General features: G+C 70.2%; 99 protein-coding genes, 2 tRNA genes, 1 other RNA gene, 2 pseudogenes and 1 riboswitch (1 of these 105 running past the window's edge). Of the genes and pseudogenes, 36 read left to right on the top strand and 68 right to left on the bottom strand.

Annotated features, from left to right (window positions below; translation table 11 throughout):
- Nucleotides 1–83 precede the first annotated feature (83 nt).
- Nucleotides 84–407 carry a hypothetical protein gene (locus AQJ54_RS38815; protein ID WP_248845523.1) on the top strand — a complete coding sequence of 108 codons (324 nt, stop codon included), beginning with the start codon at nt 84–86 and terminating at the stop codon, nt 405–407.
- Here the strand turns inward: AQJ54_RS38815 and AQJ54_RS38810 are convergent.
- Entirely contained in the window at nt 397–810 is a 414-nt protein-coding gene (locus tag AQJ54_RS38810; RefSeq protein ID WP_062245755.1) for a DUF2267 domain-containing protein, read from the bottom strand. The two genes, AQJ54_RS38815 and AQJ54_RS38810, sit on opposite strands and share 11 nt — an antisense overlap.
- A gap of 121 nt (nt 811–931) precedes the next feature.
- Entirely contained in the window at nt 932–1357 is a 426-nt protein-coding gene (locus tag AQJ54_RS38805) for an Hsp20/alpha crystallin family protein (protein ID WP_174856950.1), read from the bottom strand.
- Between the two features lie 151 nt (nt 1358–1508).
- Between AQJ54_RS38805 and AQJ54_RS38800 the strand changes: the two genes are divergently transcribed.
- Nucleotides 1509–1811, top strand: a complete 303-nt coding sequence (locus tag AQJ54_RS38800; protein ID WP_062245753.1) for a hypothetical protein — start codon at nt 1509–1511, stop codon at nt 1809–1811.
- Between the two features lie 561 nt (nt 1812–2372).
- Here the strand turns inward: AQJ54_RS38800 and AQJ54_RS38795 are convergent.
- On the bottom strand, nt 2373–3827 hold the full coding sequence (locus tag AQJ54_RS38795) for an MFS transporter (RefSeq protein ID WP_062031309.1): 1455 nt from the start codon (nt 3825–3827) through the stop codon (nt 2373–2375).
- Between the two features lie 138 nt (nt 3828–3965).
- Nucleotides 3966–5339 carry a DUF445 domain-containing protein gene (locus AQJ54_RS38790; RefSeq protein ID WP_062245879.1) on the bottom strand — a complete coding sequence of 458 codons (1374 nt, stop codon included), beginning with the start codon at nt 5337–5339 and terminating at the stop codon, nt 3966–3968.
- Nucleotides 5340–5534: 195 nt separating this feature from the next.
- On the opposite strand from AQJ54_RS38790, the gene AQJ54_RS38785 reads away from it, so the two are divergent.
- A complete protein-coding gene (locus tag AQJ54_RS38785; RefSeq protein WP_062245751.1) occupies nt 5535–6863 on the top strand; it encodes an SGNH/GDSL hydrolase family protein in 1329 nt (442 codons plus the stop codon).
- A gap of 169 nt (nt 6864–7032) precedes the next feature.
- Here the strand turns inward: AQJ54_RS38785 and AQJ54_RS38780 are convergent, their stop codons facing one another.
- From AQJ54_RS38780 to AQJ54_RS38765, 4 genes are all read right to left on the bottom strand, one after another.
- Nucleotides 7033–7746, bottom strand: coding sequence for a DUF1707 SHOCT-like domain-containing protein (locus AQJ54_RS38780; protein WP_062245749.1), 714 nt, complete (start codon nt 7744–7746; stop codon nt 7033–7035).
- A 51-nt stretch (nt 7747–7797) separates the two neighbouring features.
- Nucleotides 7798–8787, bottom strand: coding sequence for an ABC transporter ATP-binding protein (locus AQJ54_RS38775; RefSeq protein WP_079070217.1), 990 nt, complete (start codon nt 8785–8787; stop codon nt 7798–7800).
- 74 nt (nt 8788–8861) lie between these two features.
- Nucleotides 8862–9626: an ABC transporter permease gene (locus tag AQJ54_RS38770; protein WP_062245878.1), complete on the bottom strand. Its 765-nt coding sequence runs from the start codon at nt 9624–9626 to the stop codon at nt 8862–8864.
- A 76-nt stretch (nt 9627–9702) separates the two neighbouring features.
- A complete protein-coding gene (locus tag AQJ54_RS38765; RefSeq protein ID WP_062245745.1) occupies nt 9703–10503 on the bottom strand; it encodes an ABC transporter permease in 801 nt (266 codons plus the stop codon).
- A gap of 203 nt (nt 10504–10706) precedes the next feature.
- Between AQJ54_RS38765 and AQJ54_RS38760 the strand changes: the two genes are divergently transcribed.
- Entirely contained in the window at nt 10707–13115 is a 2409-nt protein-coding gene (locus tag AQJ54_RS38760) for a transglycosylase domain-containing protein (RefSeq protein WP_062245876.1), read from the top strand.
- A gap of 30 nt (nt 13116–13145) precedes the next feature.
- On the opposite strand, the gene sugE is transcribed toward AQJ54_RS38760, so the two are convergent.
- From sugE to AQJ54_RS38745, 3 genes are all read right to left on the bottom strand, one after another.
- Nucleotides 13146–13466, bottom strand: a complete 321-nt coding sequence (sugE, locus tag AQJ54_RS38755) for a quaternary ammonium compound efflux SMR transporter SugE (protein WP_062031321.1) — start codon at nt 13464–13466, stop codon at nt 13146–13148.
- A gap of 38 nt (nt 13467–13504) precedes the next feature.
- Nucleotides 13505–13580, bottom strand: a riboswitch (guanidine-III (ykkC-III) riboswitch).
- Between the two features lie 55 nt (nt 13581–13635).
- The gene (locus AQJ54_RS38750; protein ID WP_020138964.1) at nt 13636–13986 is read right to left on the bottom strand and encodes a GroES family chaperonin; all 351 of its coding nucleotides are present in this window, start codon (nt 13984–13986) and stop codon (nt 13636–13638) included.
- Between the two features lie 45 nt (nt 13987–14031).
- Nucleotides 14032–14361 (bottom strand): DUF3618 domain-containing protein, encoded by a 330-nt coding sequence (locus AQJ54_RS38745; protein WP_020138965.1) that lies wholly within the window; start codon nt 14359–14361, stop codon nt 14032–14034.
- A gap of 94 nt (nt 14362–14455) precedes the next feature.
- Here AQJ54_RS38745 and bcp point away from each other — a divergent pair, with 94 nt between their 5' ends.
- The 4 genes from bcp (at nt 14456) to AQJ54_RS38725 (ending at nt 16461) form a co-directional block, all read left to right on the top strand.
- On the top strand, nt 14456–14923 hold the full coding sequence (gene bcp, locus AQJ54_RS38740) for a thioredoxin-dependent thiol peroxidase (RefSeq protein WP_062031324.1): 468 nt from the start codon (nt 14456–14458) through the stop codon (nt 14921–14923).
- A gap of 133 nt (nt 14924–15056) precedes the next feature.
- Complete coding sequence (locus tag AQJ54_RS38735) at nt 15057–15707, top strand: HNH endonuclease signature motif containing protein (protein WP_062245743.1); 651 nt, start codon at nt 15057–15059, stop codon at nt 15705–15707.
- Complete coding sequence (locus AQJ54_RS38730; protein WP_062245736.1) at nt 15704–16378, top strand: HNH endonuclease; 675 nt, start codon at nt 15704–15706, stop codon at nt 16376–16378. The genes AQJ54_RS38735 and AQJ54_RS38730 overlap by 4 nt, the downstream gene beginning before the upstream one ends.
- Nucleotides 16378–16461, top strand: a tRNA-Leu gene (locus AQJ54_RS38725). The genes AQJ54_RS38730 and AQJ54_RS38725 overlap by 1 nt, the downstream gene beginning before the upstream one ends.
- Before the next feature lie 54 nt (nt 16462–16515).
- Here AQJ54_RS38725 and rdgB read toward each other — a convergent pair.
- The 4 genes from rdgB to AQJ54_RS47505 form a co-directional block, all read right to left on the bottom strand.
- On the bottom strand, nt 16516–17118 hold the full coding sequence (rdgB, locus tag AQJ54_RS38720; protein ID WP_062031334.1) for an RdgB/HAM1 family non-canonical purine NTP pyrophosphatase: 603 nt from the start codon (nt 17116–17118) through the stop codon (nt 16516–16518).
- 11 nt (nt 17119–17129) lie between these two features.
- Nucleotides 17130–17534, bottom strand: a complete 405-nt coding sequence (locus AQJ54_RS38715; protein ID WP_062031337.1) for a hypothetical protein — start codon at nt 17532–17534, stop codon at nt 17130–17132.
- Between the two features lie 146 nt (nt 17535–17680).
- The gene (gene rph, locus AQJ54_RS38710) at nt 17681–18418 is read right to left on the bottom strand and encodes a ribonuclease PH (protein WP_062031339.1); all 738 of its coding nucleotides are present in this window, start codon (nt 18416–18418) and stop codon (nt 17681–17683) included.
- Nucleotides 18419–18479: 61 nt separating this feature from the next.
- A complete protein-coding gene (locus tag AQJ54_RS47505; protein ID WP_279389313.1) occupies nt 18480–18842 on the bottom strand; it encodes a PTS sugar transporter subunit IIB in 363 nt (120 codons plus the stop codon).
- Here AQJ54_RS47505 and AQJ54_RS38700 point away from each other — a divergent pair.
- On the top strand, nt 18841–20145 hold the full coding sequence (locus AQJ54_RS38700) for a PTS transporter subunit EIIC (protein WP_062245733.1): 1305 nt from the start codon (nt 18841–18843) through the stop codon (nt 20143–20145). The two genes, AQJ54_RS47505 and AQJ54_RS38700, sit on opposite strands and share 2 nt — an antisense overlap.
- A 100-nt stretch (nt 20146–20245) precedes the next feature.
- On the top strand, nt 20246–21499 hold the full coding sequence (locus AQJ54_RS38695; RefSeq protein ID WP_062245731.1) for a PTS transporter subunit EIIC: 1254 nt from the start codon (nt 20246–20248) through the stop codon (nt 21497–21499).
- A 71-nt stretch (nt 21500–21570) separates the two neighbouring features.
- Here the strand turns inward: AQJ54_RS38695 and AQJ54_RS38690 are convergent, their stop codons facing one another.
- Complete coding sequence (locus tag AQJ54_RS38690; RefSeq protein ID WP_062031350.1) at nt 21571–22323, bottom strand: MBL fold metallo-hydrolase; 753 nt, start codon at nt 22321–22323, stop codon at nt 21571–21573.
- A 235-nt stretch (nt 22324–22558) separates the two neighbouring features.
- Here AQJ54_RS38690 and AQJ54_RS38685 point away from each other — a divergent pair, with 235 nt between their 5' ends.
- A complete protein-coding gene (locus AQJ54_RS38685; RefSeq protein WP_062245729.1) occupies nt 22559–23011 on the top strand; it encodes a type II toxin-antitoxin system PemK/MazF family toxin in 453 nt (150 codons plus the stop codon).
- A 108-nt stretch (nt 23012–23119) separates the two neighbouring features.
- Here the strand turns inward: AQJ54_RS38685 and AQJ54_RS38680 are convergent, their stop codons facing one another.
- The 7 genes from AQJ54_RS38680 to clpS all read right to left on the bottom strand — a co-directional run bounded on the left by AQJ54_RS38680 (nt 23120) and on the right by clpS (nt 28413).
- Nucleotides 23120–24070 (bottom strand): PLP-dependent cysteine synthase family protein, encoded by a 951-nt coding sequence (locus AQJ54_RS38680; RefSeq protein ID WP_062031355.1) that lies wholly within the window; start codon nt 24068–24070, stop codon nt 23120–23122.
- A gap of 6 nt (nt 24071–24076) precedes the next feature.
- Complete coding sequence (locus AQJ54_RS38675; RefSeq protein WP_062031359.1) at nt 24077–24355, bottom strand: MoaD/ThiS family protein; 279 nt, start codon at nt 24353–24355, stop codon at nt 24077–24079.
- Nucleotides 24356–24443: 88 nt separating this feature from the next.
- Nucleotides 24444–24539, bottom strand: a complete 96-nt coding sequence (locus tag AQJ54_RS47635) for a putative leader peptide (RefSeq protein ID WP_020138976.1) — start codon at nt 24537–24539, stop codon at nt 24444–24446.
- Nucleotides 24540–24618: 79 nt separating this feature from the next.
- Nucleotides 24619–25041 (bottom strand): M67 family metallopeptidase, encoded by a 423-nt coding sequence (locus AQJ54_RS38670; protein ID WP_030321039.1) that lies wholly within the window; start codon nt 25039–25041, stop codon nt 24619–24621.
- An 83-nt stretch (nt 25042–25124) separates the two neighbouring features.
- Nucleotides 25125–26570, bottom strand: a complete 1446-nt coding sequence (locus tag AQJ54_RS38665) for an amino acid permease (RefSeq protein ID WP_062031362.1) — start codon at nt 26568–26570, stop codon at nt 25125–25127.
- A gap of 485 nt (nt 26571–27055) precedes the next feature.
- On the bottom strand, nt 27056–27658 hold the full coding sequence (locus tag AQJ54_RS38660; protein WP_062031364.1) for a DUF2017 domain-containing protein: 603 nt from the start codon (nt 27656–27658) through the stop codon (nt 27056–27058).
- A gap of 437 nt (nt 27659–28095) precedes the next feature.
- On the bottom strand, nt 28096–28413 hold the full coding sequence (clpS, locus tag AQJ54_RS38655; protein ID WP_020138980.1) for an ATP-dependent Clp protease adapter ClpS: 318 nt from the start codon (nt 28411–28413) through the stop codon (nt 28096–28098).
- A 58-nt stretch (nt 28414–28471) separates the two neighbouring features.
- On the opposite strand from clpS, the gene AQJ54_RS38650 reads away from it, so the two are divergent.
- Both AQJ54_RS38650 and AQJ54_RS38645 read left to right on the top strand, forming a co-directional pair.
- On the top strand, nt 28472–29818 hold the full coding sequence (locus tag AQJ54_RS38650) for a nicotinate phosphoribosyltransferase (protein WP_062245727.1): 1347 nt from the start codon (nt 28472–28474) through the stop codon (nt 29816–29818).
- 145 nt (nt 29819–29963) lie between these two features.
- Nucleotides 29964–30551: an isochorismatase family protein gene (locus AQJ54_RS38645; protein ID WP_062031370.1), complete on the top strand. Its 588-nt coding sequence runs from the start codon at nt 29964–29966 to the stop codon at nt 30549–30551.
- Nucleotides 30552–30607: 56 nt separating this feature from the next.
- On the opposite strand, the gene AQJ54_RS38640 is transcribed toward AQJ54_RS38645, so the two are convergent.
- On the bottom strand, nt 30608–31345 hold the full coding sequence (locus AQJ54_RS38640; RefSeq protein ID WP_062245725.1) for a helix-turn-helix domain-containing protein: 738 nt from the start codon (nt 31343–31345) through the stop codon (nt 30608–30610).
- A 223-nt stretch (nt 31346–31568) separates the two neighbouring features.
- Here AQJ54_RS38640 and AQJ54_RS38635 point away from each other — a divergent pair, with 223 nt between their 5' ends.
- Genes AQJ54_RS38635 through AQJ54_RS38625 form a run of 3 tightly spaced genes read left to right on the top strand, consistent with a single transcriptional unit; the run spans nt 31569 to nt 34052 of the window.
- Nucleotides 31569–32240: a DUF4097 family beta strand repeat-containing protein gene (locus AQJ54_RS38635; RefSeq protein WP_062245723.1), complete on the top strand. Its 672-nt coding sequence runs from the start codon at nt 31569–31571 to the stop codon at nt 32238–32240.
- 52 nt (nt 32241–32292) lie between these two features.
- The gene (locus AQJ54_RS38630) at nt 32293–33264 is read left to right on the top strand and encodes an ATP-binding cassette domain-containing protein (RefSeq protein ID WP_062245721.1); all 972 of its coding nucleotides are present in this window, start codon (nt 32293–32295) and stop codon (nt 33262–33264) included.
- Nucleotides 33261–34052 (top strand): ABC transporter permease, encoded by a 792-nt coding sequence (locus tag AQJ54_RS38625; RefSeq protein ID WP_062031382.1) that lies wholly within the window; start codon nt 33261–33263, stop codon nt 34050–34052. The genes AQJ54_RS38630 and AQJ54_RS38625 overlap by 4 nt, the downstream gene beginning before the upstream one ends.
- Before the next feature lie 110 nt (nt 34053–34162).
- On the opposite strand, the gene AQJ54_RS38620 is transcribed toward AQJ54_RS38625, so the two are convergent.
- Entirely contained in the window at nt 34163–34501 is a 339-nt protein-coding gene (locus AQJ54_RS38620; RefSeq protein ID WP_062031385.1) for a hypothetical protein, read from the bottom strand.
- Between the two features lie 113 nt (nt 34502–34614).
- A complete protein-coding gene (locus tag AQJ54_RS38615) occupies nt 34615–36963 on the bottom strand; it encodes an immune inhibitor A domain-containing protein (protein WP_062245719.1) in 2349 nt (782 codons plus the stop codon).
- 337 nt (nt 36964–37300) lie between these two features.
- On the opposite strand from AQJ54_RS38615, the gene AQJ54_RS38610 reads away from it, so the two are divergent.
- Nucleotides 37301–37561: a hypothetical protein gene (locus AQJ54_RS38610; RefSeq protein WP_062031390.1), complete on the top strand. Its 261-nt coding sequence runs from the start codon at nt 37301–37303 to the stop codon at nt 37559–37561.
- A 145-nt stretch (nt 37562–37706) separates the two neighbouring features.
- Here the strand turns inward: AQJ54_RS38610 and AQJ54_RS38605 are convergent, their stop codons facing one another.
- Together AQJ54_RS38605 and AQJ54_RS38600 are read right to left on the bottom strand one after the other, a co-directional pair.
- Nucleotides 37707–38372: an RDD family protein gene (locus AQJ54_RS38605; RefSeq protein ID WP_062245718.1), complete on the bottom strand. Its 666-nt coding sequence runs from the start codon at nt 38370–38372 to the stop codon at nt 37707–37709.
- An 89-nt stretch (nt 38373–38461) separates the two neighbouring features.
- Nucleotides 38462–40174, bottom strand: coding sequence for an RDD family protein (locus AQJ54_RS38600; RefSeq protein WP_079070211.1), 1713 nt, complete (start codon nt 40172–40174; stop codon nt 38462–38464).
- Nucleotides 40175–40435: 261 nt separating this feature from the next.
- Between AQJ54_RS38600 and AQJ54_RS38595 the strand changes: the two genes are divergently transcribed.
- Nucleotides 40436–40912, top strand: coding sequence for an SsgA family sporulation/cell division regulator (locus AQJ54_RS38595; RefSeq protein WP_062031398.1), 477 nt, complete (start codon nt 40436–40438; stop codon nt 40910–40912).
- Nucleotides 40913–40928: 16 nt separating this feature from the next.
- Here the strand turns inward: AQJ54_RS38595 and AQJ54_RS38590 are convergent, their stop codons facing one another.
- Complete coding sequence (locus AQJ54_RS38590; RefSeq protein ID WP_062245714.1) at nt 40929–42344, bottom strand: FAD-binding oxidoreductase; 1416 nt, start codon at nt 42342–42344, stop codon at nt 40929–40931.
- A 92-nt stretch (nt 42345–42436) separates the two neighbouring features.
- Here AQJ54_RS38590 and AQJ54_RS38585 point away from each other — a divergent pair, with 92 nt between their 5' ends.
- Nucleotides 42437–43873, top strand: coding sequence for a tetratricopeptide repeat protein (locus AQJ54_RS38585; protein WP_062245712.1), 1437 nt, complete (start codon nt 42437–42439; stop codon nt 43871–43873).
- Between the two features lie 22 nt (nt 43874–43895).
- On the opposite strand, the gene nthA is transcribed toward AQJ54_RS38585, so the two are convergent.
- The 4 genes from nthA to hppD are packed head-to-tail and all read right to left on the bottom strand — an operon-like array spanning nt 43896 to nt 46310.
- Nucleotides 43896–44483 carry a nitrile hydratase subunit alpha gene (gene nthA / locus AQJ54_RS38580; protein WP_062031408.1) on the bottom strand — a complete coding sequence of 196 codons (588 nt, stop codon included), beginning with the start codon at nt 44481–44483 and terminating at the stop codon, nt 43896–43898.
- On the bottom strand, nt 44470–44838 hold the full coding sequence (locus AQJ54_RS47500; protein WP_079070210.1) for an SH3-like domain-containing protein: 369 nt from the start codon (nt 44836–44838) through the stop codon (nt 44470–44472). The genes nthA and AQJ54_RS47500 overlap by 14 nt, the downstream gene beginning before the upstream one ends.
- Nucleotides 44831–45112, bottom strand: a complete 282-nt coding sequence (locus AQJ54_RS47495) for an SH3-like domain-containing protein (protein ID WP_020138997.1) — start codon at nt 45110–45112, stop codon at nt 44831–44833. The genes AQJ54_RS47500 and AQJ54_RS47495 overlap by 8 nt, the downstream gene beginning before the upstream one ends.
- Before the next feature lie 52 nt (nt 45113–45164).
- Nucleotides 45165–46310, bottom strand: coding sequence for a 4-hydroxyphenylpyruvate dioxygenase (hppD, locus tag AQJ54_RS38565; RefSeq protein ID WP_062031411.1), 1146 nt, complete (start codon nt 46308–46310; stop codon nt 45165–45167).
- A gap of 125 nt (nt 46311–46435) precedes the next feature.
- Between hppD and AQJ54_RS38560 the strand changes: the two genes are divergently transcribed.
- Genes AQJ54_RS38560 through AQJ54_RS38540 form a run of 5 tightly spaced genes read left to right on the top strand, consistent with a single transcriptional unit; the run spans nt 46436 to nt 49223 of the window.
- A complete protein-coding gene (locus AQJ54_RS38560) occupies nt 46436–46915 on the top strand; it encodes an Lrp/AsnC family transcriptional regulator (RefSeq protein ID WP_030321076.1) in 480 nt (159 codons plus the stop codon).
- Between the two features lie 21 nt (nt 46916–46936).
- Nucleotides 46937–47629: an ABC transporter permease gene (locus tag AQJ54_RS38555; RefSeq protein ID WP_062245708.1), complete on the top strand. Its 693-nt coding sequence runs from the start codon at nt 46937–46939 to the stop codon at nt 47627–47629.
- Nucleotides 47626–48438, top strand: a complete 813-nt coding sequence (locus tag AQJ54_RS38550) for an ABC transporter permease (RefSeq protein WP_062245707.1) — start codon at nt 47626–47628, stop codon at nt 48436–48438. Before AQJ54_RS38555 ends, AQJ54_RS38550 begins: the two co-directional genes overlap by 4 nt.
- Before the next feature lie 14 nt (nt 48439–48452).
- Nucleotides 48453–49028 carry an ArsR/SmtB family transcription factor gene (locus tag AQJ54_RS38545; protein ID WP_062245705.1) on the top strand — a complete coding sequence of 192 codons (576 nt, stop codon included), beginning with the start codon at nt 48453–48455 and terminating at the stop codon, nt 49026–49028.
- 12 nt (nt 49029–49040) lie between these two features.
- Complete coding sequence (locus AQJ54_RS38540; RefSeq protein WP_062031421.1) at nt 49041–49223, top strand: hypothetical protein; 183 nt, start codon at nt 49041–49043, stop codon at nt 49221–49223.
- A gap of 12 nt (nt 49224–49235) precedes the next feature.
- On the opposite strand, the gene AQJ54_RS38535 is transcribed toward AQJ54_RS38540, so the two are convergent.
- Genes AQJ54_RS38535 through AQJ54_RS38525 form a run of 3 tightly spaced genes read right to left on the bottom strand, consistent with a single transcriptional unit; the run spans nt 49236 to nt 51967 of the window.
- Nucleotides 49236–50027 carry a S16 family serine protease gene (locus AQJ54_RS38535; protein ID WP_062031424.1) on the bottom strand — a complete coding sequence of 264 codons (792 nt, stop codon included), beginning with the start codon at nt 50025–50027 and terminating at the stop codon, nt 49236–49238.
- Nucleotides 50028–50069: 42 nt separating this feature from the next.
- Nucleotides 50070–51179: an o-succinylbenzoate synthase gene (menC, locus tag AQJ54_RS38530; protein WP_062031427.1), complete on the bottom strand. Its 1110-nt coding sequence runs from the start codon at nt 51177–51179 to the stop codon at nt 50070–50072.
- Nucleotides 51176–51967, bottom strand: coding sequence for a hypothetical protein (locus AQJ54_RS38525; protein WP_062031431.1), 792 nt, complete (start codon nt 51965–51967; stop codon nt 51176–51178). The genes menC and AQJ54_RS38525 overlap by 4 nt, the downstream gene beginning before the upstream one ends.
- Nucleotides 51968–52101: 134 nt before the next feature.
- Here AQJ54_RS38525 and AQJ54_RS38520 point away from each other — a divergent pair, with 134 nt between their 5' ends.
- Nucleotides 52102–53667 carry a PucR family transcriptional regulator gene (locus AQJ54_RS38520; RefSeq protein ID WP_062245703.1) on the top strand — a complete coding sequence of 522 codons (1566 nt, stop codon included), beginning with the start codon at nt 52102–52104 and terminating at the stop codon, nt 53665–53667.
- A 501-nt stretch (nt 53668–54168) separates the two neighbouring features.
- Here AQJ54_RS38520 and AQJ54_RS38515 read toward each other — a convergent pair.
- From AQJ54_RS38515 to AQJ54_RS38495, 5 genes are all read right to left on the bottom strand, one after another.
- On the bottom strand, nt 54169–54810 hold the full coding sequence (locus AQJ54_RS38515; protein WP_020139008.1) for an IclR family transcriptional regulator: 642 nt from the start codon (nt 54808–54810) through the stop codon (nt 54169–54171).
- A 294-nt stretch (nt 54811–55104) separates the two neighbouring features.
- Nucleotides 55105–56895 carry a DEAD/DEAH box helicase gene (locus tag AQJ54_RS38510; RefSeq protein ID WP_030321095.1) on the bottom strand — a complete coding sequence of 597 codons (1791 nt, stop codon included), beginning with the start codon at nt 56893–56895 and terminating at the stop codon, nt 55105–55107.
- Nucleotides 56896–57047: 152 nt separating this feature from the next.
- Complete coding sequence (locus AQJ54_RS38505; protein ID WP_062245701.1) at nt 57048–57428, bottom strand: type II toxin-antitoxin system death-on-curing family toxin; 381 nt, start codon at nt 57426–57428, stop codon at nt 57048–57050.
- A complete protein-coding gene (locus AQJ54_RS44270; protein ID WP_079070208.1) occupies nt 57425–57625 on the bottom strand; it encodes a ribbon-helix-helix domain-containing protein in 201 nt (66 codons plus the stop codon). The genes AQJ54_RS38505 and AQJ54_RS44270 overlap by 4 nt, the downstream gene beginning before the upstream one ends.
- 204 nt (nt 57626–57829) lie before the next feature.
- Nucleotides 57830–59341: an MFS transporter gene (locus tag AQJ54_RS38495; RefSeq protein WP_248845522.1), complete on the bottom strand. Its 1512-nt coding sequence runs from the start codon at nt 59339–59341 to the stop codon at nt 57830–57832.
- A gap of 253 nt (nt 59342–59594) precedes the next feature.
- Here AQJ54_RS38495 and AQJ54_RS38490 point away from each other — a divergent pair.
- Nucleotides 59595–59666 (top strand) — tRNA-Cys (locus AQJ54_RS38490).
- Between the two features lie 644 nt (nt 59667–60310).
- Here the strand turns inward: AQJ54_RS38490 and AQJ54_RS47040 are convergent.
- Together AQJ54_RS47040 and AQJ54_RS47035 are read right to left on the bottom strand one after the other, a co-directional pair.
- Nucleotides 60311–60499, bottom strand: a pseudogene (locus AQJ54_RS47040) (site-specific integrase); the annotation flags it as partial.
- On the bottom strand, nt 60459–60725 hold the full coding sequence (locus AQJ54_RS47035; RefSeq protein ID WP_248845526.1) for a SigE family RNA polymerase sigma factor: 267 nt from the start codon (nt 60723–60725) through the stop codon (nt 60459–60461). The pseudogene AQJ54_RS47040 and the gene AQJ54_RS47035, both read right to left, overlap by 41 nt.
- Nucleotides 60726–60984: 259 nt before the next feature.
- On the opposite strand from AQJ54_RS47035, the pseudogene AQJ54_RS38480 reads away from it, so the two are divergent.
- Nucleotides 60985–61624 (top strand): annotated as a pseudogene (locus AQJ54_RS38480) (heme-binding beta-barrel domain-containing protein).
- Here AQJ54_RS38480 and AQJ54_RS38475 read toward each other — a convergent pair.
- The 8 genes from AQJ54_RS38475 to AQJ54_RS38440 all read right to left on the bottom strand — a co-directional run bounded on the left by AQJ54_RS38475 (nt 61579) and on the right by AQJ54_RS38440 (nt 71735).
- Nucleotides 61579–62736, bottom strand: a complete 1158-nt coding sequence (locus AQJ54_RS38475) for an SUKH-4 family immunity protein (RefSeq protein WP_062031507.1) — start codon at nt 62734–62736, stop codon at nt 61579–61581. The pseudogene AQJ54_RS38480 and the gene AQJ54_RS38475 sit on opposite strands and share 46 nt — an antisense overlap.
- A 133-nt stretch (nt 62737–62869) precedes the next feature.
- Nucleotides 62870–63448 (bottom strand): AAA family ATPase, encoded by a 579-nt coding sequence (locus tag AQJ54_RS38470; RefSeq protein ID WP_062245697.1) that lies wholly within the window; start codon nt 63446–63448, stop codon nt 62870–62872.
- Nucleotides 63449–63535: 87 nt separating this feature from the next.
- Entirely contained in the window at nt 63536–65845 is a 2310-nt protein-coding gene (locus AQJ54_RS38465; RefSeq protein WP_062245695.1) for a xanthine dehydrogenase family protein molybdopterin-binding subunit, read from the bottom strand.
- Nucleotides 65842–67611: a 2Fe-2S iron-sulfur cluster-binding protein gene (locus tag AQJ54_RS38460; protein ID WP_062245693.1), complete on the bottom strand. Its 1770-nt coding sequence runs from the start codon at nt 67609–67611 to the stop codon at nt 65842–65844. Before AQJ54_RS38460 ends, AQJ54_RS38465 begins: the two co-directional genes overlap by 4 nt.
- Nucleotides 67608–68501 (bottom strand): FAD binding domain-containing protein, encoded by an 894-nt coding sequence (locus AQJ54_RS38455; protein ID WP_062245691.1) that lies wholly within the window; start codon nt 68499–68501, stop codon nt 67608–67610. Before AQJ54_RS38455 ends, AQJ54_RS38460 begins: the two co-directional genes overlap by 4 nt.
- Nucleotides 68502–68737: 236 nt before the next feature.
- Nucleotides 68738–70369 carry a beta-N-acetylhexosaminidase gene (locus AQJ54_RS38450; RefSeq protein WP_062245689.1) on the bottom strand — a complete coding sequence of 544 codons (1632 nt, stop codon included), beginning with the start codon at nt 70367–70369 and terminating at the stop codon, nt 68738–68740.
- A 488-nt stretch (nt 70370–70857) separates the two neighbouring features.
- Nucleotides 70858–71133, bottom strand: coding sequence for a DUF3039 domain-containing protein (locus AQJ54_RS38445; RefSeq protein WP_028809870.1), 276 nt, complete (start codon nt 71131–71133; stop codon nt 70858–70860).
- Nucleotides 71134–71162: 29 nt separating this feature from the next.
- Entirely contained in the window at nt 71163–71735 is a 573-nt protein-coding gene (locus tag AQJ54_RS38440; protein WP_062031521.1) for a YqgE/AlgH family protein, read from the bottom strand.
- A 253-nt stretch (nt 71736–71988) separates the two neighbouring features.
- Between AQJ54_RS38440 and murA the strand changes: the two genes are divergently transcribed.
- Entirely contained in the window at nt 71989–73335 is a 1347-nt protein-coding gene (gene murA / locus AQJ54_RS38435) for a UDP-N-acetylglucosamine 1-carboxyvinyltransferase (RefSeq protein ID WP_062031524.1), read from the top strand.
- A 354-nt stretch (nt 73336–73689) separates the two neighbouring features.
- On the opposite strand, the gene AQJ54_RS38430 is transcribed toward murA, so the two are convergent.
- The 6 genes from AQJ54_RS38430 to AQJ54_RS38405 form a co-directional block, all read right to left on the bottom strand.
- On the bottom strand, nt 73690–73971 hold the full coding sequence (locus AQJ54_RS38430) for an HU family DNA-binding protein (protein ID WP_007382399.1): 282 nt from the start codon (nt 73969–73971) through the stop codon (nt 73690–73692).
- A gap of 391 nt (nt 73972–74362) precedes the next feature.
- A complete protein-coding gene (locus AQJ54_RS38425) occupies nt 74363–75778 on the bottom strand; it encodes an NAD-dependent malic enzyme (protein ID WP_062245686.1) in 1416 nt (471 codons plus the stop codon).
- Between the two features lie 303 nt (nt 75779–76081).
- Nucleotides 76082–78505 carry a HelD family protein gene (locus tag AQJ54_RS38420; protein ID WP_062245684.1) on the bottom strand — a complete coding sequence of 808 codons (2424 nt, stop codon included), beginning with the start codon at nt 78503–78505 and terminating at the stop codon, nt 76082–76084.
- Between the two features lie 63 nt (nt 78506–78568).
- Entirely contained in the window at nt 78569–79351 is a 783-nt protein-coding gene (locus AQJ54_RS38415; RefSeq protein WP_279389315.1) for an anti-sigma factor family protein, read from the bottom strand.
- Nucleotides 79352–79398: 47 nt separating this feature from the next.
- The gene (locus tag AQJ54_RS38410; protein ID WP_010039908.1) at nt 79399–79920 is read right to left on the bottom strand and encodes a sigma-70 family RNA polymerase sigma factor; all 522 of its coding nucleotides are present in this window, start codon (nt 79918–79920) and stop codon (nt 79399–79401) included.
- A gap of 319 nt (nt 79921–80239) precedes the next feature.
- Complete coding sequence (locus AQJ54_RS38405) at nt 80240–80824, bottom strand: CGNR zinc finger domain-containing protein (RefSeq protein ID WP_062245682.1); 585 nt, start codon at nt 80822–80824, stop codon at nt 80240–80242.
- 212 nt (nt 80825–81036) lie between these two features.
- On the opposite strand from AQJ54_RS38405, the gene AQJ54_RS38400 reads away from it, so the two are divergent.
- On the top strand, nt 81037–81528 hold the full coding sequence (locus AQJ54_RS38400) for an anthrone oxygenase family protein (RefSeq protein WP_062245680.1): 492 nt from the start codon (nt 81037–81039) through the stop codon (nt 81526–81528).
- Here the strand turns inward: AQJ54_RS38400 and AQJ54_RS38395 are convergent, their stop codons facing one another.
- The 4 genes from AQJ54_RS38395 to AQJ54_RS38380 form a co-directional block, all read right to left on the bottom strand.
- Nucleotides 81529–82683, bottom strand: coding sequence for a uroporphyrinogen-III synthase (locus AQJ54_RS38395; RefSeq protein ID WP_062031536.1), 1155 nt, complete (start codon nt 82681–82683; stop codon nt 81529–81531).
- A 119-nt stretch (nt 82684–82802) separates the two neighbouring features.
- Nucleotides 82803–84185 (bottom strand): nitrate/nitrite transporter, encoded by a 1383-nt coding sequence (locus tag AQJ54_RS38390; protein ID WP_062031538.1) that lies wholly within the window; start codon nt 84183–84185, stop codon nt 82803–82805.
- A gap of 927 nt (nt 84186–85112) precedes the next feature.
- A complete protein-coding gene (locus AQJ54_RS45860) occupies nt 85113–85571 on the bottom strand; it encodes a hypothetical protein (protein WP_159055605.1) in 459 nt (152 codons plus the stop codon).
- Nucleotides 85572–85733: 162 nt separating this feature from the next.
- Nucleotides 85734–92981 carry a polymorphic toxin-type HINT domain-containing protein gene (locus AQJ54_RS38380; protein WP_169808266.1) on the bottom strand — a complete coding sequence of 2416 codons (7248 nt, stop codon included), beginning with the start codon at nt 92979–92981 and terminating at the stop codon, nt 85734–85736.
- A 473-nt stretch (nt 92982–93454) separates the two neighbouring features.
- On the opposite strand from AQJ54_RS38380, the gene AQJ54_RS38375 reads away from it, so the two are divergent.
- Nucleotides 93455–96916 (top strand): FG-GAP repeat domain-containing protein, encoded by a 3462-nt coding sequence (locus AQJ54_RS38375; protein ID WP_062245678.1) that lies wholly within the window; start codon nt 93455–93457, stop codon nt 96914–96916.
- A gap of 53 nt (nt 96917–96969) precedes the next feature.
- Here AQJ54_RS38375 and AQJ54_RS38370 read toward each other — a convergent pair whose 3' ends face one another.
- The 4 genes from AQJ54_RS38370 to AQJ54_RS38355 all read right to left on the bottom strand — a co-directional run bounded on the left by AQJ54_RS38370 (nt 96970) and on the right by AQJ54_RS38355 (nt 102779).
- The gene (locus tag AQJ54_RS38370) at nt 96970–98181 is read right to left on the bottom strand and encodes an acyltransferase family protein (RefSeq protein ID WP_062245677.1); all 1212 of its coding nucleotides are present in this window, start codon (nt 98179–98181) and stop codon (nt 96970–96972) included.
- The gene (locus AQJ54_RS38365; RefSeq protein WP_062245675.1) at nt 98178–100379 is read right to left on the bottom strand and encodes a bifunctional polysaccharide deacetylase/glycosyltransferase family 2 protein; all 2202 of its coding nucleotides are present in this window, start codon (nt 100377–100379) and stop codon (nt 98178–98180) included. The genes AQJ54_RS38370 and AQJ54_RS38365 overlap by 4 nt, the downstream gene beginning before the upstream one ends.
- On the bottom strand, nt 100379–101563 hold the full coding sequence (locus AQJ54_RS38360; protein ID WP_248845521.1) for a hypothetical protein: 1185 nt from the start codon (nt 101561–101563) through the stop codon (nt 100379–100381). The genes AQJ54_RS38365 and AQJ54_RS38360 overlap by 1 nt, the downstream gene beginning before the upstream one ends.
- 226 nt (nt 101564–101789) lie before the next feature.
- Nucleotides 101790–102779, bottom strand: a complete 990-nt coding sequence (locus AQJ54_RS38355) for a LysR family transcriptional regulator (protein WP_062245671.1) — start codon at nt 102777–102779, stop codon at nt 101790–101792.
- Between the two features lie 126 nt (nt 102780–102905).
- Between AQJ54_RS38355 and AQJ54_RS44260 the strand changes: the two genes are divergently transcribed.
- The 6 genes from AQJ54_RS44260 to AQJ54_RS38325 all read left to right on the top strand — a co-directional run bounded on the left by AQJ54_RS44260 (nt 102906) and on the right by AQJ54_RS38325 (nt 110839).
- A complete protein-coding gene (locus AQJ54_RS44260) occupies nt 102906–104369 on the top strand; it encodes an MFS transporter (protein WP_346265477.1) in 1464 nt (487 codons plus the stop codon).
- Between the two features lie 148 nt (nt 104370–104517).
- A complete protein-coding gene (locus tag AQJ54_RS38345; RefSeq protein ID WP_062031556.1) occupies nt 104518–105810 on the top strand; it encodes an ABC transporter substrate-binding protein in 1293 nt (430 codons plus the stop codon).
- Complete coding sequence (locus tag AQJ54_RS38340) at nt 105807–106751, top strand: carbohydrate ABC transporter permease (protein WP_062245667.1); 945 nt, start codon at nt 105807–105809, stop codon at nt 106749–106751. Before AQJ54_RS38345 ends, AQJ54_RS38340 begins: the two co-directional genes overlap by 4 nt.
- Nucleotides 106748–107572 (top strand): carbohydrate ABC transporter permease, encoded by an 825-nt coding sequence (locus AQJ54_RS38335; RefSeq protein WP_062031562.1) that lies wholly within the window; start codon nt 106748–106750, stop codon nt 107570–107572. The genes AQJ54_RS38340 and AQJ54_RS38335 overlap by 4 nt, the downstream gene beginning before the upstream one ends.
- Before the next feature lie 13 nt (nt 107573–107585).
- Nucleotides 107586–109835 (top strand): alpha-xylosidase, encoded by a 2250-nt coding sequence (gene yicI, locus AQJ54_RS38330; protein WP_062245664.1) that lies wholly within the window; start codon nt 107586–107588, stop codon nt 109833–109835.
- Nucleotides 109835–110839, top strand: a complete 1005-nt coding sequence (locus tag AQJ54_RS38325) for a LacI family DNA-binding transcriptional regulator (protein WP_062245662.1) — start codon at nt 109835–109837, stop codon at nt 110837–110839. The genes yicI and AQJ54_RS38325 overlap by 1 nt, the downstream gene beginning before the upstream one ends.
- A gap of 13 nt (nt 110840–110852) precedes the next feature.
- On the opposite strand, the gene AQJ54_RS47030 is transcribed toward AQJ54_RS38325, so the two are convergent.
- The 3 genes from AQJ54_RS47030 to ssrA form a co-directional block, all read right to left on the bottom strand.
- Nucleotides 110853–112106: a hypothetical protein gene (locus tag AQJ54_RS47030; RefSeq protein ID WP_248845520.1), complete on the bottom strand. Its 1254-nt coding sequence runs from the start codon at nt 112104–112106 to the stop codon at nt 110853–110855.
- A 74-nt stretch (nt 112107–112180) separates the two neighbouring features.
- Complete coding sequence (locus AQJ54_RS38315; RefSeq protein ID WP_062245660.1) at nt 112181–112918, bottom strand: hypothetical protein; 738 nt, start codon at nt 112916–112918, stop codon at nt 112181–112183.
- A gap of 91 nt (nt 112919–113009) precedes the next feature.
- Nucleotides 113010–113260, bottom strand: a transfer-messenger RNA (tmRNA) gene (gene ssrA, locus AQJ54_RS38310); it runs 136 nt beyond the window's last position.

Genomic DNA, 113260 nt, shown 5'->3' with positions numbered 1-113260 from the left:
GTGGCCGACTGGTTCGTCCGCCGTGCCGAACTTCCCGCCGCCCTCCTCGGATTCGCCGCGCTGGCGGGAGCGGCGACGCCGCCTTGTACGCGTGGGGACTGCTGTACGTCGGCGGGGCGGTCCTGGAGGCCGAGGACGGTGGGGCGGATTCGTCGCCGATCCTGCCGTGCCGTGCCGACGAACGCGCCGCCCACGTCGTCGACTACTCGGTGAGCGTCCTGCCCCTCGACTTCGTCTGCGAGACCGGGGACGGCGACAGCTACCGGGCCGGGGAGGTTCCCGGATACGTCACCCCCACCGCCATCGGTTTCGCCCTTGCCGCGGCCGGACTTGCCGTGGCCTCCGGGTATGTGTCGGAGGTGCGGCTGCGGGCCGCGGCACGCGCGGGCGGGGATGTCAGGCCGTGAGGACCAGTTCCGCCTTGCCGAACAACAGGGCGTAGCCGGAGGGGAGTTGGGCGAGGACACGGTTCACCGGTTCGTCGCCCACCAGCTCGGGCAGCACGCTCAGCACCGAGCTGACGTGCCAGCGGGCCGTCGCCGCGGTCGCCCCCTCGATGCGGGCGGCCACCGCGTCCACGAACTCCGCTGCGGACAGAGGCCTGTTGAGGGGAATGCGGGAGGCGATGACCCGGGCCGCCTCCTCGGGCAGGGCGCGGGCGAGACCGACGCGTTCCTCGCCGGTGACGTGGTCGCCCAGAGCGGACAGGACGACGTGCGTGACGTGTTCGGCCTCCGCCCGCGTCGCGTACTGTCCGGCCTCCTGCACCGCCTCGACGAGGTCGGTCCAGCTGGGTCGGTTCGCGCTCATGTACAGCTCTCCTGGGGGTCGTTGCACCGGGCGCCCCACGGCCGTACGGACCGCCTGCAACAGCCTGAGCCGGCCCGTACCGGTCCGCGGGACGCCCGGTCTTCGGTCGCGTGGGGGTTGTTCAGCCGCTGATCTGCCGGGGGCCGCTGCCGCCGCCGCTGATCTGGATACGGCGGGGCTTGGCCTGTTCGGCGACGGGGATCCGCAAGGTCAGCACTCCGGCGTCGTACGAGGCGTCGATGCGCTCGGTGTCGAGGGTGTCGCCGAGGAAGAGCTGACGGGTGAACGTCCCCGTGGGTCGTTCGGCGACGATCAGCTCCGCGCCCTCGGGGGCGGGGCCGCGGCGCTCGGCCCGGACGTTCAGGACGTTGCGCTCCACGTCCAGCTCGATCGTCTCGGGGTCGATGCCGGGGAGGTCGAAGTGGACGACGAAGTCGTCCCCCGACCGGTATGCGTCCATCGCCATCGCGCTGGGGCGGGCGGTCGAGCCGAACACCTGCTGCGCGAGTCGGTCGAACTCACGGAAGGGGTCGGTGCGCATGAGCATCACAGTCCATCTCCTTTCCACCGATTCCCGGTGCGATGCCCTACGCCTTCTTATATAGCTCGGAGCGAGGAAACTTGACAAGCCCTGACTCAGGTTCGGGTGACTTCCCTGGTCCGGGGCTAGCCTCGACGCCACGACCTAGGAGGCAGACATGGCGAAGGTTCCCAGTGCGGTGGTCGCGGCGGGCGGGCTCGTCGGCGGGTACGGCGTGGCGCGGTGGACGAAGAAGCGGCAGCTGGGCGGGGCGGTGCTGGCCGTCGCCGGGGCGGCGGCGGCACGGCAGTGGCGCGAGCGGGCGGGCGGCCCGGCGGCCGGTGCGCTGACGGCCGCGTATGTCGTCGCCTTCGCCGGGTCCCATCCCTTGGCCAAGAGGGTCGGCGCGTGGCCTGCGGTGTTCGGTGTGGCGGGCGTGGTGGGAGTGGCGGCGTGGGTGGTGGCGGACCGGCGGGGTTGAGGGGCGCCTATGGGGGTGCCGGGTGCGGTTCGTGGGCGGGTGCGGGTCCGTCGTGGCTTGTCGCGCAGTTCCCCGCGCCCCCGCTGCGCTGGGCTTGAGCCGGGCGCCTAGGGGGATGCCGGGTTCGGTTCTCGCGCGACTGCGGGTCCGTCGTGGCTTGTCGCGCAGTTCCCCGCGCCCCTAGGGAGTTGCAGGCCACCTGCGCCACAACAGAGCCCTTGGTCACGCGCGCCACGACGAGCCGTTGGCCGCCGCGCCCGCCCCATCGAAGCGTTGGCCGCGTACGGCGGGCAGGGGACGGGGTGGGGGGTGTCCGCCCGCAGCGGCCGGCGTCCGGAACCGGGCCCCTTTTGAAGGGACCGAGCCGCCGGACCGAGGACGGATACCCCCCACCCCGGCACCGACCCACCCACCGGACCGCTCGCGCTACGCACGCCCCCACCGGACCGCAAGAGGCCGCCGCAGGCCCCCAGGGGCGCGGGGAACTGCGCAAAACGCCCGCCCCCACCGAACCCGCAGACAAAGACCGTCCCCCACCGAACCCGCAGACAAAGACCGCTACTACTCCACCGCAGTCAACGGCTTCGCCACATCCTCCAGCGACCGCCTCTCCGCCCGCACCGCCAAGAACGCCGCCACCAACCCCGCCGCACACATCAGCCCCGCTCCGATCTGGAAGGCAAGCACCGTGTCCCCGACCTTCCCCGTACTCGTCAGGTCGGCGAACAGCAGCGGCCCGCTGATACCGCCCGCCGCGGTGCCCAGCGCGTAGAAGAACGCGATCGACATCGCCCGCGTCTCCATCGGGAACACCTCGGACACCGTGAGGTAGGCACTCGACGCCCCCGCCGACGCGAAGAACAGCACCGCGCACCAGCACGCCGTCATCGTCGCCGCGCTCAACGACCCCCGGTCGAACAGCCACGCCGTCCCGAACAGCAGCACGCCGGACAGCAGATACGTGGACGAGATCATCACCCGCCGCCCCACCGTGTCGAACAGCTTCCCCAGCAGCAGCGGTCCGAAGAAGTTGCCGACCGCGATGACCGCGAAGTAGTACCCCGTGTCCCCGGTCGGCACGTCGAAGAACGTCGTGAGGATCGCGCCGAACCCGAACGTGATCGCGTTGTAGAGGAACGCCTGTCCGATGAACAGCGAGAACCCCAGCACCGCCCGCCGCCGGTAGTCGGAGAACACCGTCCGCGCGATCTCCACGAACGTCACGCTCCGCCGCTGGTGGATCGTGATCTCACCCTCGGCCCGCGGCAGGGCACTCCCCCGTTCCTCCTCCACCCGCGACTCGATCGACGACACGATCCGCTCGGCCTCCGCGTCCCGCCCGTGGATCAGCAGCCACCGCGGACTCTCCGGCACGTGCCGCCGTACGAGAAGGATCACCAGGGCCAGCACGGCACCCAGCGCGAACGTCAGCCGCCAGCCCACGTTCGCCGCGAAGAAGTCCGTGTTCAGCGCGAAGATCGACAGCAGCGAGCCACCCACGGCTCCCAGCCAGAAGCTTCCGTTGATCATGAGGTCGACCCGGCCCCGGTACTGCGCCGGGATCAGCTCGTCGATCGCGGAGTTGATCGCCGCGTACTCGCCGCCGATGCCGAACCCGGTGAGGAAGCGGAACAGGAAGAACCACCAGGCGTCGAAGGAGATCGACGTCAGCGCGGTGGCCGCCAGGTACACGGCCAGCGTGATCATGAACAGCTTCTTGCGGCCCCATTTGTCGGTCAGCCGCCCCCAGAACAGCGCCCCCACGCAGGCGCCGGCCACGTACAGGGCCGCCGCGACGCCGGTGACCTGCCCGGAGGTGATCGACAGCCCGCTTCCCGGCTCCGACAACCGGCTCGCGATGTTGCCGACGACCGTGACCTCCAGGCCGTCGAGGATCCATACGGTGCCGAGTCCGATGACGATGGTCCAGTGCCAGCGGGACCAGGGCAGCCGGTCGAGTCTGGCGGGGATGTCGGTCGTCACGGTGCGGCCGGTGTCGGCTTGGGCGGTGGTCACGGAAGGGCTCCCTCCTCAGCGAGCGAACCCCTCCCGGGTGCCCCGACCCCCGATTCCTAGGCCGACCACCTCACACCCCCGATACACACCCCGCTACACCCCCGAGACACCCTTGCCCAGAGCGCCACCGAGCCCCCTTCACGCCCCGAACGCCCGCGTCACCGTATAGATCAGCAACCCCACCAACGACCCCACCACCGTGCCGTTGATCCGGATGAACTGGAGGTCGCGCCCGATGTGTGCCTCGATCTTCCGGGTCGTGTGCTCCGCGTCCCACCCGGCGACCGTGTCCGTGATCAGGGAGGTGATCTCGCGCCGGTAGGTGGTGACCACGTACACCGCGGCCCCCTCCACCCACCGGTCGACCTTCGCCTGCACCTTGGGGTCGACGGCCATCCGCGCCCCCAGCGACAGCAGGGACGCCCGCACCCGCAGCCGCAGCTCGCTGCGCTCGTCCTCGGCGGCGGCGACGATCATCGACCGTACGGCGGTCCACGCGGACGCGATCAGGTCCTGGACCTCGCCGCGCCCCAGCACCTCGCCCTTGAGCCGCTCGACCCGCGCGCGCGTGTCGGTGTCGGACTGGAGGTCGGAGGCGAAGTCGGTGAGGAACCGGTCCAGGGCTCCGCGGGCCGGGTGGGACGGCATGTCCCGCATCTCGGTCACGAAGCGCAGCAGCTCCTTGTAGACCCGCTCGCCGACCTTCTTGTCGACGAACCGCGGGGTCCAGCCGGGCGCGCCGCCCTGCACGGCGTGCATGACCTGCGCGTCGTGCAGCACGAGCCAGTCGTGGGCCCGGGCCACGATCAGGTCGACGACCCGCCGGTGCCCGCCGTCGGCGACGACCTTCTCCAGCATCTTCCCGATGCCGGGCGCGATCTCCTGGGCGTCGGCCCGCCGGGTGATCGCCTCCCCGACCACGGCCTGGACGTCGGAGTCCCGCAGGACGGTCAGCGCGCCCCTGAGGGCCGCCGACAGCTCGGCGGTGACCCGGTCGGCGTGCTCGGGATCGGCCAGCCAGGTGCCGAGCCGGCTGCCGATGCCGACGGCCCGCAGCCGCTGTCGTACGACGTCCTCGGAGAGGAAGTTCTCGCCGACGAACTCGCCCAGCGACACTCCCAGCTGGTCCTTCTTGGTCGGGATGATCGCGGTGTGCGGGATGGGCAGGCCGAGCGGGTGGCGGAACAGGGCGGTGACGGCGAACCAGTCGGCCATCGCACCGACCATGCCCGCCTCGGCGGCCGCGGCGACGTAACCGGCCCACGGACCGGCTCCGGAGCTGTCCGCCCACTTCGCCAGCGCGTACACCAGTGCCACGAACAGCAGCAGCCCGAGCGCGGTGAGCTTCATCCGGCGCACTCCGCGCTGCTTCTCCTCGTCCGCGGCACTGAAGGTGGTCATCGTGCGGACGGCGGAGGCCGGAGAGGCACCGTTCACGGCCCCGGCCTCGGCCGCCGGGGCCGACCACTCCCTGCCAGATGACCCCTTTTGCTCAGGTTCCGTACGTTCCATCCGCTCCACCCGTTCGGTGATCCCTCACACATTGTCCCTTCCTGACCTACTCCTGGAACGGAACAGGAGTTCCCTGCGTCTGTCCGGACGGGGGAACCGGAGGGGGTCTCGTCATTTGTCCTCAGCGTCATGCCTCATCATGAACTCATCAGATCGGAGCCCCGGGCTCCCATCTCCTGAGGAGAACAGCACCACATGACTCGGCGTCATGGTTACGCCCTGCTCGCCGCGATCACCGCAGTGATCGTGGCCCTGTCCACCGCCATCTACGTCGGAGTGGCGGCCGACGCCGGCACCAGGGACCGGACCGCACTGTCCGGTTCCGGGCCCTCGCGCCCCGCCGCGGCACCCGCCTCCGCCGGAACCTGGGTCGGCACCTGGGCGGCCTCCCCCGTCGGCGCCGAGCCCGGCACCGCGACCGAGGGCCTGGCGGGCCGCTCCGTCCGCAACGTCGTGCACACCAGCGTCGGCGGTACGAGTGCCCGCATCACGCTGTCCAATCTCTACGGTCGGACCGCGCTGACCCTCACCCACGCGTCCATCGCGCTCGCCGCCGGTCACCGGACCGCCGCGGCGAGCGCGGGCACCATGCGACGGCTCACGTTCGCCGGCAGCACCACGGTCGTCATCCCGGCCGGCGGACAGGTGCTCAGCGACGCCGTCCCCCTCGCCGTCCCGGCGGGCGCCGACGTCCTGGTCACCACCTACTCCCCCACCCTGTCCGGACCGGTCACCTACCACCCGTGGGCCCGGCAGACGTCGTACTCCGGAGAGGGCGACCTCACCGGGGACACCACCGGCACGGCGTTCACCGAACGGGTCGACCGCTGGCGTTACCTGACCGCGCTGGACGTCCTCACCGGTGAGGCGGACGGCACGGTGGTCACCTTCGGGGACTCCCTCACCGACGGCAAGGACTCCACGGCCGACGCGAACAACCGCTGGCCGGACTATCTGAACCGGCGGCTGCGCGCGGCCCTCGCGGCCGGGCAGGACCTCCCCCGCTACAGCGTCGTCAACGAGGGGATCGGCGGCAACCGGGTCCTCGTGGACGCCCGCCCGCCGGAGAACCAGGCCGGCATCCACCGCTTCCGGCGGGACGTGCTGGAGCGCCCCGGCGTCAAGGTCGTCGTCATCGACCTCGGCATCAACGACATCCTCCGCACCCCGGGGACGGTCGACGCCGACAAGCTCCTCGCCGGCCTGCGCGACCTGGTCCGCCAGGCCCACGCCCACGGCATCAAGGTGGTCGGCGGCACGCTCATGCCGTTCGGCGACCGCCACGGCTGGACCAAGGCCCGCGAGGGCGTCCGCCAGACCGTCAACGCGGAGATCAGGGCGGGGCGGGTCTACGACGCGGTGGTCGACTTCGACAAGGCGGTCAGGGACCCGTACGACCCGCGTACGCTCCGCGCGCTGTACGACTCGGGGGACCGGCTCCACCCCAACGACCGGGGGTACGAGCGGATGGCTGACGCGTTCGACCTGGAGTACCTGAAGGGGTCGGCGGCGGCCCGTCTTTGACCGCGGGCCGGTGGGGGCTGGTCGCGCAGTTCCCCGCGCCCCCGCTGCGCTGGGCTTGGGCCGGGCGCCCGCGGGGGTGGGAGCATGGTTCACGGGCGGGTGCGGGTGCGTCGTGGCTGGTCGCGCAGTTCCCCGCGCCCCTAAAGCCCTCACCTGAACGACCCAGCGCTCACCTCTCCCCCCGGCGGCGCCCCTCCCTCAACTCGCGTGCGGCGGCCCGGCGTTGCAGACGCTCCTGTCTCCGCTCCTCCCGCAGCCGCAGCCGATCCGCCTTCCTGAGCTTGCGTTCGACCCCGACCCCGCCCCAGAACGCGAACCCGGTCACGATCACGCGAGGGGCCCCCGGCTCACCCGGCACGCCCTCCTCGCGGTGGTCGAATCCGCCCATGATCCCGATCCCGCGCACCACGACCTCGACGCCCGGCGGCACGATCACCTCCATCCCGCCCATGATCGCCACGCAGTTGATCTCGACCTCGCGGTCGGCGAAGTTCGCGTCGCGCAGATCGATCTCCCCGCCGCCCCAGAAGGCGAAGCAGTTGAAGCGCCGGGGCACGGTCCAGCGCCCCTTGCGCTGGAACCCGGACATCACGGCGACAGACCACGTGGAGGAGCCCTCGCCACCGACGATCCGGGACGCCCAACTCCCGTCCGGCTCGGGCTGCTTGACCATGTCGACCCTGGGGGCGGCCACCTGGCCGACCGGCAGGTCCCGGGTGATCGGGGCGAGTTCGCCGTACGTACGCGCCTTGTACGTCGCGTCCAGGCGCTCCTCGAACTCCGCCATGTCGAGCCGCCCCTCGGCGAGGGCGTCCCGCAGGACCTCGGCGACCCGCTCACGATCGGCGTCGGCAGCACGCAACTCCGGGAGTTCCTCCGTCATACAGAGCAGCCTACGAGTTACCCGACCCCACGGCTACGAGACCGCACGCCGCTACGACACCGCTTTCTCCGCTTCCGCATCCCCCGCGTACATCTTCGCGATCACCGCCTCGATGTCCGGCTCCCGCACGGACAGGTCGACCAGCGGGTACTCCGCGGCGACCCGTGCCACCAGCGCCGCCGCCGACTCGGACGCCGGGAACGCCAGCCACTGCCGGGGCCCCTCCACCCTCACCACGCGCGCGGGAGCCGCGTCGATCGGCGGCAACTCCCGCTCCAGGTCCACCACCAGGGTCCGCTCGCTCTCGCCCACCTCGTGCAGGCCGGCCAGCGGGCCGTCGTACATGAGGCGGCCGTGGTCGATGACCATCACGCGCGAGCAGAGCTGCTCGATGTCCTGGAGGTCGTGGGTGGTCAGCAGGACCGTCGTGCCGCGCTCGGTGTTCAACTCCCGCAGGAATCCCCGCACCTTGGCCTTGGAGATGACGTCGAGGCCGATGGTCGGCTCGTCCAGGTACAGCACCTCGGGGTCGTGCAGCAGGGCCGCCGCGATGTCGCCCCGCATCCGCTGGCCGAGCGAGAGCTGCCGTACCGGGACGTCCAACAGGTCGCCCAGTTCGAGGAGTTCGACGCAGCGGTCGAGGTTCTCGCGGTAACGGGCGTCCGGGATGCGGTACATGCGATGCATCAGCTTGTAGGAGTCGATCAGCGGGAGGTCCCACCACAGGGTGGTGCGCTGCCCGAAGACCACTCCGATGCGGTGGGCCAGACGGGTGCGTTCGCGGGACGGGTCGATGCCGGCCACCCGCAGCCGGCCGCCGGACGGGGTGAGGATGCCCGTCAGCATCTTGATCGTCGTCGACTTGCCGGCGCCGTTCGGGCCGATGTACCCGACCATCTCGCCGCGCGCCACGGTGAAGGAGATCGAGTCGACCGCCCGCACCTGACGCCGTTCCCGTTTCAGGAAGCCGGTCTTCTTGCGCACGTCGAAGACCTTCTCGACGCGGTCCAGTTCGATGAAGGCGTCCACCGCCCCGTCCACCGCCCCGTCCACCGCCCCGTCCGTCACCGCGTCCCCTGTCTCGTCCACCGCCACGTCCACTTCCACCTCCGCCACTAACTCCCCGTACTCCGATACGAACCGAGCCCCGCCCGCCACGCGAGACCGGCCAGTCCACAGCACACCGCGGCCACCAGCGGCGGCGCGAAGGCCGCCCACTCCGGCAGGTCCAGCGGATACGGCCGGCCCAGCACGTAGCAGGCCGGCACCCAGTTGACGAAGGCGATCGGGAACATGAAGGTCACGCCCCGCACGAAGTCCTTCCCGAACACGGTCGGCGGGTACTGGAGCAGCGTCGTACCGCCGTACGTGAACGCGTTCTGCACCTCCGCCGCGTCCTGCGCGAAGATCTGGAAGGCCGCGCCCGCCACGAACACCGCGCAGAAGATCACCGCGCCGCTGAGCACCATCAGCGGCACCAGCAGCACCTTCGCCGCGCTCCAGTCGACGTCCACCGAGGCCAGCGCCCAGATGAGCACCACCGTGCCCTGGGTGATCCGGCCCAGGCGGCGCACCGCGAAGTGGTCCGCGCCGATCTGCGCGAGCACCGGCGCGGGCCGCACCAGCAGGGTGTCGAAGGAGCCGTCACGGATCCGGGAACCCAGCACGTCCATCGAGCCGAGCACCAGGTCGGCGATGCCGAAGGCGGTCACCGAGAGGCCGTAGAGAAAGGCGATCTCGGGCAGCCGCCAGCCGCCCAGCGCGTCGACCTGCGAGAACATCAGCAGGATCCCGACGAAGTCCAGGCCCGTCACCGCCAGGTTGCCGCACACCGTGACGACGAAGGAGGCGCGGTAGGTCATGGCGGAGCGGATCCACATGCCCGCGATCAGCCGGTACGCCCGCAGCCCCTCGCCCAGCCGGGAACCCCGGACCACCCCGGTCACTTCCGTCACCTCAGCCACCCTGCACCACCACCCGCCGCGTCGCCGCCTGCTGGAGCAGCCGCCCGGCCGCCAGCAGCACCACCGCCCACACCGCCTGGAAGGCGTACGCGGCGAGCGGGTCCGTCTTGCCCATCAGGACGTCCGCCGGCATCTGGAGCTGCGCCGCCCAGGGCAGGGCCCGCACGATGTCGCCGAAGACTCCCGGGAACGCGTTCAACGGCAGCACCATGCCCGAGCAGAAGATCCCCAGGATCATCACCGCCTGCGAGATGCCCTGGCCGTCCAGCAGCCAGAACGCGCTCAGGGCCGCGAGGTACCGGATCCCGAAACTGACCACCATCGCGAGCAGCAGCGCCACCAGCAGGGCCGCCCAGGAGGTGACGTCCGTGGGCAGCGCCATCGGGAAGAACAGCGACCCGAAGGCGAAGGGGATCACGCCGCGTCCCAGCAACTGGAACAGCGACCGGCCCAAGTCGCTCGCCAGCCACCACAGTTGGAGGTCGGCCGGCCGGTACAGGTCGACCGCGATCTCGCCCGTACGGATGCGGTCCATCAGGTCCTTCTCGGCACCGCCGCCCTGGATGGCCAGGGTCGAGTAGAGACACTGCCCCAGCCACACGTACGTGACCGCCTGCGCCTGGTCGTACCCCCCGAGATGGGGCTTCTCGTCCCACAGCGCGAGGTACGTGTAGACCAAGATCACACCGAAGACGGTGTTGGTGAACACCCCGGCGAGCGTCGCCGCCCGGTACGTCGCGTACCGTCTGAATCCACCCGCCGCGACGGCCGCGTACAACCGCCCCGAACCCACATCCACAGCCCTCCTCGGCCCGCCGACACCGAAGCGCAGGAGCCTAGTGCGCAGGTGGCGGGGCGGGCCACCCATTTTCCGGGCGAGACGCGCGCCATATCCGGGAACGGAACGGATGGTGCGAGAGTCTTCAACAGGGGGCGCAGAAGGCGTACGAGGTCGTACGGGAACGTACGACGCGAAATCAGGAGTCCGTGCACGACATGAGCGACCAGCCGCAGCAGCCGACCGAGGGCTGGGCACCGAGAGACCCACAGACGGTTGAAGAGCCCGGCGGGGAGAAGAAGGCCAAGCGGCCCAGGCGCACGGGCTGGCGACGGCTGATCCCGACCTGGCGCATGGTGCTGGGCACCATCGTCCTCGGGCTGCTGGTCCTGGCCGGCCTGTTCTACCTCGGCTACTCCATGGTCAAGATCCCGCCGGCCAACGCGCTCGCCACCAAGCAGTCCAACGTGTACCTGTACGCCGACGGCAGCCAGCTCGCCCGCGACGGCGAGGTCAACCGCGAGAACGTCTCCCTCTCGCAGGTATCCAAGGACGCCCAGCACGCCGTCCTCGCCGCCGAGGACCGCGACTTCTACACCGAGTCCGCGATCGACCCGAAGGCCATGCTGCGGGCCGCGTGGAACACCGCCACCGGCAAGGGCAAGCAGTCCGGCTCCACGATCACCCAGCAGTACGTGAAGAACTACTACCTGGCCCAGGAGCAGACGGTCACCCGCAAGGCCAAGGAGTTCTTCATCTCGATCAAGCTGGACCGCGAGAAGTCCAAGGACGACATCCTCGAGGGCTACCTCAACACCAGCTACTTCGGCCGCAACGCCTACGGCATCCAGGCCGCCGCCCAGGCCTACTACGGCCAGGACGCCGTCCAGCTCGACCCGGCCCACGCCGCCTACCTCGCCGCGCTGGTCAACGCGCCGAGCGAGTACGACGTCGTCGCCCACCCCGAGAACAAGGGTGCGGCCGAGGCCCGCTGGAACTACGTCCTGGACGGCATGGTCAAGAAGGGCTGGCTCGCCCAGTCCGCGCGCACCGGCCTGAAGTTCCCGATGCCGAAGGAGCAGACCGTCTCCACCGGGCTGTCCGGGCAGCGCGGCTACATCAGGGACGCGGTCGAGGACTACATCATCGACAACAAGATCCTCACCAAGGACCAGCTGGAGGCGGGCGGTTACCGCATCACGACCACCCTGGACAAGACCAAGCAGAACGCCTTCGTGAAGGCGGTGAACGACCAGGTGATCGACAAGCTCGACAAGAAGGACAACAAGGCCGACACCTACGTCCGCGCGGGCGGCGCCTCCGTCGACCCGAAGACCGGCAGGCTGGTCGCGATGTACGGCGGCATCGACTACGTCAAGCAGTACACGAACGGCGCGACCCGCGGCGACTTCCAGGTCGGCTCCATCTTCAAGCCCATCGTCCTCGCCGCGGCCGTCCAGAACGACTCCAGGACGCAGGACGGTCAGACGATCACCCCGAACACGTACTACGACGGCACCAACAAGCGTCCGGTCGTGGGCTGGAGCGGCGGCAGCTACGCCCCCGAGAACGAGGACCAGGGCTCCTACGGCGAGATCACCGTCCGCGAGGCCACCGACAAGTCCGTCAACTCGGTGTACGCGCAGATGGCCGTCGACGTCGGCTCCGACAAGGTCAAGCAGACCGCGATCGCCATGGGCATCCCGGCCGACACCCCCGACCTGACGGCGACCCCGTCCATCGCCCTCGGTGTGAACACCGCGAGCGTCCTCGACATGGCGGAGGCCTACGCGACCCTCGCCAACCACGGCAGGCACGGCACGTTCACGATGATCGACAAGATCACCAACGGCGAGGAGACCGTCCCGCTGCCCGCGCAGAAGACCCGCCAGGCCATCAGCCGCGAGGCCGCCGACACCACCACCTCGGTCCTGCAGAGCGTCGTCCAGAACGGCACCGCCACCGCCGCCCTGGCCGCCGGCCGCCCCGCCGCGGGCAAGACCGGCACCGCCGAGGAGGACACCGCGGCCTGGTTCGCGGGCTACACCCCCCAGCTCGCCACGGTCGTCTCCGTCATGGGCCAGGACCCGGTGACCGCCGCCCACAAGTCGCTGTACGGCGCGCTCGGCCTCCAGCGCGTCAACGGCGGCGGTCCGCCCGCCCAGATCTGGGCGCAGTACACCAAGGCCGCCCTCAAGGGGAAGCCGGCCGCCGACTTCGACCTGGAGCTCCAGCCGGGCGCCGAGAACCAGGCCCCCAGCACCCAGGCCCCCGTGGAGCCCTCCACCGAGGGCCAGGACAACGGCGGCACCACGACCGGCGGCGACACCGGCGGCCAGGACAACGGGGGCGCGACCCAGGGGCAGACGCAGGGCCAGTCCCAGGGGCAGACCCAGGGCCAGGACAACGGCGGCACCACCACCGGCGGCGACACGACGGGCGGCGCCACCGGCGGTACGACGACCGACGGGGGCGCGACCGGCGGCACCACCGGGGACACCTCCGGGGGCACCACCGACGGCGGCACCACGGGGGACGCGGCCGGCGGCGCCAACGGGGACTCGCCGAGCGGCGGGGCCGCGACCGGCGGCCAGAACCCGGCGATCCTCGGCACCCGCGAGGAGTGACCGCGTCGCCGCGTCGGGAGTGACCGCGCCTCAGTGACCGGAGGTCGCCTTCAGGCCCACCACGGCGACCAGCAGCAGGCACACGAAGAAGATCCGCGCGGCGGTGACCGGCTCCCCCAGCACCACCATGCCGAGCACCGCCGCCCCCGCCGCCCCGATCCCGACCCAGACGCCGTAGGCGGTACCGATGGGGAGAGACTTGGCGGCGTACGACAGCAGGATCATGCTGGCGACGATGCCGGCGCCGGTGAGGACGCTGGGCACGAGCCGGGTGAAGCCGTCCGTGTACTTCATCCCGATCGACCAGCCCACTTCGAGCAGACCGGCGACGACGAGCAGGACCCAGGCCATGAGAGGCACCTCCGAGACGACTGACTGGCTGACTGCTGGATGCGTCGTCTTGTCCAGTGCTTCTTACGGCGGTCCCGGTACGGCGCGTCTCGTCGGGCTCCTTCGAAGGTAGCAAGGAAACGGCGAAAGGGGCCGGTGACGATGGTCACCGGCCCCTTTCGCCGTCGTATTACAGGTACAGGCCGGTCGAGTCCTCGGACCCCTCGAACCGGTCGGCTGCCACGGCGTGCAGGTCGCGCTCCCGCATGAGGACGTACCCGACGCCCCGGACCTCGACCTCGGCGCGGTCCTCGGGGTCGTAGAGCACTCGGTCGCCCGGCTCCACCGTCCGTACGTTCTGCCCCACGGCGACGACCTCGGCCCAGGCCAGGCGTCGCCCGACGGCCGCGGTGGCCGGGATGAGGATGCCGCCGCCCGACCGTCGCTCGCCCTCACCGTTCTCCTGCCGCACGAGCACGCGGTCGTGCAGCATGCGGATGGGCAGCTTGTCGTGCGGGGTGTCGTTTCTCTTGGCGCTCACAGCCACTGAACCTACCTGTCTCCGGCGCCCGGGTACGCGGCCGGGTCAGCCCTTGCGGCGCCGGGCACCGAGGGCGAGGAGCCCCACGAGTCCCACGGCGACGAGGGCGACGGGCACGACGCGTTCGAGGCGGGGCGAGCCCTCCTCGTCCACGAACTGGGCCTTCACCTCGGTGACGGCCTTGTTGACGGAGACGTAGGCCCGTCCGAGCGTGTGGTCGATGTTGGAGACCACCTTGGCCTTGGCGTCCCCGACGATCGTCTTCGGGTGCACCCGCACCCCGATCTCGTCGAGGGTCTCGGCCAGCACCTCGCGGCGGCGCTTGATGTCCGCCTCGATCTGCGCCGGGGTTCTGATGTCCGACGTGTCCGCCACGGCAGGCCCTCCGAAGTCGCTTCGTACGTGTCCTGGACAGTCTGTCAGTTCCCGGCGCGGCCGCACTGTCAGGACCCCCGGTTACGCTGACCCAATGAGCGAGCGACTCCAGCCCGGGGACGTGGCCCCCGCCTTCACCCTGCCCGACGCCGACGGCAACGACGTGTCCCTCTCCGCCCACAAGGGCCGCAAGGTCATCGTCTACTTCTACCCGGCCGCCCTGACCCCCGGCTGCACGAAGCAGGCCTGCGACTTCACGGACAACCTGGAGGTGCTGGCCGGCGCGGGCTACGACGTCATCGGCATCTCTCCGGACAGCCCGGAGAAGCTGGCGAAGTTCCGCGACAAGGAGTCCCTCAAGGTCACCCTCCTCGCGGACCCGGAGAAGTCCGTGACGGAGGCCTACGGCGCGTACGGCGAGAAGAAGAACTACGGCAAGACGTACATGGGCGTCATCCGCTCCACGGTGATCGTGGACGAGGAGGGCAAGGTCGAACGGGCCCTGTACAACGTCCGCGCGACGGGCCACGTGGCAAAGATCATCAAGGACCTGGGCATCTGACCGGTTCCCTCACCGAACGGCCCGCACCGGTTTGCCTGGTGCGGGCCGCTTTACGTTTCGGGCGTGACTGTCCGATAAGCGGTTCGTTACTCCGTACGGGCCACGAACGTGGGGTCGGAACGGAGGGGGTCCGGTGGGGGCGAGTGCGTACACCAAGGAGCGGCTGGAGGAGGCGGCTCGGGGGGCTCGGACGTTGACGGAGGCGTGTGTGAGGTTGGGGGTGGATCCGAAGGGCTGGAAACGGCGGTACGTCCACGAGCGGATGAAGAAGCTCGGGGTGGATGTCTCGCACTTCGAGCGGGAAGGGGTCAAGTGGACGCGGGAGATCCTTGAGCCCGTGGTCGCTCGGTCATCAAGCGTCTACGAGGTCCTGCGGCAACTGGGGCTTGACCCGGTCGGCGGGCACCACACGAATATCTCGAGGCGCATCAAAGCGTACGGCCTCGACACCTCGCACTTCACGCCTGTGCGCCGTACGGAGCGGCAGCGGTACAACCAGCGCCGTCGGACGGCCGAAGAGATTCTTGTCGAGGAGACCTCGGCCCATGTCACACGCGTACCGAGCAGCCGTCTCAAGCGTGCGATGCGCGAGCTGGGTGCAGAGGAGCGCTGCGGCCTGTGCGGGATCGAGTCGGTGTGGCTCGGCGAACCGCTGCCGCTGGAGGTCGACCACATCGACGGCAACTGGCGGAACAACCAGATCGAGAACCTGCGGCTGCTGTGCCCCAACTGCCACTCGACGACGGACAGTTACCGCGGGCGTGGGAAGGCGCGTGCCTCATGAGCAGTGGCGTGCAGTACACCCCGGAAAGGCTGGCCGAAGCCGCTGTGCGATGTTCCGACATCGACGAGGTCATCGCCTTCTTCGGCACCGAACCCTACGGCTGCCTCCGTCGCTACCTCGTAAGGCGCTTCGCTCACTTCGGTATCGACATCTCGCACTTTCGCCCCTGCGGGAGGCTGCCTCGCCCCACCGAGGGCGAACTGCGAGCAGCAGTCGCCGAATCGACCTCCCTCGCGGATGTGCTGCGCCGTCTGGATCGCCCGGGGAACGGCAGTCAACGCAATCAGGTACGCCGGTGGATCGCCGAGCACGAGATCGCGACCTCGCACTTCCTGGGGCAAGCCCACCGACGAGGCAAACGGTCAGCGAACGCCAAGAGCCCGGATGAGGTATTGGTCCAGCACAGCGGCACTCGCCGGACAACCACCAAGCGCCTGCGCCGCGCGCTTGTGGAAATCGGCGTGCCCGACGAGTGCGCTCGGTGCGGGACCGGCTCCGAATGGCTCGGCAAGCCGATGACGCTGGAGGTCGATCACATCAACGGCGACTGGAGCGACGACCGGCGCGAGAACTTGCGGCTGCTGTGTCCCAACTGTCACGCGATCACCAGCACATGGTGCAGGGGAGGCAACAGGGCGCGATCGACTCCCGGTAGCATGGCAGGCGGCTAGCGGCGGTGGCGCAATGGCGACGCAGCAGACTTAGGATCTGTGGCCCTTGATCGGGCTTGAGGGTTCGAATCCCTTCCGCCGCACACCAACGGCCTGCGAATCGAAGCTTCGATCCGCAGGTCGTTTTCGTGCATCCGTCAGCCCAACAACTCCCGCACCACCGGCACCAACGCCCGAAACGCCTGCCCCCGGTGGCTGATCGCGTTCTTCTCCTCGGCCGACAACTCGGCGCACGTCCTCGTCTCGCCCTCCGGCTGGAGGATCGGGTCGTAGCCGAAGCCGTTCGTGCCCACGGGAGTGTGGCGGAGGGTGCCTCGGAGTTGGCCCTCGACCACCCTCTCCGTGCCGTCCGGCAGCGCGAGTGCCGCCGCGCAGGCGAAGTGGGCGGCCCGGTGTTCGTCGGCGATGTCGGAGAGCTGGGCCAGGAGGAGGTCCAGGTTGGCCTTGTCGTCTCCGTGCCGGCCCGACCAGCGGGCCGAGAAGATGCCGGGGGCGCCGTTCAGGACGTCGACGCAGAGGCCGGAGTCGTCGGCCACGGCGGGCAGGCCGGTCGCCTGGGCCAACGCGTGGGCCTTGAGCAGGGCGTTCTCGGCGAAGGTGACGCCGGTTTCCTTGACGTCCGGGATCTCGGGGTACGCGTCCGCGCCGACGAGGTCGAAGGGCAGGCCTGCGTCGGCGAGGATCGCGTGGAGCTCGGTGATTTTCCCGGCGTTGCGGGTGGCGAGGATCAGGCGGGTCATGCCCCCCAGTATTACGGCGTGCAGACCTTGGTCAGTTCGCCGGCCGCATCCGTGATCGGGCTGAGGTCGGGGGTCTGGTCGCCGTTCTTGACGGCCGTACGGACGTTGGAGACAGCCGTGTTGAGGTGGTCGACCGCCTTGTTGACGTCGGCGTTGTCGGTCTTGTCGCCGATCTCGTCGAGGTTCTGGTCGATGGAGGCGAGGGCCTCGTCGATCTGGGTGGGGTCGTTGGAGGCGTTCTCCACGGCCTGCTGGAGGTCGGTGACGCTGTCGGCGACGGCCTCGGCGGTCTGGACGCAGTCCAGTGCCTTGCTGACGGCGTCGCAGCCGGTGGTGAGGCCGAGGGTGAGTCCGGCGGCGGCCACCGCGGCGGCGATGGCGAGACGGCGACTTCGGCGGCGTGGGCTCGCGGCCATGGTGCTGTTCCTCCTTTGGTCAGGCCTCAGGAGGCCCCCCGTTGTCTGGCCGGGCGCCCGTTGTGCACAGCGGGCGCCCGTACCGGTGAAGACGCCGGTACGGCCGGTCGGGTTGCCCGGACCGGCCACCGTTCTTGGCGTTCCCTTTACCTTTCGAGCACGGTGTCGAGCGCCTTGGTCTGGAGGGCGGCGAGTTCCGTGCAGCCCAGGACGGCGAGGTCGAGGAGGGAGTTGAGCTCCTCGCGGGCGAAGGGCTCGGCCTCGGCGGTGCCCTGGACCTCGACGAAGCGGCCGTCGCCGGTGCAGACGACGTTCATGTCGGTGTCGGCGCGCACGTCCTCCTCGTAGCGCAGGTCGAGGAGGGGCACTCCGCCGACGATGCCGACGGAGACGGCGCTGACGGTTCCGGTCAGGGGCTTGCGGCCGGGCTTGACGAGCTTCTTGCCCTGGGCCCAGGCGACTGCGTCGGCGAGGGCGACGTAGGCGCCGGTGATGGCCGCCGTGCGGGTGCCGCCGTCGGCCTGGAGGACGTCGCAGTCCAGGACGATGGTGTTCTCGCCGAGCGCCTTGTAGTCGATGACCGCGCGCAGGGAGCGGCCGATGAGGCGGCTGATCTCGTGCGTGCGGCCGCCGATCTTGCCGCGGACGGATTCGCGGTCGCCGCGGGTGTTGGTGGCGCGGGGCAGCATGGAGTACTCGGCGGTCACCCAGCCCTCGCCGCTGCCCTTGCGCCAGCGGGGGACGCCTTCGGTGACGGAGGCGGTGCAGAAGACCTTGGTGTCACCGAAGGAGACGAGGACGGAGCCCTCGGCGTGCTTGCTCCAGCCGCGTTCGATGGTGACCGGGCGGAGTTGTTCGGGCGTGCGGCCGTCGATTCGAGACATGGGCCGAGCCTATCGGCCTCGCGGGTGAGGGTTCGGCGCGCTCAGCCCACTCCGCGGTCGCTCACATCATGTCCTCGATCTCGGCGGCGATCGGGTCGGCGTCGGTGCCGATGACGACCTGGATCGCGGTGCCCATCTTGACGACTCCGTGGGCGCCGGCGGCCTTGAGGGCGGCCTCGTCGACGAGGGAGGCGTCGTGGACCTCGGTGCGCAGGCGTGTGATGCAGCCCTCGATCTCGTCGATGTTGTCGATGCCGCCGAGTCCCGCGACGATCTTCTCCGCCTTGGTGGCCATGGGGTTCTCCTCCTGCGCAGTTGGCCCAACTTCACGGGCGATTGAGCTGTTCGTATCGAAGGATGACGTGACAGCAGCTCCATCGTCCGTGACTGGTCTACACCACCTGACAGGCGGTAGCCAACTCATGAGTCAGCCTTCGAGTGCCGAGACCGAGATCTCTCCCGCGCGCCGGCGGTGGCAGTCGGCGTTCCAGGGGCTTCAGAAGATGGGCCGCTCGCTTCAGCTGCCCATCGCCGTCCTGCCGGCCGCGGGCATCCTCAACCGGCTGGGCCAGCCTGACGTGTTCGGGGACGACGGCCTGGGCTGGACGAACGTGTCCAAGGTGATGATGGGCGCGGGCGGGGCGCTGCTGGACGGTCAGTTGGGGCTGCCGCTGCTGTTCTGCGTGGGTGTGGCCATCGGGATGGCGAAGAAGGCGGACGGGTCGACGGCGCTGGCGGCGGTGGCCGGGTTCCTCGTCTACTTCACGGTGCTCCGGCAGTTCCCGGAGGACTGTCCGAGCGGGGCGAAGGCGGTACCGAACATCGGGTGCCAGGCGACGGTCGACCAGACGGTGGTGGCGTTCACGTACCAGAATCCGGGGGTGTTCGGCGGCATCGTGATGGGGCTGCTGACGGCGTTCTTCTGGGCGCGGTACCACCGCACGAAGCTGGTGGACTGGCTGGGCTTCTTCAACGGCCGCCGGCTCGTGCCGATCATCATGGCTTTCGTGGCGATCGTGTTCGCGGCGCTGTGTCTGTGGGTGTGGCCGCCGATCGGTGACGGTCTGGAGAACTTCAGCGACTGGCTGAAGGGCGCGGGGGCGTGGGGGTCGGGACTGTTCGGGGTGGCGAACCGGGCGTTGCTGGTGATCGGGCTGCACCAGTTCCTGAACGTGCCCATCTGGTTCCAGTTCGGGACGTACACGAAGCCGGACGGCACCGAGGTGCACGGTGACATCAACATGTTCCTGGCGGGCGATCCGCACGCGGGGCAGTTCCTGTCGGGGTTCTTCCCGATCATGATGTTCGCGCTGCCGGCGGCGGCGCTGGCGATCACGCACTGTGCGAAGCCGGCGCGGCGCAAGGAGGTGGGCGGGCTGATGCTGTCGGTCGCGCTGACGTCCTTCGTGACGGGGATCACCGAGCCGATCGAGTACTCGTTCCTGTTCGTCGCGCCGGTGCTGTACGTGGTGCACGCGGTGCTGACGGGTGTGTCGATGGCGGTGACGTGGGGGCTCGGGGTGCATGACGGCTTCAGTTTCTCGGCCGGGCTGATCGACTACGTCATCAACTGGAACCTGGCGACGAAGCCGTGGGCGATCGTGCCGATCGGGCTGTGTTTCGCGGCCGTCTACTACGTGGTCTTCCGTTTCGCGATCACCCGGTTCGACCTGAAGACGCCGGGCAGGGAGCCGGAGGAGGAGGTCGAGGACGTCACCAAGGTGTAGTCCTCCGGTTGCAAAACTGACGGGTTCCTTATAACGCCCCCATCGTGTACAACAGGTCTACACCACTGAGTGGTGTAGACCACCCGATGGAGGAAGCGTTATGAGCACCGCCACCGCGCCCACGGCGCCGCCCGCGAAGAAGCGGGGATCAGGCCTGTTTCAGGGCCTGCAGAAGGTAGGCCGAAGCCTTCAGCTGCCGATCGCCGTGTTGCCGGCCGCGGGGCTTATGGTCCGGCTCGGCCAAGATGACGTGTTCGGCAAGGACGGCCTGGGCTGGGACAAGGTCGCGTCGGTCTTCGCCAACGCGGGCGGCGCCATCACCGGCGCCCTGCCGATGCTGTTCTGCATCGGCGTGGCCATCGGCTTCGCCAAGAAGGCCGACGGCTCGACCGCGCTTGCCGCGCTGGTGGGCTTCCTGGTCTACAGCAAGGTCCTGGAGTCGTTCCCGGTCACCGAGGCCAAGATCACCAAGGGTGCGGACATAGCCGCGACCTACAACAACCCCGGTGTCCTCGGCGGCATCATCATGGGTCTGCTCTCGGCGGTCCTGTGGCAGCGGTACCACCGCAAGAAGCTGGTGGACTGGCTCGGCTTCTTCAACGGCCGTCGTCTCGTACCGATCATCATGGCCTTCGTCGGTGTCGCAGTCGGCGTCTTCTTCGGGCTGGTCTGGGAGCCGATCGGCGAGGGCATCAGCAACTTCGGCGAGTGGATGACGGGCCTGGGCTCCTTCGGCGCCGCGCTGTTCGGCGCGATCAACCGCGCGCTCATCCCCATCGGCATGCACCAGTTCGTGAACACGGTGGCGTGGTTCCAGCTCGGCGACTTCAAGGACGCCGCCGGACAGGTCGTCCACGGTGACTACAGCCGCTTCCTGGCTGGTGACCCCACCGCCGGAATGTTCATGTCCGGCTTCTTCCCGATCATGATGTTCGGTCTGCCCGCCGCCGCGATGGCCATCGCGCACACCGCTCGCCCGGAGCGTCGCAAGGCCGTGACCGGCATGATGGTCTCGCTCGCCCTGACGTCCTTCGTGACCGGTGTGACCGAGCCGATCGAGTTCTCGTTCATGTTCATCGCCCCGCTCCTGTACGTGATCCACGCGGTGCTGACCGCCCTGTCCATGGCGGTCACCTGGGGCCTCGGGGTCCACGCGGGCTTCAACTTCTCGGCGGGCTTCATCGACTACGCGCTCAACTGGAACCTGGCCACCAAGCCCTGGATGATCATCCCCATCGGCCTGGTGTTCGCGGCGATCTACTACTCGGTCTTCCGCTTCGCCATCATCAAGTGGAACCTCCCCACCCCCGGTCGCGAGCCCGAGGAAGAGGTCGAGGATCTCACCAAGGCGTAGGCGCAGCCGCACCGCGTGCGAAGGCCCCCGGAGTCCTGAACCTCTCCGGGGGCCTTCGCATGTCGTAGGGGCTAGATGTCGTACGACTGTCTCGGCGCCGCCAGGGACACCGGGCCGTCGTACACCGCGCGCGCGTCGGCGAGGTTGACCTGGGGGTCGGTCCACGGGGGGATGTGGGTGAGGACCAAGCGGCGGGCGCCTGCCCGGGTCGCCGTCTCTCCCGCCTCGCGGCCGTTGAGGTGCAGGTCGGGGATGTTCTCCTTGCCGTGCGTGAAGGCGGCCTCGCACAGGAACAGGTCGGTGTCACGGGCGAGTTCGGTGAGCGCGGGGCTGAGGCCGGTGTCGCCGGAGTACGTGAGCGACTTGCCGCCGTGCTCGACGCGGATGCCGTACGCCTCCACCGGGTGGGCCACCCGCTCGGTGTGGACCGTGAAGGGGCCTATGTCGAAGGTGGACGGCTTGACCGTGTGGAAGTCGAAGACCTCGCTCATCGAGGAGGCGGTGGGGGTGTCGGCGTAGGCCGTGGTCAGACGGTGTTCGGTGCCTTCGGGGCCGTAGACCGGGATGGGGTCGCAGCGGCCGCCGTCGTGGCGGTAGTAGCGCGCGACGAAGTACGCGCACATGTCGATGCAGTGGTCGGCGTGCAGATGGCTGAGGAAGATCGCGTCGAGGTCGTAGAGACCGCAGTGGCGCTGCAACTCGCCAAGGGCACCGTTGCCCATGTCGAGAAGCAGCCGGAAGCCGTCGGCCTCGACGAGGTAGCTCGAGCAGGCCGATTCCGCGGACGGGAACGACCCCGAGCAGCCGACGACGGTGAGCTTCATAAAGCAGAAACCTCCGCTGGCGGGAAACTTTTCTGGGAAGGAGACGGGGGTCGTGCGGTTCGTCGAGCGTAAGGCGCAAAACCTCTGGTCGCTCCTCCGCCAAGGGCTGTTGTGGGCGAACTCACCTGTGCTGTCACCGGTTCGGCTGGACCAAGGGCGCGTAGGGAGTGTGACCGCGCTAACGGCTTGAGCAGAGGGCGCGCGGCGCTGATCGCGCGCCGGTACCGTCGTCCTCATGGACACGTCCTGGTGGCTCGCGCTCGCGGCGGTGGTACTGCTCGGACTCGTCGCCACGCTCGTGGACGGATGGGGGCGGGGGCACCGGCCCTGGGGGCGGGCGGACCGTACGACCAGGCCTTCCGGGCGTTCGACGGGGGTGCGGCCGCGGCCCGCGGAGATCTGGTGGGCACAGGTGCCGTACGAGGACGGGTCGGGTGCCAAGGACCGGCCCTGTCTGGTGCTGGCCGTGCGCGGCCGGCGGGCCACCGTCGCGAAGATCACCAGCAAGTACCACGACGAGCGGGCCGGGGTGATCCCGTTGCCGCCGGGCTCGGTGGGCGACGCGCGGGGCCGCGCGAGCTTCCTGGAGACGAACGAGCTGCGTCAGGTGCGGGTCGGGGACTTCCGCCGCAAGGCCGGAGTGGTGGACCCGGTCCTGTGGGACCAGGTCCGACACCTCGCGACGTAGCGCTCCGCTGGCGGGGCCGGTTACCTGTCTGCGGGCCAGTGGGGGCTGGTCGCGCCCACGCGGCGGAGCCGCATATTCAACACAGCCCCGCGCCCCTGGGGTGGCTGATCACGCCCAGAGTTGACCATGCAACGTTTCGATGGCTTCCTCCGTCGTGGCCGCCGTGTAGACGCCGGTCGACAGGTACTTCCAGCCGCCGTCGGCCACCACGAAGACGATGTCGGCGGGCTCCCCCGCCTTGACCGCCTTGTTGCCGACGCCGATCGCCGCGTGCAGGGCGGCGCCCGTGGAGACGCCCGCGAAGATGCCCTCCTGCTGGAGGAGCTCACGGGTGCGGGTGACCGCGTCCGCGGAGCCGACCGAGAAGCGGGTGGTGAGGACGGACGCGTCGTACAGCTCCGGTACGAAGCCCTCGTCGAGGTTGCGGAGCCCGTACACGAGGTCGTCGTAGCGCGGCTCGGCGGCGACGATCCTCACGTCCGGCTTGTGCTCGCGCAGGTAGCGGCCGACGCCCATCAGGGTGCCGGTGGTGCCGAGGCCGGCGACGAAGTGGGTGACCGAGGGGAGGTCGGCGAGGATCTCCGGGCCGGTGGTGGCGTAGTGGGCGCCGGCGTTGTCCGGGTTGCCGTACTGGTAGAGCATCACCCAGTCGGGGTGCTCGGCGGACAGCTCCTTGGCGACCCGTACGGCGGTGTTGGAGCCGCCCGCGGCCGGCGAGGAGATGATCTCGGCGCCCCACATGGCGAGCAGGTCCCGGCGCTCCTGCGAGGTGTTCTCGGGCATCACGCAGACGATCCGGTAGCCCTTGAGCTTCGCCGCCATGGCGAGGGAGATGCCGGTGTTGCCGGAGGTGGGCTCCAGGATCGTGCAGCCCGGGGTCAGCCGGCCGTCCTTCTCCGCCTGCTCGATCATGTGCAGGGCGGGGCGGTCCTTGACCGAGCCGGTGGGGTTGCGGTCCTCCAGCTTGGCCCAGATGCGGACGTCGGCGGACGGCGACAGCCGCGGCAGGCGCACCAGAGGGGTGTTGCCCACCGCGGCCAGCGGGGAGTCGTAACGCATCGACGATCAGGCCATGCCGCCGGCCACGGCCGGCAGGATCGTGACGTTGTCGCCGTCGGTGAGCTTGGTGTTGATCCCGTCGAGGAAGCGGACGTCCTCGTCGTTCAGGTAGACGTTGACGAAGCGGCGCAGCTCGCCGCCGTCCACGATGCGGGCCTGGACGCCCGCGTGCCGGGTCTCGAGGTCGGCGAAGAGCTCGGCGAGGGTGGTCCCGTTGCCCTCCACCGCCTTCTGGCCGTCGGTGTAGGTGCGGAGGATGGTCGGGATGCGGACCTCGATGGCCATGGTTGCGGGCTCCTGTCGGAAGGTGTCTGGTCGGGTGGGCGCACGACGACGCGCGCCGCGGCTCACGGCCGTACGGCGGCAGGGAACGTCAACAGATGGCGCTGTTCAGCCTGCACAGGTCGACGTGCAGCCGCGCCACGAGCAGGATGCTCGGCGCCTTCTCGCTCACGTCGTTCAGAACCATGGGCTCATCGTATCGATTCCCGGTCCGGGTCCCGGAGTGTGATCTCGCATACTGGATGGATTCTGACCGGACTGTGAGATCAGTAGGCCTCGACGACCGTGACCTCCTCCTCCGTGACCTCGCCTTCCACGATCCGGTACGAGCGGAACTGGAAGTCGCCGAGGCCGTCGGTGTCCGCGGTGGAGACCAGGACGTAGTGGGCGCCGGGCTCGTTGGCGTAGGAGATGTCGGTGCGGGAGGGGTAGGCCTCGGTCGCGGTGTGGGAGTGGTAGACGATCACCGGCTCCTCGTCGCGGTCGTCCATCTCGCGGTAGAGCTTGAGGAGGTCGCCGGAGTCGAACTCGTAGAAGGTCGGGGACATCGCCGCGTTGAGCATCGGGATGAAGCGCTCCGGGCGGTCCGAGCCGGCCGGGCCCGCGACGACTCCGCACGCCTCGTCGGGGTGGTCCTTGCGGGCGTGCGCGACGATCTGGTCCACGAGGGCCTGGGTGATGGTCAGCATGGTGGTCAGGATAAGCAGAAGGGCTGCCCGGTACCGAGGAGTGGTACGGGGCAGCCCATATGCCGGACGCGCCGGGGCGCTCCCTAACTGGAGACCTTCTCGAATTCCGGCTTCTGCCGGTCCGCGACCTGGGGGTTCCGGGCCTTCAGCACGACCCAGCCGACGCAGAGGATCACGGCCCACACGGCGAGCACGTACAGGCTGATCCGGGACTCGGAGTCCTTCATGATCAGGCCGGTCACGAAGAGCAGGAACACGATGGCGATCCAGGAGCCCACCGAGCCGCCCGGCGCCGGGAAGGAGGAGGCGGGCAGGCGGCCCGCGGTGACCGCGCGGCGGTAGAGGACGTGGCTGACGAGGATCATGAGCCAGGTCCAGATGCCGGCGCCGACAGCGACCGAGGTGACGTAGTTGAACGCCTTCTCCGGGACGACGTAGTTCAGGACCACGCCGATGCCCATGAAGAGCACCGACACGGTGATGCCCAGCGCGGGGGTCTTGGTGGCGGACAGCCTGCCGAAGGCCGCGGGGGCCTCCGCGCTGTCGGCGAGGTTCCGCAGCATGCGGCCGGTGGAGTACATGCCGGAGTTGCAGGAGGACAGGGCCGCGGTGAGGACGACGAAGTTGACGATGCCGGCGCCCGCCGGGATGCCTATCTTCGCGAAGGCCTCGACGAACGGGGAGACGCCGGGGGCGAACTCGGTCCACTTCACGACGCAGAGGATGACGGTGAGCGCGCCGACGTAGAAGAGGGCGATCCGCCACGGGAGGGTGTTGATGGCCTTGGGGAGCGTCTTCTCGGGGTTCTCGGACTCGCCCGCGGTGACGCCGACGAGCTCGACGGCGAGGTAGGCGAACATGACGCCCTGGAGGGTCATCAGGGACGAGCCGATGCCGTGGGGGAAGAAGCCGTCGAACGCCCACAGGTTGGAGACGGCGGCGGTGTCACCGGCGTCGCTGAAGCCGAAGGTGAGGACGCCGAGGCCGATCACGATCATGCCGATGAGGGCGGTGACCTTGATCATGGAGGCCCAGAACTCGATCTCGCCGAACAGCTTCACCGAGATCAGGTTCGCGGTGAAGAGGACGACCAGGAAGACCAGGGCCGTCACCCACTGCGGGATGCCCGGGAACCAGTAGTGGACGTAGATCGCGGCGGCCGTCAGCTCGGCCATGCCGGTGACGACCCACATCAGCCAGTACGTCCAGCCGGTGAAGTAGCCGAAGAACGGGCCGAGGAACTCCCGGGAGTACTCGGCGAAGGAGCCGGAGACCGGACGGTAGAGCAGCAGCTCGCCGAGGGCCCGCATGATGAAGAAGATGATCACGCCGGCGAGGGCGTACATCAGGATGAGGCTGGGGCCGGCCTTGGCGATGTTCGCCCCGGCCTTGAGGAAGAGCCCGACGCCGATGGCGCCGCCGATCGCGATCATCTGGACCTGGCGGCTGCCGAGTCCGCGCTCGTACCCCTCTTCGGGTGCCTTCTCGGACCCGGGGCCCGAGCCTGTGTCGACCTGAGCGGAGGTCATGGTGTGGTGCGCCTTTCTCCATGCCGACCCGGGCCTCTTGTCGGCCACGGATCGGGTTTCGATCCCCCCGGATTGATGGAGTGAGCGGGCTCGGGGAAGTCCGGGTGCGCTCCCGCGTCGTTCGGTGCATGCTCTCGGCGTGCCGGACGAAGGCCTTCGTGGCGGAGCCACGTGGGTCTTTGGCCGGTGCGGCGAGAGTGCGTGCCGGGCGGCGTGGGGGCGCGCTCGGGCCTCCCCGGGTTCGCTGAGCCAGGCCGGCGGTTACCGGCGCTGTGGCGCACCCGGGCGAACATAAGGGTGGTGTTCGGCCGGGCGGTCGTGAAGATTTATCACGGCCGCAACAGAGATCGCCCGGGCGCGATGTGGCGCAGGGCACAGGGAGAAGCGGACAAAGGGCGCGGGGGTGGAACGAAAGCCGTCAGCGTGGTGACGTGATCGTTATCCGGATTTGAGCGTCCTCTGAGCGAACACAGAACCGTCACATCTCACGGCATAAGGGTCGTCACGAGGGTCTCCTGGAGGCCGCCGAGCCAGAGGTAGGCCATCACCATGGGCTTGCGCGGGTCCTCGTCAGGGAGCCGGTAGAGGAGGTCGGTGTCCTCCTCGTCGGTGATGTCGAGGCGGGAGCCGATCGCAAGGCGCAGGTCGTTGAGGGCGCCGAGCCACTGCCGGGACTCGTCGGCCGACAGCTTGAGGACGGCCCCGCCGTCGCCCGCGACCTGGAGCGCGTCCAGGGTGCGGACCACCGCGAGGGCGTTCTCGCGCTTGCCGGCCCGCAGGTCGTTCTCGGTGTAGCGGCGGAACTCCGAGGAGTAGGCCCGCTGTTCCTCGGCGGCCGCGGCCTCCGGCGTGCCCTCGGGGTCGCTGTAGGCGTCCGGGAACAGCCGCTTGAGCACCGGGTCGGAGGGCGGCTCGCTCGGCCCCTCGGCGAAGAGCTCGGCGAGCGGGTCGTCGGGGGCGTCCTCGGCGGGCCCCGGCCCGATGAGTTCGAGGAGCTGGACGGCCAGCGACCGGATGATGGAGATCTCGACCTCGTCGAGGGCGACGGCCGCGCCGCCGCCGGGGATCGGTTCGAAGGTTCCTGGCATCAGGGAGTGTCCTCGGGGATCAGGTCGGCCGGGCGGGGCGGGTGCTTCGCGAACGGGGTCGGGCGGGTTCGAGCGGAGGCCGATCGGTGTCGGGCGGGTTCGAGCGGTGTCGAGCGGGGATCCATCGGTGTCGGGCGGGTTCGAGCGGTGTCGAGCGGGGATCCATCGGTGTCGGGCGGGTTCGAGCGGGGTCGAGCGGGGATCCATCGGTGTCGGGCGGGTTCGAGCGGGGTCCGGCGGGTTCGAGCGGGGTCCGGTGCGGGCGGTCGCGAGACGGACGAGGCGGTGGGGTGGCCGTAAGGCCGGGGGGTGGCCGTAGGACCGGGGGCCGTAAGGCCGGGGAGGTGGCCGTAAGGCCCGGGGGCGGAGGCGGCCTCGTGCGCGCAGGCTCCCGGGACGCCGGGGCGGTTCCAGGGGGCGCGCACGGAGTGGACGCGCTACTTCCGGTCCTGCTGGAGGGTGGCCCACAGACCGTAGCCGTGCATCGCCTGCACGTCGCGCTCCATCTCCTCGCGGCTGCCGCTGGAGACGACCGCCCGGCCCTTGTGGTGGACGTCCATCATGAGCTTGGTGGCCTTGTCCTTCGAGTACCCGAAGTACGTCTGGAAGACGTAGGTCACGTAGCTCATGAGGTTGACCGGGTCGTTGTGGACGATCGTGACCCAGGGGACGTCCGGCTCGGGTACGGCGAAGACCTCCTCCGCCGACTCGGTGCGTTCGATCTCTACGGGAGCGGGTGACGTCACACGGCCCATGCTGCCACGGGCACCATAAATCGTCACACTGACGCGAAGTGGGGTAGCATCCGTTGTTATGAACACAGCGGACCTTGGGCTGCCGGTGGACGTTCCCTCGACGGCGCTCTTCACGGACCAGTACGAGCTCACGATGGTGCAGGCCGCCCTGAAGGCGGGTACCGCCGAACGGCGGAGCGTGTTCGAGGTCTTCACCCGCCGGCTGCCGGACGGGCGGCGCTACGGCGTCGTCGCGGGCACCGGCCGGGTGCTCGACGCGGTGGAGAACTTCCGCTTCGACGCGGACGTCATCGGCTTCCTGCGGGAGCGGGACATCGTCGACGAGGAGACCCTCGACTGGCTCGGCTCCTACCGCTTCGGCGGGGACATCTGGGGCTACCCGGAGGGCGAGGTGTACTTCCCGGGCTCGCCGATCATGCGGGTGGAGGGCTCCTTCGCCGAGTGCGTGCTCCTGGAGACCGTCATCCTGTCGATCCTCAACCACGACTCCGCGATAGCCGCGGCCGCCTCCCGGATGTCCTCGGCCGCCGGGGACAGGCCCCTCATCGAGATGGGCGCCCGCCGCACCCACGAGCTGTCCGCGGTCGCCGCCGCCCGCGCCGCCTACGTCGGCGGCTTCGCCACCACCTCCGACCTCGCCGCCGGCTTCCGCTACGGCATCCCCACCGTCGGCACCTCCGCCCACGCCTTCACCCTCCTGCACGACCGGGAGCGGGACGCCTTCCAGGCGCAGGTGAACTCGCTGGGCCGCGGCACTACCCTGCTCGTCGACACGTACGACGTCACCGAGGCCGTCCGTACGGCCGTCGAGGTGGCCGGGCCCGAGCTGGGGGCCGTGCGCATCGACTCCGGCGACCTGCTGCTGGTCGCCCACCGGGTACGGCAGCAGCTGGACGAGCTGGGCGCGAAGGGGACGCGGATCATCGTCACCTCCGACCTCGACGAGTACGCCATCGCCTCGCTGGCCGTGGCCCCGGTGGACGCGTACGGCGTCGGCACCCAGCTGGTGACCGGGTCCGGGCACCCGACCGCGTCGATGGTCTACAAGCTGGTCGCGCGCGCCGAGTCCGACGACCCGAAGGCCCCGCTGATCCCGGTCGCGAAGAAGTCCTCCGGGGGCAAGACCTCGGTCGGCGGCCGCAAGTGGGCCGCGCGGCGGCTGGACGCGGAGGGGATCGCCGAGGCCGAGGTGGTGGGCACGGGAGCGGTGCCGCCCGCGCTGGCGGACCGGCAGCTGCTCGTCGAGCTGGTCAAGGGCGGCGAGGTCGTCGCACGGGAGCCGCTGGACGTCGTACGGGACCGGCACGCGGCCGCACGGGCCAACCTGCCGTTGTCGGCGACCCAGTTGTCGCGAGGGGAACCCGTCCTTCCGACGGAGTACGTCACCGGGCGCACGGGTAGCTAGGGCCTGTCCGACAATTCCCGTCGTCGCCCGAAGGGCGGCCTCGCCAGCGGCTGTCGCACCGAACGCGCCCGGCCATGCCCCCTCCCGCCGGGTGCCCGCAGTCTCTAGGCTCATAAGTTCACTCACCAGTCGAAGGACACCCACCATGCGCCGCGCCTTGATCGTCGTCGACGTGCAGAACGACTTCTGCGAGGGGGGCAGTCTCGCGGTGGCCGGCGGCGCCGACGTGGCCGCCGCCGTCACCGAGCTGATCGGGCAGGCGGCGGGCTCCGGCTACCAGCACGTGGTGGCCACCCGGGACCACCACATCGCGCCCGGCGGCCACTTCGCCGACAACCCCGACTTCGTGCACTCCTGGCCCGCGCACTGTGTCGCCGGCACGGAAGGGGTCGGGTTCCACCCCAACTTCGCTCCCGCCGTGGCGTCCGGCGCCATCGACGCCGTGTTCGACAAGGGGGCTTACTCGGCGGCGTACAGCGGGTTCGAGGGCACCGACGAGAACGGCGTGACGCTGGCCGAGTGGCTGCGGACACGGGACGTCTCGGAGGTGGACGTGGTCGGGATCGCCACGGACCACTGCGTCCGGGCCACGGCGCTGGACGCGGCGCGCGAGGGCTTCCGCACCCAGGTGCTGCTGGACCTGACCGCGGGCGTCGCCGAGGCCACCACCGAGCGGGCGATCGAGGAGCTGCGCGCGGCGGGCGTGGAGCTCACGGGCAAGCCGGTGGTGTGACACACACCGGGGCGGCGTGGCGGCGGGCCCGACCCCCGTGGTCCGGGTGACCCGTCCTAGCCCCCGGTGTCCTGCCGCGGTACCCCCGGCTTGGTGTGGAGGACCTCGCGGGCCTGGTCGGCGGCGCGGGCGATGCTTTCCGAGATGAAGTCCAGGAAGCGGGCCATGTTCTCCAGCCGGGTGGCGGCCGGGGTGCCCGAGCCGAGGACCGGGACGCCCTGGCGTGCGGTCTCGGCGACCTGGGCGGTGGAGCGGGCGCTGGCCATCATCGCCTCGTACATGATCTCGTCGTCGACGACATAGCGCTCCCGCCGGCGCTCGTCGCGCTCCCGCCGGACCATCCCCTGGCCCTCCAGGAACGCGACCGCCTTGGAGACGGACGCCGGACTGACCTGGAGGCGCCGCACCAGGTCGGCCGCGGTGAGGCTGCCCGCGTCGCTGAGGGTGAGCGAGGCCATCACCCGGGCCATCATCTTGGGCGTGCCGGACTGCATGAAGACGGTGGTCAGCGTCTCCTCGTAGGCCCGCACCGCCTCCGCGTCCCGCCCGTGCGCCTGCGGGGGCGCCTCCGCTCCCCGGGGCGCGGCGTGCCTGCGGCGGTGGGCGCGGTGTTCGGTGGCGCGGTGGGCGAGGTCGGCACGGTAGGCGGTGGGCCCGCCGTTGCGCATGACCTCGCGGGTGACGGTCGAGGTCGGCCGGTCCAGGCGTCGGGCGATCTCCGCGTAGGCGAGCCCGTCGGCCAGTCCCAGCGCGATCTGCTGCCGTTCCTGCTGGGTGAGTCGGCCTCCCGGCATCGCGGTTCTCCTTCGTGGTCCGTGGCGGCGTCAGCATAGCGTTCATTTCCATCCTATTGCAACGACCGCCCATCTGACGTTGCATTACCTTCAGGGTCGTTGCAATGAAAAATAGCCTCTGAGCTGCTATTACTGCATCCATGTGCAACTTGCTTATTGCCGATATCGTGAACGCAACGTAGCTTTCCCCTATCGGAAACAGCAACGAGCACTGGAGCCAGTGATGCACACCTTCGCCACCACCACCCCTGTCAGCACCTTCCTCGACATCCCCGCCGGCCGTATCCAGGTCATCGCCGCCGACCGCGCCGACACCACGGTCGAGGTACTGCCCGCCGACGCCAGCAAGAGCCGCGACGTGAAGGCGGCCGAACAGATCCAGGTGTCCTACGACGACGGAGTCCTGCGGATCGCGGCCCCGGCCGCCAAGAACCAGTACTTCGGCCCCACCGGCTCCGTCGAGGTGACGGTCCGGCTGCCGGCGGACTCCCGCGTCGAGGCCAGGGCGGCCGCCGCCGGGTTCCGGGCCGTCGGACGCCTCGGCGACGTGACCTTCGAGGGCGCGTACGGCCCGGTCAAGATCGACGAGGCCGCGACCGTCCGGCTCACCGCCGCCGACGGCGACGTCTCGATCGGCCGGCTGGGCGGCCCCGCGGAGATCAGCACCCAGCGCGGTGACATCCGGATCGCCGAGGCGGTGCGCGGCACGGCCGTGCTGACCACCCAGAAGGGCGACATCTCCGTCGACGCGGCCCGGGGGACCTCCGCCTCCCTGGACGCCGGCACCGGCCACGGCCGGATCAGCAACACGCTCAGGAACACCGACGGGGCCACCGCCGACCTGCACATCCGCGCGACCACCAGCTACGGCGACATCACCGCCCGCGCCCTGTGACCGTCACCGCCGCCCTCGCGGCCCATGCCGACACCGACAAGGAGCACTCCCCATGACCGACCTGGCCATCGCGGCGAACGGGCTGCGCAAGTCCTACGGCGACAAGACCGTCCTCGACGGCGTCGACCTGGCCGTCCCGCAGGGCACGGTGTTCTCCCTGCTCGGCCCGAACGGCGCCGGCAAGACCACCGTCGTCAAGATCCTCTCCACGCTGATCTCCGCCGACCCCGGCACCGGGGACATCCACGTCGGCGGCCACGACCTGGCCAGGGACCCGCAGGCCGTGCGGGCCGCGATCGGGGTCACCGGGCAGTTCTCGGCCGTGGACGGACTGATCACCGGCGAGGAGAACATGCTCCTGATGGCGGACCTGCACCACCTCTCCCGGAGCGAGGGCCGACGGGTGACCGCCGAGCTCCTGGAGCGGTTCGACCTCACGGAGGCGGCCCGCAAGCCCGCCTCCACCTACTCCGGCGGGATGAAGCGCCGACTCGACATCGCCATGACCCTGGTCGGCGGGCCGCGGATCATCTTCCTCGACGAGCCCACCACCGGACTCGACCCGCGCTCCCGGCACGCCATGTGGCAGGTCGTGCGGGAGCTGGTCGCGGGCGGGGTCACCGTGCTGCTCACCACGCAGTACCTGGAGGAGGCCGACCAGCTCGCCGACCGGATCGCGGTCCTGCACGACGGCGGGATCGCCGCGCAGGGCACCGCCGAGGAGCTCAAACGGCTCGTCCCCGGCGGCCATGTCCGGCTCCGTTTCACCGACCCGGCGGCCTACCGGGCGGCCCTCGCCGCCCTGCCCGAGACGACCGCCGACGACGAGACCCTGACGCTCCGGATCCCCAGCGGCGGCAGCCAGCGCGAGCTGCGCTCCCTCCTCGGCCGGCTCGACACGGCCGGGGTCGAGGCCGACGAGCTGACCGTGCACACCCCCGACCTCGACGACGTGTTCTTCGCCCTCACCGGCGGGGACGACCAGCCGCACCTGCCCCGGCAACCCAAGGAGACCGTCCGATGAGCACCCTCTCTCTCGCCGTCCGCGACTCCTCCACCATGCTGCGCCGCAACCTCCTGCACGCCCGGCGCTACCCCTCCCTCACCCTGAACCTGCTGCTCACGCCGATCATGCTGTTGCTGCTCTTCGTCTACGTCTTCGGCGACACCATGAGCGCGGGCATCGGCGGCGCCGGCGCGGGCCGCTCGGCGTACGTGGCCTACCTGGTCCCGGGCCTGCTGCTGATGACCATCGGCTCCACCACCATCGGGACCGCGGTCTCCGTCTCCAACGACATGAGCGAGGGCATCATCGCCCGCTTCCGGACGATGGCGATCCACCGCGGTTCGGTGCTCGTGGGGCACGTCGTCGGCAGCGTGCTCCAGTCCGTGATCAGCGTGGTCCTGGTCGGTGCCGTGGGGGTCGCGGTCGGCTTCCGCTCGACGGACGCCACCGCCCTGGAGTGGCTCGCGGCCTTCGGACTGCTCGTGCTCTTCGCCACCGCGCTCACCTGGATCGCGGTCGGCATGGGCCTGGTCAGCCCCAACGCGGAGGCGGCGAGCAACAACGCCATGCCGCTGATCTTCCTGCCGCTGATCTCCAGCGCGTTCGTGCCGGTCCACGCGATGCCGGGCTGGTTCCAGCCGATCGCCGAGTACCAGCCCTTCACCCCGGCCATCGAGACCCTGCGCGGACTGCTCCTGGGCACGGAGATCGGGAACAACGGGTGGCTGGCCCTCGCCTGGTGCGTCGGTCTCGCGGTGCTCGGCTACCGCTGGTCCGTCTCGAAGTTCGACCAGGACCCGCGGTAGGCCTGCCGCAGACCTCACGGTCCTCAACGCCTCCAAGACCCCCGAGAGCCCCCGAGAGCCGCCGCTCCCGGGGGCCCCGGTCGTCGGGGGCTCGGTCGTCGGAGGCCCGGTCAGGCCGCCGCGGACCGCCTCAGCATCCTGATCGGGTGCCACAGCTCCTGGGCGAGCTCGGGACCGCCCGAGACAGCGTTGTCAGGGGCGGTACGCCATATGAGGCCGTCCGGATGGTGCAGTACGGCCGTGATCTCGTCGGGGCTCGGGGGCGCCGCGTTGCCCCGCAGGTAGACCGCGCGCAGCCCCAGGTTGCGCAGCCTGGTCAGGGCGCGCGCCCGGTTCTGGGCGTGGACGAGCACCCGCATGCTGCCGCAGCCGGCGGCGGGCGGGCGGGGCAGGTTCAGTGCCACCACCACGGTGCCGTTCGGCAGCTTGCAGAAACCTCCTGCGGCCATGCAGTCACACCCCCGTGTGCGTCGGTGTCAATAAGGAAGTCACAGCACGCACCTAAACACGATCGGCGGCAACCCGCCAGGGGTTGCCGCCGATACGCTTCTGACCTGTGGTTTTACTTCTTCTTGGCCGAAGGTCCGACCTGGAGCGTGATCGTCGAGCCGTTCAGGGGCTCCTTCACGATCGTGATCCGGGTGTTGGTGTCAGTGATCTTGACGCCCGCGAGCGGGTTGGTCTCGTCGTAGTACGTCGAGCGTCCGTCGTCGAAGACCGGGACACCGGGCTGGGACTTGATCTTCGTCGCGACGTCGGCCTTGTGGAGCGTGATGCCGTCCGTCGGGTACCAGCTGAAGGTCGAGTCGTAGGCCTGGATGCGGTTGCGCATCAGCGTGCCGTCGGACCACTTCAGCGCGGTCGGGTGCGAGTCGATCGGCAGGATCAGACCCCGGCCCGCGTGCGCGCTGGTGTTGTCGTCCTTCTGGGAGGTGTCCCACTTCCAGATCAACAGGCCGTTCTGGTAGGCGTAGTGCTCCACCCAGTCCGGACGGGTCGTCGAGAAGCCGTAGTTGTACGGGCCGACCTTCAACACCTTGTCGTACGACACGTATTGGCGGTTCTCGGCGATGTAGTACTGCGCGTACTCGTCGGTGAAGGAGGCGCCGACCCGGCGGAAGCCCTTCGCGGTCCAGGCGGTGTCCGCGCTCTCCGCGTTGTCCGAGAAGAGGACCGAGCCGTCCGCGGTCAGCGTGATCTCGTCGGCCGCGAAGCCCTTGAGGGACGTGCCGCCGTCGGTGGCGTAACGGAAGCGCAGGCTGACCTTCTTGCCCGCGTAGGAGTTCAGCGGGTAGGTCAGCTTCTGGTACGCCGCGACCGAGCCGGTGAGGGCCGGCTTGCCGCTGCCGTCCCGCGGGATGGCGGTGCCGTCGGCCAACGTGCCGTCGAGCGGGGTGTAGTTGGCGCCGCCGTCGGTGGAGACCTCGGCGTACAGGTAGTCGTAGTCCTGCTCGATGTCCCACCAGCCGTCGAGGGTGAGGGAGGCGGCGGACTTGCCGGTGAGGTCGACCGTGCGGGTCAGGGTGTTCTCGAGGTCGTCGCCGGTGTCGCTCCACCACTGGGTGGCACCCTGCGCCGGGGTGGTCACCTCGGTGGTGACCGGCTTCTTCGGCAGCTGGACCACGAGGGCCTGCGGGTCCTTGGTGTTGTACTCCGCGACGCCCAGCTTGTGGTGGGACCGCTTGCCGGCCTTGGCCACCTCGTAGTCCAGCCAGCCCAGTTGGAGCTTGTCCCAGGCGTTCATGTCGCCGGGCAGGTCACCGATCGCGTCCTTGCCCGTGCCGAGCCAGGAGCCGGACGACATCAGCGTCCAGAAGCCGGTGGAGTTCTCGCCGCCGCCGGAGGTGTCGTACTCGTCGGGCAGGCCGAGGTCGTGGCCGTACTCGTGCGCGAAGACGCCGAGGCCACCGTTCTCCGGCTGGATGGTGTAGTCGCCGACCCAGACGCCGGTGTCACCGATCTCGGTGCCGCCGCGCTTGTTGGTGTCGGGTCCGGTGACGCCCTTGTCGGTGCCGAAGGCGTACCAGCGGTGCGCCCAGATGGCGTCCTCGCCCTGCGCGCCGCCGCCCGCGGACTCGTCCTCGCCGGCGTGCACGATCTGGAAGTGGTCGATGTAGCCGTCCGGCTCGTTGAAGTTCCCGTCGCCGTCGTAGTCGTAGCGGTCCCACTGGTCGAACTCGGCCAGCTCCGCGGATATCTCGGCGGCCGTGTCACCGGCGGCCTCGCGCTGCGCGACCCAGGCGTTCACGCCGTCCTGGACCGCGTACCAGGCACCGGTCGCGGCGTCGTTGGAGCCGTAACGGGCCTCGTTGTAGGGCACCTTGACCCAGTCGGTGACCTCGCCGTCGACCGAGTAGCGGCCCGAGGACTGCTTCTCGTAGTACGACTTGAGCGTGGCGTTGCCCTTGCCGAAGTACAGGTCCTGGTAGTGGGCCCGGTCGAAGTCGGCCTGCCAGTCGGTGCTGTTGTTGGTCTTGCGGTCCGGAGCCTCGATGCGGTTGTGCAGGGGGCCGGGGGTGCCGCCGTAGCGGGGGTCGACCTGGTCGCCGAACTCGACGAGGATCGTGAAGATCTTGTCGGTCTTCTCGCGGCCGAGCTCGACGTACTTGCTGCCGCCCTTGCGGCCCTTGAGCTGGACGACCTTCGAGCCGTTCCTCTCCTTGACCGTCGCCTGACCGGCGATGACCTGCTGGAGGGCTTCCTCACGCTGGGCGTCCTGCGTGCGGCTGTACGGGCCGTCGAAGTCGTGCTCCTTGGCCTTGGCAGGCTGCGGGTCCTGCCGGTCCACCGCGGGGGTGCCCGCGGGCTTCTCCGCGGCCTGCGCCACGGCGAACGTCGAGAACGTGGCCGAGGCCGCGGCTATCGCCACGACCGTCGCGGCGGTCCTGAACGTCCAGGATCTGTCCGTCACTTGTACCTCTCCCCTATCCAGGCAAGTGATCGGTATTTGACTAAAGGTTGACGAGAAAAGACAGATCTTGACTTGGACCCGTCAAGTGCATTATTGGGAGCCGGTGTTCGCATTGCGGACACATGACCGCAACAGAACAGGCGCGCACAGATGTCCACTTGGTGGACGCCATGACTCCGTGCGCCCCCTGTGCTCCGGCACTGTTCGTTAGGTCACGCTTACTGCTCGTTCCACTCGGGCACACAGCCGATTAGAGTCGATTGGCGGAACGCCCGGATGTCGGCGGAATGCCAGGCCGACACCCCCCGTGGATCCCCAATTCCGAGGACCGATTGCCATGCCTCGTCCGACCGCCGCACAGCTCGCCTACGGTTCGATCACCGTCATCTTCTCGACGCTCGCCATGCTGCTGCTGTCACAGACGAGTTCGGCCGTGGGGACAGCGGTCATCGCCGTCTCGGCGCTCGCCCTCGGCCTGCTGGTGGCCCTGACGGTGCCCCAGCCCAAGTCCCGCGTGGTCGCGCTCCGCAAGCCCGCCGAGCAGCGGGCCGAGGAGCCCGTACCGGCCGGGGCCACGAGCTCCAAGACCGCGGCCTGAACACCCCTGCGACCGCGGCCTGAACGCCCTGTCACCGCACCGCGCGCTCCGGTCCGACCCCCGGGTAGGTGGGGTCGGGCCGGAGCGCGCGGTCGGGTGAGCACCGGGTGCCGGCGGCCCGGCAGGGCGACCGGCACCGGCCGTGTCAGGTCGTGACCACCACCGTCTTGGCCGCCTTGTCGTGCAGGCCCTGCTTGTAGGGCTTGTCGAAGTAGCTCCAGCCACCCGAGATCGCGGTCCAGATGCAGGCGCAGCAGAACGCGAACGGGATCCACAGCACCGCCGAGCGGGTCAGCGTGCTCTGCACGGAGGGCGTGGAGCCGTTGTCGAGGTTCGCCACCCGCATCCCGAGCCACTTCTTGCCGAGCGTCTGCCCGGACCGGGTGATCAGGACGGTGTCGTAGGCGATGTAGAGCACCGCCGCGAGCGCCGACTGGGCGAGCGACTTGCCGACCTGCATGTTGTCGCTGCTGACGTCGTACTCGCTCACCCCGAAGCCCCAGGTGATCAGCCAGACGACGATGCCCACCAGGATCATGTCGATGATGCGGGCGAGCGTGCGCCGGCCGCTGGGGGCCAGCGGGGGCATGCCGGCCAGCGGGTCGGCCGGACCGCCGCCATAAGGGGCACCACCGTACGGGGCACCACCGCCGTAGGGGGCACCACCGCCGCCGGAGGGGCTTCCGCCGTGCGGCGGTGGCGGCGGTGCGCTGTACGGCGATCCCGAGCCCTCGTCGGGCGGGGGCTGTTTCCTGAACCGGTCGTCATCCGGTGGCTGCTCGCCGGAGCCAGGGGGCGGTTGACTGCTCATGGCCCGAGTGGACCGCGAACCTCCCGGTTCCGCATCCGGCGAGCGGCCGTCCGGAGTACCGAATCCGGTACGCCGTTCGCCGGACCCGCTCAGCCCGCCACGAACGTATGTGCCGCCTTGTCGTGCCAGCACTGGTGCCACGGCCGGTCGAACAGGCACCACACGACACCCACGAGACCGACACCGAGCAGGCCCGGCACGCTGTACACGAGCCAGCGGCGCAGGGCCCCGCCGAAGGACGGCGGCTCGTGGGCCTCGATGTCCCGCACCTCCAGGCCGAACAGCTTCTTGCCGAGCGTGCGGCCCCACTTGGCGGTGGGCAGTGCTTCGTACAGGGTGCCGGCGACCAGGAGGACGGCGACCACGATCGCGAGGTAGACCGACGTGGTGCCGTCCAGCAGCCAGACCGTCACGGTCTCGCCGGAGAGCTTGGCCGCGTCCACCTTGTCGCTGATGTGGTCGGCGGCCTTGGTGCCGAGCGGGACGGCGGCCACGGCGGTCACCGCGCCGACCACCAGGGTGTCGAGCAGACGGGCGGCCAGGCGCTTGCCCAGGGCCGCGGGGCGCGCGGCGGCCTGCCGCCGGGCGGCCGCCTGGAAGATGTCCTCCACCGGCGGCTTCCAGGGCGCGGGCTGCTCCTCGTCGGACCCGGCGAGCCGGTGCACCTGCTGGGCCCAGGAGGGCTGACCGCCACCGGGGCCGGCGCTCATGGGCGTGGCGCTCACGGGACCGGCGTTCACCGGCCCGGCGGCCTGCTGCGGGAGTCCCTGCGGTGCCGCTCCCTGCGGTGCCGCTCCCGGCTGGACGGCTCCCGGCTGGATAGCTCCCGGCTGGACGGCTCCCTGCGGCTGCCCTCCTTGCGGAGGCACGCCCGGAGGGGCCGTCCGGGGTCCCGCGGCGGGGGCGGACTGCTGAGGGCCGGAGAGGGCCGTGGCCGCGGCGGAGGCGGCCCGCTCGGCGGCGGCCTTGCCGGCCCCGAAACCGGGCGCGTCGGGGTCGGGGGCCGGGGTGCCGTGGGCTCCGCCCTGGGCCGTGGGGCCGGAATACGTGGGTCCGGGCGTGCTTCCGCTCTGCGCCCCGGGACCCTCGCCCTGCTGCGCCGTGCGCGGGGAGAGCGCGCGGAACGTCATGGTGCCCTCGTCGGTGCCGGGGGCCGGCGCGGTGGGCCTGCGGAAGACCCGGGTGCCGCCGTCCTCGTCCGGCTCGGCGGACGGGATCGTCGCGGTGCCGTCGGTACGGGTGGCGTGACCGTCGGGCTGGGCGGGAGAGCCTCCGTCGGCGGCCTGACCCGTGACGGCCACCCGCGGGTCGACCCCGTGCGGACCGCCCTGCTGCGGTACGCCCTGCTGCGGTACGCCCTGAGCCCCGCCCTGCCGGGCCGCCCCCTGGGGCCCGCCCGCCGCCCCGCCCGGTGCGCCCTGCTGGGCCCCTTGCTGAGCCTGTGCGGCCGCCTGCAAGGACCCCCACGACACCCGGCGGTCCTGGTCGCCGCCGAAGCCCGCCTGGTGGGCCCGGTCGGCGGTCCACGCGGACGCGGGTTCGGGACGGTTGCCGCGCCGGGCGTCCACGGCTTCCGCCGGGTCCTCGTCGAAGAAGTGCGGGCCGGTCTCCTCGACCGGAGCGGGGGCCGGGCCGGAACCCGTCGGGGGTGCGAGCGGTTCGCCTGCCGCCGGGGCGGGGCGGCTGGTGCCCGGCACCCAGGAAGCGCCGTTCCAGTAACGGACATATCCAGGAATGGACGGGTCCGGGTAGTAGCCCTCACGGGGCCTGTCGTCACCGGGTGCCGGGGTTGGGGCGCTCATGTCCGTCGTCCCGTATCTGCTCGGAGGTCAATGGAGGGGGGTCCACATCTATCAGACCGGCGCAGGACCCACCGCCAGTCCCACCGGACCCACCCCTTTTGCGCACGACCGGAGACCGCACGTGCTACCGGCCGCGGCACCGGGCCGCGGCTGCCGGAAAAAAGTTCGCCGAACCCGCGTAATGATCCCCGCCCCTCCCCCCTCTCCCTCGTACGGGCCCACCGCAGGGCCCGCGTCAGAGCCGAGAGAGGAACGAACGACATGCACCACACCGTGGTGGAGCGCGAACTGGAGCTCAACCTGATCCTGTCGCCCGAGCGCAGCATCCCGGTCCCGGCCCGGCTGAGCTACCGCAGCGACGACCCCTTCGCCGTCCACGTCACCTTCCACATCGGCTCGGACCATCCCGTGCACTGGACCTTCGCCCGCGAACTCCTCGTGGAGGGGGTGTTCCGCCCGTGCGGGCACGGGGACGTACGGGTGTGGCCGACGAAGGCCGGTGGCCGCGGCCTGGTGCTGATGGCGCTGAGCTCCCCGGACGGCGACGCCCTCCTGGAGGCCCCGGCCGCGCAGGTCTCGGCCTGGCTGGAGCGCACGCTCAGGGCGGTCCCGCCGGGCACCGAGGGGGAGCAGCTCGGTCTCGACGACGCCCTGGCCGAGCTGCTGACCCCCACCCCGGCCGACGACCTCTGGCTGTGCGACCCGTGGCCGGGCGACGAGTCCAAGGACGGGGAGTGAACCGGAGCGCGCGGCCTCAGAACAGCTTGCCGGGGTTCAGGATCCCCAGCGGGTCGAAGACGCCCTTCACCGCCCGCTGCATCTCCACCCCCACCGGGCCGATCTCGCGCGCCAGCCACTCCTTCTTCAGGACGCCCACCCCGTGCTCCCCGGTGATCGTGCCGCCGAGTTCCAGGCCGAGGGCCATGATCTCGTCGAAGGACTCCCGGGCCCGCCGGGACTCGTCCGCGTCGGCGGCGTCGAAGCAGACCGTGGGGTGGGTGTTGCCGTCCCCCGCGTGGGCGACGACACCGATGGTGAGCCGGTACTTCTCGGCGATCCGCTCGGTCCCCTCGAGCATCTCGGCGAGCCGGGAGCGCGGCACGCACACGTCGTCGATCATCGTGGTGCCCTTGACGGCCTCGAGCGCGGTGAGGGACAGCCTGCGGGCCTGGAGCAGCAGTTCGGACTCGGCGAAGTCCTCGGCCGGGACGACCTGCGTGGCGCCCGCCGCCTCGCACAGCGCACCGAGGGCGGCGAGGTCGGCCGCCGGGTCCGTGGTGTCGAAGGCGGCCAGCAGCAGGGCCTCGGTGGACTCCGGGAGTCCCATGTGCGCGAGGTCGTTGACGGCCCGGACCGTCGTACGGTCCATCAGTTCGAGGAGGGACGGCACGTGCCCGCCCTCCATGATCCGGCACACCGCGTCGCAGGCGGCGGCCCCCGAGGCGAACTCCGCGGCCAGCACCAGCTGCCCGGGGGGCTGCGGCTTCAGTGCCAGGGTCGCCCGGACGACGATCCCGAGCGAGCCCTCGGAGCCGACGAAGAGGCGGGTCAGGTCGTATCCGGCGACGCCCTTCGCGGTACGGCGGCCCGTGGACATGAGCCGTCCGTCGGCGAGGACGACGTCCAGGCCGAGGACGTACTCCGCCGTCACCCCGTACTTCACGCAGCACAGCCCGCCGGAGGCGGTGCCGATGTTGCCGCCGATCGTGCACATCTCCCAGCTGGAGGGGTCCGGCGGGTAGTACAGGCCGAGTTCGTTGACGGCGCGGGAGAGGGTCGCGTTGACGACTCCCGGTTCGACGACGGCGATCCGGTCGACCGGGTTGATCTCCAGGATCCGGTCCATCTTCGTCAGGGACAGCACGATGCAGCCGTCGGAGGCGTTGGCCCCGCCCGACAGGCCCGTGCGGGCGCCCTGCGGGACGACCGGGACGCGCAGCTCGGTGGCGACGCGCATGACGTGCTGGACCTGCTCGACGGTGCGCGGCAGCACGACCACGGCCGGCGTGCCGGCCGGGCAGAAGCTCGCCATGTCGTGGGCGTAGGAGGCCGTGACGTCCGTGTCGACCAGGACGGTCTCGGCGGGCAGACCACTCAGCAGACGGTCGACGAGGGTGCCAGTGACCGCTGTGTCTTCATCGCGACGCGCTTCGATACGGCTCATGATCACAGCGTCGCACCGGGGGCCATCGGTGTGAACCCCGTCCGGGACGGCTGCCGCGTGCCGGGGCGGGATCGTCGTACTGACGCACAGTGAGCGCCATGGAGAACAGCGCCACGGAGAAAACGGTGACCGAGGACCGCTCGGGTGAGTCGCGGCAGGCGCGGCGGGTCCGGCTGCGCGGACGCCTCCTGATCGCCGCGGTCGCCGGGTGCGCGGTGCTCGGTACGGCCCTGATGCTGCTGCCGCCCTCGGGGCACCCGGCGTCGCACGCTGCCGCTCCGGCCCCCGGCGCCCAGGCGCTGACGGCGGTCGCCGACGGGGTGCCGGCCGCGCTGCCCGGTCTGGCGGCCCTGATCCGTGAGCGGGAGAGCCGGGTGCGCCGGCATCCGCGGGACGCGGCGTCGTGGGCGGTGCTCGGGACGGCGTACGCCGAACAGGGGCGGCGGACGGCCGACGCGGCGTTCTATCCGAAGGCGGAGGACGCGCTGCGGACGTCCCTGAAGGTACGGCGGAACGCGGAGGCGCTGGCCGGTCTGGCCGCCCTCGCCAACGCCCGCCGGGACTTCCGGACGGCGAAGTCCTGGGGCGAGGAGGCCCGGCAGCTGGAGCCGGGGCGGTGGACGGCGTATCCGGCGCTGCTCGACGCGTACGAGGGGCTCGGTGACTACAAGGCGGTCGGCAGGACGCTGGAGCGGCTGACGGAGCTGCGGTCGGGGCCGGCGGTGCTGGCCCGGGCGGCGGCCGTGTACCGGGACCGGGGCCGGCGCGAGGACGCGGCGGCCGCCCTCTCCGACGCGGCGGCCGGGGCCCGAGCACCCGCTGAGCGGGCCGCGTATCTGGAGCGGGCCGGGCAGCTGGCCTTCGAGCGCGGCGACCGCGAGGAGGCGCTGCGGTACTTCCGGGAGGCGGTGCGTGCCGACCCCGACCAGCGGGCCGCGCAGGCCGGCCGGGGCCGGGCGCTTGCGGCGCTGGGCCGCCCGGCCGAGGCCGTGCACGCCTACCGGACCGCCCTCGCGCAGCAGCCACTGCCGCAGTACGCCCTGGAACTGGGCGAGTTGTACGAGTCCCAAGGGCAGGCGCGGGCGGCCCGGGCGCAGTACGGCCTGCTGCGGGCGGCGGTGGCCGGGGCGGCGGCCGGTGGCGTCGACGAGGAGCTGGTGCTGGGGCGGTTCGAGGCGGACCACGGTGACCCGGCCTCCGCGGTGACGCGGTTGCGGGCCGAGTGGCAGCGGCAGCCGGGGATCGAGGTGGCGGACGCGCTGGGCTGGGCGCTGCACCGGGCGGGCCAGGACGAGGAGGCCCTGCGGTACGCCCGGATCGCGACGGACCGGGTGCACGGCGGCGGGGTGCGCAGCGCGCCGTACATGTACCACCTGGGCATGATCGAGCGGGACTCGGGACGGAGCGCGTCCGCCCGCCGGCACCTTCAGGAGGCCCTGCGGATCAACCCCTGGTTCTCGCCCCTGTGGACCCCGGCGGCGGGGCAGGCGCTGGCGGACCTGGGCGAGGTGCCGGAGGAGGGGCTGCCGGAGTAGGAGCGGCGGACGTGGAGGGGGGTCACAACGCGGCCGTGCCGATGAGGGCGTTCCTCGTCACGAGGGCCGCGAGTTCCTCCTCGCCCAGTCCTTCGGTGCCCTCGGGCCTGCGGGGCAGGACCAGGTACCGGGTCTCCGCGCTGGAGTCCCACACCGTGATGTCCGTGCCGGGCGGCAGCTCCAGGCCGAACTCCCGCAGCACCTCGCGGGGTTCGCGCACCACGCGGGAGCGGTAGGCCTCGGACTTGTACCAGCTGGGTGAGGGGCCGAGCAGGCGCAGCGGGTAGCAGGAGCACAGGGTGCAGACGACGACGTTGTGGCGGGAGGCGGTGTTCTCGACCACCCTCAGACGCTGGAACGAGCCCTCCATGTACCCGAGTTCGCGGACGGCGGCCGTGCCGTCCGCGAGCAGCCGGGCCCGGTAGGCGTCGTCGGTCCAGGCCCGGGCCACGACCCGGGCGCCGTTGGCCGGGGAGGACTCCGCGAGGAACGCGTCGATCGCCTCGTCCAGCCGCTCCCCGGTGATCAGCCCCTTCTCCTCCAGGAGGGTCTCCAGGCGCCTGACCCGCCGGGCGATCGTGGCGTCGGTGTGGTGGTCACCGCTCGTCATCGGGGTCCTCCTCCAGATAGCTCTCCCACAGGTCCAGGACGACGTGGTGGTCGCCCTCGCCCCACAGGTCGCGGGCCTCGAAGCGGACCGCGTAGATCTGCTCGACGGGCGCGTCCCCGCGTCCCCGCGCGCTGATGTCGGCCAGCTCCTCCGGGCCCTCCGGCTCCACGACCACACCCCGCTTGCCGCGCGCGTACCGCGGCAGGCGGGTGTGGTGCGGCGGGTCGTGGCGGTAGGTGCGGACCCTGGTGCCGGGCGGGAAACGGTCCGGAGCGGCCATTTCCGGAGCGGCCGGGTCCGGGGCCGCAAGGTCCGGGGCAGCCATGTCCGGGGCAGCCGGGTGCGCGTCAGTCATCGAGCGCCCCCGGTTCGAGCACGCCCTTGCGCTCCAGCAGCGCGCAGATCGCCGTGAACCAGCGCTCGTAGTACGAGGCCGCCAGGTACTCGCCCGGCGGCATCGACTCGATGGCGTCCCGGAACTCGTTGGTGTTGAAGATCCCTTGTGCGCGCAGGGTGTTGTAGAGCCCGACGACCCGGGCCTCCCAGTCCGCGTGGAAGGGCTCGGTGTCGTCGGTGGTGTCGATCGCGCCGAACCCCTGCGTGCCGCCCACGTCGTTGATCCTGGCCATGGGGCCAGCGTACGAGCAGACGGCCGCGAGGGGACCGGATGTCGCCCCGGGACTAGAGGTTGCCGCGCTTCTCCTGCTCCCGCTCGATGGCCTCGAACAGGGCCTTGAAGTTGCCCTTGCCGAAGCCCATCGAGCCGTGCCGCTCGATGATCTCGAAGAAGACGGTCGGCTTGTCCTGGACCGGCTTGGTGAAGATCTGGAGCAGATAGCCGTCCTCGTCGCGGTCGGCGAGGATCTTCAGCTCGCGGAGCGTGTCGACGGGGACGCGGGTGTCGCCGACCCACTCGCCGAGGGTGTCGTAGTAGGAGTCGGGGGTGTCGAGGAACTGGACGCCGGCCGCGCGCATGGTCCGTACGGTCTGCACGATGTCGTTGGTGTTCAGCGCGATGTGCTGGACCCCGGCGCCGCCGTAGAACTCCAGGTACTCGTCGATCTGGGACTTCTTCTTGGCGATGGCGGGCTCGTTGATCGGGAACTTCACCTTGAGGGTGCCGTCGGCCACGACCTTCGACATCAGGGCGCTGTACTCGGTCGCGATGTCGTCGCCCACGAACTCCTTCATGTTCGTGAAGCCCATGACCTTGTTGTAGAAGCCGACCCACTCGTTCATCCGGCCGAGTTCGACGTTGCCGACGCAGTGGTCGATCGCCTGGAAGGTGCGGTGGGCGGGCGGCTCGACGATCGGGGCGGCCGCGGTGAAGCCCGGGAGGTAGGGGCCGTCGTAGCCGGTGCGCTCGACCAGGGTGTGGCGGGTCTCGCCGTAGGTGGCGATCGCGGCGAGGACGACGGTGCCGTGCTCGTCCTTCAGCTCGTACGGCTCGGCCACCGAGCGGGCGCCGTGCGCGAGGGCGTAGTCGTAGGCGCGGCGGGCGTCCGGGACCTCGATGGCGAGGTCGACCACGCCGTCGCCGTGCTCGGCCACGTGCTGGGCGAGGAAGTGGCCCCACGGGGTGGCGGCCTTGATGACCGACGTGAACACGAAACGGGCCGAGCCGTTCTCGAGGACGTACGACGCGGTCTCGCGGCTGCCGTTCTCCGGTCCGGAGTACGCGACGAGCCGCATGCCGAAGGCGGTCGAGTAGTAGTGCGCCGCCTGCTTGGCGTTGCCGACGGCGAAGACGACCGCGTCCATTCCCTTGACCGGGAAGGGATCGGCCTGCCGGGCGGTGTCGGGAGCGTGGTGTGTGGTCTGCGTCATGCGGGAAGACTGGACCCGCCCTGCAAGGTGCGCAATAGTTCGCGTCTTCGCTGAACAATGTGTTCAGTCGTACGGCCGCTTCGGCGGCCTTTCTGTACAGGATGACCATCGGATCGGGAGGCCCCGTGGGGATCGACGAGCTGGACGGGCGGATCATCGTGCTGCTCGCGCGCGAGCCGCGGATCGGGGTCCTGGAGATGTCCCGGCGGCTGGGGGTGGCCCGGGGGACCGCGCAGGCCCGGCTCGACCGGCTTCAGTCGAACGGAGTCATCCGCGGATTCGGGCCGCAGGTCGATCCGGCGGCGCTCGGCTACCCGGTGACCGCGTTCGCCACGCTCCAGATCCGGCAGGGGCAAGGACCGGACGTACGGGCCCACTTGGCGACCGTGCCGGAGGTGCTGGAGCTGCACACCACCACCGGCGGCGGGGACATGCTGTGCCGGCTCGTGGCCCGCTCCAACGCCGATCTCCAGCGGGTGATCGACCGGGTCGTCGGTTTCGATGGGATCGTCCGGGCCTCCACCGCGATCGTCATGGAGAACCCCGTTCCGCTGCGGATCATCCCGCTGGTGGAGCAGGCGGCGGAGGACTCGGTGCGCTCCTGACCGCGACCCGAGGTGAGCCGTGTGAACTTCTGGGAGTACCTCGGCAGCCACCACCGGCAGCTGCTCACGGACGCCGGTCAGCACGCGAGCGCCGTCCTCGGGTGCATGGTCGTGGCGACCGTGCTCGGGGTGCTGCTCGGGCTCGCGACCTGGCGCAGCGCATGGGCGGCCCGGCTCGCCACGACGGCTGGTCCTTCGATCCTGGCGGTCCCACCGCTCGCCGTGCTCGGTCTGCTGATCCCCGTGGTGGGCCTGGGTGTCGCGCCCACGGTGATCGCCCTGACGCTGTACGGGCTGCCGCCGGTGGTGCGCCACGCGATCGTGGGCCTGCGCGCGGTCGACCCCTCGCCGGTGGACGCGGCCCGGGTCATCGGGATGACGCGGCCGGCCCGGGTCGGGCTGCCGCTCGCCTGGCCGTCGATCCTGACCGGGATCCGGGGCTCCACGCGGATGCTGATGGGCGTCACGGCGATCGCCGCCTGCGCCTCCGGGCCGGGGCTCGGCAAGGAGATCTTCCGGGGGCTCGGCTCACCGGACAGCGAGAACGCGCTCAACGAGGTGCTCGCGGGCACGCTCGGGATCGTCGCCCTGACGTTGCTGTTCGACGGGGCGTACGTGCTGCTCGGACGGCTGACGTGCGTCGAGCGGGCGGGACTCCGGGCCGGCCGGGCGCCGGTGGAGCGGGAGGGCGGCGGAGAGGGGGTACGGGTGTGAGCGTCCGTGGGCTGGAGGAGCGGGAGGGTTTCGAGGGGCGGGACGAGGACTCCGGGGCCGGGGCGGCTGAGAGTCCTGCGGTGCCGAGTCGGCCGGGACCGCGGGTCACCTGGCGGAAGCTGACCTTTCTGCCCGCGTTCCTGGTGGCGGTGCTGCTCGCGACCTGGCTGTGGTTCGCGCGGGCCGACCTGGACCCGGTCTCCGCGAAGGCGCTGTCGAACGGGCGGGTGTCCGAGGCGCTGTGGCAGCACGTGCGGCTGACGGTGATCTCGACGTTCCTGGTGCTGGTCGTCGCGATCCCGCTGGGGTTCCTGCTCGCCCGGCGGGCCTTCGGCGGGGGCCCGATGGCGAGGGCCGCGGGCCTGACGGGTCGGGCGGTTCCGGCGATCGGCCTGCTGGCGCTGCTGGTGATGTGGCTGGGCACCGGCACCAAGGCGGCCCTGGTCGGCATCACCGCCTGCGCCGTCCTGCCGGTCCTGTCGCACACGGTCGCGGGCCTGAGGGCGAACGACTCCCCGGTCGCCCCGGGGATCCTCGCGGGCGTCCGTACGGCCCTGGTCCTCAACGTCGGTACGGCCACCCTGGCGACCTTCGGCGGAGGCGGCGGCCTGGGCGTCCTGATCGCCACCGGCATCACCACCCGGCGGATGCCGGTCCTGATCCTGGGCTCCGTCCTCACCATGACCCTGGCCCTCCTGGTCGACTGGCTGGCCTCTGTGGCGGAGCTGCTGTCCGGACCGCGAGGATGCCAAGAACTCGATGCAAAGAAGTCCATGCAAAAAAGGTGTTGCAAAGGACCCTTTGCATAGCTACCTTTGTACTCATGCCGGAAGAGCCCAACACACGGAAACTTGACGCCCGTTCACTGCGCGGGCTGGCCCATCCCCTGCGGATGGAACTGCTCAACGCACTGCGCCGCCGAGGCCCCGCCACCGCGTCCATGCTCGCCGAGCGGCTGGGCGAGTCCAGCGGCGCGACCAGCTACCACCTGCGCCAGCTCGCCGAACACGGCTTCATCGTGGACGCCCCGGAGCACGGCAAGGGGCGCGAGCGGTGGTGGAAGGCGGTGGACCAGGGACTGACCTTCGACACCGCCGAGTTCGAGGGCGCGGGACCCGAAGTGCGCGGGATGGCCGAGATCTATCTGCACGAGGTCGCGGCCGGCCATGCGCGCGAGTTGTCCGGCTGGCTCAGCACCCGGCACACCTGGTCGCCCGAGTGGGCCCAGAGCTCGGACATGAGCGACATGACCCTCCATCTCACCCCCGAGCTGGCCGCCGAACTCGTCGGCAGGATGCACACCCTGATCAACGACTACCGCGGCCGGGTCACCGACGAGGACCCCGGCGCGGAGCAAGTCCGCGTCCACACGCACCTGTTCCCCACCGAGTCGAACTGAAGGAGCCCCGCCATGCACTACGACCCGTACCTCGCCCAGCACCGCACCCGCGCCGCCGACCTGCGTGCCGAGGCCGACGCGTACCGCCTCGCGACCGCGGCCAGGCAGCCGTACGCCATGCGCACCCGGCTCGGCTGGACCCTGGTGGAGGTCGGGCTCCGGCTCGCCGCTCCGAGGCCGGTCCTCGCGCACTAGAACATCGGCGCACTAGCAGGCGGGGACCGACCCCTTACCGCTCTCCAGTGCCGTCAGCGCACTCACCGCCCCCTTCAGCGAGGTCACCGGGATCAGCCGCAGCCCCTTCGGCAGCTCCCCCTTCGCGTCGGCGCACTCCGCCTTCGGGACCAGGAACACCGTCGCCCCGTCCCGCTTCGCGGCCTGCGTCTTCAGCGCCACGCCACCCACCGCGCCGACCGCGCCGTCCGCGTCGATCGTGCCCGTACCGGCGATGGTGCGGCCCCCCGTCAGGTCGCCCCCGGCCCCGTTGCCGTCGAGCTTGTCGATGATCCCCAGGGTGAACAGCAGCCCCGCGCTCGGCCCGCCGACGTCGGCGAGCCTCAGGGTCACCTTGACCTTCTTGTCGCTCAGCTTCAGGTAGTTCAGCGCCGCCTCGGTCGCCGCGTCCTGCGACTGCTGCATCTGCTCGGTGTTGTGCTGCTCGATCTCCTTGACGCTCTGCCCGCTCGGGTAGACGGCGTCGTGGGGCATCACGGCACGGTCCTTGCGGAACCAGCTGTCGAAGACGTCCCCGAGGGAGACGTGGGTGTCCGGGCCGGTCGCCTCGATGGTCGTCATCCGCAGCTGCCCGCTCGTCGCCCGCGCCGGTGCGCCGGAGATCGTGATCACCGGCGTGCCCTGGTTGTCGCCGAGGACGTTCGCCGTCATGCCGGGCTGCGCCAGCGAGAACGGCAGCGGCGCGAAGAGGGCCGTGGCGATCAGCGCCACGACGGGCAGGGCACAGACGGCGACGGCCTGGGGGCGCGTGAGGCGAGAGAGCACGGGGTCAATCTAACGCGACGGTCACTTCCGGCCACGATCCGGTCAGCGCCCGTACAGATCCCGTCGCGCGCGCGTGAAACGCCGTAGGACCTCGGGCAGGGGTGCCACCCCGATCCCCGGGGTGCTCGGGACCGGAAGGTGGCCGTCGTCCAGGACGAACGGCTCGGTGATGTCCTCGGCGAAGTAACGGGAGGAGGCGGAGGTGTCGCCGGGGAGGGTGAAGCCGGGCAGGGCGGCGAGGGCCAGGTTGGGGGCGCGGCCGATGCCCGTCTCCAGCATGCCGCCGCACCACACCGGCACGCCGTGCGCGCGGGCCACGTCGTGGACGCGGCGGGCCTCCAGATAGCCCCCTACGCGCGCCGGCTTCACGTTGACCACCCGGCAGGCGTCCTGCGCGATCGCCGAGGCGGTGTCGCGGGCGTTGTGCAGGGACTCGTCGAGGCAGACCGGGGTCGACAGCCGCGCCTGCAGGCGTGCGTGCCCGTGCAGGTTGTTCTCGTCCAGCGGCTCCTCGATCAGCAGCAGCCCGAACTCGTCCAGGCGCCGCAGGTGTTCCGCGTCGGCGAGCGTGTACGCCGTGTTGGCGTCGACCTGGAGCGGCAGCCCGGCGCCGAAACGCTCCCGCACGGCCCGTACCGGTTCGACGTCCCAGCCGGGCTCGATCTTCAGCTTGATCCGGACGTACCCCTCGTCGAGATACCCGGCCACGGCGTCCAGCAGCTCCGGCACGGAGTCCTTGATCCCCACCGACACCCCGGCCGGCACCCGGTCGCGGACCGCGCCCAGATACACCGCCAGCGGCATGCCGTACGACCGCAGCTCCGCGTCCAGGACCGCCGTCTCCAGGGCCGCCTTCGCCAGCTCGTGGCCCTTGATCCCGGCCAGGGCCGGCCCGACCGCGGCCGCCGTGAGCGCGGGCAGCGCCGCCACCCGCGGCACCAGGAAGTCCCGCAGCACCAGCTCCGCCCCCGCCACGAACTCCGCGCAGTACAGCGGCCGCGGATCGCCGGCGAACTCCGACCAGCCCTCGGCGGTGTCCGTCACGACCCGCAGCAGGAAGGTGTCCTTGGTCGTCATCGTGCCGAAGGAGGTCCGGAACGGGCTGACCAGCGGGATCTCCACATGGACGACCTCCACGCGTTCGAGCTTCATGCCACCTCCTCCCCCGCGTCCCTGGTGAGCGTGTACCAACCGTCGCGGGACATCCCGGTCGCCCTGAACCCCTGCGCGAAGGCCTCCGTGAACACCTCGCGCACGGCCCGCCGCCAGCGCAGCGCGAGCTCCGGGTCGACCGCCCGCAGCTTGACCACGTCGTCCGGGACCCGGCACCAGATCCGCAGGTCGGCGAGGTCGCGACGGGCGAGGGTCGCACCGTCGGGACCACGGTGCGTGGCGGGCGCGGCCTCCCGCTCACTGCTGTCGCAGGTCGGATCACCGCTGTCGTACGGCCTCCCCCGCGCCGTCAGGTCCCAGGTCGCCGTCAGCCGGTCGCTCTCGTCGCCGCCGTTCACGCCGTCCGTCATGGGGCCGTAGAAGTCGACGACGTACTCGGTGCCCGTCGCGCCCAGCTTGACCAGATTGAAGCGGGCGTTGCGGGCGACCAGCGGGTCGAAGGTCCAGCGCATGGTGCGGGCGCCGAGGCCCAGCGCCCAGGCCCGCTGGGCCTGCTTCACCAGCTGCCCGCGCCCCGGCTCCGCGGCGGCGACCAGCGAGTACGCCTCCTTGGCCGCCGGTGCCCCGAACACGGCGACGGCGGCCCCGGTCAGCCGGTCCCCCTCGTGGGCGGCGTGCACCGCGCCGCCCGTATGGACCAGGCTGCGCAGTACCTCGGCCGGGTAGGGCGGGGCCGTCGGCGGGGTCCGCCACACCTCGCCGAAGTACGCGCTGACGGCGTCGAGGCCGGCGACGTCCTGGACGGTACGGATGCTCACTGCGGTCATGTGCCGAGTCTCGGAGCCGACGGGGCGCCCGGGGTTGTGCGGTCGGACAACAGATGCGTACGTTCGTTTGGAGATCGGCCAAACGACCGGGCATCCGGCGTCCGGCCGGGCCGGAACACCTGTTGGGGGCACCCGTGGACGCCTGCACCCTCGGCGACCTCCTCGACGTCGTCGGCGGCACCTCGGTGCGCCTGCACACCGCCCCGGCCGGCCTCGGCGCCCCGGTCACGGAGGTCCTGCTGTACGACGCCGAGGGACCGCTCCCCCGGGCCCCGGGCGCGCTGCTGCTGGCGGTCGGCACGCGCGCGGCGGCGGCCGGGCCGCTGGCGCGAGCGGTCGCGGAGGCCGGGATGACCGGTCTGGTGGTGCGCGGGCCGGACGGTCCGGTGGCCGCGGCCGACGCGCACGGGGTGGCCCTGCTGTCCGTCCCCGAGGACACCGCCTGGCACGAGGCGCATCTGCTGCTCGCCTCGGCGATCGGCGCCCGCCCGGTGTCCTCCGCGAGCGGCCACGGCGACCTGTTCGCGCTCGCCGACGCCATCGCGGCGGCGACCGGCGGGGCCACCGCGGTGGAGGACCCGCGCCGGCGCATCCTCGCCTACTCGACGGTCCCCGGTCAGCCGGTCGACGAGGACCGCCGCCAGGGGATCCTGGGCCTCCAGGTGCCGACCGGCGCGGGCGACGGCGAGCAGTACCGGACGCTGTTCGCGGCCCCCGCCCCGCTCCGGCTGCCCGCGCTGCGGGAGGGCGCCCTGCCCCGCCTCGCGATGGCCGTCCGGGCCGGCGGGGAGACCCTCGGCTCGGTGTGGGTCGTGGACAACGGCACGCTCGCGGCGGACGCGGCCGAGACGCTCGTACAGGGGGCGTCGACGGCCGCGCTGTTGCTGCTGCGGGCGCGCGCGGCCCAGGAGCTGGCCCGGCACCGGACCGGTGATCTGCTGCGGCGGGTGCTGGAGGGGACGGCGGACCCGGCCGGGGCGGCCGTGCGGCTGGGCATGGAGGGGGCGCTCCGGGTGGCCGCGTTCGCGTTGGACACGGTGGGGCCTGCGGAGCTCGCGGACGCCGAACAGACCGGGCTGCGGCTGCTGGACGTCGTACGGCTGCAATGCGAGGCCCGCTACGGGCGGCACGCGTGTGTGCTGGTCGACGGGGTGGTGTACGCGGTGCTGCCCGCGGTCGGGGAGCACGGCGGGGACCGGCACCGACGGCTCGCGGAGCACATCGTGGCGCGGGCCGGACAGGCGCTCCGGGTGCCGGTGCGGGCGGGGCTCGGGGAGGTCGTGGCGGGGCTCGGCGAGGTGGCGGGGTCGCGGGCCGACGCCGACCTGGTGCTGCGGCTGCCGGGCCCCTCGCTGCCGGTCGCCACGATCGACGAGGTCCGGGCCCGGGTCACGCTGGCACGTCTCGCCGAAGTGCTCGGTGAGCGGCGGGAGTTGAGCGCGGGTGCGTGGCAGCGGGTGCTGGCCCACGACGAGCGCCACGGGAGCGACCTCGCGCGCACGCTGGTGTGCTGGTTCGACGCGGGGTGCGACATGGCGGGGGCGGCGCGGTTGCTCGCCGTGCATCCCAACACGTGCCGGTACCGGTTGAGGCAGGTGCGGCGACTTGTGGGGATCGACCTGGACGATCCCGACGAACGGTTGGTGCTGTGGTTGCAGTTGCGGGTGCTGGCGGGGCTGGGGCCGGTGAGGACTGCTTGAGCCGGGCGCCTATGGGGTTGCCGGGTGCGGTGGTTCGGCGGGCGCGGGTGCGGTGGTTCGGCGGGCGCGGGTGCGGTGGTTCGGCGGGCGCGGGTCCGGCGGGTGCGGTGGTTCGGCGGGCGCGGGTCCGGCGTGGCCGGTCGCGCAGTTCCCCGCACCCCTGAGGAGTTGCAGTCCACGTGCGCCACAACGGACCCATTCCCCGCGCGCACCCGCCCTCCCCGGACAGTTCGCCGCGTACGGCGCGCAGGGGACGGGGTGGTGATCGGGCGGGGTGAGGGCCGGTGAGGGCGTGATGCGGCGGGGGGCGGCGCGAGGACGTGATCCGGTGGGGGTCAGCGCGAGGGCGTGATGCGGTGGGGGTCAACGCGGGGCGTGATCCGGCGGGGTGAGCGCGAGGGCGTGATCCGGCGCGGGTCAACGCGAGAGCGTGATCCGGCGCAGGTCAGCGCGAGGGCGTGATGCGGCGGGGGTCAGCGCGAGGGCGTGATGCGGTGGGGGTCAGCGCAGCGCCTCTGCTACCTCCCGGGCCGCGTCCACCACCCGCGGGCCCACCCGTTCCGGCACCGCGTCCGCCAGCATCACCACGCCCACGCTGCCCTCGACGCCGGTGACGCCGAGCAGGGGGGCCGCCGCACCGCTCGCGCCCGCCTCCAGCTCACCGTGGGTCAGCGTGTACCCGGGGTCCCCGAAGCCCTGCTGCCGGGCGGCGAGGATCGCCCGGCCCGCGGCACCGCGGTCCAGGGGATGCCGGAACCCGGCGCGGTAGGCCACGTGGTAGTCCGTCCACGTGGGCTCCACGACGGCCACGGCGAGCGCCTCCGCCCCGTCCACCAGCGTGAGATGGGCCGTCGCCCCGATGTCCTCGGCCAGCGACCGCAGCGCCGGCAGGGCTGCCTCCCGGACCAGCGGATGCACCTGACGCCCGAGCCGCAGCACCCCGAGCCCGACCCGGGCACGGCCGCCCAGGTCCCGTCGTACCAGAGCGTGCTGCTCCAGCGTGGCCAGCAACCGGTAGACCACGGTGCGGTTCACGCCCAGTTTGTTGGACAGTTCGGTGACGGTGAGCCCGTGGTCCGTGTCGGCCAGGAGCTTGAGGACACGCAGTCCCCGGTCCAGCGTCTGAGAGGTCTCCGCGGTCACGACGCCCACTCCTCCAAGTGGTGAGGTCGGCGGCCCCTCGCGGCGGATGCGTCACCGAGTCCCGTCGGCGACGCGCTTCAGAGGCCGCCGATCGGTCGGCGGCCCGGTCTGTTCCGGACCGCGTCGCTTCACGGCTGCGCTCCGCGGCGGCGCTGCCACGGGGCGTGTGCGTAGCGGGACAGTAGCGAAGGGGGTTCGCTCAGCGGAAGCCTCCGTCCAGAATCCGGGCAGCGGCCGACGCGGACCACTCCGTTTGTCCCGGATTCGACGGCCCTGGGAAAGGGTGTGCCCCGCTCACCGCATCCGCGTGGCCCACTCCTGCACCTTGGCGATCCGCTGCCGCAGCTGCCCCGCCGTCGCCTCCGCGCTCGGCGGTCCTCCGCACACCCGGCGCAGTTCGGTGTGGATCACGCCATGCGGCTTGCCGCTCTGATGGACGTAGGCGCTGACCATGGTGTTGAGCTGCTTGCGCAGCTCCATCATCTCCTTGTGCGAGACAACGGGCCGCCGCTCGGCGGGCAGCTCCAGGAGGTCGGCCTCGGCGTCCGGCTTCTTGCGGCTGTGCGCGATCTGCCGGGCCTGCCGCTTCTGGAGCAGGAGCTGCACCTGGTCGGGTTCGAGGAGGCCCGGGATGCCGAGGTAGTCCTGCTCCTCCTCGCTCCCCGGGTGCGCCTGCATGCCGAACTCGGCGCCGTCGTAGAGGACGCGGTCGAAGACGGCCTCGGACTCCAGCGCCTCGAAGGAGAACTGCTCCTGCTCGCCGGTGTCCTCGTCCTGCTCCTTGTTCGCCTCGTCCATCTCCTTCTCGGACTCGGCGTACGGGTCCTCCTCGCCCTCCTTCTTCGGCTTGTCGAGGGCGTGGTCCCGCTCCACCTCCATCTCGTTGGCGAAGGTGAGGAGGTCGGGGACGGTCGGCAGGAACACGGAGGCGGTCTCACCGCGCCGCCGGGACCGCACGAAACGCCCGACGGCCTGGGCGAAGAAGAGAGGCGTGGAGATGGTGGTGGCGTACACCCCCACCGCGAGCCGCGGCACGTCGACGCCCTCGGACACCATCCGCACGGCGACCATCCACCGGTCGTTGCTCTCGCTGAAGTCGTCGATCCGCTTCGAGGCCCCGGCGTCGTCGGACAGCACGAGGGTCGCCTTGGAGCCCGTGATCTCGCGGATCAGCTTGGCGTACGCCCGGGCCGAATCCTGATCGGAGGCGATGACCAGGGCGCCGGCGTCCGGGATGGCCTTCCTGACCTCGGTGAGCCGCTGGTCGGCCGCGCGCAGCACGCTCGGCATCCACTCACCGCGCGGGTCGAGCGCGGTACGCCAGGCCTGGCTGATCGCGTCCTTGGTCATGGGCTCGCCGAGCCGGGCGGCGATCTCGTCACCGGCCTTGGTCCGCCACCGCATCTGCCCGCTGTAGGACAGGAAGATGACCGGCCGCACGACGTGGTCGGCGAGCGCGTTGCCGTAGCCGTAGGTGTAGTCGGCGGCCGACCTGCGGATCCCGTCGTTGCCCTCCTCGTACGTCACGAAGGGGATCGGGTTGGTGTCGGACCGGAAGGGCGTACCGGTGAGCGCGAGCCTTCGCGTGGCGGGCTCGAAGGCCTCCAGGCAGGCCTCGCCCCAGGACTTGGAGTCACCGGCGTGGTGGATCTCGTCGAGGATGACGAGCGTCTTGCGCTGCTCGACGCGGTTGCGGTGCAGCATGGGCCGTACGCCGACGCCCGCGTAGGTGACGGCGACCCCGTGGTAGTCCTTGCCGAGCGGCCCGGCGCTGTACTCCGGATCCAGCTTGATCCCTATCCGCGCCGCCGCCTCGGCCCACTGCTTCTTCAGGTGCTCGGTCGGCGCGACGACGGTCACCTGCTGCACGACGTGGTGGTGCAGCAGCCAGGAGGCGAGGGTGAGGGCGAAGGTCGTCTTGCCGGCGCCGGGGGTCGCAACGGCCAGGAAGTCACGCGGCTGCTCCTGGACGTACTTCTCCATCGCCCCTTGCTGCCAGGCACGCAGCTTGTTGGCGGTCCCCCAGGGGGCGCGGCCCGGGAAGGCCGGGGAAAGGTGATGGGAGGAGGCGGCGGTGGTAGTCACGGTCTCCGTCGGGGTCGAGCGGCTGGGCGGTGTCTTGTTCGGCGGTGTCTTCTACGCCTGTGTATGACGACCGGGTCACCTTACCGGCGGCCCGGCCACGTCAACGCTCGGACAGGGCCGGGTCGCCGGTGGGTGGGACCGAGGTCACATCCCTACTCGGCCAGCGCCCTCAGCCGCCCCGCGATCGTCCGTACATCGCCCTCGGCGCCCGACGCGACGTCGATGACCAGCGCGTACGCCACGTCCTGGGCGCAGCCGCCGAGGTCCACGCCGTTGACGCCGAGGAAGGTGGCGGCGGCGAGCCAGGCGGTGCGCTTGTTCCCGTCGACGAGGGGGTGGTTGGCGGCGAGGCCGTGGAGCAGGGCGGCGGCCTGCTCGTACGGGTCGCCGTAGGCCTCCGTGCCGAACATCCGGGCCCTCGGCCGCCGTACGGCGGAAGCGAACAGCCCGGCGTCCCGCACCTCGGGTGCCTGGCCGCCGAACGCGGTCCGAGCGATGTCCTCGACCTCCGCGACCGTGAGATGTCTGGTCATTCGCCGAGCCTTCGCAGCAGGTCGGCATGGCGCCGGGCGAGTTCCCCGGCAACGGCACGCACCGGTTCCTCCTCTTCGCGCAGATACCGGCGTACGGCCTCCCGGGCGAGGTCCTCCGGTCGGCGGCCGCAGGCATCGGCGAGATCGGCGAGGGCCTGTCCGGTGTCCGGGTCGAGGTGAAGCGTGCTTTCCTGCATGCCGCGAGAGGCTAGTCGCTGCCGTCACGAGCCGCCGAACGGTTTACGACTCCCGCACGGCTATCGACTCCCGGACGGTTTACGGCTCCCGGACGGTTTACGGCTCCCCCACGGCTTTCGACTCCCGAACGGACTACGACTCCCGGACGGTTTGCGCTCTGGAACGGTTTACGACTCCCGAACGGATTACGACTCCCGAACGGATTACGGCTCCGGAACGGATTGCGGCCCCCGCTCCCGCTCCGGCCCCCGCTCCCGCTGCCGCTCCGGCCCCCGCTCCCGCAACCGCGTGGTCACCCACGCCCCCACCAACGCCACCCCCGCCATCGGCAGGAACACCACGGCGAACGCGGCCGGATGCGCACCCGTCGCCCCCGTCGCCGTATGACTCACCGCTCCCCCGCCGAGCGCAGCGAACGCCGCCCCGCCCGCCGCGAGCAGCAGCGCGTTCGAGAGGCCGTCGGAGATCTGGAGGGCGGCGGAGTTGGAGCCGGCCTCCTCGGGGGCGGAGAGGTGGAGCAGCAGGACGCTGGTGGAGGAGATCACCAGCCCCATCCCGAAGCAGCCGAACCCCCACGCGACGGCGACCGTCCAGACCGGCACGGAGTCGATCAGCACACTCGGCGCGGTGGCGATCGCGGCGGCCGTCAGCACCATCCCCACGGTCATCAGCCGTTGCCGGTACGGCTCGACGCGCGCCCGCGACTGCACCCACGACCCCAGCGCCCAGGTCCCCCCGCCGGCCGCCAGCGAGAACCCGGCGAGCGTCGGCGACAGTCCCCGCTGGGTGACCAGCATCAGCGGCACGAAGGACTCGGCCGCGATGAAGGACCCCGCGGCGAGCCCACGCAGCAGGACGACGGAGGGCAGCCCGCGCACCGCCCGGTAGGTGCCGCGGGGCAGCAGTCCGAGCACGGCCGGCACGAGCAGCGCGGCACCGGCGAGGCCGGGGAGCAGGGAGAGGGGGCGCAGGTCCTGGGCGGCGTACTGGAGGAGTCCGGCGCCGAGGGAGATCCCGAGGGCGAGCCGGATGCGCCGCCGGTCGACGCCGCCGGGGGCCCTGCCGTCCACGGGGCCGGCCGCCCGCCGCCGTATCTGGGGCAGGGCGAGGGCCAGCGGAAACACGACCAGGACCGGAATCCCGACGAACACCCACCGCCAGCCGAGCTGTTCGGTCACGGCGCCGGCGGCCAGCGGTCCCACGACGGACGGCACGACCCACCCCGCCGCGAACGCGGCCATGATGGCGGGCCGCAACCGCTCGGGGTAGGCCCGCCCGACGACTACGTACAGCGCGACGATGACCAGCCCGCCCCCGAACCCCTGCACGGCCCGCCCGAGGATGAACAGCCACATCGCGCCGGCCGTCCCGGACACCAGCAGCCCGGCCCCGAACGCGGCGATCCCGGCGGTCAACGCCCCGACCGGCCCGCGCCGATCGGCCCACTGCCCGCTGACGACCATCCCGAAGAGGCTGGTGGTGAAGTACCCGGAGAAGGCGAAGGCGTAGAGCCCGACCCCGTCCAACTCCCTTGCGGCGACGGGCATGGCGGTCCCGACGGCGGTCGCCTCGAAGGCGACGAGCACGACGACGGACACGATCCCGACACTGAGCGCCCGGTAGGAACGCCCCAGCACCCCGTCCGCCCTCTCTCGGCCAGAGGGAGCTCCACCTTCATCGTCGACGCCGACGCCACGCGGTTCCAGGGTTGCCATGCGGGCCAGCGTAAGGCGCACACTCCCGTTTGACCCCTGTCAAAAGCCCACCCTCGCCTGCGCCTTTGGTCGTACGACCCCCCGCCTCCCGCCCCTCCTTCATGAACGGCGTATGGCAGTCCCATTGCAGCCCCCACGCCACCCTTGAACCCGCCCGCACCCCCGCCATACGGTCGTCCCACCGAGCTCGACAGGAAGCCTCACCGCTCCCTTCGACCCGGCCGTGTGCCACACGACCGACCTCGGTGACGGTGGCCGTGTGCCCGAGTGGTTCAGGGACTCGCCTGCAAAGCGAGTTACGCGGGTTCGATTCCCGCCACGGCCTCAAGAGTTTGACCAGGCAAAAGGAAAGGGCGGCACCCTCCATGGGTGCCGCCCTATAGTTCGTCCGTCTCAGTCTTAGTCTCAGTTGACCAGTTGGACACCGCTGTACCGCACCGCGGGCCGTGGTCCAAGGACAGACAGCGCGCTCTAGGCCCAGAACCACGACGCCTCTACGATGTGCCCCGTGGACTGGGGGACTCTCGCGGGCACAGCACTTGGCGCCGTCCTGGGCGTCAGCACAACCCTTCTTGGTGAACGATCACGATGGCGCCGGGAGAACACATCCCGCGAGCGCGCGGCAAAGCAACAACTTTACAGCGAATTTCTCGCGGCACTCTGGGTCACGAGGCACCGGTTACGAGATCTGAAGCGGAGCATCGACCTAAGCCGGGAGGAACGCATTAAGCAGTCCGGAGAAATCCTCGCGGCCGCCAATGCCTATCAACTCCTCTACCAAATGCACATTATGGCCCCTGAACCTCTCGGTGACGTTGCCGATCAGACCTTCGTGAGACTCCGAAACCTACGGGATCGATTCGATGAGCCTGACGTGAGCACAGATCCAGAGTGGTCTGCGACTCAAGGAGCACTGGGCGAGGCGCTAGAGGCTCTCCGCCGGGCCATGCGTTCAGACCTCAAGGCCTCCTAAGGGACATCCCGCCCATCTGCTTCGGGCCTCCAGATAAGGCCGTCCACCTGCTTCACGATGTCCGACCGGACGGCGTCCACCATTTGCTGATATCGGGCAGCCATGGCCGTGGGCGACCATCCCATCAGGCCCATGACAGCGCGCTCAGGTACCCCGAGGATGAGCAGCACCGTGGCGGCCGTGTGGGAGCACGGCCCGGTCCCGGGCTGAGAGCCGGCCGAGCGCGTCGAGCAACGTGACCCGCAGCGTGGCGTCGTGCTCAGGGGCGGCGCCGGAGTCCGGAAGGGTGTCGGTGGGCTGTTCGGAGTTGCTGCGCCGACGGCGGTAGGACAGGTAGGTCCGTACGAGGACGGTGTGGGTGTACGCCGCGGGGTCGTCCACCTGCGCGATCTTTCGCCAGTTGGCGTACATCCGGCCCAGCGTGTCCTGGACCAAGTCCTCCGCGAGGTGCGCGTCACCACTGGTGAGCACACCCGCGGAGCGGAACAGAGGGGCGGTTCGCGCGGCGGCGAACGCCATGAATTCCTCTTCGTGCCGGCGCTTCATCGGAGATCCTGTTCGTCGTCCACACTCTGAAGACGCGGTGGCGCTGGCGTTGCGTCCCACCCTGAGAAGCAGCAATCGAGAGAGTGGGGCGACGAGAGTGAGGAAAGACGACGTGTCAGAGAACGTGGCAGGGCAGCCGCCGACCGGGCAGCCGTTCCCGGATGGCTTCGGGGAGGGTGAGACGCCTGTTCCGCACCCGCTGCTCGAGCCGGTGCTCGGCTTTCTGGGCCGGTGGCAGGGGCGCGGACAAGGCGGGTATCCGACGTTCGACGGCGACTTCGCCTACGCGCAGGAGGTCAGCTTCGGTCACGACGGGCGGCCCTTTCTCCGGTACGAGGCCCGCCGCCTGGCTGCTCGACGCGGACGGGGCGCCGCTGCGTCCGGCGGCCCGGGAGAGCGGCTGGTGGCGGCTCCAGGACGGCGGGCGGGTGGAGGCGCTGATCACCCAGCCGACCGGGATCACGGAGATCCTGACCGGGCGGGCGGAGGACGGCGTCGTGGACCTCGCCACGCACACCGTGGCCCTCACCCCCACCGCCAAGGAGGTGACCGCGACCCGCCGCCGGTACACCCTGGCCGACGCGGACGCCGACGCGGACGCGGACGCCGACACGGACCAGGGCACGCACGGTGGCACCTTCACCTTCGTCCACGACCTCGCCGCGGTCGGGCAGCCCTTGCAGCACCACCTCTCCGCGACCCTGCGGCGTGCGGCCGGTCAGAGCACCCGGCCCGCCTCGTCCTGGAACAGCTCCGTCCAGTAGTGCCAGTCCTCGTCCGTGGTCGTGCCCGTCGGGTCGATGGTGGACAGGGCTCTGATCATCGTCTTGGCGACCTGGGCGTAGAGGGTGTTGGTCAGTTCGTGGGCCAGGGACTCGTCTATCCGGCGCTCGCGGTGGAGGAGCCAGAGGGTGAAGGCGAGGGTGGAGATGTCGGTGTTCAGGGGGTGCAGGGTCGCTTCGCGCTCGCTCCAGTTCAGGACCGCGCCCGTCTCCCCGTCGACCACCAGGGTGTTGTCCTCGATCAGGTGGCCGAGGACGATCAGGCGGTCGGCCCCGGGCGGGAGGGCGGACAGCCGGTCGGCGTGGTGCTCCGCGAGCGTCGGCAGCGGGGCGTCCGGGTCGGTGTGGAAGAGGACGCCGTCCTCGGGCAGGCCGGTCACCGCCAGGAAGCGGCGGGTCGGGGCGTGCGTGAGCGTGGACGGGAAGTCGATGTCCTCGAAGCGGACGACCTGGCCGCGGCCGAACTCCTGGTCCAGCAGGCGCGGCGGCAGGTCCAGCGCCAGGCCGGACTCCGTGCCCGGGCCCGCCACCAGGGCCAGGGGGCGGATCAGCGCCGCGATCTTCCAGAACGTCGGCACATCGCCGGCCGTGCCCTCCTCGAACACCGTCAGCAGCTGGCGCGTGGCGTCCTCCACCGCCGTAGGACCGAAGCGGCCGGCGTAGGAGGCGAACTGGCCACGGACCTCGGTCAGTTCGTCCGTCGCCGTCGCGAAGCGGACCAGGGTGGGCAGGGAGGGGGCCAGCGGGGTGCGGTCCATCAGGTCGGGGCGGGCGTGGAAGAACGCGGTCGTCGAGACCTCGCCGGTCGCGCCGTCGAGCAGGACCGACTCCCGCTCCCTGCCGTGCAGGTCGGTGAGTCCGCCGATCACCAGCTGGTCGCGCAGCTCCTCGCTGAGCCGGCCGGCCGGGTCGGACGTCGCGTCCGCCACCGTCCGCAGGCCCTCCCGGCGCAGCTCCTCGAAGGTGAACAGGTCGCTGTCGGCCGGCAGTCCGGGCCCGCTGAGCCAACTGCGGGTCGTGGCATGGGTGATGTACGGACTCAGTTCGTCCTCGGTCAGTCTGATCGCCGCTACGGCGGTGTCGGTCGTGCTCATGGTTCCCCCGTGTGCTTCGTACGCAGTCCCCCGGCTGGGCACAGCACGGCGACCCGGTCGGGCCCGGCGCGCGTCCCCCACTGACCAGAACACTACGCGCCACCACTGACAACGCCCCCGTATCAAGGAGACGTCACAGCACCCTCGCGCGTTCCCGCCCCGCGAGAATCGCCTCCACCGTCTCGGCGGGGGTCTGTCCGGAGGTGTCCAGCCACAGGCCGATCGGCGGCGTCGACGCCCGCAGCACCTCGTCCAGCGCGGGAACCGTCCAGGCCTCGCCGCCGTAGCCCGCGCCGCCATTGCCCGCGCCGCCGTAGCCCGTGCCGCCGTAGCCCGTCTTCGCCCGGCCCGCCTCCCGGGCGGCCACCGTCCCCGCGTCCGGCGCCAGGACGACGACGTACAGCGGGCGGGTCCTGACCAGTCGGACGTACGCCGGCAGCTCCTCGCCCAGCACCACGTCCTGCACGACGGCGGTGAACCCGGCCTCGGCGTAGGCGTCCGCCGTGGCGGCCGACAGCCGGTACCGCAGGCGGAGTTGAGCGAGAGCCTCGTCCGGCGCACCGGGCAGGTACTCCCAGCGGCCGGACACGATCATCCGGCGGAACACGTCCCCGCGCACATGCGCGGCCCGCGGCAACCGCTCCGCGAGCAACTGCGCGACCGTCGACTTCCCGGCCGCCATCACCCCGGTGACGAGAACGACGCCCTGCACACGAACTCCCCTACGGCAGAGGGCACTTGGCTCACCGGCAGTACATGAGCACTCGGCTCACCGGCGGAGCACAAGGCCCGGACCGACTCAGCGGTCCGTCACCACCGCCGCCTGCGGCCGGATCGGCAGCCGGTTCACCGGGCGCCCCGTCGCGGCGCGTACGGCCGAGGCGATCGCCGCCGGAGAGGTGACCACCGGCACCGCGCTCGCCGCCTTCGCGCCGAACGGGGCGACCACGTCCCGCTCCTCCACCAGCTTGACGATTCGGATGTCCGGCGCGTCCAGGGCCGTCGGCAGCGCGTACCCCGTGAGGTCCGGATGCCGGATCAGCCCGCGCGCGGTGCGCAGGTTCTCCGTCAGCGCTATCCCGACGCCCTGCGTGACGCCCGCCTCGATACGGGCCTCCAGCTGGGCGGGGTTGAGAATCCGGCCGACGTCCTGGGCGAGCGCCAGCTCGACCACGCGGACCGAACCGAGCTCGATGTCGACGTCGACGACCGCGCGGATCGCGCAGAACGCCATGCCCACGAACGCGTCACCCTGGCCGGCCTCGTCCAGCGGCTCGGTGGGATGCGGACGGCACTGTGCCGTCGCCCACAGCTCCTTGCCGTCCATGGCCTCGGTGACGGTCGTCGACAGGACGCCGTCGTACGAGGTGATCTTGCCGTCGATGATCTGGAGCAGCTCGGTGGACATGCCGAACTTGTGTGCCAGGGGCTGGAGCAGCTGGGTGCGGACCATCTTGGCGGCCCGCTCGACCGCGCCGCCGGAGACCCAGGTGTGGCGGCCACGCGCGCCCGCGCCCGCGGGAGGCTGGTCGGTGTCGACGGGGGCCACGTGGACCTCGTCGATGCCGAGGGTCTCCTGGACGATCTGGCGGGCCAGCGTCGTGAAGCCCTGGCCGGTCTCGACGGCCGCGCAGAGCACCGTCGCGACGCCGTCCTGGACGCGCACGGTCGCCGTGGAGACCTCGTCCGCGCCCTCCGCGCCGAGCATGTGCACCATGCCGAGGCCGTAGCCGACACCCCGGCGGATCGCGCCGGGTTCGCCCGCACCCTCGGGGCCGCCGGGCAGCAGCCACTCGTCCTCGGGGGTGTCCTTGGGCAGCGCCGGCAGCGGGAAGTCCCGTACGGCCTGCAGCAGTTCGGCGACCGGCGCCGGGCACGTCACCGTCTGGCCGGTCGGGAGCACGTCCCCGGTCGCCAGCACGTTGCGCAGGCGCAGCTCCGCCGGGTCGATCCCGAGCTTCTTGGCCAGCTTGTCCATCTGGGCCTCGTAGGCCGCGCAGACCTGCATGGCGCCCTCGCCGCGGACATGGCCGGAGGGCGGGTTGTTGGTGCGTACGGCCCAGCCCTCGATGAAGGCGTTCGGGACGACGTACGGCCCGCACGCGAAGCCCACGGCGGCGGCCAGGGCCTCCGAGGAGGTGTCGGCGTAGGCGCCGCCGTCGAGCAGGATCTGCGCCTCGACCTTCACCAGCTTGCCCTCGGCGTCGGCGTGGTGGCGGTATCTCAGCAGGGTGGGGTGGCGGTGCGCGTGGCCGAGGAAGGACTCCTCGCGCGTGGCCGTCAGCTTCACCGGGCAGCCGGTCTTGAGCGCGAGCAGGCCGAGCGGGAGCTGGAAGCCCTGGTCCTCGCGGTCGGCGGTGGCGCCGGGGACGCCGGTGACGACGACCTTGACGCGCTCGGGCTCCAGGCCGTAGCAGGCGGCGGCGGTGTCGCGGTCGGTGTGCGGGTCGGTGGAGGCGAGGTACAGCTCCACGCCGCCGTCGGGACGGGGCACGGCGAGGCCGGCCTCGGCGCCGATGGGCGCGGGGTCCTGGCGGCCGATGCGGTACTGGCCTTCGACGACGATCTCGCCGGTCACGGAGGGGTCGCCGTGCTGGAGCGGGATGTGGCGGACCAGGTTCCCGTCGGGGTGCAGGGGCTCGGCCTCGAACGCCAGCTCGGGGTCGGTGACCGGCTCCAGGACCTCGTACTCGACGATGACGGCGGCCGCGGCCATCCGCGCGGTGTCGGGGTGGTCGGCGGCGACGGCCGCGATGGGCTCGCCGTGATGGCGTACGACCTCGGAGGCGAACACCGGGCGGTCGGCTCTGCCGCGACCGTGCACCGGGCTGCCGGGGACGTCCTCGTGGGTGACGACCGCGCGGACTCCGGGCATGTCACGCGCGTGTGAGGTGTCGATGGACACGATGCGCGCGTGCGCGTGCGGTGAGCGCAGGACGGCGGCCCACAGCAGGCCCTCGGCCCACAGGTCGGCCGCGTACGGGAAGGTGCCCTCGGTCTTCGCGCGCGCGTCGGCGGGCGGCAGGGAGACGCCGAGGCCGTGCGGAATCGGCTCGGGGGCGGGTGCAGCCTCCGCGGCGGTGGTCGCGGTGGCGGCTTCGTTGCTCACGTCTGGCCTCCGTCCTGTCCCTGTCCGTACGCCTGCTCATGCGGTCCGGAGGGGCTCGGGAACCCCGGCGAGTCGAACGCCGACGGGTTGACGCCTCCGGCGCCCGGGCCCGCCTGGTGCGGAATACGTGCCTCGTCGCCGTCCGTCTCAGCCTCGGCAGCCGCGTGGGCCTCGCGCTCGGCGACGACCTCCTTGACGGCGTCGACGACACCCCGGTAGCCGGAGCAGCGGCAGAGGTTGCCGCACAGCGCCTGGCGGGTCTCCAGTTCGGTGGGCGCGGGGTTGCCCTCCAGCAGGTCGTGCACGGTCATCGCCATGCCCGGGACGCAGAACCCGCACTGCACCGCGCCGCACCGGGCGAGCGCCCGCTGCACGTCCGAGGGCCGGCCGTCCTCGGCGAGGCCCTCGACGGTACGGACCTCGCTGCCGGCGGCGGTCACGGAGGGCACCAGGCAGGAGGCCACGAGCCGGCCGTCGACCTGGACGTTGCACGCCCCGCACTCGCCCTGCGAGCAGCCGTCCTTGGCGCCCGCGAGGCCGAGCCGCTCGCGCAGCACGTAGAGCAGCGACTCGCCGATCCAGGCGTCGGTGACGGGCCGGTCGACGCCGTTGACGCGCAGCACGTAGGAGGCGAGCGGGTGCTCCTCTCCGGGGGCGGCGGCCCGGTCGTCGGGGTCGCCCGCGTGTTCCTCCGCGGGCTGCGGGGCCTGCTTGTCGTCCGAGGCGGCCGGGGTGCGGGCCGGGTCGTGCTCCGCCTCGGCGTCGGCGGGCCCGTCAGCGGCTTCTACGGCCCCTCGGGCGCCCTCGGACGGCTCGGGGGCCGCCGGGTGCGCCTCGGCGCCGGGAGTGGACTCTGAGGCGGCTGTGGAGGCGCTGTCCGGGTACGGCTCGGTGGAGCCGTCGGGGTCCGACGGGCCGTGGGTGTCCGACAGGCCGTGGGTGTCCGACGGGCCGTGGAGGTCCGACGGGCCGTGGGGGTCCGGGCGACCGATGCCGTCGAGGCCCTCGATGCCCCTGCCGTCGGTCCGCGTGTCCGCCGGGGCGCCGCCGTCGGCCGACACCGCGTGCTCGTCACCGGCGGGTACGTGCGCGTGCTCGCCGGCGACCGTCCCACCGGAACCGCCCCGGGCCGCCCCGCCGGAACCGCCGTCGAACGCCCCGGTGCCGCCGTCGTCGAACGCGTGGGACCCCTCGTCCGTCCACGGCTGGGCGGGCGGGGCCGGCTGGGTCGCCCAGGGCGCGGCCGCGCCGCCCGGCAGGGTCGCCGGAGGGGTGCCGCCCCACTGCTCGACCAGGGACGACGTGGTGAACTCGCCCGATTCGTCCGGAAGATCGCCGCCCGCGACAGGAATCGACCACTGCCCGGTGACGTCGTGGCCAGGGGCCGGAGTGGGGGCGGGGGCCGCCCCGGTGTCCTCGACGTGCCACTGCTGCGTGGTCGCCGGGTTGTACGTGAACTGCCCGGTCTGCCCCGGCGGCACGGCATTGGCGTCCGGCCAGCCGGAGCCCTCGGCCGGCGTGCCCCACGCTCCCGTGGCGCCCGGGTCGATGCCGTCGCCCTCGCCCGGCGCCGCCGTTATCCGCGGCGGCACATAGCCGTGCCCGGGCGCGGCGAGCGGACTGTCGGCGGAGGCCAGGAGGGCGTCGATGCCCCCTTCGGGGAGCTTCACGAAGGCGGTCGCGCCGTCGTCGTAGTCCCCCTGAGGGAGCGGGTCCCAGCGGCCGGCGGCCCGGGGCGCGCCCTCTCCGTGCTGGTCGTCGGTCACGACAGTGCCCTCCCCAGTGCTCGTCGGGCCAGCGCGGCGACGGTGCGCCGCAGGTGCAGAACGGCCGGCGGATGCTGCGGCACGGAACCGTCCGGGGCCGGTGCCGGGTCGGGGATGCAGGCCGCGGCCACGTACTCGCCGAAGGCCTCCAGGGCCTCCGGGACGAGCGCGCGGTTGTTGTCCCAGTCGATGAGCCGGGCCACCCACTGCTCGGCGTCCAGGGGGCGCAGCGGCATCGGCGCTATGGCGCCGACGGCACACCTGACCCCGCGCCGGGCCGGGTCCAGGACGAGGGCGACGGAGGCCATCGCGCGTCCCGGGCCGGTCCGCCCGGTGACCTTGAGGAAGACCTGGGGGGCGTGCAGCAGGGGCACGCGCACGAAGCCGATGAGCTCGCCCGCGCGCAGCATCTCCATGCCGGCCAGCAGGTGCGAGACCGGCATCTCCCGGCGGGCGCCGTCCGGGCCCGCGATGATCAGGGTGGCCTCCAGGGCGGCGAGCACGGGCAGTGCGTCGCCCGTGGGGGCCGCCGAGGCGATGTTGCCGCCCAGGGTGCCCGCGTTGCGGATCTGCGGCGGGCCCGCGGCCCGCGCGGCGGCGGCGAGGGCCGGGATGAGGGCGGCGAAGTCGGGGCGGCCCATGCGCGCGTGCGTGAGCCCGGCGCCGAGCAGGGCGTGCCCGTCCTGGTACTGCCAGCCGCGGATCTCGCTGATCCGGCCGAGACCGACCAGGGCGGCGGGCCTGAGCTGTCCCGAGTTGACGGCGGCCATCAGGTCGGTGCCGCCCGCGACGGGCACGGCGGCGGGCATGGCCGTGAGGGCCGCCACCGCCTCGTCCAGCGTCGTGGGCAGCGTGACGGACTGCGCCGCCTGCGGTGCGTGCGTGGTCAAACCGGCTGCCCCTTCCCGCTGCCCCACCTGGTCCTGCCCCGTTGCTGCCGTACGGTACGTGCTGACAGGGCGGACGTGGCAACTCTGGCACATCTTCGCAACACCCGAAGACAGGGGTCCGCTAGGAGGCGTTCGGCGGCATTCGCCCACCCCATCAGGGAGATGGTCCGTTTTCGCACGGCATCACCGGCACGCACCGATTGACACTCTTCGGTGACACTTGAGGTCTTTTTCCCCTACCTGTTCGGGGGTGCCCCTTCGACGGGCCTGCCGAGCACTCCGGGTCGCTTCTGCCACGGCAGGGGACCCGTGGGCGGCCGGTAGCCGACCCCCAGGGCGTCAAGTCGCTCGTAGTGGACGGCCATCCGCCGCTCGAAGGCGGCGAAGTCCCGTTCCGCCGGGGCGGGCAGGGCGCTCCAGGCCACCTCGGCGAAGGCCGCGAGCCGGGGGAACGCCTGGTAGTCCACGCGCGCGTGGTCCTCCATCACCTCGGTCCACAGGTTGGCCTGCGTACCGAGGACGCGGTCGGCCTCCGCCGGGGTCAGCTGCGGTGGAACGGGCTCGAAGCGGTACACGTCCTCCAGGGTGCGGACGTAGCCGATCGGCACCGGCTCGTCCTCGCCGGCGTCCTGGCGGTGGTCCAAGTAGACGTGCTGCTCGGGGCACATGACGACGTCGTGGCCCGAGCGCGCGGCGGCGATCCCGCCCGCGTAGCCGCGCCAGGAGGAGACGGCCGCGCCCGCGGCGAGCCCGCCCTCCAGGATCTCGTCCCAGCCGATGAGCCTTCTCCCGCGCGCGGTCAGCCAGGCGTCGAAGTGGCCGATGAACCAGGACTGGAGGCCGTCCTCGTCCGCGAGTCCGAGTTCCCGGATACGGGCCTGCGCGGTGGGCGACTGCTTCCACTGGTCCTTGAGGCATTCGTCGCCCCCGACATGGATGAACTCCGAAGGGAACAGCTCCAGGAGTTCCTCGAACACCCCCTCGTAGAAGCGCAGGGTGTTGTCAGTGGGGGCGAGTACGTTTGCGGAGATGCCCCAGCTGTCCATGACCGAGAGGGAGGACGTGTCGATGACATCGGTGTTGCCGAGTTCCGGGTACGCGCTGATCGCGGCCTGCGAGTGTCCGGGTACGTCGATTTCGGGGACGACGGTGATATGCCGTTCGGCGGCGTAGGCGACGATCTCGCGGATGTCGTCCTGGGTGTAGTAGCCCCCGTGCGGCTTCTCCTCCCACAGCGGTGAGGCCCCGTGGCCGATTCTGGTACGCGTCCGCCAGGAGCCCACTCCGGTGAGCCGGGGGTACCTCTTGATCTCGACGCGCCAGCCCTGGTCGTCCGTCAAGTGGAAGTGGAAGACGTTGAGTTTGTGCGCGGCCATCAGATCGAGGTAGCGCAGGACACCGTCCTTGGGCATGAAGTGCCGTGCCACGTCGAGCATCAGGCCGCGCCAGCGGAAGCGCGGGGCGTCCTCGACGGTCTGGTGCTGGACGCCGTACCGGAGGTGCGGGGAGACGGGCGCGCGCCGGAAGGCGTCGGGGCCGAGGAGTTGGCGGAGCGACTGGGCACCCCAGAACACACCGGCCGGGCCGCCGCCGGTGATGTCGACGCCCTGGTCGGCGGTGACCGTCAGGCGGTAGCCCTCCGGGTCGAGGGTGTCGTCGAGGCGCAGCGTGAGCGCGTTCTCGGCGCCCTCTGGTCCGGGCGCCAGGGGCAGTGCGAGGGCGGCGCCGAGCGTGGCGCGCAGCCAGCGCTGCGTGTTCTCGGTGCCCGGCGCACCCCACAGGGTGGTTTCCGGCCCGAACACGAAGCCGCAGCGGGTGGGTCCCTCGACGGCGCGCGGCGCGGGAATCAGTTCTGCCAGCGAAGTCACGTCAGTCCTTAACCGCTCCGCCCGGCCGGGGGACCGGGCGTCGCTGTACGAGTACGAAGAACACCAGCAGGGCATCGGCGGCGTCGACTGCGAAGTGCCGCCGATACCGGACGACTTGACGGAGAGGAAATCCCGTCGGCCCGGGCGGGAGGAGCGCGAACGTAATCCGCCGCAAGCGGAAACATGATCGACAGGACGGTTCGGAAGCGGAACCGGAATCACGTCATGGTGGTCGCCGAAATACGACCGAAATCCGGCTGCCCGTCTTCATGCAGCACCCCCCGCACGCGTTGCACCGCACGCAACCGGAATTCCGCTCAACGCAACAGAGGCTAGATCTCACGCAGCCTCGCCACAAGAGGTCTAGGCCAATCTTTGACGCATGAACCGTGGCACAAGAACCGTGACGCGAGACCGTGACGCAAGAAAGCCCCCGGGGCGCACGTACGCACCCCAGGGGCCCTGTGAAGCTCGGTCGGGCGGCCGGACTACTTGTCGCCACCCTCGTCGTCCCCGGAACCCATGGACTCGTAGATCTCCTTGCACATGGGACACACGGGGTACTTCTTGGGATCGCGGCCCGGTACCCACACCTTGCCGCAGAGCGCCACGACGGGAGTCCCGTCCAGGGCGCTCGCCATGATCTTGTCCTTCTGGACGTAGTGGGCGAAGCGCTCGTGGTCGCCGTCGCCGTGGGAAGTCTGCGGCGTGGGCTCGACGAGGGTCCCCGTACCAGTCCCGCGCTCGGGCTCGAGAGTGCTCATACGGCCAAGGGTACTGAAGGTCACACCCATCAGTTGAGCGAAGGGTCGTCCGCGTAGGTGGCCACCATCGCGAGCTCGTTGCGCTGGCGGCGCAGCACCTCGCGCCAGAGTCTTTCCGGGGCCGGCGAGGAGACGTCGCCGGGTTCCGACTCGACGACGTACCAGGCGCCCTCCACCAGCTCGTCCTCCAGCTGGCCGGGCCCCCAGCCGGCGTATCCGGCGAAGATGCGCAGGCTGCCGAGGGCCGAGGCGAGCAGCTCGGGCGGAGCCTCCAGGTCGACCAGTCCGATCGCGCCGTGGACTCTGCGCCAGCCCAGCGGGGCTCCGTCGACCGCGCCGCCGCCGGGTATGACGGCGACCCCCAGGGCGGAGTCCAGGGAGACCGGGCCTCCCTGGAAGACGACCCCGGGCTCGCCCGCGAGGTCGGCCCAGCCCTCCAGGATGTCGCCCACGTCCACCGGGGTGGGACGGTTGAGGACGACGCCGAGCGAGCCCTCCTCGTCGTGGTCGAGGAGAAGCACCACCGCACGGTCGAAGTTCGGGTCCGCCAGGGCGGGCGTTGCCACGAGCAACCGCCCTGTGAGCGAGGACACCTCGGTCATGCCAGACATGATCCCGCATCTTCCCTTCGCGTGGGGAGGCAATGCGTCTCGGGGAGTGGATGCAGCTCAGAGCGCAACGATGCGCCGTGAGCGCACGCCAGGCGCTCGTGACCCCATGTGCCCGGCACCTAGCGGTTCGTGTTGTGACAGAGCTATGACGTGGCTGGGCGGCACTTGGGCTTACAGAAGGGGGGTGGGCGGCGATTACCCTTTCCCTTCTGGCCCCTGCCCGACTCATCGGAACGCGAGATACATGACCGTCAACGGCTCTGACGACGTACTGCTTGTCCACGGCGGAACCCCGCTGGAGGGCGAGATCCGTGTCCGCGGTGCGAAGAACCTCGTACCGAAGGCCATGGTCGCCGCCCTGCTGGGCAGCGAGCCGAGTCGACTGCGCAACGTTCCGGACATCCGTGACGTGCGGGTCGTACGCGGACTGCTGCAACTGCATGGCGTGACGGTCCGTCCGGGTGAGGAACCGGGCGAGCTGGTGATGGACCCGACGCATGTCGAGAGCGCCAACGTCGCTGACATCGATGCCCACGCGGGTTCCAGCCGGATCCCGATCCTGCTGTGCGGCCCGCTGCTGCACCGGCTCGGGCACGCCTTCATCCCCGGCCTCGGCGGCTGTGACATCGGCGGCCGGCCCATCGACTTCCACTTCGAGGTGCTGCGGCAGTTCGGCGCGACGATCGAGAAGCGCGCGGACGGGCAGTTCCTGGAGGCGCCGCGGCGGTTGCGCGGCACGAAGATCAAGCTGCCGTACCCGTCGGTGGGCGCGACCGAGCAGGTGCTGCTGACGGCCGTGCTCGCCGAGGGCGTCACCGAGCTCTCGAACGCGGCGGTGGAGCCGGAGATCGAGGACCTCATCTGCGTGCTCCAGAAGATGGGCGCCATCATCGCGATGGACACCGACCGGACGATCCGCATCACGGGTGTGGACCGGCTCGGCGGCTACAACCACCGCGCGCTGCCGGACCGTCTGGAGGCCGCCTCCTGGGCGTCCGCCGCGCTCGCGACCGAGGGCAACATCTACGTCCGCGGCGCGCAGCAGCGCTCGATGATGACGTTCCTGAACACCTACCGGAAGGTGGGCGGTGCCTTCGAGATCGACGACGAGGGCATCCGCTTCTGGCACCCCGGTGGCCAGTTGAAGTCCATCGCGCTGGAGACGGACGTGCACCCGGGCTTCCAGACGGACTGGCAGCAGCCGCTGGTGGTCGCCCTCACGCAGGCCACGGGTCTGTCGATCATCCACGAGACGGTGTACGAGTCCCGCCTCGGCTTCACCTCCGCGCTCAACCAGATGGGTGCACACATCCAGCTGTACCGCGAGTGCCTGGGCGGCTCCGACTGCCGCTTCGGCCAGCGCAACTTCCTGCACTCGGCGGTCGTCTCGGGCCCCACCAAGCTCCAGGGCGCCGACCTGGTCATCCCCGACCTCCGAGGCGGCTTCTCCTACCTGATCGCCGCCCTGGCGGCCCAGGGCACGTCCCGAGTCCACGGCATCGACCTCATCAACCGCGGCTACGAGAACTTCATGGAGAAGCTCGTGGAACTGGGCGCGAAGGTCGAACTGCCGGGCAAGGCACTCGGGTAGCCACCTGCCGCGTCGCGCCGGCCCGGGGCACTCCGCCGTCGGCTGGGGGTCCGGGGGTCATCCCCCGGGCAGGCACAGCATGGAGAAGCTCGTGGAGCTCGGCGCGAAGGTCGAACTGCCCGGCAAGGCACTCGGCTAGCAGTAAAGGCACTCGGCTAGCAGCAGTCGTAGAAACGCCGATGGGGCGGTCACCCGGACTCGGGTGACCGCCCCATCGGCGTCATCAGGGGCGCCCCTCAGGGGCGCGGGGAACTGCGCGGCCGGCCACGGCGGTCCCGTCAGCCGAAGGACGGCCCGCAGTCACCCGGCGCTCGAAGCGGAGCGCACAGTCACCCGGCGCTCGAAGCGGAGCGCTTACTTGCCCTTGGCGGCTTCCTTGAGCTTGGAGCCCGCCGAAACCTTGACGCTGTAGCCGGCCGGGATCTGGATCGGGTCGCCGGTCTGCGGGTTGCGCGCGGTGCGAGCGGCACGGTGGGTGCGCTCGAAGGTCAGGAAGCCGGGGATGGTGACCTTCTCGTCACCCTTGGCGACGATCTCGCCGACGGTCTCGGCGAACGCGGCCAGAACGGCGTCGGCGTCCTTGCGGGTCACCTCGGCGCGGTCGGCCAGCGCGGCCACCAGCTCACTGCGGTTCATGTTGTTACTCCCGTGTTCTTCTTGCCGTTGGGGTGTGCCTCGCGGCGGTGCCGCACACGAGGCACAGCGAAGCCGATGCGCTCGCGCCCAGGGACGCATCCTGCCCCTACCTGCTGCGGGAAAGCCAATCCGGCACCCGTAGGACTCGCATGAACACCCTAGGGGGTCACACGAACAGAGGCCTGGGCGTGGCGCCACCCTAGAGGGTGGCGCGAAGCGCCCGGTTCCGCGACGCGCCGGGCCGGAGGGCCACCGTGGCGATCCTCACAGCCGAACAAACATACGACGTCCACTGTAGACGCGGCGTCCCGGCACCGGCACGCGGGCCCCGGACCGTCGCCCTGGCGGCCTGGACCGTCGCCCTGACGGCCCGACCCGTCGCCCCGACGGCCTAGGCCGTCGCCCCCGCCGCCTTCGCCGCGTCCCGCACCGCACCCGCCACCGCGCCCGCGACCTTGTCGTTGAAGACGCTCGGGATGATGTAGTTCGGGTTCAGCTCGTCCTGGGTGACGACGTCGGCGAGCGCCTTCGCGGCCGCGAGCATCATCTCGGTGTTGACCGTCCGGGACTGCGCGTCCAGCAGACCGCGGAAGACACCCGGGAAGACCAGCACGTTGTTGATCTGGTTCGGGAAGTCGGAGCGGCCGGTGGCCACGACGGCCGCCGTCTGACGGGCGATCGCCGGGTCGACCTCGGGGTCGGGATTCGCGAGCGCGAACACGATCGCGCCCTCGGCCATGGCGGCCACGTCGTCGCCGTCCAGGACGTTCGGGGCGGAGACGCCGATGAAGACGTCGGCGCCGCGCACGGCCTCCTTCAGCGTGCCCGTCAGGTTCTCGGGGTTGGTGTTGTCCGCGATCCAGCGCAGCGCCGAACCGGGAGCGGCGTCCACGAGGTCCTCGCGGCCCGCGTGCACCACCCCGTGGATGTCGGCGACGACGGCGTTCTTGACGCCGGCCGCGATCAGCAGCTTGAGGATCGCGGTACCGGCCGCGCCGGCGCCGGACATGACGACCCGGATGTTCTCAATTGCCTTGCCGGTGACGCGAAGTGCGTTCGTCAGGGCGGCGAGGACGACGATCGCGGTGCCGTGCTGGTCGTCGTGGAAGACGGGGATGTCGAGGGCCTCACGGAGCCGGGCCTCGATCTCGAAGCAGCGCGGGGCGGAGATGTCCTCGAGGTTGATGCCGGCGAACCCGGGCGCGATCGCCTTGACGATCTCGACGATCTGGTCGGTGTCCTGGGTGTCCAGGCACAGCGGCCAGGCGTCGATGCCGGCGAAGCGCTTGAAGAGGGCCGCCTTGCCCTCCATGACCGGCAGGGCGGCCTTGGGGCCGATGTTGCCGAGGCCCAGCACGGCCGAGCCGTCCGTCACGACCGCAACGGAGTTCCGCTTGATGGTGAGGCGGCGGGCGTCCTCGGGGTTCTCGGCGATCGCCATGCACACGCGGGCCACGCCCGGGGTGTAGATCATGGAGAGGTCGTCGCGGTTGCGGATGGGGTGCTTGGACGCCATCTCGATCTTGCCGCCGAGGTGCATGAGGAACGTACGGTCGGAGACCTTGCCGAGGGTGACGCCCTCGATCTGGCGCAGCTCCTCGACGATCTCGTCCGCGTGCTTGGTGGAGCTGGCCGCGATCGTGACGTCGATCCGGAGCTTCTCGTGACCGGAGGCGGTGACGTCGAGGCCGGTCACCGAGCCTCCGGAGGACTCCACGGCGGTGGTGAGCTGCGATACGGCGGTTCCGCTCGCGGGCACCTCCAGCCGGACCGTCATCGAGTAGGAGACGCTGGGCGCCGTTGCCATGGCCGACTTCCTCTGCTTTCACCTGCGGAGCTGGATTGCCGTCCGATGGTCGCACCTACTGCCGGGTAGGCGTTAGCCGCCCCGGATTGCGAACGTTTTGTTCATGCGGCGGGCCATGAGAAAGAGGCCCACGTCACATGGACGTGGGCCTCTTCCTCAAGTCAGTGACACCGACCCGCCATGCTCGCCTCGCGGCAAGTGGTCCCTCTGAGGGACGAAGGTTGGGCCCGGGGGCTTGGATCGGGCCGGTGTCACATCCAGGCTAACAAACGGATCCCGAAAGACCATTCCCGTAGCGCGAGTTCAATCTCTCAGCAGATCGGGGACCCCTTCGGGGTTTGGCTGGTCCCGGTCCGCGGAGACGACCGTCAGCTGCTGGGTCGCGCGGGTGAGGGCGACGTAGAGCACGCGCAGTCCGGCCGGCGACTCGTCGGCGATCTCGGCCGGGGAGACGACGACCGTCGCGTCGTACTCCAGGCCCTTGGCCTCCAGGCTGCCGAGCGCGACGACCCGGTCGCCGAGTCCGGTGAGCCAGCGGGCCGCCTCCTCGCGCCGGTTCATGGCGACGACGACACCGACGGTCCCGTCCACGAGCCCGAGGAGACGGGCGGCCTCCTCGCGGACCGTCTCCCCCAGCGTCTTCCGCACGACCGTGAAGCGCGGCTCGACGCCGGTGGACCGGACGGCCCTCGGCGACTCGGCACCCGGCATCGCCAGCGCCAGCACCTTCGCCGCGAGGTCCGCGATCTCGGAGGGGTTGCGGTAGTTCACCGTCAGCTGGAAGCGGCGGCGGGGGCGGGTGCCGAGGGCCTCGTCGCGGGCCTCGGCGGCCTCGTCGGGGTCGGACCAGGAGGACTGCGCCGGGTCCCCGACGACCGTCCAGGTGGCGTGCCGGCCACGGCGGCCGACCATGCGCCACTGCATGGGCGTGAGGTCCTGGGCCTCGTCGACGATGACATGGGCGTACTCGACCCGCTCCTGGGCGAGCCGCTCGGCCCGCTCGCGCTGGGACTCCTCCCGCACCGGCATCAGCTCCTCCAGACCGGTGAGCTGGTCGAGCGGGTCCAGCTCGCGCCGCTTGCGCGGGCGGGCGGGGGCGCCAAGCACCGCCTGGAGCTCGTCGAGCATGGCGATGTCGTGCACGGTCAGGCCGTCGCGGCGCAGCGAGCGGGCGACCCTGCGGACCTCGCCGGGGTTGAGGATGCGGCGGGCCCAGCGGCCGAGGCGCCGCTCGTCGGCCATGGCGGCGAGGACGGCCTTCGGGGTGAGCTCCGGCCACCAGGCGTCGAGGAACTCGACGAAGCTGTCCTCGCTCGCGACGTCCTCGTCGAACGAGGACCGCAGCTCGGCGGCCAGCTCGGGATCGGTGTGCCGGCTGCCCGCCCCGGACCGCGCCCACAGCGCGTCCAGCAGCAGCTTGCGGGCCCGGGGCCGCAGCAGGTTGACGGGCGCGGTGCCGCCGAGAGCGGTGCGCCGGATCCGCTCCAGCTCGTCCGCCTCCAGCTCCAGCCTCCGCCCGAACGCGACCACGCGCAGCCGCGTGGGGGGCCCGGCCTTCGGGGATACGGCGGTACCGGCACCCTCCCCTTCCCCGTCGCCGCCGTCGAAGTCACCGGTGTCACCGAAGGAGAGTTGCCCGGAGTCGGAGGACCGGCCGGGGGTGCCGCCGGAACCCTCCGCGCCCAGCTCCAGCGCTCCCCGTGCCGCCTTCCGCAGCACCTTCAGCATCCGGTAGGAGCCCTTGGCGCGGGCCACGGCCGGGGAGTCGTACAGGGTGGCCTCGACGCCGTCGACCAGGGAGCCGATCGCCCGGATGGCGACCTGGCCCTCCTCGCCGAGGGAGGGCAGCACGCCCTCGGTGTAGGCGACCAGCAGGGGGGTGGGCGAGACGATGAGGATGCCGCCGGAGTAGCGGCGCCGGTCCTGGTAGAGGAGGTAGGCGGCGCGGTGCAGGGCGACGGCGGTCTTGCCGGTGCCGGGTCCGCCCTCGACGTAGGTCACGGACGCGGCGGGGGCCCGGATGACCAGGTCCTGCTCGGCCTGGATGGAGGCGACGATGTCCCGCATGGTGTGGCTGCGGGCCTGGCCGAGCGCGGCCATGAGGGCGCCGTCGCCGATGACGGGCAGTTCGTGGCCGTCGAGGAAGGCCTTGAGCTCGGGGCGCATGAGGTCGTCCTCGACGCCGAGGACCTTGCGGCCCTTGGAGCGGATGACCCGGCGTCGTACGACACGCCCGGGATCCACCGGAGTGGACCTGTAGAAGGGGGCCGCGGCGGGGGCCCGCCAGTCGATGACGAGGGGTGCGTACTCGGAGTCGAGGACCCCGATCCGGCCGATGTGCAGGGTCTCCGCGATGTCCGCGGTGTTGTCCTCGCGGACCGCGCCCTCGGCGGGTTCGACGGCGGTGTAGGCGCCGTCGGGGCCCTTCTTGCCGTCCTTGCCGAGGAGCAGGTCGATACGGCCGAAGAGGAAGTCCTCGAACTCGTTGTTGAGCCGGTTCAGGTGCACTCCGGCCCGGAAGACCTGGGCGTCCCGCTCGGCGAGCGCGCCGGGCGTGCCGACCTGGCCGCGCTTGGCCGCGTCGTTCATCAGGAACTCCGCCTCGTGGATCTTCTCCTCGAGGCGCCGGTAGACCCGGTCCAGATGTTCCTGTTCGACGCCGATCTCGCGGTCCCGAATCGAGTCCTGAACCGAGCCGACCGCGGATTGTTGAGCCTGAGCGGCCACCGGGCCCCCTTCTGACGTGCTGGGCAGCCGTCAACCGTACGCGAAGGGGGGCCCGGCGGGAAGTTACGCGTCGACCTGGACGAGCTTGTTGCCGTCGGAGTCGACGACCTCGAAGTGGTCGATCTCGTTCTGGGCCGGGGCGACCGCACCGCCGATGTAGAGCGGCTTCTTGGACTCCTCGGTCTTCCCGTTCGGGATGCCGTAGCCCCACTTGCCGACGGACCAGGTGGAGGCCGTCCAGCGCTCGCCGTTGGTGCCCACCGCGATCAGGGAGCACTTGAGCGGTCCCTTGACGCCCTTGAGCTCCAGGCCGAGGGAGGTGCCCCAGTTCTTCTGCGCCATGGCGACGGTCGCGCTGACGCCGGTCTTGGAGTCGGTCGCCGACACCTTGTCGGGCATGGAGTTGAAGAGTTCCTGCGGGGTGGCCGCGAGGACCTGGCCCGACTTGGACCCGCCGCCCGAGTCGCCGCCGCCGCTCACCGCGGTCGCGACGATCGGACCGCCGATGATCAGCGCGGCCGCGGCAGCGACCATGTACATGCTGCGGCGGCGCTTCTGGGCGCGGCGCTCCGCGACCTCGTCCACGAGCTTGTTGACGATGCGCGGGCTGGGCTTGGCGGAGAGCGACTCGCCGATCGCGGGGGTGCCGGAGCCCGGCAGGTCCGCGAGGGCGGCGAGCATCGGTTCCATACCGGCCAGCTCGTCGAGCTGCTGGGCGCACCATTCGCAGGTCGCGAGATGCGCCTCGAAGGCGGTGGCCTCGGCGTCGTCGAGGATCCCGAGAGCGTAGGCGCCGACGGTCTCGTGCTCGTTCGGCACCGGAGATCCCATCATGGAACCAGACATACCCGAACCACCTGTGCCGAATCCCTGGTTACCCCCGTACACACTCATCACGCCGTCACCCCCCGCTCCTCCAGTGCGAGCTTCATCGACCGCAGGGCATAGAAGACCCGCGAGCGGACGGTGCCACTGGGAATGCCCAGTGTCTCGGCCGCCTCGTTGACGGTACGCCCCTTGAAGTACGTCTCGACGAGCACCTCCCGGTGGGCCGGGGTCAGGTCGTCGAGCGCGTCCGACAGCGTCATCAGCCACAGCGCCTTGTCGATCTCGTCCTCCGCGGGGATGACCTCCAGCGGTGACGGATCGACCTCCTGCGGCCGGGCCTGCCGGCTGCGGTGTCCGTCGATGACGATGCGCCGGGCGACCGTCACCAGCCAGGGGCGTACCGATCCGGTCGCTCGATTGAGCTGTCCGGCGTTCTTCCAGGCACGGATGAGTGTTTCCTGCACCACGTCCTCGGCTCTCTGGCGGTCACCCGCGACCAGACGAAGGACGTACGCAAGGAGAGGTCCGGCGTGCTCCCGGTACAGGGCACGCATCAGCTCCTCATCAGGTTCCGAGGGCTGGGACATGCGATGTCGGGCCCTCGATCCACGTTCATTGGCCACGACAGAATCCTTGCGCACGCCCACCTCCGATGTCCGGGGGTTCCCCCAGTCGGTCGCTCGACGAGGGGTACGGACGGGAGGGGTCGGGTGTTCAAAGTGCGACGACAGTTTTCTTCCGAGTGACGTGACGAGACGGGACATGCGTGCACATTCCCGCCGCTCGATCTTCACATTTCCACCACACGGGCCGGGTCGCCACTACGGCCCGTAAGGTTGAGCGAGTAAACAACATGTAATCGAAATCACTTCGACACCCCCTCCACAGAAGGGACATAACGACCAGTCAGCTGCGCGAGAGTGCCGCGCGCCGACGATGCCGGGCCACTCTTTCCCGGTTTCCGCACACCTCACTGGAGCACCAGCGCCTCCTGCGTCCCCGAGACGTATCGAGGTACACGATGGGGCAGTTGTCCCCTTCGCACTCTCTGATCGCGGCCCGCGCGACGGGGTCCGTGAGCAGCTCCACGGCATCCCTGGCGACGGCCCCGAGCAGGGCCGCGCAGCCCGGCGGAGCGTCCAACTCCCGCACCAGCGTGCCGTCCTCGGCGCTGACCGCGCACGGGGCCGGGGGCGCGGCCCGGGCGGCCTCGTTGACGTGGGCGAGCGCGAGGTCGTAGCCGGGTCCCGGGGTGCCCCTGACCAACCGGTCCGTCCAGCCGCGCAGTTCACGGAAGGCGACCAGCCAGGAGGGGTCCGTGTGGACCAGCGAGGTTCCCCGCGGCACCAGACCCGAACCGACGATCCAGGCGCACAGCACCTCCGTCGAGTCGAGGCGTTCCTCGGGGTGGGTGGTCGCGAGGAGGTCGAGACAGATCCGACCGGCGTCGAACCGCAGCTCGTACGCGACCGTGGCCGTACCCAGTGCCATGTGCCTGTCACCGCCTAGAGGGGTGCCCCGGCCGGAAGGGGTCGGTGAGGTGCTTCAAGGCTGTGCCGTGCTGTTCCGGGGCTCCCTCCCACAGTGCCCTCCCGTCCTCCCCGCCGGTAGCCCTCGTACCGGGACGGACCCTGGACGTTCCCGCATGGGGCCGCGCGTCTCGACGATGTCCGGCCACCCGCGGGCCGCCTTCACTGGGAGCCATGACACAGACCACCAGCAGGAGCGGCCGACTCGTCCTGGGCGCGGCCACGGTCACCACCGGACTGATCGCCGGGGCCTTCTACGTCTTCGCGTGCGGCGTGATGCCGGCCCTGTCCCGCAGCGACGACCGCGTGTACGTCCAGGTGATGCGTGACATCAACGACGTCATCCAGAACCCGGTGTTCCTCCTGGGCTTCCTGGGCGCGCCGGTCCTCACGGCGGTGGCGGCGTGGCAGGCGCGGGGTGGGCCCCACCGACGGTGGGTGTGGGCGGCCCTCACGACCTCCGCCCTGGCCTTCCTGGTCACCGTCGCCTTCAACATCCCCCTCAACGACGCGCTCACGGGCGACGGCTCCTACGGCGCGCTCCGCGAGGAGTTCGAGGATCCGTGGGTGGTGTGGAACGGGGTGCGGGCGGGGTTGCTGACGGTGGCGCTGGGGCTGCTGGTGAAGGCCACGGGGAAGGCAGGTGCCTCTCCCAGGACCGACTGACTAGGCGTCCGCGTACTTCGCGTCGGCCGCCGGGTCCAGGGCCAGCCGGTAGCCCCGCTTCACCACCGTCTGGATCAGCTTCGGCGCCCCAAGGGCCGTCCGCAGACGGGCCATCGCCGTCTCCACGGCGTGCTCGTCGCGGCCCGCGCCCGGCAGCGCCCGCAGGAGGTCCGCGCGGGAGACCACCCAGCCCGGCCGCCGGCACAACGCCCGCAGCAACGACATGCCCGCCGGCGGCACCGGCCGCAGCGTCCCGTCGACCAGCACCGCGTGGCCCCGGATCTCCACCCGGTGACCTGCGATGGGCAGCGCGCGGGCGCGCCCGGGCAGTTCCTGGCACAGCAGCTGCACCAGGGGTCCGAGCCGGAAGCGTTCGGGCGACACCGTGTCCACCCCCCGCGCCTGCAACGGCAGCGCGGTGACCGGGCCGACACAGGCCGGCAGCACGTCGTGGTGGAGCGCGGCGAGCAGCTCGGGCAGCAGGCCGCGGGACTCGGCGCGCGACAGCAGGGATGCGGCGGCGGGCGCGCTCGTGAAGGTCACCGCGTCCAGCCCGCGCGAGACGGCGGCGTCCAGCAACCGGTCCACCGGCGCGAGGTCCTCCGGCGGCATCCACCGGTACACCGGCACCCCGACGACCTCCGCTCCTCCGGCCCGCAGCGCCTCCACGAACCCGGGCAGCGGCTCCCCGTGCAGCTGGATGGCGACGCGGCGGCCCTCGACGCCCTCTTCGAGCAGCCGGTCGAGCACCTCGGCCATGGACTCGGAGGACGGCGACCACTCCTCCGTCAGCCCGGCGGCCCGGATCGACCCCTTGACCTTGGGCCCGCGCGCGAGGAGTTCCACCCCCCGCAGCCGGTCGAGCAGCGCCTCCCCGAGCCCCCACCCCTCGGCGGCCTCGACCCACCCCCGGAACCCGATCGCGGTGGTGGCCACGACCACGTCCGGTGCCTGGTCGATCAGGTCCTTCGTCGCCGCCAGCAGTTCGCTGTCGTCGGCGAGGGGCACGATCCGCAGGGCCGGCGCATGCACTACGGCGGCCCCGCGGCGCTGGAGCAGCGCACCGAGTTCGTCCGCCCGACGCGCGGCCGTGACGCCCACGGTGAAGCCCGCAAGCGGGCCGTGCTGCTCTACTGGCTGCTGTTCCTCGTACATGGCTCTCGTCCCGCACTCGAGTCGTAGTACCTGCTCGTACCCGGTCGTTCCTACATGGCGACCGAGCCTGTCAACGGCTCGTGACAGGCTCGGTTCCGGTTCATGTCGTCGGTGTTACGTCACACCTCGGCGTAGCTGAGCTGCGGCTTCGCCTCCGCGGCGGTCACGGCCTGCCCCTGGGGGGCGGTGCGGCGAAGGTATACGGCCCAGGTGATGCCGAAGCAGAGGGCGTAGTAGGCGAGGAAGCTGACGAAGGCGCCGGTGCCGGAGCCGCTGCTGAGGAAGGACTGGCGGAAGGCCAGGTTGATGCCCACACCGCCCAGCGCGCCCACCGCGCCGATGAGGCCCATGGAGGCACCGGAGAGGCGCCGGCCGTAGAGCACGGCCTCCTCGCCCTCAAGACCCTTGGCGAGGGCCTTGTTCTGGAAGATGCCGGGGATCATCTTGAAGGTCGATCCGTTGCCGAGGCCGCTGAGGACGAAGAGGACCACGAAGACGCTGACGAACAGCGGCAGCGACTTCTCCATGCTGGCGACGATCAGGACGCCGGTGGCGGCCGCCATGGCGACGTAGTTGTAGAGGGTGATCTTCGCGCCGCCGTACTTGTCGGCGAGCCAGCCGCCGAGCGGGCGGATCAGGGAGCCGAGCAGCGGGCCGATGAAGGTGAGGTAGGCGGCCTGGAGCGGCGTGCGGCCGAACTGGACCTGGAGGACCTGCCCGAAGGCGAAGGCGTACCCGATGAACGAGCCGAAGGTTCCGATGTACAGGACTGACATGATCCAGGTGTGGCCGTCGCGGGCGGCGTCCTTGGCGGCGCCGGTGTCGTTCTTCACGGACGAGAGGTTGTCCATGTAGAGCGCGGCGAGGGTGGCGGCGACGAGGATCAGCGGGATGTAGATCCCGAGGAGCAGGCGCGGTCCGCCGCTGGCGCCGATGATGGCGAGCGCGATCAGCTGGATGACCGGGACGCCGATGTTGCCGCCGCCGGCGTTGAGCCCGAGCGCCCAGCCCTTCTTCCGGAGCGGGAAGAAGGCGTTGATGTTGGTCATGGAGGAGGCGAAGTTGCCGCCGCCGATACCGGCCAGCAGGCCCACCACGAGGAAGGTGGAGAAGGAGGTCCCGGGCTTCATCACCGCGAAGGCGGCGACGGTGGGGATGAGCAGCAGACTGGCCGAGATGATCGTCCAGTTCCGGCCGCCGAAGAGGGCGACGGCGAAGGTGTAGGGCACGCGGACCACGGCACCGACGAGGGTCACCATCGAGGTCAGCAGGAACTTGTCGGCCGGGGTCAGCCCGTACTCCGGGCCCATGAAGAGCACCAGCACGGACCACAGGGTCCAGATCGAGAACCCGATGTGCTCGGAGAGGACGGAGAAGTAGAGGTTCCGCTTGGCGACCTTCTCTCCGGTCTCCTTCCAGAAGGTCTCGTCCTCCGGATCCCACTGCTCGATCCAGCGGCCGCCCCTGTTCTGGGGTGCGGGGGCTGTACTAGGGGCTGTCATGACGCCTCCACGGTGCGACGGGCTCGGGTTCCTGCTCCCTGACTGACCCCGAAGGTAGGGAGGACGCGTTTCCTGCCTGTGTTTCACCGGGTGACCGGAAAGGAACGTTGCTCTCACCCCGGGGAGGGGCGGGATGAGAGGTCGTGGGCACTTTGTGTTACCAAACCCTCCGCGTCAGTGGTCACCGCCCTGAGAGGCGCCCTACTCCTCGACGTGCTCCTCGTCATACTCCTCAAGAATCCGCAACCCGAGGTCCGACTCCCAGTCGAGGGCCCATTGCCGCAGCTCAGCGATGTCGTCGAGGCCGAGCCCGCAGGCAGCGAACTCCTCGTCACTGACCCATACGACGCTCTCCAGACGCTCACGCAGCTCGACGGGGCCGACCTCACCCAGCTGCTACAGCTCGATGACGGAGTAGTACCGGCAGGCGGCGTGCACGTCGATCACGTCCTGGGGGAGGCCGCGGTCGAGGAGGGGGCGCATCAGAAGGGGGGTGAGGCGAGCGTCGCCTCACCCCCCTCTATACAGAGCGGGTCCGTACTGAGTGGAGCATCGTCCACTGCCGGACCTCACATCCCTCTTCCCCACACCCCGGTCCGAAGAGTCCGCCCCAGCGACCCGTCGCCCCACGCATCGGCAAGCTCCTGCACATGGAAGGGTCCACACCCACCCACGACACCCCTCTAGGCGGCAGAACGCGATCGCCAGGAGGCCGGGTGAAGGGAACGGGGATGTAGGGGTGACCGTCCTAGACCGCGACCCGCAGCCGCCCCCACTCCAGTGCCGTCAGCCTCAGCGATTCGGGTCCATTGGCGAGCAGCTAGGCGTTGGTATCCGCTGACGCTGCCGTCAGCGTTGCCATCAAACGCCATAGGAGCCCCTGTCGAATGATCTATTCGGCGGGGCGCCTATTTCATGCGGGACGCATCACACCGGGATGTCGAACCCTAGAGCGCTTGAATATCGACTCGCCCACACTTTGGCCGACGCCAGAATATCCATCGACCTTCCGTTCGACAAGCGAATCGGCCCCTGCTTCAGCCGACCCTGAATTTTGGACTCCAAGTCGAGGGCGCCCATATCACGTGCCAATAGCAGAGCCTGTACGAGGCGAGCTGGATAGTTGGCCACGGGAAGCCAGGCATAGAGATTGCCCCGCTTTACATCGCCAGAAGAAGAAAGCAGTACACACAAGTCGGTGCGATCAGCTACGAAGTGAGTCGCTCGCCCCAACCCATCCCGAAGAAACTCCTCCACCAAGCCGTCTACCGCCTGAGGCCACGGCATCTCGTTACTTGAGCTACGAATCGGCACAGACATACGCCCGTACTTCTCCAGAGCTGGGCCGAACTTGGCGTCCCCCACGTTCATGTGCCAGGACAGCATACCCGCAGTGTCCTTGGAGACCCACCCGAGGTACGCCAGATCCTCCGACTCCCACCGCACTTCACCCCGCCGCGACACCTCGGCCCCGGAAGGGACAACGCCGAGCTCCATGGCTGCACGCAACACAGCCGGTGCGGTCAGCGACCTAGCAGCCATTCAACATCACCACTTTGTCCATCTGCGAGACCCGTTGGGCACCCTTATGAGGTCGAAGACTATCCCATCGGACGTGTCACGGTACGTCCACAGCTCACCGTAATCAACGCCCATTTGATTCATGTAGCGTCGCAGCTGCCGAGTACCAGCCTTGATGCCACTCGCAGTATTCGGCTTGAGCTCCACGGGGAATCCATCCGCAGTAAAGCCGTCCGGGATATTGCCCGGCGAGATTTGATGACCGCGCGAATAACCAAGGGAATCCAAATGCTCTCCCCATTCGGGTCCATTATGGACCCTCGTCCCTCGTGCAGCAGCGGCACTATTCCCGGACTGGAGGTTCGTCGTGCATCCGCCAGAATTGTGAACAAGTACCGGAGTCTCGCCCGCCAGCACATAGTACGTGTGCAAGTCGTCGACGGTGAGGTTGTAAGTACGTGCGTACTTGGTGAAGGCGCGGTTTCCGGTGACGATGACGGTGTCACCCTCGTCGGTGAGCAGAGTCATGCCTGGCTTCAGGGCCCCCGCGTCGACCCAGTCACCTTCGGACGGAGACCAGAACGGGTGCTCGAAGGTGGCCGTCAGCTTCTCGATGCCGTCGCCTGTTGCGATGGACAGCTCGCTGAAGTGCTTGTCGTGCTCGGTGATGATGAGGTGGGTGACTTTTCTGGAGCCCGATTCTCCCGTACGGGGATCCGTGGCCTTGACTTCGTCACCAACCTTGACGTCTTCAATGTTCTTGGTCGAGCCATCGGCCATGAGGACGTCCGTTCCGGCCAGGAAGCAGTGGACACAACCTCCAGAAGCCCGGGCACCCCGACCGAGCAGGCCACCTCGCCCCAGACCCAAGGCCGCGACGAATTCTTCCCCTATCTCTCGACTGCGCTCCCAAACACGGGCATCCGTCTCACATTCAGGCCCGTGATTAAGGCAATAGGTGGCGGCGATTTCCTTCGCACCGGCTATGTCATCCGGGTGGTCAAGAGAATAGGCATACGCCTTGTTGCAGCCCATTCGCCCATAACAAACCGTTTGCTGACTGCCAAATACGTTTGTCTGGGGGAACCAATAACTACCTGACGTATGCGCCAGCTTGTTGCTTCCGGCACCGTAGTACTGCGCCGCGAGTAGGCGTGCGTCGTTGGAATTCGGCGTCGTCGTGCCGATCCAGGCCTTGGTGGTGATAACGGTGCTGTAGCCATTGCAGTAGCTGCAGGATTTCTCTCCCTTGCGCTGCCCGGTATACCCAGCACGCTTCCCGTCCCCGGCCACCGGATAGCCGTCTCCGCAGATGTCTCGCCGGCACAGGCCCGAGGGGTCGCTGAAGCTGACAGGGCTGTTGTTCGAGTACGCGTACCCGTTCATCTGAAGCGGGTCCGCCAGGTCGATGATCGGGTCCGCGGAGAGGAAGCGGCCTGAAGCCTGGTCGTATTCGCGCGCCCCGATGTGCGTCAAACCGGTGGCTGCGTCGTCCACGCCGACGCCCAGATAGCTCCGTTTGTTCGGCCAGCTCGACGGCTTCGCTCCACGCACATCGCCGTAGGGCTTGAAATCGCGGCGGGTGACCGTCTGGCCACTGGCCAGGTCGACCGACGTGTTCGCCGTGCCGAGGTTGTCGGAGATCAGGACACTGAGCTTGTGGCCCGTAGTCGCGCCGTTGGTCGTGGAGCGGACGACTGTGGGTGCGCCGGCCTGGGCGTAGGAACGCGACGCCTTGGTGATGGTGCCGGTCGCGTTCGTCGTCAGCTCCGTCTCGCCCAGGTACAGGGTCGAGCCCGAAGCAGAGTTCTCCAGCAGGCGGTTGCCCGCGGCGTCGTAGACGTACGTCGTCTTGGTGCCGCCGCTGGTGATCGAGTCGAGCTTGTTCTCCTGCGACCAGACGAGGTTCTGTGTGCCGCCGGACAGGGCCCGCACGGTGTTGTTGCCCGTGGTGTCGTAGATGTAGGAGCTGCCCCGGCCCGACGGGTTCGAGCTGACCGTCGTCATGGTGTGGGGCTGGGTCCGGTACGCCGGAGTGGTCGGCGTCGCATCGACCGTCTTGCCGTAGCCGTAGGTGAGCGTGACGTTCTTCGTCGCGTCCGCCGTGTCGTGCTCGGTCATGGTGGCACGGTTGCCGAGCCAGTCGAAGGTGAACGACTGACGGTAGGCGGTGGCTCCCGTGGAGACGGTCGTGGCGTCCGGAGCTGCGGCAGCAAGCGTCGACTTCAGCGCCGAGTCCGGAGCCGCGGCATCCGTCGCCTCGTCGGGGGCGTCGGTGACGGGGCCCGAGGACGCCGCGTAGTCGGTGCGGTGGCCCCAGGTGGCGCCATTCGCAGCCTTGCAGCCCGTTCCGTCGCCGCCCGGCGCGACCTTGGACGTCCAGGCATGCACCAGTTCACCCAGCACGTCGTAGGTGAAGCACTGGGTGTCCCAGACCTTGTCCGCCGGGTCACCGAGTTGGCGCGTGCTGGAGGTGATCGTCCCGGAGGAGTCGTAGGAGTAGTAGTTGTCCGCGATGCGATGCGGGCCGGCTGTCTCGCGGTCCGTGACCGTGCGTTGGAGGCTGCCGTTGAAGGGGTTGACGAAGTTCGTCGTCCAGACGCGGTAGGGCTGGGATCCGGAGACGGCACGCAGTACCTCTCCGTAGGGCGAGTAGGTGGCGTCGGAGGTGTACCAGGTCTGGCCCGAGGTCGATTCAGGCAGACCGTCGCTGTTGTAACGGCTGACGACCTTCTCCCGCGCCAGACCGCCTGCCGCGGGCAGCGTGACGGACAGCGGCTTACCTGTCGGTGTGTACGTGTAGGTGTACGCGTACGTGCCCGACAGTCCCGTCGTCATCGAGTTGGCCGGGATGACTGTCTCACTGCCGGTGACGTTGTACTCGGCGTCGTAGCCGGTGACGCGGCTGACGTAGTCACCGGTGTCGGTGTGCCGCTTGGAAGAGAGCGGCTGGCCGATGCCGCCGGGCGCATCGTCGTAGGTGTACTCCTTGACCGGCGTGGCGGTCGTGGAGCCCTGCCGCACCTTCAGGACGCGTCCGAGGATGTCGTACTCGGTGTAGGTGTGCAGGCCGAGGTCGCTCCGCACGTGATTGGCACGGTCGGCCGAGTCGTACCAGGTGTCCGTGGTGCCGGTGTCGGGGTCAGTCGCGGACGTCACCCTGCCTCGGGCGTCGTAGGTGTACAGCCACTCGTTGCCGGCCGGATCGGTGACCTTGGAGCGGTTGCCCCTCGCGTCGTAGTCGTAGGTGGTCAGACGACCCTCGTTGGAGTTGCCCTGGGTGTAGTGCTTCAGCATGGTGGGGCGGCCGAGGGCGTCGTACGCGGTCCAGGTCTTCGGCAGGGTCGAGCCCGCCGGGTCCACGAACGTGGAGGAGCGGCCGTACGACGTGTAGTTCGCGTACTTGTACTGGTCGCCCTGGTAGACCTGTGACCGTACTTCGCGTTCCAGGCCGTCGTAGCGGTATTCGGTCCAGGAGGGGAACAACCAGTTCGACTTCGGGGCGAACAGAACCGCCTCGGGTTCGCCCTTCGCCAGATAGCCCCCCGTCTTCTCCTGCACGAGGCCGTGGTCGTCGTACTTGGTGTCCACGATGATGCGGCCGGGGCCGTGCGCCTCAGACTGCTGCTGGACCTCGCGCCCCAGACCGTCGTACAGAGTGATGTTCGCGGCGTAGGAACCGTCGTCCTTCAGAGTCTTGACGGTCACCGCCGCCGGGCTGTTCTTCGTGCTCGTTGCGATGGCCGCCTGGTAGGCGATCTGCACGTTCGGCGACTGTCCCGCGCCTGAACGGGACGGGGACCAGCCCTTCACCAAACGGCCGAGAGCGTCGTATTCGGTGCGGGTGACACGGCCGTTGGGGTCCGTCACCGTGAGAGGGAGACCACGTCCCGGGTCGTAGGTCGTGATGGTCTCGTAGTCCTTGGCGTCGTAGGACCTCACTTCGGTGACCGGACCACCCTCGTCACCGGGGGTGTACTTGGTCTCCGTCGTGCCCTTGCCGGGAGACGTGACGGTACGGACCCTGCCCAGCGGGTCGTAGGTCGTCGTGACCACTGACGAGTACGCCGTGCCGGCACCGTCGATCTCGGCCTTCGAGGTGACCATGCCCCTGGGAGGCACCGATCCGTAGGAGAGATCGTCGTAGCTGAACCGAACGGCCGACTTGAGTTTGGTGGCCGGGTCCGCCGTGTCGTGCGCGGCACACGAAGTACCGGTGCTGCGCTGCTCCTTCGGCAGCCCGATCAGCCACACCGTGGTGTTGTGGAGGTACGACGTCTTGGTGCACGTCTGGTTGGAGAGGGTCTCGGCGGTGCCGTTGGGCTCGACGACAGCCGTTTCGATCTGCTCGGGTAGTCCGTAGGTGTCATCGACGGTGGTGAGCGTGCGCACAGCGCGCCATCCCGAGTCCAGGGTCTGGATCTCGTCCGTTCGTTTGACACCGGTGCGGTGAGCGAGCAGCGGGTCCGCGGTGGTGCCGTCCTCGTTCTCGCGGGCTCGGGAGGCTGTCTGCTGCGACCACGGGAAGTTGAGGCTGCGGTTGAGAACCTCGCCGTTGGAGTCGCGGTAGGTGATGGTCTCCGCGGTCATGCCTGCGTACTGCGGTGCGTCGTCCGCGACGAGCGTGTAGGCACCGGTGGAGTCCTTCACCGCGCCGCCGACGCCCTGGAGATAGCGGGTCACTGACAAGGACTGAGTCGGCGCCTCTCCGACCTCGGAGACGGCCGTCTCGCCCTTGGTGACCGTCACCTGCCGGTAGCCACGCCAGTCGCTGTAGGTGCGCAGAGCGGGGCGGGTGAACTCGTCGTCTGTTTTGGCCCAGGCCGATCCGGAGTACTCGTACTTCGCGGTGACCGGCTTGCCCCGAGAGGTGACCTTGTCCATCTCCGTCACCGATGCGACGACGTACTTGTTGAACCAGGCCTTCGCAGGGGTTTTCTCGTCACCGTCAGGGGACCAGCGCACCGGGAAGCAGGTGCCGTTGCTCCTTCCCTTGTCCTCCGTGGGCTCGGTGGCGCAGCCGCCCGTGTACTCGACGTGGATGTCCCCACCGTTCTCGGTGGAGACGGTCCCGATGCGCGGGCGAGTGAAGCCGGGACGCTGGTCGCTCTTGTTCTTCAGCACCAGATTCGGCAGTTGGCGGTCCCGGAGCCGGCCCCGCAGGGGCGAGGAGGAACCGACCGTGTACTGCGCGAAACTCACACCGTAGTCGGACTGCACGGTGCCAGTCGTGTCTCCGGGGGCGTAGCCGGTGCGGGTGATGGAGTTGAGCCACAGGCTGGGAGCTGTGTCGTACCAGCCCTCGGGGAAGGACTGACGAAGCGTGTACTTATCGACCGGGCCGGGGCCGGCCTGGCCCGCACGAGCCGCCTTTGTCGTGACAGTGTCCAGGCGCATCTGCGTCCAGAAAGACGGGAACGCCTGGCACATCTTTGACGTGGACTTGCAGTTGAGGTTGCCGGGGGTGTCCCACCAAGGACGATAGGCGCCCGGGTCGTCGGTCTTGGCGAAGTTGGTTTCGGTGCAGACCGAGGCCGACTTGAGGCAGCGCTGCTTGACGCCGAATTCCACCGTCGCCGACGGCTTGGTCAGGCCTTCAGGCCGCATGCCGTACTCGATGGACGCCGGGTAGGCGTAACGGTCGTACTGCTCAGGAGACTTGAACTTCTCGCGGACGGCGTAGTAGTTGGTCTCCTGCTTCCAGTTGACGATCATCGTGTTGCCGTTGACGTCGACGACCTTGTCCAGGCCCCAGCGCCAGGCCTGCTGCTTGCCGGCGCCACAGCGTGAGTCGGCGAAGGCCGTGGCGTGGCACGGCTCTCCCTCGTGGTTGCCGAAGACCGGGACGGTGGAGACGGAGTTGGTGGTCGCGTGGCCGCCGCCAACCGTGTTCTGGCCGTAGTAGTACTGGGTGCCGTCGGTGGTGGTGACGACCCAGTACTCGCCGTTGTTGTCGTCGTTCGTGCCGCCCACCCGGTGTTCGACCCGGGTGCCGTCGTCCTGTTGCGGGCGGTAGACCTCGGTGTCCTTGTCGGGGTTGCTGCCGGATGCCGCGTCCCGGACCAGTTCCGTGGTCTTGCCGCCCAGTGACATCACCGCGTTGTACGACACCCAGCACAGGTCGGACGTCTTGTCCTTCTTGGCCGTGTTGTTGGGAGTTCCGGCCTTGAGCGTCTTGCGGTCGTCCTGGCAGGAGCGGTAGCGGCGCTCGATGTAGCCGGGGTCGTACGACCAGCCTTCGCCGATCCAGGAGGCCTGGGGCGAGGCCACGGACGTGCGGCCGTCCACGGTCTGCGAGCTGTACTCGAAGGAGATCTTGGGAGTCGGTCCAGCCGGGGGGTCCGGCACGGTGAGGGGGTAGGACCAGTTGAACGCGCCCGATGATCCACCAGCCGTCCACTTGCCGTCCGAGGAAAGCGGTGTCGCTTTGAAGGTGCCACCGCCCCCTGCACCGGAATCGACAGCACCGATCACCGCCGTGCCACTGCCGGCAGTGGCAATCGGTGTCGCCTTCCGATAAGCGGCTTGGACGACACCGGAGTGCGAGGGCTTCACGGACCTCGCCGAGGCAGGTGTCACCGTGCCGTCGGCTGCGGGGTCGACCGTGGCCGTGAGCGACGCCGACGCCGTGTCGTTCGCGGTCTCCAGTTCCTCGTAGGCCTGGCATGCCTCGTCGTCCGGCGTGTCCAGATAGCAGTCCGGGAACTGTACGAAGCGGAGGCGGGACGCCCAGTCGGCACCGTAGAGGTTCTCGAACTTGGTGTAGTCGAGCTTCACGGAGACCGGGACCGCTCCGCTGGCGGGGGCTTGCACGACGATGACGGCACCATCGGCGCCCTGGCCCAACGCAGTATCGCGCGGCGGAACCATGACCTGCCATATGCCTGTCGGTGCAGACTGACCGACTGCCTGACCGAGGCTCACCGGCAAAGTACCGGCAGGCTTCATGCCCACTTGCTGCGCTGCTTGTGCTGCGGTTCGGGCCGAGGCCGACATAGTGGGCGAATTGAAATCGACCTGCGCCGATCCGGCAGGGGCCGTGACAGTGGCGGCAGGCACTTCAAACAGGTCCTTGGGCACCTTCGCGCGCAACGTCGTGCGGTCCAGGCTGAAGTCTTCACCTGGGATCGGCTCTTCCTTCTCAAGCGTCTCCAGGGAGAGCGTCTCCCGCCCGATCTCCGCCTTCGCCGGATCCGGGGGAAGCGCAAAGGCCTGTACGGGCAGCAGTCCGATCAGCAGCGCCGCCGCCGTGACCGGAACTGCGGTGCGTGCCATGCGGCGCTTGCGAGCATGCGAAAGTCGATCGAACACGACCAGGTCCCCCCGGACCACTTGAAGCGGGACCGGTGAAGGACCACGCGTGACGACTTATCAGAGAGCATAGATTCTGTGATCACTCTGTGAAAAAGCGCCAGATGCGACGGATCGATGTGATGATCGTCACCGTGCGTAACGCAATATTACGCAGCGAATACCCTTGTAAGCAGGATTTCGCTTTACGTGGGATTGACTTCCCCTTTATCGCCCATTGGGGAAAATCAGACCTCTTGCGACATAGGCCACGCCGAAGCGGCCAAGTTGCCCCGTTTGGTTGATATTTGCGATCAAGCATCTCAGTCACTCTGCGCTTTCGTCGCAGCACCGAGCCCTCACGGCGGAGGCAGTCCCCAAGATCGCCACAGGGTGACGACAGTTTCCCCATAGGTCATCATCGGCTGGCCACACGAGGGGGAAGGGGAACCCGCCCGATGACGCACAACAGGCGTCGCCTGCCCGGCCGTCGGGCCGGAGCGGCACTGCTCGCCGCCGCCATCACCACGACCGGCATCGTCTACGCCGGCTTCCGGCTGACCGACGATGCCCACAACGACAGGGCCCGTGGCCGAAGCGCTCCAGCGGTCAGCGAATCCGTCGCACTCGCCCAGGCCGCGAGGACGGGGAAGTCCGTCGAGGTGACCGCGGCCCGCACCGCACGCTCCACCACGTGGGCCCGCCCCGATGGCCAGATGGCGAAGCAGCTGTACTCCTCCCCGATCCGGGCCAAGGTGGACGGCGAGTGGAAGAGGATCGACCCGAACCTGCGGCGCACTGCGCAGGGTTGGGAGCCAAAAGCCACCAACACGCGGATGGTGTTCTCCGCTGGGTCGGAGGGGCGCGGCGAAGAGCGCTCTTCCCGTTCAACCACGCACCGCGCCTCTCTGATCAAATCCGCCGCCGCGGACGCCGGGACGCCGTTGGCCACGCTCCACGTCGGCAACAACGGGGAGCACACGATCCAGCTCACCTGGCCGGGCCCCATACCGACGCCGATCGTCGACGGCAATCGCATCTTGTACCCGGAGATCTTCCCGGGCGGCGACCTGGTGCTGACCGCGGACGACGACGGATTCGGCCAGACCCTCGTGGTGAAGAACCGGCAGGCCGCGTCCGATCCGCACGTTCAGCAGATGACATACGGCCTGCACTCCAACAATCTCTCCTTCCGCTTGGACCCGCTGTCAGGGATGCTCAGCGCGGTGAACCTCTCCAACGATGAGGTCGCCGTCTCCCCCACCCCGTTGATGTGGGACAGCAGCGGATCCCCCGCCGTCACCGACGGACAGGTGGGTGCCACGGCCCAGCCGACCGAGGCTGAATCCCCGGATCCGACCGACTCACCGACCGAGACGCCCTCGGACACGGCAAGCCCGACAGAGGAGGAAGTCGAGTCCGACGAGCAGAAGGACACCGACGTCGAGGTTCTCCCCTCCGCAAGCGACGGTCCCGTACCCTCAGTTTCGGAATCTCCCCTGCCGTCTGCGCCGGCCGAGCCGACCCCGGCGCCGTCCCAGACCGGTTCCGGCGCGTCGCTGAGCCTGTCCGCCCTGGATGGCCCTTCTCCCGACTCGCGCGGTGAACTGGTGAAAGCCGGTCTGTCCCCGGGCCAGTGGACTCTCACACCGGATCAGGACTTTCTCGACGATCCAGCCACGGTCTACCCGGTCTTCATCGACCCCTCGGTGAAGAAGCAGATGCAAAACTGGACCACCGCCTACGATCGCCACCCCAAGGCCACGTTCTACAACGGCAAGGGTTTCAACAAGGGCGGGACGCACGAGGCACGGGTCGGCTTCGAGTCCGACACTTGGGGTACGTCACGGTCGTTCTTCAACATGACCTTTGGCAAGGACCTCAAGGGCGCGAAGATCACAACAGCCAAGCTGTACCTGCTGGAGACGTATTCCTGGTCCTGCCAGGCCCGCTCCATGAGCGTGCACCTGACGAGCGAGATCAACGCGCACACGAACTGGGACAACGCTCCCGAGCTCCATGACGGCAACAAGTTGGCCACCAAGAGCTTCGCGCACGGCTACAAGTCCGGCTGCCGCGACGCCTACGAATCCTTCGATGTGAGAAAGGGCGCGCAGAAGCGAGCCGACAAGGGGGCGGACTCGATCACCTTCGGGATGCGGGCACGGGACGAGGACTCCCAGTACGCGTGGAAGAAGTTCGTGGCCGACGGCAACGAGCACCCACCTGTACTCGACCTCGTCTACAACCGCAAACCATCGATCGTCACCGACTCCCTGGACCTCGGCCCGGACGGCAAGTGCACCACCACGAAGCCCTATGTCCGCATGGGTTCCGGCGATCTGACCTTCACCGCCAAGGCCACGGACAAGGACAAGAACCTCGACGCCTTCGACTTCGACCTGTGGGAGATGGGGAAGTGGAATGAGACCGGCGATCTGCTGAAGTCGACCGGCAGGATCCAGCTAGGCCGAGACCTCGGCACGGCGTTGAGCACCACCAGCGGATTCGCCACCAGCAAGCTCAAGAACGGCGCCACATACTCCTGGCGAGTGCAGATCTTCGACGACGCGGGCAGCACCTCGGGCTGGTACCCGAAGACGCCCTGCCGCTTCGTCCTCGACACCGCCGCGCCGCGCCCACCCGTGGTGACGTCCGCCGACTTCCCCAACGCGGACGGCAGCCAGAACGGCTTCGGTAGCGGTGGTGAGGACAGCAAGTGGTCCGACAAGAAGTTCGGTACTGCCGGCGCCTTCGACCTGCGCGCCCTGGACAAGGATGTCGTGCGATACGAGTACGGCTACAACTCGCCCAGCTACAGCGGGGTCGTTTCTCGCGTCAACGGCACGGCTACCACCGTCCACGCCGCCATCAGCGACGCCAAGCCCCCCGCCGCCGGACCCAACGTGCTCTACGTCCGGACCGTCGACGCTGTCGGCAACGTCTCCGAGCCCACCAAGTACTTCTTCTACGTCACCCCGCGCGATCAGGCAGACAAGCCCGGCGACTTCACCGGTGACCAGTTCCCGGACATGATGGTCGTCACCGACGAGGGCAACCTGGCGCTGTACCCCTCCGAGGCGACGACGACCGACGCGACCAAGGGTTCGGGCGACCTGAACTACTCGATGCCTGGCGCCTATTGGCCCAACCCCGACAAGGATCCCAACGGCAACGACGATCTGCCGCCCTACGTCGGGGCCCCGAAGGGCCACTTCAAGGGCGCCCTGATCACCCATAACGGTGACATCTACGGCGGAGACGGCCTCCAGGACCTGGTCGTCCGGGTGGGCGGCAAGCTCTGGGTCTATCCGAGCGACGGCTATGGTGCGGTGAACATCGACAGACGGCAGGAGATCCTGCTGCCGTCCAGCGCCCCGAGCCCTTCGACACTGACCCAGATCGTGGCCGCCGGGGACATCACGGGCGACGGCCGCACCGACTTCTTCGCCACGGCCGGCGATTCGTTGTGGGCCTTCACCGGATACCACGGTGCGACGGTCGACCAGGCAGTTCTGTTGTCCGGTGGGTGGACGAACCGTGACCTGGTGACCGTCATGGACGTCAGCGGAGACGGTGTCGCCGACATGGTCTACCGGACCGACTCGTCCGGGCGCCTTCTGCTCCGCAAGGGCATCGCCGCGAGCTCTGGAGGGACCGACCTCAACTCCCTGGCCTCCGCCGCGAACTCCTCGGGCAAGACCGACACCGAGTACGGTGCCTCCGGCTGGTACACCGCCGACGTTCCGCTGCTGATGGGTACACCTGACGCCAACGGTGACGGCATCCCCGACATCTGGGCCGTCGCGGCCAACGGTGCCGTGAGATTCCATGCAGGGAGCAAGACCGTGCTGTCGGGCTCGGGTACTCAGGTCATCAACCCGAACACGTACTGGCAACTCCGGCAGTCCATCGGATGACCCGGCCGGGCTCCGCTTCCCGCACGGGGCGCGGAGCCCGGAGCCCGGAGCCGTCAGGATCCTTCCGCCGCTCTCGCGCCGTGCCGGACCCGGCCCCGCCGCGAACCGTTCGGCCACAAGCGAGGCCGTCGCTTCGCCGCCAGGTCCTCGATCCAGCCGAACGCCACGATCGCCACCCCGATCAGCGGCCACACCAGGACGAACATCCACAGCATGTCCGTCGCGTCCAGTGCCGCCACCGCGCGGTCGCTCTGCAGGAAGGGGAGGTTGTAGGCCTGGTCGATGATCGGGACCGTGGCCATGATCAGCAGGTTGTGCCAGAGGTAGATCGTGACGGCACGGTTGTTGGAGAGGGTGACCAGCTTGTCCCAGCGGGCCAGGCGGCCCGGGAGTTCCTGCCAGGACGGGGAGTACTGGAGGAGGATCATCACGAAACCGAAGGACCAGGCCGCCTGGGCGAGCGGGATGTCGTTCAGGTCCCAGCCGTCGGGGCCCTGGTGTCCGGACGCCCACCACAGGCCGAACGCCATCACCAGCACCGAGCCGGACACGGCGAGATAGCGCGGGACCTTCGCCAGCACTCCCTCGTGGTGGGCGAAACCGAGGACCCAGCAGCTGCCGTAGACCGCGAAGTCGGTGACCGCGTTGCCGAGTTCGCCGGGGATGGTCACCCAGCCCGTGCCCACCACCGCCGCCAACCCCAGCGGAGCGAGCAGCGTCGCCCACGGCACCCTGCGGAACGCCCACAGCAGCAGCGGCGACAGGAGCACGAACCACAGATAGGCGCGGAGGTACCAGAGCGGGCCCACCGCCTGGTCCGCCCACGTGCTCTCCAGCAGGTCCTTCGGGAAGCCGATCTCCCAGGGGTACGGCGGCGCCCCGATCGGGATGACGTAGTTCACCAGCTCCAGCAGGCCCCAGGTGCCGCTGTGGTCCGGGTCCTCGGACAGCTTCCAGCCGCCCGCGAACATCAACGGCAGCACCACCGCACCGAACGCCCAGAGGGGAGGCAGGAGCCGGCGGAGCCTGCCCCTGATCACGCTCAGCGCCGGCCGGTTCAGCGACCGTGCCATCAGCGAGCCCGCCAGCGCGAACATCACGCCCATCGACGGGAACAGCACGGTCAGCCAGGCCCAGCCGAAGAGGTGGTACAGGACCACCCGGACCAGGGCGAGGGAGCGGAGGAGGTCGAGGTAGCGGTCCCGGCCGGGCGCCTTCGGAGGCGCGGCCGCCTCCCGCTGACCGGCGGCGTAGTCCTGGGTCATCCCACCGGCCTCCGCTCGTCGCTCTCACTGCTCTTCCGCGGACTCGGCACCGGTCCGCCCGGCGCCTCCACGACCCCCGTGCGGCGCAGCTTCTGCCAGCGCAGGCGGCCGCCGGTCAGGGCCGTGATCCAGGACTGGAGCAGCACCACGTACATGAGCTGGCGGTACAGGATCTGCTGCAACGGCAGCGAGATCAGGTGGCTCATGCGTTCGCGGTCGAGGCGGAACGCGTAGGCGGCGCAGACCACTTGGATCGCGAGCACGCCCAGCCAGGCCACGACCGTCTTCTGGGTCGGGCCGAACACCACGCCGTAGAGGAGGAACACGTCGATCAGGGGGGCCAGCAGGGGCGCCACGACCATGAACAGCGAGACCAGCGGCAGGCCCACGCGGCCGAAACGGCCCGACGGGCCCCGCTCCACCAGCGCCCGCCGGTGCTTCCAGATGGCCTGCATGGTGCCGTACGACCACCGGTAGCGCTGCGACCAGAGCTGCTGGACCGACTCCGGTGCCTCGGTCCAGGCGCGCGCCTTCTCGGCGTAGACCACGCGCCAGCCGTCCCGGTGCATGGCCATGGTGATGTCGGTGTCCTCGGCGAGCGTGTCGTCGCTCATGCCGCCGCCGCGTTCCAGCGCGGAGCGGCGGAAGGCTCCCACCGCGCCCGGGATGGTCGGCATGCACCGCAGGATGTCGTACATCCGGCGGTCCAGGTTGAAGCCCATCACGTACTCGATGTGCTGCCAGGCGCCGATGAGCGAGTCCCGGTTGCCGACCTTGGCGTTGCCCGCGACGGCGCCGACGCGCGGGTCGCCGAAGGGCTGCACCAGCTCGCGGACCGTGGACGGTTCGAAGACGGTGTCGCCGTCCATCATCACGATGATGTCGTGACGGGCGTTCGCCAGGCCGCGGTTGAGGGCGGCCGGCTTGCCCGCGTTGAGCTGGCGGACCACCCGGACGTTGGGCAGGTCCATCGCCTCGACGATCCGGGCGGTGCCGTCGCTGGAGCCGTCGTCGATGACCAGCACCTCGATCGGGTGCTCGCTCGCCATCAGCGAACGCACGGTGTTCTCGATGCACTTGGCCTCGTTGTACGCCGGGACCAGCACCGAGACCGGCTGCACCACCGGCTCTCCCCAGCGGAAGTCCTTGCGGCGCACCCGGCGCGCGTGGATGCCCGACAGCAGCAGCATGAGGACGAAGCGGCCGATGACCAGGGAGCCGATGATCGCGAGCCCGACGACCAGCACGTCGGTGATCTGCTCGGAGGCCTGGACCAGGAAGATCCACGCCTTGCCCTTCCACAGCTCGGGCCCGGTGACCGCGGTGTGCGCGCTGGGCGCGTCGAGGGCCTCGGTGAGGTTGTCGAACCGGTAGCCCCTGGCCGCCATGTCCGGCAGGAACCGGTCCAGCGCCTGGACGGTCTGATGGCGGTCGCCGCCGGAGTCGTGCATCAGGACGATCGCGCCCTTGCCCTTCTTCGGCGTGGCATTGCTGATGATCTTGCGGACGCCGGGCTTCTGCCAGTCCTCGCTGTCGGTGTTGTTGACGACGGTGATGTAGCCGCGGGTGCCGATGTACTGGGTGACCGGCCAGGACCGGTCGTCCATGGCGTCGGCGAAGGAGGAGTACGGCGGGCGGAAGAGAGAGGTGCGGATCCCGGCCGCGCCGGCGAGCGCGAGCTGGTTCTGGGACAGCTCCCAGTCGATGCGCTTCTTCGACTGGAAGGACAGGTCGGGGTGGTTGAAGGTGTGCAGTCCGACCTCGTGCCCCTCGTCGACCATGCGCCTGACCAGGTCCGGGTAGCGGGAGCTCATGGTGCCGGTGACGAAGAAGACGGCGTGCGCGTGGTGCTTCTTGAGGACGTCCAGGACCTTGGGGGTCCAGGTCGGGTCCGGGCCGTCGTCGAAGGTGAGCACGATCCGGTGGTCCGGGATCTTCAGGCTGGTCGCCCCGCCGCCGCGGGTGTCGATCACCGGCCCGCCGTCGATGATCTTCTCCGGCACCTTGTCGGAGGCCGCTTCGGGCTGGATGCGGTGGTCGGCGAGGATCTCGCTGTGGACGTACCCGCGCAGCATCAGCATCGCCATCAGGGCGACGAGGACGAGCACGGGCAGCAGCAGGCGCATGGGCAGGCGGCGGCGCCGGGAGCCGACGGGGGCGCCGTGTGCGGCCCCCGGACGGCGGGTGCGGGGTGCCATCAGAGGATGTTCTCCGGGGACGGGGAGGAGAGCGGGGCGTCGGAGGGCCCGGCGGGAGACGAGTCGGCGGACGGCGCCGAGGCCGGCGGGGTGTCCGACGCGATGGGCGAGGGCGCGGCCGGGCCGTCGGCCACCGTGCCGGGTCCGGCGCTGTCGCCGCCCGTGGTCTGGGTCGGGGCGACCGTCGGGTCGGGGCTGGTGGTCGCGGGCGGGGTGACCGTCGGGCTGGCCGGCGGGGTGACCGACGGCGTCGGCTGGGCCGACGGGTCGGCGCTGACCGACGGGTTGACGCCCGGCTGCGTGGCCGGTGCCGACGGATCGGCGGACGCCCCCGGCCTCGCCGGGCTCACGACCACACCCGGCGCGGTGCCGCTGACGCCGGGCACCGGAGTCGCCCCGCCGCTCACCGTCGGGGTGGTCCCGGGAAGCACTCCCACGGGCAGGGCCGGATCCGCCGACTCGGCCGGGACCGGGCTGGTGTCGACCTTCCCGGCCGGGGCGTCGTCCTTCGGGCCGGTCACCGGCAGCCAGGGCGCGTTGGAGTTGCCGGACAGCAAAGTGACGACGATGACGACGGCGTAGACCGCGCAGGCGAGGCCCACGGCCATGCCGATCCGGCGGAAGCGACGGCTGCGGCGGCCCGACTCGTCGACGAAGACCGGCCCGTCGGAACCCTCGGAGCCACTGTCGCCCCCGGCCCCGCCGCCCTCGATCCGGCCCTCCCCGTTCACGCTGACCGCGTCGAGCTGGACGGTCACCTCGTGCGGGTCATGGGCGTGCCCGGCACCGCTGCCGGACTCGTCCCACGGATCCCGCACGACGGGCTTGGCACCGGGGGCCTGCGGCTGCGCGGGCGGCGTGGTGCGGGAGGGTTTCGGGTGTAAGACCGGCTCCGGTCCCACGACGGGCTCCGGGCGTACGACCGGCTCCGGACGTACGACGGGCTGCGGGCCCGGCGGCTTGGACAGGGCCTCGATACGGTCCGCGGCTCTCGGCGCTCCCGGGAAGTCCGGCTTGTCACCGGCGTCGAAGCCGGAGTCGAGGCCGGAGTCGAAGCCGGCCCTGGCGTCGGCCTTGGCGCCGGCCTTGTCACCGCCGTCGAAGAGGTCGCTTCTCGCGGCTCCGGTCTCCTCGGCCGAGCGGACGTCACCGCTCTCCGGGAAGGCCTGGGCGGCCCCCTTCACCAGAGCTATGTCCTGAGTTCCTGATGCAGCCTCGGGCCATTCCGGTTGGGCGTCTTCTCGCCACTTTTTCACGCGCACGCACATCCCCCCACGGGACCGTTCCGGGTGCGCGTACGCCTGGCAGCGTCGGCCGAACTGGGCCCCCACCCGGTCCGAGCGCCCCGTTTATCACAAAGTGCTCCGGCCGCGAATGTAGCGCAAGCGGAGGTTATGTGTTTGCCGCGTGTCAATCGCAGGGGTGCATATCGTGCTGATCGGTGGCTGGAATCCATCCATCGACGGGTCGTTGGAGCCAGCCCCGTTCGACGGACAATTCGACCGCGGCCCGGCGGAGGACATCGAACGCCGGGTGCACCAACCCCCTGCGCCACACCAACGACAGCGGCGACAGCGGCACCGGGTCGACCAGCGGACGCAGCACCGTGGCGGGCATGGCGGGGAAATCCACGACGGCGAGGATCGGGTTCCGGGTCTTCGCCATGATCCGCTGGAACTCCTCCTCGCCGACCGCGAGCGGCACCGGCGGCGCTATCGCGATGCCCCGTCCTTCGAACAGTTGACGAGCGAGATCGGTCCATTCCGGAGTACGCGGATTTCCGGCCCCGGCGTACACGGTCTCGCCCTCCAGGGCGGCCAGCGGGATCCGCTCCAGGGAGGCCAGCCGGTGGTCCTCGGGCAGGACGACCGCCATGGGCTCGTAGCGGACGGGCTGGTGGTCCAGGCCCGCCCGCAGGGCCGGGTCCAGGCCGGCGAACCGGCCGAAGGAGGCGTCCAGGCGACCGGCCAGCAACTCCCCCGCCGCACCGGTCAGCCCACTCTCGTAGCGGGCCATCAGCTCCAGCTCGGGAGCGAGTTCACGGGCTCTGAGCAGCACACTTCGGGCGGTGGCCTGGTCGGGGAAGTTCAGGTCCACCAGCAGGGGGCGGGCCTGCGCGAAGGCGGCGAGCAGTTCGTCCTGGGCGTCCAGCACGCGGCGGGCGTACGGCACCAGGCGCTCGCCGTCGCCGGTGAGCGTGACCTGCCGGGTGGTGCGCACGAACAGCTCCGCGCCGAGCTCCCGCTCCAGCCGCCGTACGTCTCGGCTGAGCGCCTGCTGGGCGACGTAGAGCCGGGCCGCGGCGCGCGTGAAGTGCAGTTCGTCGGCGACGGCGAGGAAGGCGCGCAGGAGGCGGGGGTCGAGGTGGCGGAGGCCGGGGACGGGAGGGTGTGCGGGCATCCGGTGAACTTACAACGCGCGTGCGTGAATCGGTGCGGAGAAGGTGTTGGACCTCTTGATCGCCTCGGCGCGACGGTGGATGCCATGCCGCCGCGACCGAACCAACCGCACCGACCGCTGCCCACCATGACCGCCGACACGCTCGTGATCGCCGACTTCGGACCACGACGTCGGCAAGGCCTCCGAGGGCCGCGAGGGCCAGGAAGTTCCCGCACCCCCGGCCCCTACCGCCGCCTTCTCGCCACCCCCGGCGCCCGTGCGTTCACCATCGGGAATCTCCTCGCGCGGCTGCCCATGGGCATGTTCAGCGTCAGCGCGGTCGTCATGATCGCCGGGACGCGGGGGTCGTACGCCCTCGCCGGCGCCGTCACCGCGGCGGGCCTCGGCGCCACCGCGGTCGTCGCCCCGTGGATCGCACGCCTCGTCGACCGATACGGACAGGCCAGGATCGCCGTACCGGCCACGCTGCTCGCCGCGCTGGGTTCGCTCGCGCTGCTGCTCTGTGTGCGCCTCGGGGCGCCGGCCTGGACGCTCTTCGTGTCGTACGCCGCCACCGCCACGACCCCCAACCTGGGCGGTATGTCGCGGGCCCGCTGGGCGTACCTGCTCGACGGCGACGAGAAGGCGCTGCATGTCGCGAACTCCTTCGAGCAGGCCGCGGACGAGGCGTGCTTCATGCTGGGCCCGGTGCTCGCGGCCTTCCTGTGCGGCACGTTCTTCCCGGAGGCGGGCACGCTGACCGGGGTGACGCTGCTGGTGACGGGCGCCCTGCTGTTCGCGGCCCAACGCTCGACGGAACCACCCCCGTGGACCCCGCCCCACCCCGACCCCCACCCCGCGCCCTTGCACAGCGTCGAAGGCAAGAGGCCGTTTCGGCGCCGGGTGACCGAGCCGCCCCAGGGGCGCGGGGCTGTATCGACATGCGGCTCCGCCGCGCGGGCGCGACCCGCCCCCGAGCCGGCCCGCACCCGCAGTCGACCGGCAAGCCCCCGAACCCCCCTCCGAACCCCCGCCCTCCGCCCGCTCCTCGCCATCTGCCTCGCCATGGGCGCCGTCTTCGGGTCCATGGAGGTCGTGACGATCGGGTTCGCCGACGGACAGGGGCATCGCGCCGCGGCCGGAGTCGTGCTCGGGCTCCAGGCGGCCGGGTCGTGTGCGGCGGGGCTGGTCTACGGGGCCGTACACCGGCAGGGGTCCGTCGAGGACCGTTACGTGTGGTGCATCGCCGCCATGACCGCACTGCTGACGCTCCCCCTGCTGGCCGCGACCCTCACCGGCTCCCTGCTCGTCCTCGCCTGCGCGCTGCTGGTCGCGGGGATGGCGACCGCTCCGACGATGGTCACCGGGATGACCCTGGTCCAGCGGCACACCCCGCCCGGCCGCCTGAACGAGGGCATGACCCTCGCGGTGACCGGACTGCTCGGCGGGATCGCCTGCGGAAGCGCGGCCGGCGGCTGGACGGTGGAGCACGTGTCGCCGGTGGCCGGCTACGGCGTCCCGGTCACGGCGGCCGCGGCGGCGTTGATGATCGCCCTCGTCACTCACCGCGTCACCCACCGCCCCGCCGAATCGTCGAATCGCTTCACCTGATCCTGCTCAACCCATTGACGACCTTCGACACCCGCACATACGTTCCTTCGTCGAAGCGCTTCGACAAGGGTCGTCGAATCGAGTCGAATCGACGACCCCTGCGCGGCGCCCGGCCCGAAGCACCATCCGACTCCCCCGGAGGTACGGGATGTTGACGGCACGAAGGCGTGCGACGGCGACCGCGGTGATCCTGAGCGGATCGCTGCTGCTGACGTCCTGCGGAGGCTCGGACAGCGGGTCCTCCGACGGGAAGACGCTGAGGCTCTGGCACTACGAGGGCCCCGACAGCGCGATGGGCATCGCGTGGAAGGAGGCGATCAAGGAGTTCGAGGCCACGCACCCCGGCGTGAAGGTGAAGTTCGAGGAGAAGAGCTTCGACCAGATCCAGAAGACCGCCCCGATGGTCCTCAACTCCTCGGACGCGCCCGACATCATGGAGTACAACAAGGGCAACGCGACGGCCGGTCTGCTCTCCAAGCAGGGCCTGCTCACCGACCTCACCCAGGAGGCGGCCAAGCGCGGCTGGGACAAGAAGCTCAGCCCCAGTGTCCGCACCACCAGCCTCTACGACACCAACGGCGTGATGGGCTCCGGCAAGTGGTTCGGCGTCCCGAACTACGCCGAGTACACGCTGGTCTACTACAACAAGGACCTCTTCAAGAAGTACGGCGTCGCCGAGCCGAAGACCTTCGCCGAACTCACCGCCGCCATGGACGAGTTCGTCGACAAGGGGGTCACCCCGCTCGCCAACGGCGGCGCGGCCTACCCGGCCCAGCAGTACCTCTACCAGCTGGCCCTGACGAAGGCCGACCGCGCCTGGGTCGACGCCTACCAGCTCTACAAGGGGAAGACCGACTTCCACGACGCCGCCTGGACCTACGGCGCCGACACCTTCGCCGACTGGGTCGAGAAGGGCTACTTCAGCAAGAGTTCCAGCGGCCAGAACGACGAGGCCGCCGGTGTCTCCTTCACCTCGGGCAAGGCGCCGATCCTGTTCTCCGGCAGCTGGTGGTACGGCCGCTTCACGGCGGAGAACAAGTTCGACTGGGGCACGTTCCTGTGGCCCGACTCGAAGCTCACCCTCGGCTCGGGCGGCAACCTCTGGGTCGTACCGCAGGGTTCCAAGAACAAGGACCTCGCCTACGACTTCATCGACATCACCATGTCGAAGAAGATCCAGAACCTGCTCGGGAACTCCGGCGGGGTCCCGGTCGCGGCGGACGCCGCCGCCATCACCGACCCGCGGTCCAAGACCCTGATCGACGACTTCAACACCCTGTCCAGGAACGACGGTCTGGCCTTCTACCCGGACTGGCCGGTCCCCGGCTTCTACGACGTCCTCGTCTCCGCGACCCAGAAGCTGATCACCGGCAGCGCCAAGCCGGACGGCTATCTCAGCGATCTCCAGGAGGCCTACGACAAGGGCGCGCCGAAGCAATGACGGTGACCGTCGAACGCGGGGCGCGGGCGGTGGGCAAGGGCACCATCGGTAAACCCTCGCGCCGCCCCCGTGACTCCTACGCCCTGTTCCTCCTGCCGGGCGCCCTCGCCTTCCTCGCGATTATCGTGCTGCCGTTCGCGATGAACACCTATGTGAGCTTCACCGACTGGCAGGGCGTGGGCTCGCCGACGTGGTCGGGGCTCGCCAACTACCGCGAGCTGATGGACGATTCCGACTTCTGGGCGTCCTTCCGGCACAGCCTGTTCATGGTCGTGGCGATGGCGGCGGTCCCCACGGCGCTGGGACTGGTCCTCGCCGCCGCCCTGTTCGACCACGTCGGCAAGTACTTCGGCCCCCGGATCGCCGCCGTCCTGCGCGCCTGCTTCTACCTCCCCCAGGTGCTGCCGATCGCGGTCGCCGGCATCGTCTGGAGCTGGATCCTCGCCCCCGACGACGGCTCCCTCAACGCCCTCCTCAAGGCGGTCGGCCTGGGCTCCTGGCAGCAGGACTGGCTGGGCGATCCCAACCTCGCCCTCTACAGCGTCATGGGCGTCATGGTCTGGGTCCAACTGGGCTTCCCGCTGGTCGTCTTCATGGCGGGACTGCAACGCGTCGACCCCCAGCTGTACGAGGCGGCCGAACTGGACGGCGCCGGCTGGTGGCGCCGCTTCTGGCACATCACGCTGCCGCAGATCCGCCCCGAGATCTACGTCGTGCTGACCTGGTGCTCGATCGCCGCGCTCAAGGTGTTCGGGGCGGTGTACGTCCTGACGAAGGGCGGGCCCGGCGGCGCCACGAACGTGCCCTCCTACTTCTCGTTCACCACGTTCTTCGAGAAGACGCAGGTCGGCTACGGCGCCGCGATCTCCACCGTGCTCACGGTGATCATCCTCGCGCTCTCCCTGATCGGTCTGAAGCTCCAGGAGAGGACGGACGCATGACCACCGCCCTGCGCCGTTACCCGGTGCTGATCGCCCTGTGCGTCGCGGCCCTGTTCATGGTCGTGCCGTTCCTGATCGTCACGGTCAACGCCTTCAAGTCCCCGACGGAGTACGCCCAGAACGGCCCCCTCAGCCTCCCCGACGGCCTCTACACACAGGGCCTCAAGGACTTCTGGGAACGCGTCGACTTCGGCCGGAAGCTGTTCAACTCAGTACTGATCAGCGGCTCGGTGGCGGTGCTCGCCGTGATCCTGTCCGTCCTCAACGCCTACGCGATCGGCATCGGCCGTATCAGGTTCCGGACCTGGGTCCTCGCCTTCTTCGTCCTGGCGAACATGCTGCCGCAGGAGGCGCTGGTCTACCCCGTCTACTACCTGAGCAAGGAAGTCGGCCTGTACGACACGAGGTTGAGCGTGATCATCGTGTTCACGGTGATCCAGGCGGCCTTCGGCACGTATCTGCTCTCCTCGGTGCTCGGCCAGTTCCCGCGCGAGATCCTCGAAGCGGCCCGCATCGACGGCGCCAACAAGTGGCAGGTGCTGTGGCGGATCGTCGTCCCCGTCAGCCGCCCCACCCTCGGCGTCCTGCTGGTCTTCTTCTTCATCTGGACCTGGAACGAATTCCTGCTCCCCCTGGTCATGCTGATCTCCAACGACAACCAGACGGTCTCCGTGGCCCTCGGCGTCCTCCAGGGCCAGCGGCTGATGGACGCCACGATGACCAACGCGGCCGCCCTGCTCGGCGTGCTCCCCGCGATCGTGTTCTTCCTCGTCTTCCAGCGAACCCTCACCCGCGGTATCGCCGTGGGTGCCGTGAAGTAAGGACCCCCCACCGATGAAGTTCACCGACGGCTACTGGCTGCTGCGCGAGGGCGTCACCGCGGACCATCCGGCCGTGGTCCACGAGGTCACCGCCTCCGAGGACGGGCTGGAGATCCACGCGCCGTCCCGGCCCATCCGCCACCGCGGCGACCTGTTGAAGGGACCGGTCGTGACGATCAGCGCCCACGCCCCGATGCCCGACGTCATCGGCATCACCTTCACGCACTTCGAGGGTGAGCAGCCGGACCGGCCCGAATTCGAGCTCAGGAAAGAGGAGTTCACCCCGCACACCGGTTCCGACGAGAACACCGCGACCCTGACCTCCGGCACCCTGTCGGTCCGCTTCGCCCGCACCGGGCCCTGGCAGGTCGACTTCCTCGCCGACGGCCGGGTCCTCACCAGCAGCGGCACCAAGAACATGGGCATCCTGCGGGACGCGGCCGGCGGGCACTACCTGCGCGAGCAGCTCAACCTGACCGTGGGCACCTCGGTGTACGGGCTCGGCGAGCGCTTCGGGCCGCTGGTGAAGAACGGCCAGGTCGTCGACATCTGGAACGCCGACGGCGGCACCGCCACCGAACAGGCCTACAAGAACGTCCCGTTCTACCTCACGGACGCGGGCTACGGCGTCTTCGTCGACCACCCCGGCAAGGTCTCCTTCGAGGTCGGCTCGGAAGCGGTGTCGAGGGTCCAGTTCAGCGCGGAGACACAGGAGTTGACGTACTACGTCATCCACGGCCCGAGCCCCAAGGAGATCATCCGCAAGTACACGGCCCTCACCGGCCGTCCGGCGCTCCCGCCCGCGTGGTCCTTCGGCCTGTGGCTGTCGACGTCGTTCACCACGTCGTACGACGAGGAGACGGTGACCTCGTTCATCGACGGCATGAAGGACCGCGAACTGCCGCTGTCCGTCTTCCACTTCGACTGCTTCTGGATGCGCGAGTTCAACTGGTGCGACTTCCAGTGGGACCCGCGGGTCTTCCCCGACCCGGAGGGCATGCTCGCCCGGCTGCACGCACGGGGGCTGAGGGTCTCGGTGTGGATCAACCCGTACATCGCCCAGAGATCGCCCCTGTTCGCGGAGGGCAAGGCGCTCGGCCACCTCCTCAAGCGACCCGACGGCAGCGTCTGGCAGTGGGACCTGTGGCAACCCGGCATGGCCCTGGTCGACTTCACCAGTCCGGCCGCCCGCGACTGGTACGCCTCGAAGCTGGAGGCGCTGCTCGCACAGGGTGTGGACTGCTTCAAGACCGACTTCGGCGAGCGGGTCCCGCTGGACGTGGAGTGGTCCGACGGCTCCGATCCCGAGCGGATGCACAACTACTACACCTACCTCTACAACCGGACCGTCTTCGACGTGCTGCGCAAGCACCGCGGCGAACAGGAGGCGGTGGTCTTCGCCCGCTCGGCGACCGCGGGCAGCCAGCAGTTCCCGGTGCACTGGGGCGGCGACTGCGAGGCGACGTACGAGTCGATGGCCGAGTCGCTGCGCGGAGGGCTGTCCCTCGGGCTCTCGGGCTTCGGCTTCTGGAGCCACGACATCGGCGGCTTCGAGGGCACCCCGAGCCCGTCGCTCTTCAAACGGTGGCTGGCCTTCGGACTCCTCTCCTCCCACAGCCGCCTGCACGGCAGCTCGTCGTACCGCGTGCCGTGGCTGTTCGACGAGGAGTCCGTGGACGTCCTGCGCCACTTCACCCGCCTCAAGCTGAGCCTCATGCCCTACCTGTACGAGGCGGCGCGCACCGCCCACACCGAGGGCGTGCCGGTGATGCGGGCGATGGTCCTGGAGTTCCCGGACGACCCCGGGTGCGCACACCTCGAACGCCAGTACATGCTCGGCCCGGACCTCCTGGTGGCCCCGGTGTTCAGCGACTCCGGGGAGGTCTCGTACTACGTCCCGGAGGGCGCCTGGACCCACTTCGTGACCGGCGAGACGGTGACCGGTCCGCGCTGGGTGCGCGAGCGGCATGCCTTCCTGAGCGTGCCGCTGCTGGTCAGGCCGGGTGCGGTGATCCCGGTCGGCGCGGTTGTGGACCGCCCCGACTACGACCACGCCGACGGGGTGACCCTGCGGGCGTACGGCCTCGCCCGGGGCGAGCAGGTCACGGTACGGGTCGGCGAGGTCGCCTTCACCGTCGTACGCGAGGGAGACACGCTGCGGGCGTCCTGCTCCGACCCCTCGGCGCCGTGGGGCCTGGCGGCCGGGGACCGGGCGGCGCGGGCGCGGGCCGGCACCGGCTTCCTCTCCCTGGAGCTGGGCTGATGGTGAAGATCACGGATGTGGCGCGACGGGCCGGGGTCTCCCCCAGCACCGTCTCCTACGCCCTCAGCGGCAAGCGCCCGATCTCCGAGGAGACCCGGCTGCGGGTCGAGGAGGCGATCCGCGAGCTGGGCTACCGTCCGCACGCGGGCGCCCGCGCCCTGGCCGGCAGACGCTCCAATGTCCTGGCGCTGGTGGTGCCCTTACGGACCGGGATCCACGTCCCGACGGTGATGGGGTTCGCGGTGTCGGTGGTGACGGCGGCCCGCCGCCACGACCACGACGTGCTGCTGCTGACGCAGGAGGAGGGCGAGGAGGGACTGCACCGGGTCGCCGACACGGCCCTGGTGGACGGCCTGGTCATGATGGACGTCCAACTCGACGACCCCCGGCTGCCGTTGCTGCGCGCACTGGACCTGCCGGCGGTACTGATCGGCTTGCCGGCCTCCACGGCGGGCCTGACCTGCGTCGACCTCGACTTCCGGGCTGCGGGCGAGGCGTGCGTGGAGCACCTGGCACGGCTGGGTCACCGCTCGGTGGCCCTGGTCGGCTCCCCGCCGGAGGTGTACGTCCGCGGGACGGCCTACGCCGGGCGGGTGGTCCAGGGCTTCACGGCCGCCGCGGACCGCGCCGGGATGTCCTCGACGGTCCTCCCCTGCGAGCCGGCCGACGCCCGCGCCGTCGCCGAACAACTCCTACGCGAACAGCCCGCGTTGACGGGGGTGGTCGTCCACAACGAACCCGTCCTGGAACCGTTGGTCGACGCCTTCGCCGACCTGGGCCTCCGCATCCCGTCCGACCTCTCCGTCACGGCGATCTGCCCCGACGGGGTGGCGGAGTCCTCCCGCGTCCCGATCACGTCGGTGACCCTGCCGTCGGAGGAACTGGGCGCACGGGCCGTGGACCTCCTGATGAAGAAGCTGTCGGGGGCTGCTGTACCGGAGTCGACGCTGCTGGCGCCTCGGATGACGGAGAGGGGGAGTACGGGGAGGCGTACGGTTCCATGAAGAGGGCCTTGCTCTAGTCGTCGGAGATCCGGTACTCGACGTTCTGCACCACGAACTCCCCGTAGTGCAGGGCCGATCCGAGACCGTTCAGCCTCCTGTACTGCTCCTCGGACAAGGATGCCTCAGGGGCGTACTCGATCGCCCTCAGCAGTGTCCGCAACGCCAGGTCCGGGGTGCAGTGGTGGGCGCAGTCGACGAGCGCCCGGCGCACCTCGGCGGTCAGGAACTTCATAGCCTCGATCTCGGCGACGACCTCGTCCCGGTGGTCGAGGCCGTCCTCCGTGTCGGCTTCGGTGAGCGGCGGCACCTGCGTCTGTGTGGCCAGCCAGGTGTCGCACACATCCACGACGGTCCGCGTCCACTCGGCTCCGGTGGTCTGCCGCCAGCCCATGCCGTACTGGGTTCCGGCGTCCCACAGCACCTCCAGCGTCCGCGACGGCAGCCCGTCGAGGAGCGCCCGGGCGTCGCGACGCACCGCCAGGGCGTATTCACCGGCCCCGTCCGGCAGGTGCCGTGCGACGAGTTCGGCGGGGGTGTGCGCCTCGTAGCACCAGTCCTGGTGAAAGAAAGCCATCACCCATGGGACACCGAAGTCGAACTCGGTGAAGCGCCGTGCGGGTCGGCTCCCTTCTGGTGGTTCAGGGGACACTACGAGATGCCGGACCTCTGACACGACGAACTCGCCGTAGTGGAGCGCCGACCCCAGTGCTTCCAGCCGTGCGTAGTGTTCCGGCAGGAGGGTTGCGCGGGACACGGTGCCGATCTCCCCCATCGCCCGCAGCAGCAGGCGGAACGCGAGATCCGGGGTGCAGTGGCGGGTGCACTCCGTCAGCGCCCGCGTGACGTCGTCCGGCACGAAGGCCGCCGCCTCGATCTCCGAGAGGACGGCGTCGGCCAGTTCCACGCCGTCCCACTCGGCGGGGACGACGAGTTCGCCGGTGCCCACATGCCTGGACAACCACGTGTCGCACCGGCCGGTGATCGTCTCCATCCACTGTCGTCCGGAGGTGACACCGCTGCGGTGTCCGTCGAAGAACGACAGCCCGTTCGCGGTACCGGCCAGCCACAGCACCTCGATCGTCTCCGAGGGAAGGCGCGACAGCAGCAGCGCGTCCCGGCGGACCGCGAGAACGTTGTCCCGGTCAAGCTGGTCCCAGAAGTGGTAGTCGACCGCTTCGGCGGCCGTACGCCCGTTGTGGGTCCAGTCCGCGTGGAACATGCTCATCAGCCAGGAAACGCCGAAGTCGGGATCGCCGATGCTGCGCACTGCCCTTCCCCTCCCCCAGTCGACGCGGTGCCGGGCACGCGAGGAAGCCGTCGCTCACCGCGGCCCTTTCACGGTTACAGTTCCCGATCCCCCTGCCAGGTGACGGAGGCCAGCCGGGCCAGACCGCCGTTGGCCAGGCCCTTGTACGTCACCCTGCGCGCCGGGCCCAGCTCGTGCGCGACCCGGCGCGCCAGGTCCGTCCCGGTGTCGAACAACTGCTGCCATGCGTCGTCGTACTTGCCGTCCACCCGGTCCCGCAGGTCGCGGTTCAGTGTGTCGTTGATATCCCTCGCCCAGGTGGCCAAAGCGGTGACGAGGTCGTCGGACAGGTCCAGGCCGACGGCCGGGTCGTCGGGAGCGAAGTCCCCGACACCGTCCGCGCGCAACGGGAGCCACATGAACTCGCCCTCGACGATGACGTGCAGCGGATACGGCGGTGAGTCGTGTTCGTCGAGGGGCTGGTGCGAACCCCCGCATCCCCAGCAGACGAATGTGTCGGAGGCCCGGGCGTCGTCCCGAAAACACACCGCCCACTGCGGCCCGAGGTACCGGGCCAGCGCCCGGGCCACCTCAAGCCCCTGCTTCGCGTGCCGTCGCAGCTTCTGCCGGGATGTGGCCCCATCCCCGGGGCGGGCCCGTGACCAGGACCTCAGCCGGTCGACCAAGAGGTCGGTGAGCCCGAGTTCGGGAGCGTCGAGCGGAAGTGAGGAGGCGCACTGAGAAAGGTCCTCCTCGTCGCCCGGCACGTACAGCGGTGACTCGTCGCCGTACGCACGGACGAAAAGCCGGCGTGGAGCTTGCTGCCACGCCATACGACGCCTCCTGGTCGAAAGAACATGACGAAGGCCCCGCAACCGTGAGATTGCGGGGCCTTCGCCCACATGGGGTTGTCCCCGGAGGGACGAGTGGAGATGGCGGGAATCGAACCCGCGTCCAACGGTGCAGAATCAGGGCTTCTCCGTGTGCAGTTCGCTGAGATTTTCTCGGCCCCGGCGATCACGCGAACAAGTCGCCGACGGGCCCAGTCACTGTTTGATTTCCCATTGAACCCCGTGACCGGGCTCAATGGTTTAGTCCCCTAGATTATGCCAGGGTCCGGGTCGGGAACATCCCCGGGCTGACACCCGTTAGGGCCTTCACTCACTGCTTATTAG

The organism is Streptomyces griseorubiginosus (assembly GCF_001514195.1).
GTDB classification, from domain to species: Bacteria; Actinomycetota; Actinomycetes; order Streptomycetales; family Streptomycetaceae; genus Streptomyces; species Streptomyces griseorubiginosus.
This window is presented reverse-complemented; position numbering and strand designations above follow the sequence as displayed.

Coding starts and splice junctions, on each gene's coding strand:
- AQJ54_RS38810 (WP_062245755.1), bottom strand. CDS start 810: ATGAGCGCGAACCGACCCAGCTGGACCGACCTCGTCGAGGCGGTGCAG.
- AQJ54_RS38805 (WP_174856950.1), bottom strand. CDS start 1,357: ATGCTCATGCGCACCGACCCCTTCCGTGAGTTCGACCGACTCGCGCAG.
- AQJ54_RS38800 (WP_062245753.1), top strand. CDS start 1,509: ATGGCGAAGGTTCCCAGTGCGGTGGTCGCGGCGGGCGGGCTCGTCGGC.
- AQJ54_RS38790 (WP_062245879.1), bottom strand. CDS start 5,339: ATGGAACGTACGGAACCTGAGCAAAAGGGGTCATCTGGCAGGGAGTGG.
- AQJ54_RS38785 (WP_062245751.1), top strand. CDS start 5,535: ATGACTCGGCGTCATGGTTACGCCCTGCTCGCCGCGATCACCGCAGTG.
- AQJ54_RS38780 (WP_062245749.1), bottom strand. CDS start 7,746: ATGACGGAGGAACTCCCGGAGTTGCGTGCTGCCGACGCCGATCGTGAG.
- AQJ54_RS38770 (WP_062245878.1), bottom strand. CDS start 9,626: ATGTGGATCCGCTCCGCCATGACCTACCGCGCCTCCTTCGTCGTCACG.
- AQJ54_RS38760 (WP_062245876.1), top strand. CDS start 10,707: ATGAGCGACCAGCCGCAGCAGCCGACCGAGGGCTGGGCACCGAGAGAC.
- sugE (WP_062031321.1), bottom strand. CDS start 13,466: ATGGCCTGGGTCCTGCTCGTCGTCGCCGGTCTGCTCGAAGTGGGCTGG.
- bcp (WP_062031324.1), top strand. CDS start 14,456: ATGAGCGAGCGACTCCAGCCCGGGGACGTGGCCCCCGCCTTCACCCTG.
- AQJ54_RS38730 (WP_062245736.1), top strand. CDS start 15,704: ATGAGCAGTGGCGTGCAGTACACCCCGGAAAGGCTGGCCGAAGCCGCT.
- rdgB (WP_062031334.1), bottom strand. CDS start 17,118: ATGACCCGCCTGATCCTCGCCACCCGCAACGCCGGGAAAATCACCGAG.
- AQJ54_RS38715 (WP_062031337.1), bottom strand. CDS start 17,534: ATGGCCGCGAGCCCACGCCGCCGAAGTCGCCGTCTCGCCATCGCCGCC.
- rph (WP_062031339.1), bottom strand. CDS start 18,418: ATGTCTCGAATCGACGGCCGCACGCCCGAACAACTCCGCCCGGTCACC.
- AQJ54_RS38700 (WP_062245733.1), top strand. CDS start 18,841: ATGAGTCAGCCTTCGAGTGCCGAGACCGAGATCTCTCCCGCGCGCCGG.
- AQJ54_RS47505 (WP_279389313.1), bottom strand. CDS start 18,842: ATGAGTTGGCTACCGCCTGTCAGGTGGTGTAGACCAGTCACGGACGAT.
- AQJ54_RS38695 (WP_062245731.1), top strand. CDS start 20,246: ATGAGCACCGCCACCGCGCCCACGGCGCCGCCCGCGAAGAAGCGGGGA.
- AQJ54_RS38690 (WP_062031350.1), bottom strand. CDS start 22,323: ATGAAGCTCACCGTCGTCGGCTGCTCGGGGTCGTTCCCGTCCGCGGAA.
- AQJ54_RS38685 (WP_062245729.1), top strand. CDS start 22,559: ATGGACACGTCCTGGTGGCTCGCGCTCGCGGCGGTGGTACTGCTCGGA.
- AQJ54_RS38680 (WP_062031355.1), bottom strand. CDS start 24,070: ATGCGTTACGACTCCCCGCTGGCCGCGGTGGGCAACACCCCTCTGGTG.
- AQJ54_RS38675 (WP_062031359.1), bottom strand. CDS start 24,355: ATGGCCATCGAGGTCCGCATCCCGACCATCCTCCGCACCTACACCGAC.
- AQJ54_RS47635 (WP_020138976.1), bottom strand. CDS start 24,539: ATGGTTCTGAACGACGTGAGCGAGAAGGCGCCGAGCATCCTGCTCGTG.
- AQJ54_RS38670 (WP_030321039.1), bottom strand. CDS start 25,041: ATGCTGACCATCACCCAGGCCCTCGTGGACCAGATCGTCGCGCACGCC.
- AQJ54_RS38665 (WP_062031362.1), bottom strand. CDS start 26,570: ATGACCTCCGCTCAGGTCGACACAGGCTCGGGCCCCGGGTCCGAGAAG.
- AQJ54_RS38660 (WP_062031364.1), bottom strand. CDS start 27,658: ATGCCAGGAACCTTCGAACCGATCCCCGGCGGCGGCGCGGCCGTCGCC.
- clpS (WP_020138980.1), bottom strand. CDS start 28,413: ATGGGCCGTGTGACGTCACCCGCTCCCGTAGAGATCGAACGCACCGAG.
- AQJ54_RS38650 (WP_062245727.1), top strand. CDS start 28,472: ATGAACACAGCGGACCTTGGGCTGCCGGTGGACGTTCCCTCGACGGCG.
- AQJ54_RS38645 (WP_062031370.1), top strand. CDS start 29,964: ATGCGCCGCGCCTTGATCGTCGTCGACGTGCAGAACGACTTCTGCGAG.
- AQJ54_RS38640 (WP_062245725.1), bottom strand. CDS start 31,345: ATGCCGGGAGGCCGACTCACCCAGCAGGAACGGCAGCAGATCGCGCTG.
- AQJ54_RS38635 (WP_062245723.1), top strand. CDS start 31,569: ATGCACACCTTCGCCACCACCACCCCTGTCAGCACCTTCCTCGACATC.
- AQJ54_RS38630 (WP_062245721.1), top strand. CDS start 32,293: ATGACCGACCTGGCCATCGCGGCGAACGGGCTGCGCAAGTCCTACGGC.
- AQJ54_RS38625 (WP_062031382.1), top strand. CDS start 33,261: ATGAGCACCCTCTCTCTCGCCGTCCGCGACTCCTCCACCATGCTGCGC.
- AQJ54_RS38620 (WP_062031385.1), bottom strand. CDS start 34,501: ATGGCCGCAGGAGGTTTCTGCAAGCTGCCGAACGGCACCGTGGTGGTG.
- AQJ54_RS38610 (WP_062031390.1), top strand. CDS start 37,301: ATGCCTCGTCCGACCGCCGCACAGCTCGCCTACGGTTCGATCACCGTC.
- AQJ54_RS38605 (WP_062245718.1), bottom strand. CDS start 38,372: ATGAGCAGTCAACCGCCCCCTGGCTCCGGCGAGCAGCCACCGGATGAC.
- AQJ54_RS38600 (WP_079070211.1), bottom strand. CDS start 40,174: ATGAGCGCCCCAACCCCGGCACCCGGTGACGACAGGCCCCGTGAGGGC.
- AQJ54_RS38595 (WP_062031398.1), top strand. CDS start 40,436: ATGCACCACACCGTGGTGGAGCGCGAACTGGAGCTCAACCTGATCCTG.
- AQJ54_RS38585 (WP_062245712.1), top strand. CDS start 42,437: ATGGAGAACAGCGCCACGGAGAAAACGGTGACCGAGGACCGCTCGGGT.
- nthA (WP_062031408.1), bottom strand. CDS start 44,483: ATGACGAGCGGTGACCACCACACCGACGCCACGATCGCCCGGCGGGTC.
- AQJ54_RS47500 (WP_079070210.1), bottom strand. CDS start 44,838: ATGACTGACGCGCACCCGGCTGCCCCGGACATGGCTGCCCCGGACCTT.
- AQJ54_RS47495 (WP_020138997.1), bottom strand. CDS start 45,112: ATGGCCAGGATCAACGACGTGGGCGGCACGCAGGGGTTCGGCGCGATC.
- hppD (WP_062031411.1), bottom strand. CDS start 46,310: ATGACGCAGACCACACACCACGCTCCCGACACCGCCCGGCAGGCCGAT.
- AQJ54_RS38545 (WP_062245705.1), top strand. CDS start 48,453: ATGCCGGAAGAGCCCAACACACGGAAACTTGACGCCCGTTCACTGCGC.
- AQJ54_RS38540 (WP_062031421.1), top strand. CDS start 49,041: ATGCACTACGACCCGTACCTCGCCCAGCACCGCACCCGCGCCGCCGAC.
- menC (WP_062031427.1), bottom strand. CDS start 51,179: ATGAAGCTCGAACGCGTGGAGGTCGTCCATGTGGAGATCCCGCTGGTC.
- AQJ54_RS38525 (WP_062031431.1), bottom strand. CDS start 51,967: ATGACCGCAGTGAGCATCCGTACCGTCCAGGACGTCGCCGGCCTCGAC.
- AQJ54_RS38505 (WP_062245701.1), bottom strand. CDS start 57,428: ATGACCAGACATCTCACGGTCGCGGAGGTCGAGGACATCGCTCGGACC.
- AQJ54_RS44270 (WP_079070208.1), bottom strand. CDS start 57,625: ATGCAGGAAAGCACGCTTCACCTCGACCCGGACACCGGACAGGCCCTC.
- AQJ54_RS38495 (WP_248845522.1), bottom strand. CDS start 59,341: ATGGCAACCCTGGAACCGCGTGGCGTCGGCGTCGACGATGAAGGTGGA.
- AQJ54_RS47035 (WP_248845526.1), bottom strand. CDS start 60,725: ATGTACGCCAACTGGCGAAAGATCGCGCAGGTGGACGACCCCGCGGCG.
- AQJ54_RS38475 (WP_062031507.1), bottom strand. CDS start 62,736: ATGAGCACGACCGACACCGCCGTAGCGGCGATCAGACTGACCGAGGAC.
- AQJ54_RS38445 (WP_028809870.1), bottom strand. CDS start 71,133: ATGAGCACTCTCGAGCCCGAGCGCGGGACTGGTACGGGGACCCTCGTC.
- AQJ54_RS38440 (WP_062031521.1), bottom strand. CDS start 71,735: ATGACCGAGGTGTCCTCGCTCACAGGGCGGTTGCTCGTGGCAACGCCC.
- murA (WP_062031524.1), top strand. CDS start 71,989: ATGACCGTCAACGGCTCTGACGACGTACTGCTTGTCCACGGCGGAACC.
- AQJ54_RS38430 (WP_007382399.1), bottom strand. CDS start 73,971: ATGAACCGCAGTGAGCTGGTGGCCGCGCTGGCCGACCGCGCCGAGGTG.
- AQJ54_RS38425 (WP_062245686.1), bottom strand. CDS start 75,778: ATGGCAACGGCGCCCAGCGTCTCCTACTCGATGACGGTCCGGCTGGAG.
- AQJ54_RS38415 (WP_279389315.1), bottom strand. CDS start 79,351: ATGTCTGGTTCCATGATGGGATCTCCGGTGCCGAACGAGCACGAGACC.
- AQJ54_RS38410 (WP_010039908.1), bottom strand. CDS start 79,920: ATGTCCCAGCCCTCGGAACCTGATGAGGAGCTGATGCGTGCCCTGTAC.
- AQJ54_RS38405 (WP_062245682.1), bottom strand. CDS start 80,824: ATGGCACTGGGTACGGCCACGGTCGCGTACGAGCTGCGGTTCGACGCC.
- AQJ54_RS38400 (WP_062245680.1), top strand. CDS start 81,037: ATGACACAGACCACCAGCAGGAGCGGCCGACTCGTCCTGGGCGCGGCC.
- AQJ54_RS38395 (WP_062031536.1), bottom strand. CDS start 82,683: ATGTACGAGGAACAGCAGCCAGTAGAGCAGCACGGCCCGCTTGCGGGC.
- AQJ54_RS38390 (WP_062031538.1), bottom strand. CDS start 84,185: ATGACAGCCCCTAGTACAGCCCCCGCACCCCAGAACAGGGGCGGCCGC.
- AQJ54_RS45860 (WP_159055605.1), bottom strand. CDS start 85,571: ATGCTGTCCTGGCACATGAACGTGGGGGACGCCAAGTTCGGCCCAGCT.
- AQJ54_RS38380 (WP_169808266.1), bottom strand. CDS start 92,981: ATGGCACGCACCGCAGTTCCGGTCACGGCGGCGGCGCTGCTGATCGGA.
- AQJ54_RS38375 (WP_062245678.1), top strand. CDS start 93,455: ATGACGCACAACAGGCGTCGCCTGCCCGGCCGTCGGGCCGGAGCGGCA.
- AQJ54_RS38370 (WP_062245677.1), bottom strand. CDS start 98,181: ATGACCCAGGACTACGCCGCCGGTCAGCGGGAGGCGGCCGCGCCTCCG.
- AQJ54_RS38365 (WP_062245675.1), bottom strand. CDS start 100,379: ATGGCACCCCGCACCCGCCGTCCGGGGGCCGCACACGGCGCCCCCGTC.
- AQJ54_RS38355 (WP_062245671.1), bottom strand. CDS start 102,779: ATGCCCGCACACCCTCCCGTCCCCGGCCTCCGCCACCTCGACCCCCGC.
- AQJ54_RS44260 (WP_346265477.1), top strand. CDS start 102,906: ATGACCGCCGACACGCTCGTGATCGCCGACTTCGGACCACGACGTCGG.
- AQJ54_RS38345 (WP_062031556.1), top strand. CDS start 104,518: ATGTTGACGGCACGAAGGCGTGCGACGGCGACCGCGGTGATCCTGAGC.
- AQJ54_RS38340 (WP_062245667.1), top strand. CDS start 105,807: ATGACGGTGACCGTCGAACGCGGGGCGCGGGCGGTGGGCAAGGGCACC.
- AQJ54_RS38335 (WP_062031562.1), top strand. CDS start 106,748: ATGACCACCGCCCTGCGCCGTTACCCGGTGCTGATCGCCCTGTGCGTC.
- yicI (WP_062245664.1), top strand. CDS start 107,586: ATGAAGTTCACCGACGGCTACTGGCTGCTGCGCGAGGGCGTCACCGCG.
- AQJ54_RS38325 (WP_062245662.1), top strand. CDS start 109,835: ATGGTGAAGATCACGGATGTGGCGCGACGGGCCGGGGTCTCCCCCAGC.
- AQJ54_RS38315 (WP_062245660.1), bottom strand. CDS start 112,918: ATGGCGTGGCAGCAAGCTCCACGCCGGCTTTTCGTCCGTGCGTACGGC.